We start from the raw sequence: 115,343 nt of genomic DNA, 5'->3' as shown, positions 1-115,343 counted from the left end.
GGGAAAGCCGTAGCGGTAATGACGGCCCATGGCGCCAGGGAAAAAGCGATTAAAAAACCATACTGGAATGTAAACTCAGCTGCTTATACCAATATCCGTTTGCTTTTCCAGTATCCGTTAAACGAAGGACAATTGGAACATTAACAGGTATTTATGACCCTGAAAAACCTTTATGGGGTCATAATACGTTTATATGTAGTGTAAACAGTATTTGTAACAATGCCATCATATTTACTTTTGAGGCTAAAAAATATGTTATATATACAAACAAAAACCGTTCTTAAGCTATATTTAGTAGCATGAATTACATAGCCGAAACAGGCGCGCTCAAAAAGGCGGGCCTGAGTATCGTAATATTACTTTTTATTTGTTGCCGGGGTTTTGCACAGGCCCAAAATGTGCCTGTTAACTTTAGGGTTGATAATTTAATATGTGAATATAAAATTAACCCGATAGCTGTTGACGCGGCCAACCCGCGCATGAGCTGGAAACTAATAACCCAGGATCGTAACATACAGCAAACTTATTACGAAATACGGGTAGGTACCAATGCGGTATCGCTAACCAAAGGCAAGGATCTGATCTGGACATCGGGCAAGGTTCCCTCGGATGAGTCGGCACATGTGTATTACGGTGGTCCGATGCTTACTTCCCGCGAAAAATGTTACTGGCAGGTACGCGTTTGGAATAATAAAAACCAGGTAACGCCCTGGAGCATGGTGAACTTCTGGAAAATGGGTTTGCTGAAACAGGAAGACTGGTCGGCCAAATGGATCCAGGATAATTACCAGTCTGATACCACTGGCGGCCCGAGTCCTATGTTCCGCAAAACGTTTAAACTCGATCGTAAAATACGCGCCGCCCATTTATATATCACTGCTCATGGCGTATTTGAAGCACAGATAAACGGTAAAAGGGTAGGAAACGATTACTTCGCACCCGGTTGGACAAGCTATAACAAACGCCTGCAATACCAGGTGTATGATGTTACTTCCCTGCTCCGGAAAGGCGAAAACGCTACCGGCGTAACTATTGGCGACGGCTGGTACCGGGGCTATACGTACAATCGCAAAAAGAATGTCTACGGCAAAAAACTTGCCCTGTTATATCAACTCGAGATAGTTTATACCAACGGCAAACGTGAGCTGATCACATCAGACAAAAGCTGGAAGGTAGCTTATGGGCCCATCCGCTCATCGTCGTTTTTTGATGGTGAGGTGTACGATGCCCGTAAAGAAAAGAGCGGATGGACAGAGCCTTTATACAAAGATGCTACCTGGGATACGGTAAAAACAGACGAAAGCATCAAAAGCAACCTGATTACTACCATTGGTCCAACAGTAAAAAAACACGAAAAGTTTTTACCGCTTAAAGTGTTCACCACTCCTGCCGGAGAAAAGGTGATCGACTTTGGGCAAAATCTGGTGGGCTGGGTACAGTTTAAGTTAAAAGCCAAAACAGGCGATACCATCCGGCTATTCCACGCCGAAGTGCTTGATCAGAAAGGTAATTTCTATACCAAAAACCTGCGTACTGCCAAACAGGAGATCACCTATGTGTTTAAAAGTGACAGTGTAGAAAGCTATGAACCACATTTTACTTTCCAGGGCTTTCGGTATTTAAAGGTGGTGGGCTATAGCGGGCCGCTTGATTCTACCAACATTGCCGCCTATGCTTTGTATTCAGATATGGCACAAACGGGTAAGTTCTCTACCTCAAATCCATTGGTTAATCAACTCCAGCATAATATACAATGGGGGCAAAAGGGTAATTTTATCGACGTGCCTACCGATTGCCCGCAGCGGGATGAACGCATGGGCTGGACGGGCGATGCTCAGGCTTTTGTCCGTACCGCCACTTTTAACATGGATGTAGCTGGCTTTTTTACCAAATGGCTAAAAGACCTTTCCGCCGATCAGCATAGGGATGGGGCCGTACCCTATGTGATCCCTAATGTATTGGATAGTGTTTCTTCCGCCGCCTCGGGTTGGAGCGATGTAGCCACCATTGCCCCATGGACTATTTACCTGGCTTATGGCGATAAGCAGGTATTGCAGCAGCAATATGAAAGTATGAAAGCCTGGGTGGGCTATATTCAATTGCATAGCCGAAATTACCTTTGGGATACCGGTAACCACTTTGGCGACTGGCTGTTTTATGCCGGAACCAATTATGAGGACGGCGCAGCACTGACCGATAAAAACCTGATAGCCCAGGCATTCTATGCCTATTCTACCCAATTACTCATCAACGCGGCCAGAATATTGAAAAGGGGCGATGATGTGCAGAAATATACCCAACTACTGTATAATGTCAAAAAAGCCTTCCAGAGCGAGTACGTAACCCCTAATGGCCGCATGATATCGGGTACGCAAACCTCCTATGTGTTGGCGCTTAATTTCGATCTGCTGCCCGAAAATTTACGCGAGTCGGCAGCAAAAAGACTGGTAAATAATATCCAGGACTATGACGAGCATATCACCACCGGCTTTTTAGGAACACCCTACATTTGCCATGTGCTGAGCCGTTTTGGCCATACCGATATTGCCTATGATCTGCTGATGAAAGAATCGTACCCATCATGGCTGTACCCGGTAAAACACGGCGCTACCACTATTTGGGAGCGCTGGGATGGCATCAAACCTGATGGTAGTTTTGAAGATCCTGGGATGAACTCCTTTAACCATTATGCTTATGGTGCCATTGGCGATTGGATGTACCGCGTAATAACCGGTATCAATACCGACGAAAACTCACCGGGCTTTCATCGGATCATCATTTCTCCGCACCCCGGTGGTAAATTGACCAGTGCACAGGCCGAGCTGGAAACATTGTATGGTAGAGTAAAATCGGCATGGAGCATTGATAATGGTATATTTACGTTGGATGTTATTGTGCCACCCAATGCCACAGCCGAGATTGTGCTGCCATCGGTAACCGACCAAATTACCGAAAATGGCCTCGATATCAATACCGAAAAGGAAATTACCGGGATACAAAAAATAGGGAACGATGAACATTTGAATGTGGGCTCAGGCACCTACCATTTTGTGTATACGTTAAAAACTTTTGGCAAGCACGTAAACTAAGAAGCTTATCTAAATTTAATTTAGATCGTATTATGAACCATATAAATCATTGCCGTCGACTTTAGTCGACGGCAATGATTGAGAACAAGCGGCTTTAGCCAAAAGTCGTTTGAATAATTGGGCTGAAGCCCGGAATGGTGCTTTCTTTTACCGTTGACTAAAGTCAACGGCAATGAATAGTTATCGTTTTTAAACAGATTTTAAGGATTGATCAACAGAGAATAAAAGTATGGCAAACACCATCGTTGGCGATAAAGCCACTAGTATTAACCGTCCGCGCTTACTATCGCTCGATTTTTTTCGGGGATTTACCGTAGCGGCTATGATACTGGTGAACGATCCCGGCGATTGGGGCCATATTTACTGGCCGCTGGAACACTCCAAATGGAACGGTTGTACACCAACCGATCTGGTTTTCCCTTTCTTTTTATTTATGGTGGGCGTATCTATAGTTTATGCCATGCAGGCCAAAAAAACAGATGTGGCAGGTCATCCGAAGCTGATGTTATCCATCCTGCGCCGTACCATTATAATTGTGCTGCTGGGGATATGTTTACCGCTCATCGGCGATTTTCAATTTACTCATTTACGTTTCCCTGGTGTGCTGCAGCGCATCGGTATTGTTTTTGGCATTACCGCGGTATTGTATATTAAAACCAATACCCTCACACAGATAACTATTGCCGCAGTTTGCTTAATCGGGTATTATCTGCTCATGACTTTGGTTCCCGTACCCGGTTTCGGTCATGCCAATCTTAACCCCGAAACTAACCTGGGTGCCTGGGTGGATAGGCTGATATTTACCCCAAACCACCTTTGGGGCGCATCCAAAACCTGGGACCCGGAAGGTTTACTGGGCACTATTCCCGCTATCGGTACCTGCCTCATCGGTGTACTTACCGGTACCTGGCTCAAAAGTGATCGACTGAAAACCGGCAGCCAGATAATCCGGTTAACGAATGCAGGAGCGTTGCTGGCTGTGGCCGGATTGATCTGGAACACGTTTTTCCCCATCAACAAATCTTTATGGACAAGCTCCTTTGTCTTGTTCACCGCAGGCCTGGCTATCATTATCCTGGCAGTTTCTTATTGGCTGATCGATGTGAAGGGTTATAGGAAACTGTTGCCACCATTCCTGGCTTTTGGTCGTAATGCTATAGCGGCTTATGTGCTGGCCGATGTTATTCCCGCTATCCTTTCCATTATCCCGGTTACGGACAATGGGCACCAAACCAATATCTGGTCGTATATGTACTTTCATCTGCTTACGCCAAATTTTTCGCCAGAGAATGCCTCGCTTATTTCGGCTATCTTTACCGTGATCATCATTTTTATACCGGTTTGGATCCTGTACCGCAGGAACATCACGGTTAAAATTTAAACCTATATTTCTTTTATGATTCGTTTCAGCAAAATATATCTGCTTTTAATAATAGCCTGTTTGGGCCTAAACGTAAAAATCTCGACTGCTCAAATACACGTCATTCCACAGCCGCTGCATTTAACAACACAAAAAGGCAACTTTGTGTTGAACAGTAAAGCTGTTATTGGGGTTGATAAAGAAAGCGCCGTGATAGGTAAATATTTACAAGGCTACCTGGCACAATATTATAAATTGCAGTTAACGCTGAAAGTTTATACCCAGATACCTTCATCAACAGCTATAAGATTGATCAGCAGTAACCTCAAAGGAGCCGATGGTGCATATGCACTGAGTGTTACCGCAGGTAAAATAACCATATCCGGTAAGGGCGGCGGGATTTTTTATGGTGTGCAATCGCTTATCCAATTGTTGCCTTCGGTTGCCGCTAAACCGCTATTGATTCCCGTTTGTGCTATTAGTGACGAACCTCGTTTTCAGTGGCGTGGCTTGAGCATTGATGTATGCCGCCATTTTTTTACGGTGGACGAAGTGAAAAAATATATTGATGTGATGGCGCATTATAAACTGAATGTATTGCACTGGCATTTAACTGATGATGAGGGCTGGCGTATCCAGATAGATAAATATCCAAAGCTGACCGAAGTAGGCTCCAGAATAGCCTATTATGCCAAAGAAGGGAAGTTTCGCAAACTGGATAACCTGGTTGACGGCGGTAACGATGGTTTTTATACCAAAGCCGAGATCCGCGATGTAATCAAATACGCGCAGGACAGGTTTGTGACCATATTACCCGAAATTGAAATGCCGGGTCATAGCGAAGCCGCCATATTTGCCTATCCCGAATTGGGCTGCAAGGATTCTACAGGGGCCAAACACCGGGTACGCATGCTGGACCCCAGCGAGTATACCTTTAAGTTTATGGAAGATGTACTGACCGAAGTGATTGCCCTGTTTCCGAATCAATACGTACACATAGGCGGCGATGAAGCCGAAATGGCCGACTGGCTCAAGAGCCCTACAGCGGTTGCACTGATGAGAAAAGAAGGCTTGAAGAACGAAAAGGAGATTCAAAGCTATTTTATTAAACGCATCGAGAAATTCCTGATCTCCAAAAACAAAAAGCTGGTAGGTTGGGACGAGATATTACAAGGCGGCTTAGCAGAATCGGCAACAGTGATGAGCTGGCAGGGCGAAGCCGGGGGGATTGAAGCAGCCCGCATGCACCACCACGTAGTGATGACGCCGTTGCCCTATATGTATTTCGACGCGCCGCAAGCTAACGAACAATTGGAACCCATAGGCTGGAACCCGCCGGTTACCTGGCAAATGGTATATAACTATGAACCACAATCGAGCCAGTTGACACCTGCCGAAGCTGCCTATATTTTAGGTGCACAGGGTAATATCTGGACTGAAAAGATACCCAACGCCGCCCATCTCCAATATATGGTTTTCCCGCGTGCGCTGGCCGTGGCCGAACTGGCCTGGAGCAGCAAAGAAGATAAGAACATCGATCGTTTTGAATACAAAATGAAACAGCAGTACCCTTATTTTAAACTCTGGAACCTCAATGCGCGCCTGCCAGATATTGTGGATATCGATCATATTACTACCAATGCCGACCGATTTAAACAAACGCTGCAATACCCTTTATCAGGAGCACAGATAAGATACTCGCTCAACGGTAAAATGCCCGATAGTACAGCTAAAGCAGTGGCATTCCCTTTGAATATCGACGTTACATTGAAGGATAGCCTGCAGCTGAAAACCTATACCACATGGAATCTGAACACGCAGCATATATTACAAAGTGCTACTATAAAACATATAAAAATTAAACCCAGGGAGGTTGGTATAGCCGAGTTGAAACCAGGGTTGGGTTATAAAATTTTCAAGGCTAAAGAAAATAATTATGCCAAGCTGGAAGCTGTTACGCCTGTTTCGGTAACCGTAATAACAACAGCCGTTCCTATGATATTACCGGTAAGTACTGACGATGTGACCCTGGTTAAATTTAGTGGTCTGATTAAAATTGACACCGAAGGTGATTATGAGCTAACATCGGGTTTTGAGGTTAGCCCCACCTTATATCTGGATAATGAATTGCTCATCGCAGGTGAAAAGAATACTTATGTAGAGCCGCAAAAAGCATTACTGCATCTTAAAAAAGGCTTTTACGAGTTTAGCGGATATTACACAGCCAATGAGGCCAACAGCAAGCAAACATTATTTGCACTAAAGGATACCAATGGTAAACTGCTTGATCCGCCGGTGTACCTGTTTCATTTATAGATCATATCAGCATGATGCAAAAAAAATGGAGTTTAACGGTAGCGGCATTTTTGATCATATCTGCCGCCCATGCCCAGGTTTATAAAAATCCGAAAGCTCCAGTAGCCGCACGGGTCAAAGACCTGCTTGGCCTTATGACGCTGGAAGAAAAAGTGGGTCAGATGAGTATGAACTCCTTAAAAGGTTCATTAGATAATCCCATTGCTTATGGCGCATGTGAAAGTCCATTCGTTACTATCAATGAAATAGCGACTTTATCCATCAAAGCTAAAAAATACGCCCGCGAAAAAACACGGTTGGGTATTCCACCCATACAAATAGGCGAGTGCCTGCATGGACAGCTGGCAGCGGGGGCAACCATATTTCCGCAAGCTATAGCGCAGGGCAGTAGCTGGAATCCGGCGCTTATCAAACAAATGGGCTCGGTTATCGCTTATGAAGCTTCCTCATCCGGAGTTGACCAGGCTCTGTCGCCCTTGTTCGATCTGATCCGCGACCCGCGTTTTGGCCGTGTAGAAGAGTGTTATGCTGAGGACCCTTACCTGGTAAGTCAACTGGGAATTGCCTTTGTAACCGGCATGCAAGGCGATGCGGTGCAAAGTCTCATCGGTATTGGAAAAGATAAAGTGATGTGTACCGCCAAACATTTTGCCGCTTACAGTATCCCGGTGGCCGGTATTAATTTAGGGCCTGCCTCAATTGGCGAGCGCGAACTCCGGTCGATATTCCTGCCGCCCTTCCGCGATGTGGTACAAAAGGCCAATATCTACTCGGTGATGCCCTCCTATAACGAAATGGACGGGATTCCAGCCCATGCCAACCGGTTTTTATTGGAACGGGTATTGCGTAAAGAGTGGGGTTTTAAAGGTTATGTGTTTTCTGACTACGAAGGATTGAAAATGTTATATGGCTTTCAGCGGACCGCTAAAGATGCCGAATCGGCTGCGCCCATGGCTCTCAGTGCGGGTGTTGATCTGGAAGCGCCCAGTCCGGATGTATACAGTAAACTGATAGATCTGGTAAAAGCTGGCAAAGTAAAACAAGCGCAGATAGATACCGCAGTAGCCCGCATCCTGACCGCCAAATTTAAGGCTGGTTTGTTTGAAAAACCTTTGGTTGATACCTTACAGCTTAAAAAGCGCGTACATACCCCGGCGCACGTAGCCCTGTCGCAGCAAATAGCCGAAGAATCCATCATCCTGCTTAAAAACGATCAGCAATTGCTGCCGCTGAATATCAATAAACTGAAATCATTGGCTGTGGTCGGACCCAACGCCAACCAGGTACAATACGGCGACTACAGTTCCACCCGTGATAACCGATCCGGCACTACCGTATTGGACGGTATCAGACAATTAGTGGGAAATAAAATAAAGATAAATTACGCTAAAGGCAGCACGCTGTCTGGCCAGGATACTAGCGGTTTTGTGGAGGCGGTTACCGCTGCCAAAAACAGCGATGCCGTGGTGGTGGTTTTAGGTACAACCAGCGTAGTATTCTCGGGCATTGGCTGGAACGGGCACACGCCTGAAAGCGAACCCAAAGATCCGTTTACCTGCGGCGAAGGTTATGATGTGACCGATATCAATCCCGATGGGGTACAGCGCCAGTTACTACAAGCCATTTATAAAACCGGCAAACCCGTGATCCTGGTACTAGTGCATGGCCGGCCCTGGAGTATCAGTTGGGAAAAGGAACATATTCCGGCCATACTCGAAGCCTGGTACCCGGGCGAAAAGGGTGGCGCGGCAGTGGCTAATATCTTGTTTGGTAAGGTGAATCCATCGGGCAGGTTAAATGTGTCCATCCCGCAATCCACAGGGCATATCCCGGTGATTTATAATCATGTGAGTTCGGGCAGGGGCTTTTATCATAACCCGGGCTCACCGGATAAACCCGGGCAGGATTATGTTTTTTCATCTACCGATCCGCTCTTTCCATTTGGTTTTGGCTTGAGTTATACCTCGTTTAAATATAGTAATATGCAAGTTTCGGCAACATCGTTTGGCAAAGGTGGACAAGTGCAGGTTTCGGTGGATGTAACCAACAGTGGTAGCGTAGCAGGTAAGGAAGTGGTGCAAATGTACCTGGGCAATAAAGTGAACTCGGTAACTACCCCGGTGATGGCCCTGAAAGGTTTTGACAAGATAGCTCTGAAACCCGGCGAAACCAAAACGGTAAAGTTCAACATCACACCCGAAGATATCGCCATCTGGAATATGGATATGAAGCAGGTAACAGAACCCGGTACATTTGATGTGATGATAGCCCGCTCGGCAGAAGATATAGTGTTCACCAAAACATTGGAATATAAAGAATAAGCCATGCGTAAATACCTGTTGATCGGAATGCTTTGTTTATGCGGATGTTTTGGCGCTTATGCCCAGGGATATAGCCAATACGTTGATCCGTTCATTGGTACTTCCGCAACGGGACATACTTTTCCGGGTGCTACGGTACCGTTTGGTATGGTGCAGCTCAGCCCGGAAACGGGCAATTTTGGCTGGAACTATTGCTCGGGCTATCGTTATGAGGATACTGTGATCACCGGCTTTGCCCACACCCATTTAAGCGGCACAGGTGGTGTTGATCTGGGCGATGTGCTGTTCTTCCCCTTTCAGGGTAAAGATCCGCAGCTGTTCGTTAGCAGGTTTTCGCACAGGAAGGAAAAAGCTACTCCGGGTTATTATGAAGTGATACTGGATAATCACGACATCAAAGTGCAACTCACCGCCTCCGCGCATACCGGATTGCACCGCTATACATTCAACAAAGCCGGTCAATCGCACCTGCTTATTGATATGCAAAGCGGACTGGTGGAGAATGCAGAAGAGTTGAAAGAGCATGTATCTGAAGGGAGCATCACTGTCGATTCAAAAGCTTCTGTTAGTGGTTATGCTTTCAGTAGTCAATGGGTCGAAAAGAAAGTTTACTTTACCGCCCGGTTCAGCAAGGCTTTTACCGGTTCTCATTTTATCGATGAGGATCATCGGCGTTTGATAGTCGACTTTGATACCCAACCCGGCGAAACCATTGAAGCTAAAGTAGCCATATCGGGCGTAAGCATCGATGGGGCTCGTAAAAACCTGGCTGCTGAAACCGCGAATAAAACTTTTGATCAGGTTAAAGCTGAGGCCGCCAAAGTTTGGGAAAATTATTTCAACCGGATGAAAGCCGAAGGTACTACCGCGCAAAAGACTGCCTTTTATACCAGCATTTACCATGCCCTGATACAACCCAACAATATTGCTGATGTCGACGGGCAATATCGCGGTGCCGACGGGGAAGTCCATCAATCGGCAGATAAAGTGTATTATTCTACACTTTCTTTATGGGATACCTACCGTGCAGCACAGCCATTCTATACGCTAATGTGTCCGGATAAGGATGGGCAGATTATAGAAACCATGCTGCAGCATTTTAATACCGCCAAACTGTTACCCATATGGACCTTGTGGGGCAAGGAAAGTTACGCCATGATTGGTAACCATGCCGTACCTGCTATAGTGGATGCGGCGTTAAAAGGAATCAAAGGTTTTAACCGGGAGCAGGCTTTCGCAGCTATTAAAGCTTCGCTTACTAACAATAAAAGTCCGAAATACAACTGGGATACCTACATGCGTTATGGTTACTTACCGTCGGATTCTGTGAAACGCGAGGCCGTTTCCCGCACGCTGGAAGCCGCTTATGACGATTGGTGCGCGGCCCAGCTCGCCAAATCCCTGCATAAAACAGCCGATTATAATTATTTCAGCAAGCGCGCGCACTTCTATAATAACCTCTTTGATAAGTCAACCAACCTGATGCGCGGCCGTTTGGCTAATGGTGAATGGGTACGCCCTTTTGCCAAGCTGGATAGCGGACAACTGGCTATCGGTGGCGATTATACCGAGGGCAATGCCTGGCAATATGTATGGTCGGTGCAGCAGGATATTCCCGGGCTGATCAAATTGATGGGCGGGAGAAAACCTTTTATAGCTAAGCTCGATTCCTTGTTCAGCATGAGCTCCAAAGTGTTTGGCAAAGGTTCTACGCTGGATGTAACCGGGTTAATAGGACAGTACGCGCATGGCAACGAGCCTAATCATCATGTAGCATATTTATATACGCTTGCCGGTCAACCCTACAAAACGCAGCGCCTGGTACGCCAAATAACCGATCAGTTTTACCAGAACAAACCCGATGGATTGTCGGGTAATGATGATTGCGGACAAATGTCGGCCTGGTATATTTTTACAGCCATGGGTTTTTATCCCGTTAACCCCGTTGATGGCCGGTACGTTTTCGGCGCGCCGCAGCTGAGCAGGGTAAGCATGGCCCTGGCTAACGGTAAAAGTTTTGTGATCGAAGCCAAAGGTTTATCAGAAGCCAATAAATACGTGCAGAGTATTAGCCTGAATGGCATGTCTTATTTAAAAAATTATATCAGTCACACGGATATTTTAAAAGGCGGGAGGTTGATTTTTGTGATGGGCGATAAGCCGAGGGTGTGAAAAAATCTAATTTTAGTGAGTTAAATTCCCTCCCGTGGGAGGGGTGCGGTCAATGTCATTGAGTTAAGGGGAAACGCAATTCCGCAAAAGCCCCCTCTAAACGGCGAAGCCCTCATGTAATAATCTCCCCCGGAAGGGGAGACTTAGCTTCAATTTTTTAAAGTCCTCCCTACCGGGGAGGATTTAGGTGGGGCTCCATGTGCTTAACTTAATGACATTGCCCCTCCCGAGGGAAGGAATCGCACACGGCCGGGCTACAAGAGGGGAATTCAATTATTATTCAATCCTCACCTTATATCGATACCCTAAAACCTTCTCCACATTCACACTCCGCACAACCTTCCATTCCTTCAATTCATTAATAAACTCTGGTTTCTCCAATCCCGAATTAACAGCTGCTTGGGTATAAAATTCCGAACGGCCCGGATGATCAGGTGAGCAACCATTAAATAAATAACCGAATGCCTGACAGTCAATAATAGCCATGCTCAAACCAATACAATCATCCAAATGAATAAGGTTAACCGGGGCATTGCCATTGGCGATATCCTTTTTGCCGGCAAAGAATCTGCCCGGATCACGCCCCGGACCGATCAATCCCGCGAAGCGGATAATGGTGGTTTTAAATGTGGCTTCCACTCTGAACAATTCTTCCGCTTGGAACAATATCCTGCCTGCTTCGGTATTGGGCTGCGGATCGCTTAGTTCATGAACTTCCGAGTTTACATCGGCATAAACAGCCGTGGAGCTGATGAATACCACCTTTTTTACACTATGCTTTTTGATGGCGCTAATGACACCTTGTATCTTATCAATAAATTCAGGCCCTTCGCCACTCCTGCTTTTGGGGGGGATGCAGATAAAGAGGACATCGCAGGCAAAAAATGCATTGTCATAATGTTCGTTACCAGGTGAAAAATTCACCAGGTATGGCTCAATACCATCAGCAGCCAGCCCATCCATTTTTTGTGGTGATGTGGTAGAACCGTTGATGATGTGGCCTGCGCTGATCAATGCCTTTGCCAATGCCTGGCCGTACCAGCCGCAACCTAAAATACTGATGTTCATTTTCCGTGGCATTACCTGTTTTTGAACCCATTTTAATGGATTGGCGCAAAGGTAATTAAATATCTAAAGCGGAAAAATGCGTAGAATATGCGCTTTTGGGCTAAACTTTTTGTACTCTATAATCGTTGTTGTTGTATGAAAAAAGAGATTTTAGCAACATCTGTTGTTTTAGGTTTAGCTGCTTTGGCCCTGCAAGCCAGGTGCAAACCCTTAGAAACTGTTAAATACGTAGAATTAAAGAAATATTTAGGTACCTGGTTTGAGATAGCTGCCTTTCCGCAGGTTTTTGAAAAGGACTGCAGCTGCACATCGGCAACTTATGGGCTGGCGGAGGATGGCTCTGTGATAGTCAAGAACCGTTGTATTAAGAATGGCAAATTGAAAGTGACCGAAGGCCGTGCTTTTGTGACCGATCATACCAATGCGAAACTCGATGTAGAATTTTTTTGGCCCTTTAAAGGTAAATACTGGATCATTGACCTGGCCAAAGATTACAGTTACGCTGTAGTGGGTCACCCCAATCGTAATTATCTATGGATACTGAGCCGCCGCCCTACGCTGGATGAGCAAACCTATAATGAACTGGTAGTACGCGCCGCAGATAAAGGTTTCGACGTGCGCAAACTGGTAAAAACCGAGCAGATAGCTGATGTATCGGGGATATAGACGGTGGTTCTAATAAGCCATAAAAAGAATGTCATTTCGAACGGAGAGAGAAATCTTCTGCGCTGTATTATCACACTGTAAAAGATTTCTCCTCGTACCTCGTTCGAGATGACAGCTTGTTTTTGTTATTCCACTAAATGCTCCAAAATATCACTTACCTTTCCTTTTTGAGCCAAAGGTTAGACCTATGCCAACAATCAGTGTAGGCAACCACCAAAAGAAAGAATATTCTCCCATTTTACTTACAATTGGATTTAGTGGTGGGCCTTGATATGTAAATAAGGATGCTCCAAGAAAAAGCATCCCTATTCCTATAACGATCAGCACTATGCCGATTATTCTATATGTGGTCATTGCCAATATTTATTTAAAACCGATAACCCAAAGTCAAAAAGGCATTATCATTTGTTTTTTTGAAATTGGCAGTTGGGTTCCCATTGTTAATTAAGTAAGGCGAGAATGCTTCGGAACCGGTAACATGCGCATAAGTAGCATCCACGTAATATTGGCCAAACCTTAAACCAATGCCCCCGCTAACTGTTTTGATATCGCTGCTTACATCGGTGGCACCGGTGTTATTTTTAAACGGACTGCCTTGCTGGCTATAGCCACCGCGTAAGTAAAACATATTGGTTACGCGGGCTTCGGCGCCCACATGTACATTGACCGCCGATTTATAGTTGGCTTTAATAGCAGTGATATCATCGGTATTATCGTATGAGTCGTTGCTGCTGATGTGGGTTGTTGAATAGTCGATATATTCCACATCGCCCGATATAAAACCATATTTACCAATAAATACCGCTGCGCCACCGGCCAGTTTAAGCGGGGTACGCATGTTGTAATTAAGCGCATAATCGCCGGATGAGTTTGGCTGGTTACGGTTTCCGTTAATCGATGTTGCCAGTCCTTCGGCATATATGTCACTGATGCTGTAAAATGTTGGAGAGGTGAAGGTAAAGCCTAAACGAACTGCCTCCACAGGTTTGTAAATAACACCTAATTTAACATTAGCGCCTGAACCCCTGGTCGATTGATTTTGCGCGTAGTTGGAATTAAATGGCGTAGGGGTGCCGGTTGTGCCACCGTTAGTGATAGAGGCTGTACCATCTTCAATAAACTGGCGAGAATAATCATACCGCAGATCGGTTATGGCAACGCCTAAACCCAGGTACAGTTTATTGCTGTAGTTAGCGCCAAAAGCAAAATCAAACTCCGATTGACCACCAATACGCGAAATTATCCCGGTTTGGTTTACCGGTACGGATACCGTACTGGCAAAATCGGGTTTTTGCGTTGTGCCAAAATTATCAATCAGTTTATCTTTATAAGCCCATTGTGCAAGCGCATCATCCGGACGGTTATTGGCCGTACCTGCGTAATAATCAGATATGGAGTTAGATGCGTTTTTGCCGCTATAAGCTATATTCTCATAAAAGTTATTGGTGCGACTGTAACCCGCGCCGTAATTAATGCTGAGCCATCCTTTGGTTTTATCTCTGCCTTTTGGCGTATTGAGGCGCTGGTAAAACACAATGGACGCGTTGCTTAAGTTGCCGCTGTTTTTACTGGCGTTACCGGCTTGTCCAAAATAAGTGGAATTTACTTTCGATCCATTAAATTCAGGTGTAATGCTGAATTCTGAACGGGTGAAAAAGCCCAGGCCTGCAGGGTTGCCGCTAATAGAGCTCAGATCGCCGCCGATAGCGGTACCCGCGTTACCAATGGCTTTGATACGTGATGTAGAACCGTTTTGAAAAGTCGAAAAGCGGACTACATCCTGTGAGTACTGCGCAAAACTGGTTTTAGTAATAGCTACTATAGCGATTACACTAAGTAAATATTTTATTTTCATAGAATTTCAGGATGATAAAGTTTATGGTCTGCTTGGTCTGCCGCCACCGCCGCCGCCACCACCGCCGGAACTTCTGGAACCTCCACCCGAAGAATTGTTGGATGGAGCGGAAGAAGAACGATCAACCTGGGGCTGCTGATACTGGGGTTGCTGTTGTGTAACCGGCCGTGCATTGTCGGCATTTGTTTGTTGATATCCCGGACGTGACGGACGCGCATCTGTACGTGCCGGGCGCGAATAATTGTTGTTGGTGCCACGGCCGCCTGGTATATAGCCTATACCACCACCACCGGGTGATACGCGCGAGCCATAACCCGGTGTGCCGCTGGGAATACCCCTGCCTCCGCCGGCGCCAAATGGAATGCCCGGCCCCCTGTTTGGACGTGGCCTGCCGGAGGTGAAGTAATTGCTACCCCAATATCCTCCCGGATAACCGCCGCCGTAGTAGCCGCCACCATAATATCCTCCATAGCCACCCCAGCCCAGGCCTCCCCAGCCGCCGTAGCCATAACCCAACCCCCAGCCACCATAGCCGTAGCCACCATAACCGTAAGGAGAGTAGCCATAACCCCAGGGGCCATAGTTAAAGCCTAAGCTAAATCCATTGTTATAATAAGGGTCGCTGTAGCCGTAGTACAAATTGTCATAAAAACTAAAAGGAGAGAAATAGTTGAAACGGTTGATGCGCGATGCATAATCATCATAGTAAAAATAATCGTCATCATCGTCAATATAAGTCTGGCCTTGTGCCGCGTTCGGGTTATAATTATCGGCTGCGGCGTAAGTAGGTTCGTCACCAGCCTTTGCTTTCGAAAAATAAACGTCATCGCTGGTATCGGTATTGGCAAGCTTAGTTGTGGAGCAGGAACTCAACGCCATGGCGCCGATCAGAAAAATTCCTATAGCAATGTTCCGTTTCATATGCAGGTATGTGAAAAGTTCGAGTTCAAATAACTTTTTAATTTATAAATTTGGCGCAATATACAAATTCGCACAAGTCAAATTATATATTCCAATCAATATGAGTAAAGGTGTTATTAGTAAAGACGAAGATTATTCGCAATGGTTTAATGACCTGGTAATAAAATCTGATATGGCCGAATATTCGCCGGTTAGAGGATGCATGATCATTAAGCCGTACGGATACTCGATATGGGAAAAAATACAAGCCGTACTGGATCAGATGTTTAAAGATACCGGGCATAGTAATGCCTATTTCCCGCTGCTGATACCCAAATCCTTCTTTTCAAAAGAGGCCAGTCACGTAGATGGTTTTGCCAAGGAATGTGCTGTGGTTACTCATTATCGCCTAAAAAACGATGGCAATGGCAATATCATAGTTGATGAGGATGCCAAACTGGAAGAAGAACTCATTATCCGCCCAACATCAGAAACCATTATCTGGAACACGTATAAGGGCTGGATACAATCATACCGCGACCTGCCTATCCTGGTGAACCAGTGGGCCAACGTAATGCGCTGGGAAATGCGTACCCGTTTGTTCCTACGCACCAGCGAGTTTTTATGGCAGGAAGGGCACACCGCCCACGCTACCTCAGAGGAAGCGGTAGCCGAAACTGAGCAAATGCTGAACGTATATGCCGATTTTGCCGAAAACTGGATGGCACTGCCGGTAGTAAAAGGCCGTAAAACCGCCAATGAGCGCTTTGCCGGCGCCTTGGATACCTATTGTATTGAGGCTTTAATGCAGGACGGTAAAGCCCTGCAGGCAGGTACATCGCATTTTCTTGGGCAAAACTTCGCCAAGGCTTTTGATGTAAAATTTACGAACAAAGAGAATGTTCAGGATTTTGTTTGGGCAACTTCATGGGGTGTATCTACCCGTTTGATCGGTGCCTTGATCATGGCTCACTCTGATGATGCCGGATTGGTATTGCCTCCAAAACTGGCACCTATTCAAGTAGTAGTTGTGCCTATATACAAACACGATGAAGAGCTGGACAATATTGCCGCTTACGTAGCCGGTTTAACCAAGGAACTTAAAGCAAAAGGTATCTCTGTAAAATTTGATAAACGCGACACCCACCGCCCCGGAGCCAAATTTGCCGAGTACGAGCTGAAAGGCGTACCATTGCGCGTAGCTATCGGCAGCCGTGATATGACAAACGGCACTGTGGAGCTTGCCCGTCGGGATACCAAAACCAAGGAAACCGTGAACCAGGAAGGTTTAGCACAGCATATTGAAGCTTTGCTGGATGAAATTCAAAATAACATCTACAAAAAAGCCTTCGATTTCCGGGCCGAAAATACCACCGAGGTTGATACCTACGATGAGTTTAAACGCATGCTGGATGAAGAGCCAGGTTTCCTGAGCGCTCACTGGGACGGCACACCAGAAACCGAACAAAAGATAAAAGAGGAAACTAAAGCGACAATCCGTTGCATACCTTTGGATAACAAACAGGAAGAAGGTAAATGTATTTTGACAGGAGCACCTTCTAAACAAAGAGTTCTCTTCGCGCGCGCGTATTAGAGCCAGCCTATAGTTCATGGTTAATAGTTCATAGTCAAAACTATTAAACCATGAACTATGATCCATTAACCTATGAACTACCAATTATGAAATTTGCAACAAAAGCTATACACGCAGGGCAGGAGCCCGATCCAACAACCGGCGCTATCATGACGCCGATATACCAGACATCAACCTACTGGCAAAAATCGCCGGGTGATAATAAAGGCTATGAGTACTCGCGTGGTACCAACCCAACCCGCAAGGCGCTGGAAGACTGTTTAGCAGCATTGGAAAATGCTAAATTCGGACTCGCATTTTCAAGCGGAATGGGTGCTACCGATGCGGTAATGAAACTCCTTGCTCCGGGCGATGAAGTGATCACCGGGAACGATCTTTACGGCGGCTCGTACCGCATCTTTACCAAGATATACGCTAACTACGGTATCAAATTCCATTTCCTTGATCTGTCGAACCCCGAGATCATCCGCGAGTATACCAACGATAAAACCAAGCTCATCTGGATAGAAACGCCAACCAATCCCACCATGCAAATTGTGGATATTGAGGCGATCGGCAAAATATCAAAGGAAAAGAACCTGCTTTTTGTAGTAGATAATACCTTCGCTTCGCCATACCTGCAAAATCCTATCGACCTGGGTGCCGATGTGGTAATGCATTCGGTAACCAAATACATTGGCGGTCACTCTGATGTGGTGATGGGCGCCCTGATGCTGAGCGATGAGGAATTGTACAAAAGACTGTGGTTTATTTATAACGCCTGCGGCGCTACCCCAGGCCCAATGGATAGTTTCCTGGTGCTGCGCGGTATCAAAACCCTGCACCTGCGCATGAAAGCCCATTGTGAAAATGGAAAGCAAATAGCAGAGTTCCTGAAAACACATCCCAAGGTAGAGAAGATATACTGGCCGGGCTTTACCGATCATCCAAATCACAAAGTTGCTAAAAAGCAAATGAAGGATTTTGGTGGTATGATCTCTATTGTATTGAAAGGCGCCGATCTGCAGGAAACTTTCCGCATTGCGTCATCATTTAAAATATTTTCATTAGCCGAGTCGTTAGGCGGTGTTGAATCACTCATCAATCACCCCGTAAGCATGACCCACGGTTCCATCCCCAAAGCCGAGCGCGAAAAAGCCGGCGTGGTTGACAATCTGCTGCGCCTGAGCGTAGGAGTAGAAGATATTGAGGATTTGCTGGAGGATTTGAAACAAGCTTTAGCTTAGAAAAGAATCAAGAAGTTAGAATCAAGAATTAAGATTTGGCTGCAACGTTTTTCTTGACTCTTGATTCTTATCTCTTGACTCTATCATAATTATGATCGAAAACGTAAAAGCCTTCCTCGACGCTAAAGTAGCCCAATATAACCAGCCCGGTTTTATTGAGAACGACCCGATATCCATCCCGCACATGTTTACTCGTAAGCAGGATATTGAGATCATGGGTTTCTGGGCCGCTACTTTATCCTGGGGGCAGCGTGTTACCATCATCAAAAAATGTAAGGAGCTGATCACCCTCATGGATGGCGCTCCCTATGATTTTATCGTCAATCATGAAGAAGTAGACCTGAAAAAGCTGCTCAATTTTAAGCACCGCACTTTTAACGATATTGATACCCTGTACTTCATTGCCTTTTTCAGATATCATTACGAAAGATTTGATTCGTTGGAGGATGCGTTTTTGCCCGCAATTATAAAAGAATTTGTCATCCTGAGCGATAGCGAAGGATCTAATCGGCAACAGGTTCTCCGCTCCGCTCAGAATGACAAGGCAGTTGGGGCTGAAACGGCCCTGAACCACTTCCGTTCCTATTTCTTTTCCCTGCCCGATTATCCGCACCGTACCAAAAAACATGTATCTTCCCCCTCGCAAAAGTCTACTTGTAAGCGGTTGAATATGTTTTTGCGCTGGATGGTGCGCCAGGACAATTGCAGGGTTGATTTTGGGATCTGGAACCGTATTAAACCGGCCGATCTCATCTGTCCGCTTGATTTGCATGTGGATAGGGTGGCGCGTAAGCTGCTCCTCATCACCCGCAAACAAACCGATTGGCAAACCGCCGAAGAACTCACCACCCGCCTGCGCGAGTTTGACCCATCAGACCCCGTAAAATACGATTTCGCCCTCTTCGGCCTCGGCATAGAAGAACGCTGGGGTGTGCAATTTTAACTCTGTTTTATAAATCATTCATTTATCTCTTCCATATGTCATAGGAGGAGAAACGACGAAGCAATCTCGTAGCTATTCCTGCCGATGACAACGCGAGGAGATTGCCACGCTAACGCAATGACATATTGGGTAGTTTTATTGGTAAAATCGGGCACGCCAATAACTCTATCAAAATGATAAAACCTATCAAAATGATAGGTTTTTAAACCGAAATGAAAGTGATGTAGTTTTAGTTATATTTCTGTTATACAAAGTTTTATCTAAATAAAAACTCTCCCGGCACGCATTTTGGCTAGGGTAAATCATCAATCAAATTAATGTATGACGGTGTTGTTTTCTGAAGTTGCCAATCAAAAAAATAAAAACAATGGCACAAACCTCACTGGTAATCTTTGCTCCGTCATATCAATCCCTCTTTTTTATCTCATTAAATGAATTCGCACGTTAAGCAACTTTCTTTCGCGGGTCTGATAGTTACCCTTGGTATTATTTTTGGCGATATCGGTACTTCGCCCCTGTATGTTTTCCAAACTTTACTGGTTGAAGGCGGCAAGGTAGACATGGCCCTGGTATTAGGCTCCATATCCTGTATCTTCTGGACCCTCACCCTGCAAACTACCTTTAAATATATCGTGATCACCCTGCAGGCCGATAATAAAGGGGAGGGGGGGATATTTTCCCTTTATGCACTGGTAAGGCGTTATGGCAAATGGCTGGCTATCCCGGCCATTGTTGGTGCTGGCACACTGCTGGCCGATGGTATCATTACCCCGCCCATATCCGTAACATCGGCCATTGAGGGGCTTAACCTGGTGCCTGCCTTTGCGAGCGTTATTGTGCCGGGTAATAATCTTATTTTGATCATCGTGATCAGTATCATTATCCTGCTATTCTTTTTTCAGCAGTTTGGTACCAAGGTGGTAGGGTCTGCTTTCGGACCCATCATGCTGTTGTGGTTTGTGATGCTGGGCATTTTGGGTACCATGCAGGTAATGCACCACCCAACCATCTTTAAAGCTTTAAATCCGTATTACGGCGCACGCTTACTGATGGATCACCCTAAAGGTTTTTGGCTCCTGGGCGCGGTATTTTTGTGTACCACCGGTGCCGAGGCTTTATATTCCGACCTGGGCCATTGCGGGCGTAAAAACATCCAGGTAAGCTGGATATTTGTAAAAACCACCCTGGTTTTAAATTACCTGGGACAAGGTGCCTGGGTTTTGGCACAAGCGCCGGGTAAAGATTTTACTGGTGTTAACCCCTTCTTTGAAATTGTACCGCACCAGTTCCTTATCCCCGGTGTAGCGTTGGCCACCATGGCTACCATTATTGCCAGCCAGGCGCTCATCAGCGGATCGTTCACCTTGATCAGTGAAGCGGTAAGCATGAACTTCTGGCCGCGTATTACTATTAAGTATCCATCCAACATACGCGGACAGATCTATATTCCCAGCATCAACTGGATCCTTTGTGGAGGTTGTATCCTGGTATCCCTGTACTTCAAAACATCCGCTGCCATGACGGCCGCCTATGGCTTTAGTATCACCATAGCCATGCTAAGTACCACCATTTTAATGTATTACTTTATGCGTTATGTAAAGCACTGGCCGGTATGGATGGTTACCATGATACTGTGCGTGTTTTTAACCGTAGAGTTCTCGTTTTTTGTAGCCAACGCTGTGAAAATTATACATAGGTTGTTTTTTGTAGGCTTTGAAATTGGTTTGATATTTACCATGTACGTTTGGTTTAAGGCTCGCAAGATCAATAACCGTTTCCTGCATTTTATCGATATCAAAGAACAATTGCCATTGTTGAAAGCCCTGAGTGCCGATACTACGGTAAACAAATATGCCACCCATTTAATTTATTTAACCAAGGCCAACAACGGCAAGCAGATAGAAGAAAAGATCATTTACTCGATCATGAGCCGCAGGCCTAAACGTGCCGATACCTACTGGTTTGTGCATATAGAACGTACTGATGAGCCTTATACCATGGAGTACAGCGTTGACCAGATAGAGCCCGGCAAGGTGATCCGGATCGAGTTTCGCTTAGGTTTCCGGATACAGCCAAGGGTAAATGTATTGTTCAGGAATGTGGTAGAGGACATGGTGCAGCGTAAGGAAATTGACATTACCAGCCAGTACGAATCATTGAACAAGTACAAGATAGCGGCCGATTTCAGGTTTGTGATCATGGAGAAATTCCTGTCGTACAATAACCTGTTCAGCACATCTGAGGCATTTATCCTGAACAGTTACTTCGCCATCAAAAAACTGGCCCAGTCAGAAGCCAAAGCCTTTGGCCTGGATACCAGCGAAACCCGTATTGAAAAAATACCGCTGGTGGTAAAACCCGTGAGCAACGTTCACCTTAAACGGATAGACCCGGTTACGTATAGTAATGGTGTTTTGGAAGTAGACTGATCATATCAGACTTAAGTCTTTTTACAGGTGGCCTATTATTTGGAGGTATGCTCTACAATAACATAAGGCTTACGTTCGCCCTCATCTATACGCACCAACTTGCTATTCACAAAATAGTAGTACATTGTAGGTTTGGGTATCATGCTGGTGCTTTCCCTTCGGTAAACGGTTCTTTCTGCAGATTTCTCAACCAATGTTGTTGCTCCTTTGTAATGGGCAGTAAATTCATTTTCAGACATTCCCAGGGAATAAACGGGGGTTTTGCAGCTTGTCATAAAAAATAATAGCAATAGACTTAAAATAGGTAGCTTTTTCATAAGTGTGGTGATAAAGTTTGTAAATGATATTCGGTTGTTTTCAGATAAGGGCTATTTTATATAGTTATTCTTAACCTCTCACAGCCGGCTGAATAACCACGGCGGGCTGCTGTAATACTTCTACCCGTTCCATACGTACGAGTTTGCCTTCTACGAAATAATAATACATGCTGGCGGTGGGTTTCATAGTTCCCCCGGGTCTATTGTCGTACTCGATGTCTCTTTTATAAACCGTTCTTTTGGCTGTAGCTTCTACCAGATCTATGCGCGATTTGTTTGCGTTGAAATCCGCCTCGCTCATGCCAATGGTATAGGGAAGTTTTTGAGTAGCACAACCAGTTATAATAAACAGGAAGGATAAAATAATAAATGATTGTTTCATGGCTGGTTGGTGATATGGTTAAATAATGTTGTCGAATTTATATGGGTATGACGTCACTAAACCAGGAAGGTTTAGGTATGTGGTGAATTTTAAAGACTATCATATTGTACACCCCGCTTTTAGCGCAAGTCTTGTGCGGTTGCCGACGGGTTGTTGACTTGTGCTCTGTCGAGGTCACAAGTCAGCCTTTACACACACACAACCTATCACACAAGACTTGCGCCAATAGGTGAATTTTAGATAAAACCAATCCAATGACATAAGGGTAATATATATTCGCAACATAAAAGGATGTCTCGAAACAAGTTCGGCATAACGTGAATAGAGAAGTTCGTCGACCCTAGTTGTCTCCTTTTTTACACTTAACTAAAAAGAACGGCTGACTCTCACTAATCTCTGTAATTTCGAATAGTCCGGCTTTGCCAAACTCCGACTGGATGCTTTCTCTATCGTAAAAAAACATTTTAACACCATCAAATATTTCGTAGCGATCCTGGCTCACCAATTTGCCTTGTCCATAGGTATGGGCTTCTTTCGAAATCATCGTAAAAACCATATAGCCATTATCTGCCAATTGCTTGTAGCAGTCATCAATGAGTTTTTCCCTTTCGCTGCTGTCCAATAAATGAATTAAGGCATAACAAAATATCCCATCGTATTGATTTTGATCAAATGGCATATCCGTTACAGAACCGTGGTAGATTACCATGTCCGTTCCGTAATGTTTTCTGGCCATTTCAATAGCGGTTTTAGAGATTTCGATACCGGTTACATCAATTCCGTTATCTCTGAAAATTTGCGCGTTCCGTCCGTAACCAATACCGGGGATCAGGATGTTTTTTATTGCTTTTTGAACAAAAAAGTCCTTTGTTAATATAGCGGATTTTGCCGGCTCAAAGCCCCACATTTCCTGCTTTTCGCCAAAGGCCGATTCCCAAAATTCCGGTTTTTCGTTTTCATTCGCCATGATCTCTTTTCGTTGTGCTGTTGATTGCGCAATTTATAGGAAATAACAATTTGTCTTGTTAGTGCAATGTCATTCTGCTAGAAACCATCATGCTGCACACCTTACTAATGGGATGCCGAAACAAGTTCGGGATGAGGCAAAGTTAGGGTGGGGTTTAAATCAATATGTCATTGCGAGAAGGAACGACGAAGCAATCTCGTAGTTATGCTCGCTAATGCGAACGCGAGGAGATTGCCACGCTTCGCTCCAATGACATGTGGATGAGTAGCTTCGTGTTATTGATTCACTAAATCACTAATTGAAAACCTACGCTTCTTCCTTAAAGTAAACTTTGTAATAATTCATGGAGCGGCCGTCATCGAAGCCCTTTTCAATGAGTTCTTTATCACCGTGTATATAAATGTGGAAGTTTTTATCCAGCTTGAGCACACTTTTGTAAACGCGGGCCTGTTTTTTTACGGCATTGTCTGATATCACGAAGTTATCGGCAATGGGGCTGTCAAACTCCTGCTCGTACTGGTTTTTAAAGTTCTTGAATGATTCGATGGCTTCCGGGTTACCGATTACCTCGTTAGAGAATTCATCCATATTAAACTCGTCCTTCTCCTTAAAATATTTCATAGAGCGGTTCAGGAGATCGATCTTGTCGGCTTTGCTCATTTCAAACTGATCGTCGAGTTTTTCGGTCACAAAATTTTTGTAAATGCCCAAGGTATTATTGGTTTGGTTAAAGCTGTCGTTACGAATACGGAGCTGCAGAAAATTGTCTTTCCAGTACACGGCAGTTTCCTGTCCGCTGTTGGTTTTATCAACTACCACCACTTTATAGCCGTTCTCTTTTTCGATATTAAAAATAAGCACGCCTTTGTCAAGCTTATTGATGTTGATGGCATCCTGCTCATAATCAACCTGGAAACCGCCTTTATCCGGGTAGACTTTCAAATAGGTTTCTTTATTTTCCGATTTAAAAATGCCGATGGCATCCAGTGGGTTGCCTTCAATTTGTACCTGGTTAAAGTAAACCACGTACAGCTCGCCGCCTTTGATGTTGGGGTGTGTGGTGGTTTTGTACAGATGCTTGGCTATCTGTTCCGATGCTTCGTGGAACTTTTCTTTATCATCAAAAGCCTGCGTGGCAAAATGGTGTATCTCGTTCAGAGCCAGATTGCCGCTGCTGTGTATGAGGTGGTATACCTCGTTAGTCTTTTCAAATGGTTTTAAAAAATACTGCATCAGCAGGTTGGGGATAATATCGTCCTTCAGTTCCAGGGGCTGGGTGGACAGGGCATACATTTCTTCCTGCGACTGGTTGCCAACATGATGAACCGAAATAGTGTCGAGCGAAGCTTCAAAAAAAGTTACCATAATTGATGCGAAGGTAGGGCTTTTGGGGGGAAGTCAATAGTCGATGGCCCATAGTCCATAGTAAAAAGTTAATCACACCGAGCCATGGTCTATTGACCGTCGACTATGGACTTCTTTAATTTGCTCCTTTGCCCGAATTTTCGTATATTTATATCAACAGCGGCCCGGGTGTCTTTTATTAGGCATCCGGGCTGTTTTGTTAAGGAATAAAGCAGGTCAAAAACCGATCGTTTTGTTTGTAGTTATTTGATAATCAATAAATTAATACTTTTTAAAGTTTCAAAAACAAGTTGAAATCGTACTGTAATTTGTTAAAAAGTGTTAAAATCGATGTTTTTGGGATGATTTTGAGCCTAAAATGGGCCGTTTTTGAACAGAAAAGTGTTAAAATTTGAGGTTTAAAAAGTTTTAACGCCATGCCAAAGTAAAAGCTCGGGCTATCAGTCGATGAAACGGGAAGGCAAAAGGTAATTTGTATTACTTTTGTACCTCGGGTCCATAAATCTCAAAAATGATTGCCATGGACCATCGACTATTGACCATGGACAACTTAAAACACGCGCAACAGGAAACTATAGTAGCCCTGGCTACACCAAACGGGATAGGGGCAATAGCGGTGATCCGTCTTTCGGGTATGGATGCTATCAGCATAGCCAACAGTGTATGGAAAGGTAAGGATCTGACCAAACAGGCTTCACATACTATCCATTTCGGCCATATTATGGATGGCGACCTGATGCTGGATGAGGTGCTGGTATCGCTGTTTGTGGCGCCCAAATCTTACACCCGCGAAAACGTGGTGGAAATAAGCTGTCATGCCTCTGGTTATATCATTGAGAGTATTATTAAGCTGTTCATCAAAAAAGGTGCGCGAAGCGCCAAACCAGGCGAATTTACGCTGCGGGCGTTTCTGAACGGTCAATTGGACCTGTCGCAAGCCGAAGCCGTAGCCGACTTGATCGCCTCCAATTCCAAAGCTTCGCAGCAGGTAGCCTTGCAGCAACTGCGGGGTGGGTTTAGCAGCCAGCTGCAAACCCTGCGTGAGCAACTGGTAAATTTTGCCTCGCTCATTGAACTGGAGCTTGACTTTGCCGAAGAAGATGTAGAGTTTGCCAACCGCGATCAGCTCAAACAATTAATCGTGGATATTACCCGCATTATAGGCCGTCTGATACAATCGTTTGAATTGGGGAATGCTATAAAGCAAGGGGTTAACACGGTAATAGCCGGCAGGCCCAACGCGGGTAAATCAACCTTACTGAATGCCCTGCTGAACGAGGAGCGAGCTATTGTAAGCCATATTCCGGGTACCACCCGCGATACTATTGAGGAGGTATTGAATATACAGGGCATCAATTTCAGGCTGATAGACACGGCCGGTATACGCGAAGCTACCGATGCCATTGAGCAGATAGGAGTACAACGTACCATGGAAAAGATAAGCCAGAGCGCTCTGCTCATTTATGTTTTTGATGCGGAGCAAATAAGTCCGGAAGAGCTAAAAAGCGACTTGGAAAGCCTGCAAAGTCCTGGTATAGCCATGCTGCTGGTAGCCAATAAGATGGATCTGTTACAACAGGACAAAAAGCGGGAAAGCATCCAGGAGTTTTTCCGCACCTCCGGACTTCCGGATCTACAGACCATCTTTATATCAGCCAAAGAAAAGCTACATATAGACGACCTTAAAAATAAGATTTACGGTACAGCTATCAAAGATCAACTCAGCGGCGACGAAACACTGGTAACCAACATACGCCACCTGGAGGCCCTGCAAAAAACAGAAGAGGCATTGATCAGAGTGTTGGGTGGCATTGACGGCAGCATCACCTCCGATTTCCTGTCGATGGACATTAAACAAGCCCTGCACTATCTAGGCGAAATAACCGGAGCCGTTACCACAGACGATCTTCTGGATAATATATTTAGTAAGTTTTGTATCGGAAAATAGATAAACTATTGATAGTGAAATATTTATGTTGTTTTATAATTAATGAATTTTAACATATTCGCTTTAAACTTAAGCGTTCTTTACTCGTCTAACTATTAGCTTTTTAAGGAGAAAGAAAGCAATTTTAAATTCATAAAATTTAATTTAATAATGTCATGAAAGCGTTTAATAGGTCCTTTATCAATCTGTCATTGGCAGGTTTGTTAGTATTTGGCCTTGCAACTACCGCTGATGCTCAGCGGGGTGGGCATTTTGGCGGCTTTAGGGGTGGATTTGGCCATGCAGGTTTTGGTGGAGGTTTCGGTTATCGTAGTCCGGCGGTTCATGCTGGTTTTACAACAGGTTTCCGTGGTTTTTATCACCCTTATGTATATGCCAATATTGGTTTGTTTGTAAATACATTGCCCTTTGGCTATTATCCGTTTTTCTGGGGGCCAAATCAGTATTATTACTATGGCGGTATATTTTATCAGCCAGGCGCTAATGGCGGTTACGAAGTTGCGGCCCCTCCTGTTGGTGCCGAAGTTCCGTCGTTACCGGAAGGCGCCCAATCCATTGTTATAAACGGTACCCAGTATTTTGAGTATAATGGTGTATACTATCAACAGATAACCAAGGATGATGGTAAAGCGGTTTACGTTGTAGCCGGGAAAGATGGGGTATTAAATACCGACCAAAATACACCGACAGCTAATTCGACCGACCAGCAGATGCCTTTGGTAGGCGACATGACTGATGCCTTGCCTGCCGGTTCGCATAAAGTAAATTTAAAAGGTAAGAAATATTGGGTAACTCCCGATGATATTTACCTGGAAGAGGTGGTACATGACAACCAAACAAGTTATCGTGTGATCAGCATCCCCGAGAAAACAAATGATGATTCTCAACAGGCAACGCCGGTTCAAAAAACCAGTGAGCTTTAAATAACAAAAAGATAAAGAGATAATTAAGAATAGGTGGGGTCACTTTTCTGATTATCTCTTTATTATATAGCAAAATTCACTAACATCGAAAATGATGAGCAGCAACAGGATTGATTATCTTTGCTGCGATGAAACAAATCATATTCCTGTTTTTATTTTTTCTTCCTTTTACCGGAGAAGCCAGTGCATACTGGCTGGAGATTAAAGGCTCGGGGAAATTAAACGAGCCTGTACAAATACAAGTTTGTTATGGCCATATCGATGAATTCAGTATCCGTCACCGGGATACAGGAAACGAGCTGGAGCTCACCGGGAATTTTAAAATAAGTGTACTGGACCAGGAAGGTAAAATAATCCAGGTACCTATCTCGAGGAAAGCGGATTGCTGGGAGGGTAATTTTATACCTGTGCATGAGGGAGCTTATCGCATATTAGGCATAAACGATAGCCATCCGGTTGTGGACCGTTCCAAAAGCGGGGGTAAGAATGTGAGGCCGATCGATTATCTATGCGCGGCTTACCAGGTTGGCGGGGGAGGGGCAGTATCAAAACCTGCCCAGTTACTGGATATCGTCGTAACCCGTAAAGGTGACCTGATCAATGTTCAGGCTTTCAATAACGGACACTTTGCAGAAAATCAAACCAAACTAAGAGTTTTTAACCCGGAAAACTGGGAGAAGGAATTGCTTACCAATGATTGCGGAGAAGCTTTTTTCAAAACTACCATGCCCGGTTTGTACATTATCAGGGAAGATTTGGACGATCCTACGCCCGGCAATTATAAGGGTGTGGCTTATACCAGCACCCGGTATCGTTGCAATTATTGCTTGCTGATCCCTTAAATAAGGTTGATCAGCAAGCAATAAAATAGTGGTTAAAACACCAGATTATAACATGGTGGTTAACGTAGCCTTTTCCCGGAATACATCGTAATGTACGCCCCTGTAAGTTCCGGGAGTGTCGAATTTTAGCGTAACCAAAGCAAAATACCGGCCTGGTTTGGGTGCATGGAAACTTACCTTTCCATTTTGGTCTGTAATTAATTTCTGTTCCGGCATTTCCGGATGACGCATAAATAAGGTTGCATTGGGTACCGGCTTACCATGTAATAAAACCAGCAAGTTCACTACAGAATCTGTTTTGCTTTTAGGCTCTTCCACAATGGTAAGATCTGTTAGTGTCTCTTTTGCCCTTACTTGCTCCTGGCCAACTTGTATAACTGTACGTGCATAATAATGCTGCTTGGCAACACCGATCTTAGTGGCGGAGTTACTCCAATCCTCTACCTTACGCTGTTTATTTTCAAGCAGTACCACATAAGTGCCTTTTTCTGCTGGTATAAAACTGGCTTGGTAGTCTGTTTCTTTTGGGGTAAACTGTAAACTAATATGTTTGCCTGATGGACTAACTATCCAGCAGGTAAAATCCTTTACTTCCTGAAACTCACCCGTTACTTTTTGCAGGCGGTATTGATTGTAGGAGCCAAATATCACCTTAATGGTTTGCGCCTTACCAATCTGACCCTTGGCATCAGCTTCAATCCATAAAGAATCAGCCTTAACTTTTCCTGCCACCAGCAAAATGAACAGGGTTATTAATGTTAAATATTTCATAGCGCTATTTAATTATATCGTCTGATGATTAAAATTTAAGGCTCATACTCCCAATAAACCGGGCAGGTGCCTGCGGTGTTAACCGTACAGACCAGGCTTTTTCGCTGGTCAGGTTATCTACCTTGAACCCGATACGATATTTAGGCTGATCATAAAAAATGCTGGCATCTAATAAAGTATATGATGGTATAACAATTTTAGTCGTTACGGTATTGGTTTGGTATGACGAACTGCCCGCGTTGGCGCCAAAGCCCATGCCTAATCCTTTCAGATCGCCGGCAGGCAGGCGATAGCTGATCCATAAATTATAGGTATTGGCTGGTCCTGACAAGGCCGGACGTAAGCCATTCACAGATGGATCTGCTTTAGTAAATTTACTATTGTTGTAAGCATAACCGGCCACGATGTTCAATCCTGGAAAAGGATTGGCGGTCAAATCAACCTCAACTCCCCTGCTTAACTGGGTTCCATCCTGTACAGAGTAATTGTTGGGATCGTTAGGGTCCGGGCGCAGCACATTAGCTACCCTGATATCATAATAACTCACCGTACCTACCAGCCGGTGATCCAATACATCACTTTTTACACCAAATTCCAATTGGTTGGCATGCTCCGGTTTAAAATGACCGCCATCGGCAGCAACACCGCTTTTGTTGAAAAAGCCATTCATGTAATTACCAAATACAGAAAGCTGATCTTTAAATAGTTCGTATACCAGGCCCGATTTGTGGGATATAGCGGTTTGTCCATATGGGCCTGCCTGTATACCCCCAGCACCTAAACCTCCGGCTGTAATACCCGTAGTTATATTATAAACACCGTGATATTGATAACGATCAACCCGTATACTGCCCATAACCAATAACCTGTCGGTAATGTTAAATACATCGGAGATATAGGCTGCATAGGTGTCATCACCATTATTTTCTTTTCGTAACGTCCCTTTGCTGGTTAACGAGTCGATCTTAAAACGGCTGACGCGATAGGTAGATGGAACATTAATAAAATCAACTGCCGGAAGGTTAACGGTTACCCTGTCAAAGCTATTGGAGTTGTTATAATAGTCAAGTCCACCTACTACGCGGTTACGGTGGTTACCAATCTTAAAATCGCCTATAAAATTCTGCTGCAGATCTGTCGCAATAAATGAGGTGTTGCCTGCAATAACCTGTGGGCTAATTGTAGTTGCTGCTTTACCGTTAAGTGCCGTGATGTAACCGTTGATGGTTGAGCGGGCACGGGAAATAATGGTTTGCGAGGTCCATTTTTCTGAGATCTTGTAGTTTAACTGTGCAAAGATATTCAGCATTTGGGTGGAATAAGCCAGATCGTTACTCAGGAAGGTTTTCTTATACGGGAAACCCATATCGGCTATGGATAGTGTTGTAGGGGTTTTGTAGGCGGTAAAAGGATTAAAACGAACCACCGATGTACCTTTAGCCTGACCAAACTCTACATCAAGCAATAAAGAAAGCCGGTCTGTGATCTGGTAAGAGAAGCTCGGGGCCAGACTTACGCTATTGGTAAAGCCCAGATCCTGGAAGCTTTTTTCAAATGAAGTAGCTCCATTGAGACGGAACAGTGCGGTTTTATCAGCATTTACCGGGGTGTTTACATCCCAGGTGATCCGGTTAAAATCCCAGCTGCCGCCAAAGTATGCTACTTCGCCACCAAAACCGTTGTAGGGTTTTTTAGTAACTCGGTTGTACAAACCTCCATAACTGCTGGATACACTGGTACCAAACAAAGTAGCTGATGGACCTTTGATAGCCTCTACCCGCTCCAGGTTTGCCGGATCGATAGATGCAAACGCGGCACCGGCCACACCATTTCTGGCATTGGGTTCTGTTTCAAAACCACGGGAACGAAAAGTAACCCGGCCCTGATTGGCAATCATCGGGATACCTGCTCCCGGTACGTTCTTGGAAATACTACCCAGATCAACAGCCATCTGTTCCTGGATCAATTCCTTGGAAACAGAGTTGTAAACCTGTGGGTTCTCTAGATTTTTTAAGGGTAGGCGAGCAATATATACGCTTTCCTTTTTCGAAAACCGATTCTTATTCCCCGATACTGTAACTTCCTGAAGAGCGGTTACATTTTCTTTGGGAAATTGATAATCTGCCGTGCTTGTTTGTCCGGCAGTTACCTTTACCTGGAGGTCTTTCTCGGCAGCTCCGAGTACCTGGATCTTGACAGTATAAGTACCGGCGGCAATATCGTTAAAAGCATAATGACCGTGCTCATCGGTAAGTGTGGTTTTTGAAAGCTCAATAAGGGATACCGAGCCAGACGCCAACGGGCGGCCATCAACCATGGTCACCGTACCAGAGATATGGCCGTTAGTTTGAGCATAAACACGGAGCGACAGGGGGGATAAAAAAATTAACAGGAGTATAAATAAGGGTTTCATCAATAAAATAATATGAGTTAGTGTAGTTTAAACACCGGCAAATATAGATTATTATTTATAATGAGTCTAATTAAAGATAAAATGTTTTAGCAAGACTTTTCAAATACCGGTAGGTTAAATGGTAACGGACTTTTAAAGGGATGGCAAAAATAAAATTGCAGATGGGCTTAATAATTATTGTATTTTAAACAATTAATAGGTAGTTTTAATCCCCAGTTATAATGTAATTGACAACCTGAAATTATTTTAATGGAAAAAAAATACCCCCTTTGTTTTTTTCTTTTGTTGGTCGTTTCCCTGGCTTATGCCCAGTCCCCGATAAAGAATAAGATCTTGAACTATTCTTTAAAAAATGGTCTTTCTTTCGGTATTGTCAACAGCATTACTCAGGATGATAAGGGGTTTATGTGGTTTGCCACCAACGATGGCTTGAATCGTTTTGACGGTACCACTTTTAAAGTTTTTAAATCCCGGCAAGGAGATGCTGCAAGCCTGGCCAGTAACTATGTGCAGAAGGTTTACTGTGATGTTCATGGAAATATTTGGGTATCATCAAGAAATGGACTCAGTAAACTGGATACACGAACAGAGAAATTCATCCATTATAAATTATCCTCGAATCGTGCGGTTAAAAATGATGTCGGGAATATTATACAAAGCCGCGATGGTAATTTATGGATAACCACCTATGGTTTAGGTTTTTCTTATTTTAACATTAAGTCGGCAAAGTTCACTAATTATACCCAGGCCAATTTACCACAGCTTTCCAGTAACCGGGTTATTAGTTTGTTTGAAGATTCAAAGGGATTGTTATGGGTTGGTACACAGGAAACCGGCATCAATGTATTTGAACATAAAAATGGCATATTAACTAATAAGAAGAGCTTGATCCCCTCAATAAAAGATCTTCCTATAGCACGGATCAATGACATTTTTGAAGATCATTTTCATAACATCTGGATAGCCACCGGAAATGGGCTTTTATACTATCACCGTCAGTCAAATCAATTTACCTTGCTGCAAACCAGCCAGCCCGGTATTAAAAGCAAAAGATATATTACTGTTATGGAGGATAGCAATAAGCAATTGCTTGTTGGCCTGCAGGACGGTGGATTATATAAAGTTAATCTCGGAGCGAGTGCTGATTATAATACAGCAAGCTTTTTATTGCAACCGGTAACCGGCGAGGATGGTTTTTACCTTACACAACGCTCCGTTCAGGCGCTTTATATTGATAAAGACAAGAATATTTGGGTGGGAACCTATGGTGACGGCATTTATATGGTTAGTAATATCAAAGACAAGTTTTCCAGAATCACCAGGAAAAGGATTGAACCCAGCGGGGAAAGTTTGATACGGTTTTATGGCATGTGCCAGGATCGGGAAGGCTTTTTATGGTTCGGAACCGATGGCGAAGGGATATTTAAAACCAGCCATAACGGCAATCTTATTAAACAATATAAAGCCGATGGCAAACCTGGAAGTATTACCGATAATGCTATTTTATATGGGTATAATGATAAAGATGGTAATATCTGGTTCGGTACCTATGCCAAGGGACTTTTTCTGTATCATCAAAAAACAGATTCATTTACCAATTACGCGCATAATCTGGCTGATAGCAAAAGTCTGGGCGGTAATGATGTACGGGTTATTTTTCAGGATAGTCGTAAAAACGTATGGGTTGGAACCAATGGCGGCGGCCTGAGTTTGTTGAATACCGATGCCAAAACATTTACCAATTATACACCTGCCAATAGTGGGCTTACCTCTTATGATATTCGTTCCATAGCCGAAAACGAAAATGGTAATCTTTGGATAGGTACTTATGGCGGCGGCCTTGATTTTTACGATTTTAAACAAAATAAGTTTAGCCGGTATTTTAAACCTGCCGATGAAAAGAATAATTTACCCAGCCAGGTAATTTTTTCAATTTATCCGGATAAGCAACATCGCTTGTGGTTAGGGACAGAGGGCGATGGCCTGATCTCCTACGATCTTAAAAAAAGAGTTTTTAAGAAATTTAATGAAACCAATGGTTTGGCTAATAACACGGTATCGGCTATCAAAGAATCCGCTAATAGCTCTTTATGGTTAAGTACTAACAAGGGGATATCAAACATTAATATCCTTACTAACAAAGTAGTAAACTATGATCAGTCTGACGGTTTGCAGGCGGGGCAATTTAACGCCGGGTCGGTTTTGCGCGACTCTGGTAACGGGCTCCTGTATTTTGGCGGTACGGAAGGCCTCAATTTTTTTGATCCCGAAAAAGTAACGCAAAGCAATTATCAACCAAAGGTTATCATAACAGGGCTCCAAATTTTTGGGAAACAGGTGGAGGTGGGTGCCCTGGATGGTAACCGGACGGTATTACCCGAAGCAATCAGCGAAACGCGGCAAATTACGCTACAGCCAGATCAATCCGTATTTTCTATCCAGTATGCTTCATTAAATTATACCTATCCGCAAAAGGGTAGCTTTGCCTATAAACTGGAAGGGCTCGATAAATCATGGAACTATGTGGGTAATCAACGGCTGGCCACCTACCGTTATTTGGAACCTGGCGATTATACATTTAAGGTGAAAGCCTCTAACCAGGATGGGGTATGGTTTGAAAATTGTGCTACCCTTAAAATAAAAATTATGCCGCCCTGGTATAAAACGTGGTGGGCTTATCTGATCTGTATAGTGGTGGCTGGATTGATCATTTATTACTATTTGTTGTACAAAGCCAGGCAAACTAAACTTAAATATGAAATAAAAGTTGCCCAGCTATCTGCAGAAAAGGATAAAGAACTTAATGAGCGCAAGCTTTCTTTTTTCACTAACATTTCGCATGAGTTCCGTACACCGTTAACACTGATCATTAATCCGGTTAAGGATATGCTGTTTGGTAAGAGTGGACAGGATAGCGACCCCGGTAATTTACATATTGTTTACCGTAACGCACGCCGTTTGCTGAGCTTAGTTGATCAGCTATTGCTTTTTAGAAAAGCGGAGAGTGATACGGATAAGCTTAAAATAGTACGACTAAATATAGTAGCCCTTTGTCACGAAGTGTTCTTATGTTTTAATCACCAGGCCCGTACCAAACACATACAGTTTGATTTTTCGAGCGAAAAAGAACTCATCGAAATATTTGCCGACAGGGAAAAAATAGAAATAGCCTTATTCAACCTGGTATCCAACGCGTTAAAATTTACCCCCGAACATGGGCTGGTAAGCTGTACCATAACCGACGATGATAATCAGGTTAGTATCGAAATAAAAGATAGCGGCTGTGGTATAGCCGAGGGTATAGGCGATCAGCTATTCAACAAGTTTTACCAGTTGCAAAATACAACAGCAATGACTGGCGGCTTTGGCATAGGACTTTACCTGGTGAAGGTATTTATTGAAAGTCATAAAGGCAGTATCAGCTATACAAGTGAGCAGGGGCAAGGTACTTTGTTCAGTCTTTCACTCCTAAAAGGAAAAGATCATTTTGGTGAGCAGTTTGTTTTTGAGGATGTTGCTGAATCCTCTGTGTTTTTAGATGAATTGATGGAGAATAAGGGTGAATTGGTAGCAGATCAATCCGAAACCATGTCCACCATTAAAAGTCCTGAAGCTTTAAGCTCAGATACCAAAACAATGCTGCTGATAGATGATAACCAGCAGATCCGCATTTATCTTAAGCAGATATTTGCCCATGAATTTGAGCTATTTGAGGCCGATAATGGTACTGATGGTCTTGAACTTGCTTATCAGCTGGTGCCGGATATTGTGATAAGCGATGTAATGATGCAGGGCCTGAGTGGTATTGAGCTGTGCAGCCGGATTAAGGAGGATCCGCTTTTAAACCATATCCCGGTCATATTGCTAACAGCCAGTTCATCGCCAGAAATTAAACTTAAAGGTATTGAAGGAGGAGCCGACGATTACATCAGCAAGCCCTTTGAAAAAGAAATACTGATAGCCCGTGTTAACGGCATCCTGAAAAGCAGGAACAACCTGCAAAAGTATTTTTATAACGAGATTACCCTCAACAATTCAAATGATCTAAAGATCTCTCCCGAGTACAAGGAGTTTTTGGAAAAATGCCTCAAAATTGTAGAGCAGCATTTAACTGATCCTGAGTTTAGTATAAAAACGCTGGCTTCAGAAATAGGGATGAGTCATTCTAATTTGTATAAGCGTATCAAATCAATCTCTGGCCAGTCGGCCAATGGTTTTATCCGTTTTATCCGGTTAAGAAAAGCCGCAGAAATATTGTTAACTACGGATAATACGGTATACGAAACCGCATCAATGGTTGGTATAAACGATCTTAAATATTTCAGGGAGCAATTCCATAAGCTTTTTTGTTTAAACCCTTCCGAGTACGTAAAAAAGTATCGCAAACCCTTTCACAATAATTATAATGTTAGCCGTGATATGGTTAAGGATCATTGAAAAAATATTTTACCCCCTGAGTTAAAAAAGGATGTCATGCTGAGCTCCGTCGAAGCATGGTGGGCAGGCCTCTGCGCTCTACCCTTCGACGGAACTCAGGGTGACATCCCCATTTTTGAAACATTGTTTACGCGTTTGCAGCCCCCGACGTCCCTTTCAAGTTTAAGTTAACCCACAAAATTGATCAACTTGAAATTTCAACGGGAGGCACCTACGGAGCCAAAGAACGTGCTTTTTTAGAGCTATAAACAGGTGGCTCCGCTGGGGCCGGCAATGTTTTATATTATAATCAGTATACCTGGAGTACCATTCGGCCTCAGAGAGGCCACCTGTTTATAGATAAAATCTAAAGAAATACCGGACTCCTGCGGAGTCTCCTGATCCTGAACTTACCTTCCGGGGACTCTTTAGTTCATATTTAGATTTTATGGGTTAACTTAAATCTGCGAGAGACCATAAAGTGGGTTTACATAAAAACCCGCTTTATGGTGATGGTTTATATATAAATATTTGATTGTCAATAATATATAAAAATGTTAACCATGAAAAGTGTAAACCATGTAAACCCACTTTTTAATGAAATAGCCCGTCTGTTTAGGGATTATGCTTAGGATAGAATCAGCTGCAAACTTCTTAAAAGCCCTCCCTTGCGAGGAGGGTTTGGGTGGGGTGTCTACTAAGAATAAAGATCATATGAGTTTACCCCCTGTGTAAAAAGGCTTAAAAAGCGCTACAAAAGCCCTTTTTTATGATTTTATCCCGTTTTAAATCCGAATTTGCCCCTCACTTGCTCTTGCAATTTAGCCTCATTTTAGTCTCACCAATAACCAAGGTGTAAACTAAACTTTTGTATCTGGCACTGATCTGACACGGATAGCTGAAAAGACAATTAACCAGCTTTAACCGTTTGCCCATAGCTGTGCCTTTTGCAGAGTAAGGTTTAAACCAAATTTAAACCCCAATTAAAAATATATGAAACTAATTTTACATGTAAAGGATTCTCCTCACCGGAAAAGAGCAACCCGTTTTTTCCTGCTGCTTGCCAGTATCACCATTACCTGCCTGATCACCTGCCTGGTACCCTCGGCCGCTTTTGCCAATGGTATCAATGCACTCAGGGTGCAGGATGTGAAAATAAGCGGTAAAGTAACCGACGAAAAAGGCGAAACATTACCCGGTGTTAGTGTTACCTTAAAAGGAACTACTACAGGCGTTTTAACGGATGTTAATGGTAAATTCTCGCTTAATGTACCTAACGCTTCATCGGGTACGCTGGTGTTTACTTACATCGGCTATGTATCACAGGAAGTAACTTTAAGCGGACAGGCCAATGTCAATGTACAATTGCAGCCCGAATCAAAATCATTGAACGAGGTGGTAGTGGTAGGATATGGTACGCAGAAAAAGGCTACCCTCACAGGCTCCATCTCTGTTGTAAAGGGAGGCGATTTGGTTAAAAGCCCTCAGCCCAACGTTTCAAGCTCATTTGCAGGTCGTGTGTCTGGGGTTATTGCCAACAACGGTTCTGGCGAACCAGGTTATGATGGTTCAAATATCTCCATCCGAGGTTTGGCAACAACCGGCAGCAATTCGGTGCTGGTGGTGGTTGATGGTATCCCCGGCCAGATCGGTGGCCTGGAGCGCCTTGACCCTAATGATATTGAAAGCGTTTCGGTATTAAAGGATGCATCGGCGGCAGTTTATGGAAATCGTGCGGCAAATGGTGTTATCTTAATAACTACCAAACATGGAAAAACTGGTAAGGCCGCGTTGTCTTATAGTTTTAATGAGGGCTTTAGCTCCCCAACACGCTTGCCTAAATTGGCCGATGCGCCAACCTACGCGCAAATATTGAATGATATCAATTATTACGATAATCCAGCTGGCGGCTTTAACCAGGTTTACAGCGCCGATCAGATACAGAAATTCAGGGATGGTTCTGATCCGCTTAATTATCCCAACACTAACTGGGAAAAACTAACCTTAAAGAATTATGCGCTGCAAAACCAACAGAATCTGACTGTTGCCGGTGGTTCAGACGATGTTAAATATTACACTTCGGTTGGTACAACTTCACAGGCTGGTCTTTATAAAAATGGCGCGGCAAAATACAATCAATACAACTTCAGGGCTAATATTGACGCTACAGTTGCCAAAGGATTTAAAATAGGACTGTCGTTACAAGGCCGCGAAGAAGACCGGCAATTCCCCACCACATCAGCCGCTAATAACTTTCGGGGTATTTACCGCGGATATCCAACTGTAGCGGCTTTTTATCCTAATGGTTTGCCTACTTCCGGTTTCGACAATACCAACCCGGCGCTTACACCAACAAGTATTGGCGGTACCACCAATAATCCAACGCAAACTTTTAACGGTATAATCAGAGCAAGCTATGATATTCCGGGCATACAGGGTCTTTCTCTTGACGGCTTCTTTTCGGCAGATAAAACAGGCGTATTTTCCAAAACATTTAATACGCCTTATACCGTTTATACCTATAACAGTACTACCGGGATTTATACACCAAGCACCCAGGGCGGCTCAAACGGGCTTCCTTATTTGTATGAGTCACAGCTTAATCAGTCGCTCACTACGTCTAATATTAAACTGAACTTTGTAAGGCAGTTAGGCAAAAACAATATCAATGCCTTTGTAGCCTACGAACAAAGTCAAAATGCTTATAATTTTTTCTGGGCTCAACGAAACAATTTTCCAACAGCTACCACGCCAGAGCTTTCACAAGGTGGTAGTGCTCCAAGCGACGCTACCAATGGTGGCAGCAGCAGTGATAACAATGGTAACTACAATTATAACCGCCGTAGTGTGATCAGCAGGTTAGCCTACAATTATGACGAAAAATATTTAGTAGAGGCCCAGTTTCGTGCAGATGGCTCATCACTTTTTGCACCCGGTCATCAGTGGGGGTATTTTCCTTCCATATCCGCAGGTTATCGCATATCTAAGGAGAACTGGTTTCAAAACAAAGTTAAATTTATTGACGACCTGAAGATCAGGGCTTCCTACGGTGTTCTGGGAGATGATAATATAGGCCCTTACCAGTATATTGATAATTACGCTTTTAATAATTCTGTAGTGCTGGACAATGGTTCGGGTGCTTCACCTCAACCAGGCATCGATCAAACCAAGCTTGCAAACCCCAACATTACCTGGGAAACAGCCAAAAAGACGGACATTGGTATTAATGCCGTGTTCCTAAAAAACTTTACCTTAGAAGCCATCTATTTCCGCCAGGTGCGGTCAAATATCCTGGCATATCGTAACGGTTCTCTTCCCGGCACCTCCGGAATAGTGAACCCAATTGATGGTAGTCCATTAGTGCCTGCAGAAAATATTGGCAAGGTTAACAGTGGCGGTTTCGAAGCAACATTGGGTTATAACCATCCCGGTACATTCTCCTGGGGCGTATCAGGCAATTTTACCTATGCCAAAAGTAAAATCATTTATATAGATGAGGCTGCCGGTACACTACCCTACCAGCGCCAAACAGGTAATCCTTTAAATACTTACTTATTATATAAATCTATTGGTATTTTCAGAACCCAGGCACAATTGGATAACACACCACATGTTGCCGGTGCACAGGTTGGGGATCTTATCTATGCTGACATTAACCACGATGGGCAAATAACAGCAGCCGACCAGGAACGATCAAAATATGGCAATATCCCGCAAATAACTTATGGTTTAACCCTTACTGCTGCCTACAAAAATTTCGACCTATCGATTTTATTTGCAGGTCAGGCCGAGGTAAGTCAGTATGTATTGCCTGAATCCGGAGTTATCGGTAATTTTTATAGTTCATGGGCCAATAACGCCTGGAGTCCAAGTAACCCAAATGGGTCATACCCAAGAGTATCAGACAGGGCTTCAAGTGCGGTAAGTGGTGGTTTATATAACAGTACCTTCTGGCTTAACGATGCTTCATTTTTAAGACTTAAAAATGTTCAGCTGGGCTATACACTATCGGCACAGACATTATCAAAACTTCATATCAAGGGACTCAGGGTTTTTGTAAGTGGCTTTAACCTGTTAACGTTTACTAAGGTGAAGGACTACGATCCGGAGGGAACCAACGGCAGTGGCCAATTCGGCGGCGCTCAATATGGTAGCGGTCAATTCTACCCGCAACAAAAAATAATTAACCTGGGCGCCAATATCAAATTTTAATACTCAGCATTATGAAAACTATACAATATATAATAGGCTGCCTGGTACTTTGCGTTGTATCCATGACATCCTGTAAAAAGAATTTTCTGACAGTGCCGGCCACTGATAGGATTGACAATTCCTCTATTTTATCAGATACCTCACTTTTTGAAGCTTATGTTATCAACAGGTATATCGGTGTTAAATTACAGGATAAAGAAGATGATGATACAGGCTTTGGCAGAGGGTTTCAATGGGCATTTTGGAGTTCATTGACAGATGAATCTATATATAATAACAACGATAACACCTGGGTGATCCAGCAAGGGCAGTTAGCTCCTAACAATCTTGGTGATGCGGGAACCATTTGGGCACGCAGCTACCGCAGTATCCGGGAGTGTAATTACGCCTTAAGTATAATAAATGGTTTACCACTAAGCGCAGGGCATAAAAATAAATTAATTGGCGAGCTTAAGTTTATCAGGGCGTTCAGGTATCAGGATCTCATTCGTAACTATGGCGGTGTAGTATTGATGGGTGATAAGGTAACTGAACTAACTGATAACTTGCAAGACCCAAGCCTTTTCAATCGCGCTACTATTGCTCAGTCCATTACTTATGCCAGTTCTGAATTGGACGACGCAGCCTCAAGGCTCCCGGTAGATAATGGCACATCATGGGCTTTAGGCAGGGCAACAAAAGGCGCTGCGCTGGCATTAAAATCAAGATTATTGCTATATGCCGCCAGTCCTTTGTATAACGCAGGAACCTGGCAGGCCGCCGCTGCGGCAGCTAAGGCAGTGATGGATTTGGGTAAATACAGTTTATTCCAGGGTGGTTATGGCCAGTTATTTTTGACGCCTGATAATAACGAAATTATATTCGAAAGGTTATTTTATCCGGTTACAGCGGCCCACCTCCCGATAGAGCTGGATAATGGGCCTAACAGCTATGGTGGTTATGGCGGTAATGTACCCTTGCAAAATATGGTGGATGCCTATCAAATGAATAATGGCAAATCCATCACTGATCCGGCATCGGGCTACGATTCACAAAACCCCTACGTTAACCGCGATCCACGGTTTTATGCAACCATCCTTTACAATGGGGCTCCATACAGAAACAATATTGTCCAGGTATTTTTGCCGGGTGGTAAAGACAGTAACCAGGGGCCGAACCCTCAGAACGCGAGTAAAACCGGTTATTATTTGAAAAAGTTCGCCAATGATGCTTATTCCATCACCAGTTCAAACGAAGCAGGTGCACAACCCTGGATCTATTTCCGGTACGCAGAAATACTGCTTAACTATGCCGAGGCACAAAATGAAGCCGTGGGTCCTGACGCGAGTGTTTACCAGGCCATTAATGCCATCAGGCAACGGACATCTGTAAACATGCCTACACTGTCAGGATTGTCTCAAAATGATATGCGTACCGCTATTAGAAATGAAAGGCAGATTGAGCTTGCTTTTGAGGAACACCGGTTTTACGATGTACGCAGGTGGCAAATTGCTTCGCAGACTGAAAATGTTCCGGCTTATGGCATTGCGGTGGGCATAAATAGCGCCAGTCCTTCCGGCTACAGCTATACATCAAAGATAGCGTTAACCGGCCGGGCCTTTTTATCACAGCACTATTGGTTGCCGATACCATTAGCTGAAATACAGGCTTCAAACGGGCAGCTAAAGCAAAATCCGGGTTATACTAACTAGATATCCTAAATACTTATATCAATTAGGGAGGCTCTGTGAGGGCCTCCTGTTAAACTAATTAAAAACCATAAATTATGAAAACTAAAATGTTTGTTCTCTTCCTATGTTTTTCTTCGTTTTTCGTTTCTCAGTCTATGAAAATTGAAAAACATGCTGTAAACCACCCATACAAATTTAGCATTGGTGTCAATTATTATAATACAACGTCCTACACCTGTACCATAGAATTGAGTGGTCCAACCACCCACACTATTACTGTTGCTCCCGGAACCACAGGTAGCTATGGCCCTATAACTCCGGGTCAATATACCGTAGGTATTTATACTACCGGTCCGGGTACTTACAATTATCGTTTAGATGGTGGTGGAAGTACACCAACATTTATCAACAATGCTAATGGTCACGGGGCTGTTTATTCTATCAATGCGCAGACGAACCTTACGGTAGGTATTACTAATTAATAGTTTTAGTGCAGCGTAATTGAGTTGACATATTGTTACTCATTACAAAGGGGGAGGGATATGTTTTCATCCCCCTTTTTTAACCCTCTACTAACCTATACCAAATTATGAAAAACCAAAGCATTTTATTATTAGCGGCGTGTTGTTTGATGGCAGGGTGTAAAAAGGATATGACCGCGGTAAAAGGATCGTCATCCATAGGCGAAGTAAAAACAAAAACTATAAAAGTTAATTCGACACCGGCAAGCGCGCTCCAGGGCGTTAACTGGGCATGTGATGGTGATAATTTCAGCGATGGAGTACTCGTATTAAGCGGTTTAACATCGTCAGACAGTTATGCTACGGTATCTGCAAAAGCCGATGCCGTGTTATCGGGCATTCAAACTAATACAGGTGCAAATACCGTGAGGTTGCCTGTAAATTACTCCACCGTATCACAAGCCTGGTGGAACGCTTATACCGGCGTTATTGATAAAGCAGTAAGCAAAGGAATGAATGTGATATTGGGTTACTGGGAAGGCAAATCATCCGAAGATGGTAAGATTGATAACACCACCGAGTTTTGGTCTATGTGGCAAACCATTGTCACCAAATATGGCAGCAATGCGCATGTGTATTTCGAGATATTTAACGAGCCGCACGGTTATTCCCTGTCGGACTGGACAACCATTTGCGCACAATGGTTGAGCACATATCCATCGGTGCCACAAGGGCATATACTGATCGACGGAACATCATATGCACAGGATATTACTGGTGTAGGCGCCGATAGCCGTTTTACTAACTGCCTGTTATCTATTCACGATTATACTTTTTTTAGCAACGGGGGGCTTACAACCGCAGCACAATGGGAAAATAGGGTGAAAGGAAATGTTGGGAACTACAGTAACCGTGCTGTATTTACTGAGTTTGGCGATACCATGAACAGTGGCATAAATTACACCGGTGCCATTGGTGGCAGTGCAGATATAGCTTATATACAAGGGCTAACTAATGTGATTAGGACATTAGGTATGGGAGCTGTTTACTGGCCGGGTATCCGTACTGGCGATGGCTATGCCATACAACAGCTAGGTGGCAGTACCACCAGCCCAACGGTTACTACCACCAATGCATCTGGCTTGAGTAGATTACAATATGCCTGGGGGGTTGGCGCTGGTGGTACCGATACTTTTTATACTGCTGCTTATTACCGGTTCCTGAACCTCAACAGCGGGCAGGCGCTTGATGTTAATGGTGCTTCAACTGTCAACGGTGCTGGCATTATACAGTGGCCGCAAAATGGTGGTAACAATCAACAATGGCAAATTACTGATAATGGTGGGGGCTATTATAAAATAGCCAATCGCAACAGTGGCCAGGCATTGGACGTTAACATGAGCTCTACTGCCAATGGCGCTGGTATTATACAGTGGCCCTGGAACGGCGGCAATAACCAGCAATGGCAGCTTACGGCTACCAGCGCTGGTATATATAAAGCTATCAACCGAAACAGTGGCCTGGCGCTTGATGTTAATGGCGCCTCAACCGCTAACGGAGCGGGTATTATACAATGGCCTTGGGGTGGTGGCAACAACCAGCAATGGCAAATCGTACAACAATAAATTCAATAAAGCAGGATCGTAAGGTCCTGCTTTATTGTTGATCTGAACAATGATGATACTGATATCTACAACAAAAAAAATATTTCTGACAGGTATTGCCCTGGTACTTAATAACTCTTTAGCAAGTTGTCAGAATAAGGAAGCGACAATCCATATTGATTTTTCGAAAACATACCAAACCATCAGCAATTTTGGTGCATCTGATGCATGGTCATGCCAGTTTGCGGGTAATTGGCCCGATGATAAGCGAAACAAAATTGCGGATCTGCTTTTTAGCAATGATACTTATGCTGATGGCTCGCCAAAAGGCATTGGTTTATCGTTATGGCGGTTCAATATAGGGGCAGGTAGCGCCCAGCAGGGAAATGGAAGCGAAATTCAAGACGAATGGCGCCGTGCCGAATCATTTTTAAACGCAGACGGTACTTACAACTGGCAAAATCAGTCAGGGCAGGTTTGGTTTTTAAAAGCAGCAAAAAAACGTGGCGTAAAGCAATTTTTAGGCTTTACTAATAGTCCGCCGGTACAGTACACCATAAACAAGAAGGCTTATGCAAACGATGGTAAAGTAAACATCGCACCCGATAAATACAATGCCTTTGCCGCATACCTGGCAAAAGTTGTACAAGGCCTTGAACAGGTAAGTGAAATTAAATTTGATTATATAAGCCCAATAAACGAACCTCAATGGGATTGGAGTAATGGCGGACAGGAGGGATGTCCGTATAACAACACGGAGATTGCCGGCGTCATCAAATCCATCAGCAAAGAGTTTGAGGCTAAAAAGATCAGCTCTAAAATTCTTGTTGGGGAAGCCGGGAGTATTAATTATTTATTTACTCCAGGTGATAAGCCGGGGAGGGGTAATCAAATAAATGATTTTTTTAGGCCCGGATCAGCTAATTATCTTGGCGATCTGCCTGGCGTAAGTAAAACCATATCGGCACACAGTTATTTTACTACGTCGCCCATGGCAACAGCTATAAAGGCGCGTAAGGCGCTAGCCGATAACATAGCTGCCATAAAAGGTCTTGATTACTGGCAATCGGAGTATTGTATTTTAGGGGACAATGCAGGGGAGATGGATGGTAACGAACGCGATCTCGGTATAGATGCCGCTCTATATTTAGCTTCAGTGATCCATACCGATCTTACTGTGGCTAATGCTTCTGCATGGCAATGGTGGACAGCCATTTCGGCCTATGACTATAAAGATGGTCTTATTTACATCGATAAAAATAAAACCGATGGGAATTTTTACTCCAGTAAAATGCTTTGGGCTATGGGTAACTATAGCAGGTTTATCAAACCCGGTGCCATAAGAATTAACGCAGAGGTTTCATCTTCTGAGAATAAACCCCTGCTTGTTTCTGCCTTTAAAAGCGGAAAAAATATAGTCGTGGTTATCATCAATCCTAATCCAGATGATGTAGTTACCGGGCTCAATACCGGGAATACGAAAATTCAGTTTACTAACTCGTATTTAACATCCCGGACTGGCGAGCTTAAAGCCAGCAAAATAGACGGTTCAAAAACAATTATTCCGTCGCGTTCAGTGATCACCCTTACTGGTCTTATCAGATAAAATACCTATTCTATCTCCAATAAAACTAAAACCCTGTACCTGTTATCAGTACAGGGTTTTAGTTAAGATAGGCTTAAAACTTTGTGAGTTGAAGCTTTTTCAAGATTGTCAACAGCCCTATTTTGCAGGTGTTATTACGATATTCCTATAATCGATCGGTCCATGATCTCCCTGGATCAAAATAGGACCGGGCTCGCCTTCTTTACTATTGAAAGCCCCGCCAGTAATTCCAGGTATCTCCTGCCTGCATATTACCATAGTGCCGTTGGCTACTATAGTAACCAGCCTGCCTACCAGTGTAATATCATAGGTTTGCCACTCTCCCGCGTCTTTCGCCATCATTTTGTTTGGAGGCAGGAAACCATAAATAGCGCTGAACTGGTTGTTGATAGGTTCCGGTTCGCCGCTTTTAACATCCATGATCTGCACTTCATACCTGCCCCTCAAGTAAACTCCGCTGTTGCTGCCTTTTTGATAACGAAACTCAATATGTAATTTAAAATCATTAAAAGTTTTATCAGTGATCAGGTTAGCGCCGGAGTGCAGGCTCCGCAAAATGCCCGACTCTACAGTCCACTGATTTTTACCGTCGGCATGCCAGCCTTTAGTGTCTTTACCATTAAATAATTTAACAGGTGTGCCCCAAACAGGATCTTTAGCTCTTATTAGCGATGGCGCCCGTACCCCGGTAAAATGATAAGTAACCCCATCGGTATACACCATGGTACCCACTAATTCCTCGCCCTTCAGCTCAAATTCAAAATCCATATTCCGGTTTCCTTCTTCCCACTGAGGCGGAATGGAAAAGCTATATTTTCCATCATGTGGTTTAATTTCTGAAATAGGCCGTGCACTTCCAAAAGCGTAGGTAAAACGACCGATGAGGATATGGGTTCCCGATTTTTGTACCTCCAACCATGACGGCAGGCTTTTGCCCGCCTTATCTATCGTGATGTCCCATCGCCCGATAACAGCTGCATCCGAAGCTTTTTCAAATGAAAGCGCTGAGGCGCTGATGGCTGAAAAAAAGAACAATGATAAAATCATTTGTACCCGTATAAAACGGGAAATACCCTTGTAGCTTGTAATTGGTAAGTTTTTCATAATCTCTAAATTACAAACTAACCGTCAATACTTGTCTAATTTGTTAAAAATATCAATCGTTATAAATCTGTGAAACAGATGTGCATCTCCCTCAAAATGAATGAAAAATCTTATTTGGAACGGCTTTAAACAGTATTGTTTGAGAGCGATTTAAACGATACTTTTGCCCCATATCAAAATCACCAACTATGATAAAAAAAATTACTTATTGCTTACTTCTGTTCCTGCTACCCTCCTTCACTTTACTAGCACAAACAGCAACCATTACCGGCTCTGTAAAAACAGCTGACGGAAAGCCCGCCGACCTGGTGAGTATAACCATCAAAGGCACTAACAAAGCCACTTTAACCGATGAAAATGGACATTACCAGATTAAACGGGTAACACCGGGATCGCACAGGCTGGTGGCATCTTTTATAGGACTCGAGAAAAGGGAACAAACCATAGAGACACGGTCAGGTGAAACTCTAGTGGTTAACTTTATATTAAAAGAAAATTCCACCCAGTTACAAGAGGTTGTAATTTCAACAAAAAAATCAAATAAGGTAAATTCCATTGTGGCTAAAATGCCCTTGAAAAACCTGGAGAACCCACAGGTTTATAACACTGTTTCGTCCGAAATAATAAAACAGCAAGGCATTACCTCATATGACGATGCGCTGCGGAATGTGCCCGGAATTGCCAAAACGTGGGGATCAACAGGCAGGGGGGGAGATGGCGGTGCTTATTTCGCGATACGTGGTTTTCAAGGCCAGGCAACACTTGTTAATGGTTTATCTGGCTTAACCAGCGGAGACCTTGATTTAGCCAATGTAGAAGAGATACAAGTGATCAAGGGGCCATCAGGCACGTTGTTTGGCGGAGCCTTTTTAAGCTATGGTGGCATGATCAATACCATTACCAAAAAGCCGTATTTTACAACCGGCGGCGAGATTACCTATAACGTAGGTAGCTTTGGCTTAAACCGGGTTACGGCCGACGTCAATACACCGCTAAGTAAAACAGAAAAAGTAGCATTACGGGTAAACGCGGCATATACTGATCAAAATAGTTTTCAGAACGCTGGCTTTCAAAAATCTTTTTTTGTAGCACCGTCTTTGATATATGAGGTGAATGACAAGCTTTCGTTTCATTTCCTAACGGAGATAATGCAGGAAGAGAGAGCGGTGGCGCCGATATTCTTTCCGTCGGACAGGATGAGCCCCTTACCCTTTAAAACTGTGAAGGATTTAAACCTGAATTACAACGAATCATTCATCAGCAATGATTTGACCATGAAAAACCCCAGGTTTAATTTGCAGGCGCAAATGCTGTATAAAATATCCAGTCAATGGACCTCACAAACGGTGTTTTCGCGCACGACGGTAAAATCGAATGGTTACTATAGTTATATTTATGAGGATGCCGTACCAACAGATCAGTATTTTGGGCAAACCCTCCATAAAGATCAGCAAACAACCAGTACAACCGATGTGCAGCAAAATTTTAATGGCGATTTCAAGATCGGGAACATGCGGAACCGTCTACTGATTGGCTTAGATTATTATAGCCGTAATGCGATCAATAATGGATCGGGCTATGCCATGGTAAGGCGTGTAACTCCACAAAGCGGTGAAGTGGCATATCCTGTTCCCCATACCACTGATACTATACCTCCGGTATATCTATCTCAGGCACTGGTTGATAATATTTTGGCAACTAAGCCTGGAAATAGAAATAACACTACCAATAGTGCATACAGCGCCTATGTTTCAGACGTAATTAATTTTACACCGGCTTTGGCAGGTATGGCCAGTTTAAGGGTTGATCATTATGTGTCCCAGGGGCTCAAAGGTGATCCTACCGCTAACTATAACCAAACATTTCTATCACCAAAATTTGGATTGGTTTATCAGCCGGTGATGGATAAGGTTTCAATTTTTGCCAACTACATGAACGCTTTCATCAATGTCGATCCGCGTTCAGTGGCTGATTCTTTAGGTAATAATCCTGGTACGCAATCATTTAAACCAGAGCATGCCAATCAATGGGAGGTAGGTGTGAAAACTAACCTGCTTTCAGATAAATTAAATATTACCGTGTCGTACTATGATATCCGGGTGTCTGACAGGGTGTATACTGATCCACACAATATAAATGGTTACCTGCAAGGCGGTACAGTAGGCAGTAAAGGTTTGGAGTTGGATATGAACGCTAACCCGGCACCTGGTTTAAATCTTTTAGCGGGTTACAGCCATAATTCTATCAAAGTATTAAAGGGTAATGCCGGCGATTTTTATAATGAACCGGGCAGAACTCCCGGAGGTCAGGGCCCTCCGGACCTGGCAAACCTATGGGCAACCTATAAATTTACCAGGGGGGATTTGAAAAATTTTGGTTTTGGTGTTGGCGGTAATTATGCGAGCGAACAAAAATCAATAGATAGTAGCGTAACCGGTATATTTTATCTGCCAAGTTATTTACTGATCAATTCCAGTTTGTTTTATAGTGCAGATAATTACAGAATTACCCTTAACCTGAATAACATCACCAATAAACAGTATTATATCGGCAATTATTCAATAATCCCGCAAGCGCAAAGAAACTTTGCTTTAAGTTTTGCTTATAAATTTTAAATAAGGACTAAATTTTCTAATAACAAAGAGCGATCCGGAACAGATCGCTCTTTGTTTATTTTAATATGATTGATGGATAAGGATATAATTAAAAAAGATTGTCAAAGCTGCCTTCCTCAACCATTTGATCAATCGTGGCTCCCATTTTCTGATATACGCTTTTATTCAGAAAAGGGCCTATGCTTATTCTTTTTATACCGGCTTGCTGCAATTGCTCAAAATTAGGCAAGCCTGGTACGCACATCACATTGATTGGTAGTTTTGAGCTTTGGGTAACTTGCTGCATGTCGGGTATCTGGGTTATGCAGGGAAAAAATAAACCATGCACACCTGTATTTTGATAGAGATTTATCCGGCTAAGTGCATCTTCCAGGGCATTGGGCAAACCCAGCAGGAATGAATCGGAGCGCACATTGATGAATATCTTTATATTTTCGGCATTTAACAACGCACATATACGCCTGAGTTTTTCTGCGAAGATTTCGGCGTTTTCGATACTTCTCTGTCCGTTAACTACAACAGAATCTTCTATGTTGATACCCGATACGCCAAGATGGTATAGTTGAATAATATTACCCACTATTTGCTCAGTCGTATCGCCATAACCACCTTCCAGATCCACAGAGAAAGGTAGCGACACGGAGGCTGCGATACGCTTAACTACAAACAGATAATCCTCAAAGTTCATATCCTGCCCGTCCTCATAGCCCAAAGTTTCGGCAACCGAGAGACTGGATGTGGCTATGGCTTTAAAATTTTTCTGCTCAAATACTTTAGCGCTTTGCACATTCCAGGCATTGCCTATTATTAATGGCTCTGCTTGCTGATGAAGGCTTAAAAACGCTTCAAATTTATTTTTCATGATCTTTTTATTATTGTTGATACAAAATTAGGATAGCCCGCAGTCCGGAAATTGTACAAAAAGGAAATGCCGGATTATTAAAACACAAGGGCTGATGTATTTGTCGGCCCTTTGTGTTATCGATACTGATATTAAGCGATAAGGTTAGCTTCTGCACCAAAGGCATGGTCGAATAAAACTTTCCAGCTGCCATCTGTTTGTTGTTTCATTACTTCAATTCCTTTGGCGCTTATTTTAACCTCGCCATTGTCGGTAATACTCCATTCAGACCGACCCAAAGCCATATCACCGGTTTGGATGCAGTAAACAGTTTTAATATCCATTTTACCCTTGATGGATAATATACCTTTGATGGCTTCTTCAAAACTGTCTTTTCCTGAAACAGGTTTACCGGGTTCCGGAACAATAATACCGGTAACATCATACATGCTTAATACAGTGTTTACATCTCCGGTGTTAAAGGCGCTTGCCAATGTTGCGTGCACCTCTTCTGGTTTTTTTGCTAATTTCATTTTTGCTGATTTTTTAATTTGTTGATACAAAATTATGCTGCCCGGATTTCGGGAAATTGTACAAATCGGCAATGAGTTATTTAAATGTAGAGACGCATCACATGCGTCTCTTAGGTACAGATTAAGTCTTTATACATTTTGCAATTAGATCGTCTTGCAGGGGACGCATGTAATGCGTCTCTACATAAAAGGGCAGTTTCTTTGGTAATTGAATACCTGCAAAATAAATAGGAATATTAATTGCCAGCCAGCACCTGGTTAATAGGGGATGCTTGTGCCGCAAAGGAGTTAGGGGTTATACCCGTAAACGATTTAAACTCCCTGATAAAATGCGATTGGTCGAAATAACCAGACTCATAGGCAATGTTGGTTAAGTTTTGTCCGTTGGTATTTACCAGGTTGAGGCTATGCTGAAAGCGGTTTATTTTACAAAATAATTTGGGCGGCAACCCGGTATATTGCGAAAATAACATATAGAGGTAACGCGCAGATATATTGTTACGAACCGAGATAGCTTCTATTTTTTCGTTGCCAGAGTTGTTGCTATATAAACTATGTACAATTTGACCAATGAAGTTTATCTTGGTATGCTTTTTATCAAACAGCACCAGCCTGCTCCATAAATACTCTTCAATTAAGGTTATTCTTTTGTCCAGATCGTTCATGTCGAGCAGACAGGCATGCAGGGTTTTTAATGATGCGCCCATGAGGTCGGTAGCATCAACAACCTCATTGTTAAATTCGGCCACGCTTTCATTGAAAAAATATGCTGCCGAATGTGGGTAGAACCGTACGCCCATCATCGTGTTTTCGCCTATTGATTTGATGGATAATGGTTTGGTGATCTGTCCCCAGAGCTCAATAGGAGGGGTGGTATAAAATGCACCGTCTTTTTTAATTTGCCAATGACCTTGCCCCAGGTTAAAAATTATTTCGGTGTTGCCGCTTGGGAATACGATATCATCATAGTTCACAGCCGAACCCGACTCGTAAAAATACAAGCATTTGATATAGGGCTTAAGCCGCTCACTTGGAGCAAATTCTTTAAATATCATGTATTGTTTTTATTGCAACATATCCCGCAGGATGATTTATCTATTCCAAACAATATATTTATAAAGTTAAGCAAAATAAGTTTTTGACAGTTAAATACATACCTTATTACATTCAGTTAACTTTTAAATAAACAGTACAAATAAATAGAGAATGTAGCGTATAAAATTGTACAAAACGGAAGGGTTTTAAATTTTTATGCCTGTGTATCAGCCAATTCTACCTTCAGACTAAAATCTTCCCGGCTTAATTTACCTTTGCGAAACTGGTTAATGTATTTAAGTACACTCAGGCGGTCCAGCTCATTTTGATAATGTGCGCGGTCTTCATCGGTTTTGGGACCATCCTGTAATTTCATCCGGATGGAGGAACGGGATAGTTCTTCCTCCAACTGATCAAGCGGGCAGGCATAAAATTGCTGGAACATTTTTTTAGGAAACGAGATGCGCATTTTTTTGATTTAAAATAGCGTTATACTGCAAACTCATGTTTAAGCCATCGTGAATTATATGTTAATAACAAAGCCCGCAAATGGAAACATTTACGGGCTTTTGCTTTTCACGGGTAGGTATTATATATATGATAGATTAAGGGCTTAGGTTGTTGCGCAGGTACCCAAAATGCTGGCTGGTGCGCCTAATAAGTACAGGTAGGTGGTGAGGTAATGATAACATCCAATGGACTGCTTCACGTTTGGATCAAGCAAGGAATTAAGCTCAAAACCCACAGGTACAGCGCTGTATCCCAGCCATAACAAAATTTTAGGCACTACATCTGGTTCGTTGTATATTCGGTAGCTCTCAGAAATAACGGTATTATAATACTTAACAAAGTCTGCATTGCCAGTACATGGTGATGCGTAGGTGTAAATAACAACTGATCGTTTGCTGTTAGTGGCCGCCATGTGTAAACCATATAAAGTTGCCAGGCTTGCACCCAAACTATGCCCGGCCACAGTTACCTGGGTGTAATTATCCAGGTTAAATACACTTTTTAGCCCAGGAACTACGGTTTCTCTCAGGGCAATTGCGTTATCAATTGACGAGGCTCCGGGTACCAGGATCTTAAGACTGTTATATAGATCTAAGAAACCAGCTACAACATTACCAGAGTTAGGCGCAAACGGGCAGGGTACTGGATAAGCGTGCAGGTTATCCCACCATTCCATCCAGCCTATAGTTCCGCGTATAGCAATAACGATACTGGAAGGGTTTGACAGGTCAATAGCAGCAAATCCAAAATAAACCGGTTTTAAGATCGGTCCGAAGAAATTGCTCATCTGTATGTTAAAAAGCAAACGGTAACCGCTGGGGAAATTAGGGTACTGATCTTGTGTAGGGCTTAATACATCTGGCAAAGCATTGTAAACATCGTAAGCGGCCTTTACAAAATACCCATAGTTTAGTGCGGTAGGAGGCATAACGCCAAATTTTTGATTTTTCATGGGTGTAATTTTTTGATATATATTATTGATAATAAGATGCTTAGTTTAAAAATTTATGTTTTACTTGTGCAGTTGGCACCATACAACTTTCCGATTGCCCAAACAATACATATCTTTTATCGGCAAAAGCGGTGTAGAGTTTGTTCCTGATAAAAGGTGGTACCAGCCAGGCTAAATAAGCCAGTGGCAACCAAACGGTAGATAGATTTTTTACAATATGAATTACAGCGGCCGAATGGGTGTATACTTCATTGCCATGAATAACTACTACACTGTTCAGCTCTTTAAAGTCTGTTTGAAACCTGGCTGCCATGCGTGTGGCGGTGTGGCTTTGCAGCGGGGCAAACACAAATTTGTTGGCCTTATCATGCGCTATTACATAGTTAACATAGCTGTTGCAAAAATTACACACCCCATCAAACAGGATAATATCTTTGCTGTAATCTAAAACAGGTGCCATGGCATTTGATGATTGATAAAGTAAAGCGCAGGATAGGTTGCCATAAATGCCCAGAAAAAGGAGTTTAAACCCATGATAACCGCGGTGAAAAAATGAAAGGTAAAACCCCAGATCAGGAAGATCATGGCATAGGGCCAGGGTAAAAACAAACACAAAGGAAACAGGGTTTCCATGATCATCACGTTCCAGCACAGGAAACCATTAGCGGCCGGATATTTTTGAAGAAACATAGATGCTTTTTGCGATCCATAGGTTTTTGTAGAAAATACATCCCTGATAGCTGTTGAAGCACGCCATTCAGCCGAAGCTAATTTGGCAATACCGGCCACACTATATGACAGGCAAGCCTGCAAACCAATAAACCACAGGCCTATATCTGCAAGTCTTGGGCTGGCTAACCCGGGCAGATGACAAAGAACCAGGGTGATAACAATGAGCATGCTCATTTGGTCAGATCCATCGCTGCCATACCTGGTTATCAGCGAACTCGTTAATAAGCTCACAGCCAGTAGGCTGATCAATATCCAGCCAAACACCGATTGTAATTGAAAAAATACCAAACCAACCAGCAATAGGCATCTGATCACAAAAAGTGTGGCCAACCCCGATTGGCTGAATAATTTAAAAAGCGGTTTTAAAAATGTTTTTTGATCCTGCTGGCCCCAGTTCAGCTGCATTACATTCCAGGAAAGTAAGCCGTTAGGTGCAAAAATTTGAATCTTTTTGATGTACTCCAGCGTCGAAACAAAAAGCCCAACGCTCAATATCATGAGTACAAGTTGTGTAATATTTGTAAGTACGATCATGGCTAATTTATATTTGGTGAAAAACAGATAGTAAGATCAATGCCGGAGGGTTTGTTTCCTGGTAACCGCTGGTTTCTGCCAGCATAAACTGCCTGTAAACATTTGGTGATTGTTTTTTGCACTGGCTAACCGCATGCAACACGATAATATAAGGCATCGAGAACATCAGAAGATTGGTATTGCCGGTTGCTTTACGGTAATCGGGGATGCAGGATACCAGGCTTTGAACCACATCTGATAATATTTTTTTGTCGCGTTTTTCAGGGTTCCAGAACCACGACCAAAAAGTACGCTCTTCAGTGATGTCCATTTCATGCCATTCACTGTATTGTTCTTCGGTAATTTTATCGCGGTACAACAGGTGGTAATCGCTTTTACCCGGGCGTGGTGCAAAAAATGTCCATAGAGGTATCAATGCAAATACATCAATCTTAATCCTGATAAACTCAGCAAGCTTGGTATCCTTAAACTGGTTTAGTATAGTTAGCAAAAACCAACAGGCCAGGAAAGCTGTTACTATATACTCATAAATAACAGTGGAGTTTAAATTTGCCATCATAATTTTAAAGATTTGATTTAAAAAAGGAGGACACGCATCCATGTCCTCCTTGCATTGTTTTTAGTTGAATTTTTTGCGAAGCTCGATCAGTTTATCCAATGGTAAACCTTCTTTCGCGTACTTAGCAAGCTCTTTGCTTGTTTCATCATTCACCGCTGCGCCGCCGATAGCAGCAGTAGCTACCTGTACAACAACCGGAGTTGCTTTTACAGTAACTTTAATTACTTTAGCTGTTACTGCAGTTACTGCAGTAATGAAAGCAGCATTTCCTACTTCTGCCTCTACTGATTTGCCTTCACCTTGTAATTCGGCGATTAATGCATCAAGTGCAGCTAATTCTGCATGGGTTAAACTTAACTTTGACATTTTTTTGTTTTTTGATTAGATGTAAATGAATTTGGTTTATGTGCCTTTTTTGAAGCTTCATTGCACAACATAAAGTACGGGAGAGATGGCGCGTTTTACCACAGTATAAATACCTAATTAGTAGATAAAGTATTTTTACGCGCCAGGAGTAAATAGCGAAAACTGTTCTGTTTATCAGTTTGTTATGTATTTGTTGTTTTGAGCTTAAAACTTATAGGAATGGTGCGGGATGCGACAAATGTTCAGCAGAAGCAGGGGGACGGGTGCACGATTTTTTGTAACAGAAATGGAGCGGCTACGTGACTATAGCCGCTTAAAAATACCTCACCTTAAAATTTAATGAATAAAAGAGTGCTTATATCACCCCGTTTTTAACAGCAAACATCACTAAACCGGCGGTGTTACGCACGCCAATCTTTTCAATAATGCGTTGCCTGATGCCCTCCACAGAGCGAGGACTTAAAAATAGTTCTGAGCCTATTTCGGTAGCGGTTTTTTCGTTACATATCATTTTTAAAACATCCAGCTCCCGTTCAGAAAATTCAACGTCCTGGTTAAAGGAGGGTTTAACATTGCCTTTGATAACCAGCTTTTTTAACAGGGCCTTGTTTACAATATCATTAAAATAATATCCATCCTCATGAACCGAGTAGATGGCTTTGCGTATCTCCTTGGGGTCGGCATTTTTGAGCAGGTAACCATTGGCGCCATTCTCCATCAGGTGTATAATGAATTTAGCCTCATCATACATGGTCACTATCAATATCTTAATATTATCATATTTCTTGCGGATTTGTTTGGTAGCTTCCATACCATCCATAATGGGCATTTTCAGATCCATTAAAATAACATCGGGCTGTATGAGTTCAATCTGTTGCAATAAGTCCTCGCCATTATCTGCCTCAAGTACTACCTCCAGGTTTTTATCCCGGTTTAACCCAACTTTTAATCCATCTCTGAATATGGCATAATCATCGGCTATGGCTACTTTTATTTTTTGCATTATTATTTAGGTTATTGCCATAAAAATAATTAAACTTTCATGAAAAAAAATAATAAATATTCCAAAAAGCTATATATACTATATATATACTATAGTTTGAGCTTTTGAAGTAAAAAATGAATAGCATGAACACTTTTTTCTGCAGTGATTGAAAAAAAAATGAGCACTATGAGGAAGTTTAACGCTAATCAATGGGTACCGAAATATCAATGGCGTATCCACCTGCGTGGTGCGAAAATTTAAGATTGGCTTTGAGTAAAATTATTCGATTTTGTATGTTTTTTAAGCCCAGCCCGTCTTTTTTAAACCTTAACTCCTCAAAATGAGGTTGCGTAAGGCCATTACCATTATGAGTAATGGTTAGCATGAGCATTTTATTCAGATAAATAGACCGTACAAATATTTTTGTGGCCCTGGCATGTTTGGTTATATTATGAATAAACTCCTGTACAATACGATAAATACTAATATCGTTTTGCCCTACCTGGGTAGGGTAGCTGTTATCCAATGTTGTATTAATCTCAACTATAGATTCGTGCGATATTTTGCTGCAAAAATGACTGATGGCTTCATTTAAACCAAACTCCTGTAATATGCTGGAGTGCAGGCTGTGCGATACGCTTCGTATTTTATTGATCCCTTCATCAAGCAGATCCCGGCCTTTTTGATATAAACGTTGACTCTGTTCATCACAATCGTCCATATTGACGCTATAAAAATGCAGGCTTGATGAGCCTAGTAAGGCTCCTATTTCATCATGTAGTTCTTCGGCAATACGATGGCGTTCAATTTCCTCGCTGCGTACCGCGGCCTCTATCAGTTGGTTTTTCTGCACGTTTTGCATGGCCTGCAGCTCGTTCTGATACTGGAGTTTTTTGCGTTGAGTGAATATGAAAATAAGTAGGAGGCTTATAAAAAGCATCAACATGGCGGCAATCCCAACTACCAGTAACAAACGAATATCATTGCTCCCTTGATTCATAAAAACCTTTGGCTATAAACAAGTTAAATACAATATAGGAGATGTTGTGTGCATTCCATAGTGTTACTGCAAAGTGTTGCAGGCGTATTGTTAACTCGTTGTATAAAAGAAATATAAAGAAATTAATTGTAACATAAATGCCCAAACCGGTAACTATCCAAAAGTCTGAGTTAAAAATATTAACATCTACATGGTCGTTAATTTTAAAGAGGTAGTACTGGAGCGTATAAAACAATAGGAGAATGGCTTCAACCGATAGCAGACGACTGCTCAGTTTCCAGTAATCAAAAAAATTCTCGTAAAAGCAAAAATTGACAACAACAAAGACTACAAAGAAAAAAGGGATGATCTTTTTTAATGTGGTTAAAAAAGGTTGTTTAAGCCTTATAAAAAATGTGCTGAATAAAAAAAAGCGTATAACCGAATGCAGGTTGTACAGATAGTTGTTTGAATTATAGTCAGCTGGCAAAATAGTTCTGATCTTCCAGGTGATATCGATAACAACATCAATTATAAGCGCTATCCAAACGTAAAAAACAACCGGCTTAAGTACAGCCGGCTGTTTTTTCAATAGTAATAAGGATATAGGTATTAATAACGCCCAAACTTCTGACCAATCTATAACGATCTGAAATACTTTAAACATTCGGGAATATGGTCAGGTGGTTAACTAATAGTTGCTGGTGGTGATGGATTGGTGTTAATCGGGGCACTGGGATCTGGCTGATGCACATCACCTGTACCTGATCTTTTATACCGATTAACATCATAATAAATATGGCGTGTATCATTTACGTTTGGTATAAATACCAGATAATCGGGTTTATCGCCATCGGGGTCTGCTGTGTTAATAAGCAACAACATATCGGCCAGGGATATTATATTGTTACTCATAATAAGCGGTCCGCTTAACTCCAGGGCATTATTGTTATAGTCCTCTAATGTATCGTAATAGCTGCTGTACTGATTGGGTGGCGACATATGCGCGTAGGATATCAGCTGCAGAGGTTTGCTATCGTCATCAGTGGCTGCGAAAAAATACGAAAACACAAAACTATCAATGCCAGGTGAATTGTTAATTAGGGCCTGGATGGCGCTGATCTCGTACTTTAACCAGAAAAATTTTAGTGTTTGAATCTCTTCCATAGTAGTGTTTAGTTTTTATATAACAAATGTATAAGATGGTAATGGAGTAGCTAAGCGTACAAATACCTGAAATTTTTATACCGTATTTCTACGTAGCTTGGAATACTGTTGTTTTCTTTATAGTTAAAAAAACTAATAAACGAATAGCTATTTTTTTAACGACTGTAATATAAAAGTTGATCCCACGCCCAGAGCAGCGCCGGCAGCAACGTCGGTGGGGTAGTGTACACCCAGGTACATGCGTGAATAACTTACCGAGCCTGCCCACAAAAATGCGGGTGCTATCACATACCATTTAGGATAAGCCCTGGATAAGGCCATTGCGGTAGCAAAACTACTGGAAGTGTGCCCCGAAGGGAAAGAGGTACTACCAGCCCGGTAAACTGGTACAATATTAATATTCTGTATAAACGGGCGAGGGCGCTTAACAATATGCTTGATCAAAAAGGTGAGTCCGGTTGATAGCAGGGTACTGCTGGCTACATATAAGGAGTTTTGCCTCATTTGTTTGTCGTTACTGATCACGCCCGCTGCCAGCAAACCCACCGGAACGCCAATGTCGCCATATAAATGCGTACGGGACAGAAACATAAATACGCCCGTTTGCTCTGGTGTACGTTGATTTTGCAGATCGATCATGATACGATCATCTAACTGCTGAAGTCCCGATTGTGCTTTTGACGACAAACTATATGAAAGGATGAATAATAAAAGGAGGCAAAAAAGGTATGTTTTTTGGACCAGCTTCATAGGTATTGCAGGTTTAGTATAACAGTAAATATAAGATGCTTATTTCAAATGTAGGTACTTTAAGGCATTATTAAGTCCTGGTTTGTATTTTAAAATAACTTAAAATTTAATACTGCGATAATACCGGTAAAGGAGGTATCCAATACCTTTGAAACGCTGTTTAAAACGAAAGTCCCCAAAGCGCTCGCCGCCGGGGACCTTCAACCTAAACCTTATCACAATAAGTAAGCAGGATGCTTACCTTATAGATGGCGCAAGTATATAAAAAAAAATCATAGCGCAATAGGCCATTATTATCTTTTTAATAAAAAATTACTCACGATAACGATTTAGTAAGATTGAAAGTCGGCCAATTTTTATTCATTCTTCAAACTATCTACCGGATTGGCCATTGCTGCTTTAGCTGCCTGCACGCTTACGGTTATAGCTGCAACTATTAAGGAAGCGGCACCGGCTGCAATAAATATCCACCAATGAATATTGATACGGTAAGCAAAATCCTGCAGCCATGTATAGGACATGTACCAGGCTATAGGCGAAGCAATGATCATGGCAATGATTACCATGAGTAAAAAGTCTTTTGAAATAAGCAGAATAATGGAAGACACATTGGCACCCAGTACTTTTCTGATCCCAATTTCTTTGGTACGCTGAACAACTGTATAAGCGGTAATGGCAAATAGACCCAGGCAGGCAAGTAAAATAGCCAAAAACGAAAAAGTGGTAAATACTTTGGCCGTTTGCTGTTCTGTACGGTATAAAGCGTCAAAATCCTCGTCTAAAAATTTGTACTCAAACGGACGATCGGGTACACGCTGTTTCCACAATGTTTGTATAGCTTTGATGGTATTGGAGGTATTGTTTCCGGTTATGCGGGCAAATAAAGCCGCCGTTTGAAAATGATCCAAAAATAAAACCAAAGGACCAATAGGTGTATGAAACGATTTAAAATTAAAGTCCTTTACTACGCCCTTGATAACGCCCGATTCGCCTTTTGAAATACGCTTTCCTATGGCCTGTTGGGGTGTCCACCCTAAAGCTCTTACTGCCGATTCATTGAGTATAAATGCGTATTGGAAATTTTTATAATTGTTGGTGGTGTCAATTTGTAAAACATCGGTTTGGTTAAATTCGCTGCCGGCGATTATTTTTAGCTGCAGGGTTTTTATAAAATCCTCATCCATAGGCAACGCATTTACAGTAAGGTTTTTGCCGTCGGCGGTTTGTATGGCATCGCCCCACATTACATTTACCGGCTCATTATTAGCAGAGGCTACGCTTTCGACCCCTGGAATATTAAGCATCTCTTTTTTAAGTTCGTCAATATGCTGCGGGTTATAACCAGTAGGCAAAACCACCATATTGCTTTTATTATAGCCGATATCCTTGTTGCGAATAAACGAAAGCTGTTGTAAAATAACTACGGTGGTGATGATTAGAAATATAGAGATAACGAACTGAAAAACAATAAGCGGTTTGCGTATACTTTTGCCAGAGGTAAATGAAAAACCGGTTTTCAGTATCTTTGATAATTTAATGTTTGATAATAACAGCGCCGGATACGCACCCGCAGCTAGACCGATAATCGCGGTTAAGAGCAGGAGGCTGGCAAGAATGATGGGATCAAAAAATACTGAATATTTAAACTGGATACCCGCAACCTGGTTAAAATAAGGCAAAGCAATATAAGCAATGCCGGTGGCCAGCAAGATACAGATGGCGGTAACCAGTAATGCCTCTCCTACAAATTGGGTAAATAATTGTGGTTTGCCGGCACCCATCACTTTGCGGATACTGATTTCGGCCCCGCGTCCTGCCGATTGGGCAATAGCCAGGTTTACATAGTTTACGCAGGCTATAATCAATATCAATACCGCGACTATAACGAGTATATATATATAAACCATACTGCCAGCAGATTCCAAATCGCCTGGAAGGTTTGAATATAAATGAACCTTTTTTAAATGCTCCAGGTAAAAGGTTAAAAATTGATTACCGGTTAAATGCAGCTCGGTTTTATCAACCATTTTCATATAAGAACTAATCTTTTGCTGCAATGGTTGTATTTGCTCCTTATTTTTTAATAGCAGGTAAGTGATATAGTTAGCACCGTTATATTTTTCTTCTTTGGCCTGGTTCAAGGTATTGAATGGCACCAGGAAATCAAATTTGATTTGTGAATTAGATGGCGCGTCTGCGGCGATAGCAGATACGGTGTAATTTTGATGCTCCGACTTCATAATCTTACCTATAGGATCCTCATCATGAAAGTATTTCTTAGCAGCCGATTGTGTGATGATGATTTTATCAGGAGAATTTAAAGCTTCGTCGACATTGCCTTTAATCAACTTATAGGAGAATATTTTAAAAAATGAGGGTTCCGCGTATATGAATTTTTTTTCATTGAACAAGAAATCGCGATAACCAATTATCCGGGAAGCTTTATACAATCGCACATAATCTGTTATTTCAGGGAACATCCGTTTAAACTGCGGACCCACCTTGGTACCCGTAACCGACGTTTTTTGCGATGGACCTCCGCTATTGTATTCCATCGTAACGCGTACAATCTTGTCGGCATTTTTATTAAAATGATCATAACCTAACTCGTGTTTGATATATATACCTATAAGCAGACAGCTAACAATACCAATAGTTAAACCCACAATGTTTACCAGGGAGTAAAGCTTATTTTTCATTAAGTTTCTCCAGGCTATCTTTAAGTAACTTTTTATCATGATCGTATATTAAAAAAATGCTTTCACCAATTTATAAAAATGGATGCTATTCTGTCCTTAAACTCTTTACCGGGTTGGCCAGAGCAGCTTTAATAGCTGTGTAGCCTACGGTTAACCAGGCAATACATACCGAAGCTAAAATAGTGGCCACGAAAAACCATATGCCTATAATGATGTGATAAGTATAGCCCTGCAGCCATTGATGCATAAAATACCAGGCCAGGGGCGAGGCAATCAAAAACGCGATGATCACCAACATGGTAAACTCTTTGGACAACAGAATCACGATATCCTTTACAGGTGCGCCCAATACTTTGCGTATACCGATCTCTTTTTTGCGTTGGATGGCCATAAATGATATTAACCCGTACAAGCCCAGGCAGGAAATGAAAATAGCTATACCCGAAAATATGGTATACAAAGCTGAAAGCTGGTTTTCCTGTTTATAATAGTTAGCTATGGTTTGATCCATAAATTTATACTCGAGTATAAACTCCGGAAAATTCTTATCCCATACATTTTCCATTGCTGCGGTGATTGATTTTGCTTTGCTCAGATCTATCCGCAGGTTGGCTAGTCCATACCCTTTTTTAAGGCTGCTCATCACTAACGGTTCAATGGGATCGCGAAGCGAGTTGGCATGAAAATCCTTCACTACACCTACTATAGGTAAAGTTCTTCCACCTACATTGATGGGCATGCCAATAGCATCCTTGGGGCTCCTGATACCTAATCTTCGTACCACGGTTTCATTTACCACAAACTCACGCATGGTATCAGAAGCGAAATATATCCTGCCCGCAACAATAGGCAGGTTATATACACTAAAGAAATCCGGGTCGGCTATTTTCATGTTCACGATCATATCCGGATTAATACCTTTATGGCCTTCCCTGTTGAGGTCGGTAGCCCAAAAGCCCCCGTCTGATACCGGTGAAAACATACTGAAGCCAACTTTTTCAACACCGGGGATTTTTGCCAGCTGATCACGCAGATAGCTCACTTTAGTGCGGCTCACACTGTCTCTGGGGAAGGTCGCGTAAATAACAGCATCTTTTTTAAAGCCCATGTTTGCCGTGCGGAAATAATCCATTTGCGAAGCTACCACCAGCGTACCGATGATGAGGGTCTGCGCAATCACAAACTGAAAAACAACCAGCCCCCGTCTGAACATAACGCCCTGTTTTTGATCGGCACCCGAGGAGCCTTTTAAAATACTTGCCGGTTTAAAGCCCGAAAGCACCAGCGCCGGGTAAAATCCAGACAGGAACGATACCAGTAATAGGGCACCAAACAGAAATATGACCAATCGGGGGCTATATAAGGTTGATGCAGTAAGATTGATCTCGAGCAGGTTATTAACGGCTGGGAGGGCAATAACAACAATAACGAGCGAAATGAGCATGGCCAGTAAGCTGGTGATGCCGGTTTCGCCTAAGAATTGTGCTATCAATTGCGAGCGGCTGCCCCCCAAAACTTTTCTTACGCCTACTTCGCGGGCACGGTTAACAGCCTGGGCCACGGTAAGGTTAATAAAGTTTACGCAGGCTACGATAAGCAGGAACAGGCCAATAAGGCTAAGCGCAAGTATCAGATCCTTGCTAAAAGTGCGACCGGTAAAATTCCCGTACCGTTCATCATAATGCAACTCATTCAGCGCCTGGGGCGAAAGATTGTAACCCGAATTTATGGGTTTGATATGCCGGTCGGTAAAGCCACTAAGCGCCCTGCTAAGCTGGTTTACGGTATGGTTTTTGGCCAATTCAACAAAGCAATAATTACCATCATTAATACCTCCCCAGTTTTTATTGTCGGCTTTAAACAAAGTAATATAGGATAATACTCCTTTAATAGGGAAATCGGTATTAGCAGGCGGATTTTCGAGCACACCGGTCACTTTTACAAACTCGCCATCCATTTTCAGGGTTTTGCCTATAATGCCTTGCCAGCTGCCAAAGTATTTTGAAGCGCTTGCCTTGGTAAGGAGTATGGTGTTGGGTTCGGTAAGCGCTGTTTTGATATCGCCTTCGACTAAGGGGAAATCAAATATTTGGAAAAACTGAGGTTCCGCGAAAAAGAACCCGCTTGCCTCTTTGAATTTTTTCAGTGCCGATCCGTCCCTGGGTGTTACAATCACCTGCATGTCACCGGTGTTAACGATGGCGGCTGCGTTAGCAACCTCCGGTAACTCTGTACGTATAGTTGATGTTACCGGTACAGGCACACCTGTACGGTATTCGCGGTTAACCGGATTTTTCCCAATCCGTACAACCCGGTATATCTTGTCTTTTTTTGTATGAAAGCTATCAAAACTTTGTTCGTACTGAACAACCAGGAATATTAAAAGGAAAGCTGCGAATCCTACGGTAAGACCAGCGATATTGATCACCGCATTGCTTTTATGCCTGGTAAGGTTCCTGATGGCTGTTTTGATGTAGTTTTTTAGCATGGCTTAATTAATTTAAGAGAGTGCCCCGGTATAATCGGTATTTTACTGCTAAATAAATACCATATTTTTAAGTTGTTGATAATGTGATTGTTGTAATTTTTACACCTCGTAGAAATGTTCGCTTCCGATACAGTTAATGTCCGGTTTTATGAGGATAGCTTAATTATATGCGACATAAAAAATAAATAACCGCGATTTAGCGTTGCTAACCTAAATTAAACATTAAAAAATGATGATTTACCGATGAGGGCTTTCATACACCGGCACCTGAAGATTATCGACCGGTTCATCATCAAAAAATACCTGGGTACATTTGTATTCACCATGGCTATTTTCATGGTGATATCGGTGGTGTTTGATATATCGGAGAAATTAGAAAACTTTACCAGTCATCATGCCAAACTCCATGATATTGTATTTGGATATTATGCCGGGTTTGTTCCTTACTACCTCAACCTGCTTTCGCCGCTCATTAACTTTCTGGCGGTGATATTTTTTACCGCTAAAATGGCCAATCAAACAGAGATTGTGCCCATCCTGAGCGGAAAAGCAAGCTTTAACCGTTTCCTGCGCCCCTATTTTATAGCGGCAACCCTCATATTCATCGTGTCATTTTTTGCCAATGTATACCTCATACCTTATACCAATCATTTGAAAAACAGGTTTGAAAATGCCAACGGTATTGGAGATAACGACCCAAACAAAAGCCGGGTGCACATGCAGATTGATAAACACACCTATGTTTACCTTGATCAGTACAACCCTTCTGTGCGCACAGGTTATCAATTTATTATGGAGAAGTTTGATGATGATACCCTTCGTGAAAAGCTTATTGCCAAGCAAGTAACCTATGATTCGTTAAAGCGGGTATGGTCATTAAAAAACTATACCGTAAAGTACGTTAACGGCCTTCGTGAAAAGTTTGTCAGCAGCGGTGTTAAAAAAGATACGGTTTTAGATATGCGCCCAACCGACTTTATTGCTTATGACAACGAATACTCGGCCATGTCATTAAGCGATCTCAATAAAAACATCACCACAGAAAAATTGCGTCGGCCCGAGGTGCTCAATAAATTGTACTACGAAAAATTTCACCGTTTTATTTATCCCTTATCGGCTTATGTGTTAACCGTGCTGGGCGTGGCCCTGTCATCCCGCAGGGTACGCGGAGGGGTGGGTTTACCTTTAGGATTAGGTATTATATTGTGTTTTACTTATGTAATTGTAGAGCGGTTCGCTATCGTTTTCTCGGTTAACGGAGGTGTGCCACCTATTTTTGCTGTACTGATACCCAATATTTTGTTTGGTATGATAGGCGGGTATTTACTTGCAAGAGCGCCTAAGTAAATGATTCTACTGCAAAAGATTTGATATAGAACACTGAATATTCAATATTGAATGGGAAAATTCGATGTTGGATATTCCTGTCCCCTCAGGGTCCTTTGCAAGTTAAAGTTAACCCACAAAATTCGCTAACCTAAAATTCCAATAGGAGGCACCTACGGAGCCTATTGATGTGCACTTTAGGACTATAAACACGTGGCCCCGCTGGGGCCGAATAGCACGTCAGGCATACTGTTTACACTATAAAACATTATCGGCCCCAGCGGGGCCACGTGTTTATAGGTAAAATCTGAAGAAATAGTGGACTCTAGCGGAGTCTCCTAATCATAAACTTACTTATTAAGCCTTATTCGGTGCGCATTTAGATTTTATGGGTTAACCTAAACCTGAAAGGGGCCCTGAGGTTGCCATTGAGCCAGTTTATAACTAAGGATCCTCTGCGAGAGACTCTTAGTGGTCAAAATCTGTCACCATAAATCACACTGAAACAGATTTAATATTGAACATTGAATGTCCAATATCGAATGATGAATGGGAGGATTCGGTGTTGGATATTCAAAATTCATTATTCGATATTAATTCATCATCATACTTGTTCTTCATTCAGCTTTTTAGTCAACTTAAGATACCTGGATGCCAGGAACATGGCCGAAAACGGAATGAAAAAGTATTTGGATATAATAGGAATAAAAGTGGTGCCGTCGCTGCCGAAAAAACCGAAATACCAGTAGGAGGTCATGGCGATAATAAACACCAGTTTTAAACTGGAATTAGCCGCAACCTGCCGATAATTGAGCGGGAACATTTTAAAAAAGAAATGATACATCACATAAAAAGTACCGGCGGTTACAAAGGGTAAAAGCAACCAGGTAGATATGCCAAAGCACCGCGCTGCTATAGCCATATCGCCATGGTCGGTTATTACGCGGAGTGGGGCGTAGCTCAGCAAATTGGCAGCTCCCATTAAGGATAGCCAATACAGGAATGTGATGGCTCCCCGGCTGGCTTTTACCCGTTTGAGTTTAGTTAGCCCGTAACACAAAAAGTATAACAAGCCATTACCAACCCCGGCGCCCGCAAGGGCGATAATGCCACCCCATATTCCATAGCCGCTGGCTATTATTTTTTGATAATCTACATTTTCCTCTACATCACCCAATAGTATAATGTTTTTAAAGGTTGGCGGGCCATAATCTAAAGCCAAAGGGTTAGCCTTAAACCCTAAGATCCAGGCCAGGAACGAGTGGGAATATTCATGCAAAAGAAAGGCAATAGCGTGCGTAAACAACACCAAAAACATGGTCAGTAAAGCAAACCTTACATCGTTACTATCGATCTTTTTAAAATGGGTGGCGTTGGTGCTCATAGGTAGTGGTTGTATATCAAAAATATACTTTTAGAACCTACTTTACTCAATTCATATTACTTTCTAATTTCTTTAAAGTCTCTTTTCCGCTAGTGTTGCCAGGATTCAGCTCAATTGATCTTTTGTAATTTTTGATGGCTAATACTTTATTGCCATTTCTCATGTAGGCTTCGCCCAGGCTATCATAAGCGTTTGAGGATGTTGGGTGTTTCTGTACATTTTCTTTAAATATCCCGATAGCCTCATCCATGTTTTTTAAGTTCAATTGCTGATAGCCACAATTGTTCAGGAGATCTTCGCTCGGGTTTATCGTATAACCAAACTCATCAGATAGTTTGCTGAAATGAGCATTTATATCCGTCATGGACATTTTAATTTGGCTATAATAGTCAATAAACCAGTTGCTGTAAATAAACCTCAACCCGTCATAAACGCTTTTATAAGTAACCGAAAAATGATTTTCATCCGGATATTGTTCAAATTTCCAGGTAAAGGAGGTTGGAGCAGTGGTTTTTAATACCAGCATTAGCGAATCCACCTTTTGTCTGTTCTCGTTTCCTATCGAAATAAAGTTTTTTCCTCTCAGTTGCTGGTGACTTTGCAGGAACGGTGCAAAATCGGTCAGGATTTTTGTATTGCCCCCATAAATTGCCGGGCTTATCAGGATATTGGCCTGGAAAAGATCGGGAGCAGCCTCCTTGACATAAAGGGCAAATATGCCTCCTAAAGAATGTGCCGAAAGGATACGGTAGGGTTCGGTGCGGTAATTTTTATCGACATAAGGCACCAGTTCATTTTTAATGAATTGCAAAAATTTAGGCCCGCCGCCTGTTTTGCCCATTTTGGTGGTATCCACTTTTCCATCGAAAAGAAGAGAATGTATGGGGGTAAAATCTCGGGTTCGATCTACATTTAAAATAGCCACCACAATCATTTGAGGCATCCGGTTGCGATCATAACCCGCTAAATATTCAACTGCTTCCGAAACGTATTTGAAATGATTGCCCCCATCAAGTAGGTACAGCACCGGATAGGTGGTTGATGTAGTGCTATAATCTGATGGCAGGTGTATCCAGATGGTTCGTTTTTCTCCTAAAAACTTGGATGTTAATACCACAGTTTTGTCGTTATTAACGGTAACACTGTCGGTTTGAGCAAATGAGGTTTTACCGCAGATTAGCAGCAAAAACAGGATAAGGATAATACGAATGGGTTTATAATAGGATATCATATAGCTTATATCATTAATGTGCTTAAACAAAGGAAATCAAAATTAAGGGTAGTTGGTTTTAAATCAGACTTAAAAATCTACTTGGCTCGTTTGCAACGAGTGCTTATCGTGGAGCGGCGATTGCATCGCCCGTGCGTTTTAAACGCAAACCTATATGAAGCACTCGTTACAAACCGCAGGTGTTGGGAAGATGAAAACAAAGACCCAAAAAGGAGTTTGGCTGAAGCCAATAACTTTTGTTTTGTAGCCCGTTGGTTAAAACTAACGGCAACGAAAGATGAAGCAGCTGTTTTTTATTCATTGCTGTCCCATTTATGGGACGGATAATAGCTGAATTTCCTGGCTGTAGCCTAAAACTAATCTTCCCAACACCTGAGGTTACAAACGAGCGCAAGGTTACGGAGGGACACATCTTTTTGAAAAATGTCATTTCGAACGAACAAGCATGGGCTCGTGTCTGGAGTGAGGAGAAATCTTCTGCGCTGAACGTGTTGATATGCAAAGTTCGTATCAAAAGTCGCAGAAGATTTCTCCCTTGGTTCGAAATGACATCTCTTTTTGTTTGATTTAGCTATAATGAGGGCTTTTAATCAAAAAAAGATGTGTCCACACAGTAGCCCCGTGGGGAGGGAACGTTCCTTGTAAAAACAAGTTTTGTCATGCTGAACGGAGTGAAGCATCTGTTCTGCTATTTGTATATTCAATAATGAATCCTTCGCTATGCTCAGGATGACAACGAGAACAAGGATTTTTTACGCCCTCTCCTTTGGAGAGGGCTGTGGTGAGGTCTCCTTGCGTTGCGCCATCAGGCTTTTACCTGCTACCAGCAGTTCCTGGGTAATGTTGCGGGTATAGGTTTTGATCTCCTGCTGAAAATCGTCAACAGAAGCACCCGAGCGGATCTCTTCCAGGCGTTTTTCCCAATTACCGGTCAGTTCTGCCTGGGCTATTTTCTGATCTTTTACTACGTGGTATACACTGAGTCCGGTTGGGGTGGGCACCAGGTTCTTTTTTTCGCGGATGATGTAATCCCGTTTAATCAACGTTTCAATGATGGATGCACGGGTTGCGGGCGTACCCAGACCACTATCTTTCATGGCGTATCTCAGTTCTTCATCCTCAATTTCTTTACCGGCGGTTTCCAGCGTTTTTAACAGCGAGGCTTCGTTATATAGTGGCTTGGGTTTGGTTTGTTTTTCGAGCAGGGTCTTTTCGGGTATGGGCAGGCGTTCGTCTTGCTGCACTTTGGGCAGGCTCGCGTTTTCTTCGTCCTTCTTTTCCTCGTCGGGGTCGTTCAGTACCGAACGCCATCCGGCCGAGCTGATCACTGTTCCGCTGGCGGTAAACAGTGAACCCGATTGTACGGTGATCTTGGTGATCTCCTTGATACATTCCTGGTGAAAGGCCTCCAGCATACGTGCGGCCACAAGGTCGTAAATGGCCTGCAGATCGCCCGATAGCTGATAGGGTTTTTCGCCGGTGGGTAGTATAGCGTGGTGATCCGTCACCTTTTTGGCATTCACGCTGCGTTTGTTAAGCTTTACCGTAGCCAGAAAGGCGGCCTGTTTGCCAAACTCCGGGTGCTCATAAAATTTTTCTACCAATGCGGGTACAGTGGCAAATACATCGTCGCCAATATAGCGGCTGCCGGTACGCGGGTAGGTGACCAATTTGCCCTCATACAGGGTTTGCAGCAAGCCAAGGGTTTGGTCGGCCGTAAAGCCTTTGCGTTTGTTGGCTTCTTGCTGTAAACTGCTCAAATCATGCAGTAACGGCGGCGGTTCCTTGCGGGGTTTGGCCTCTACACTTAGGATATGCCCGCCATTAGGAAAGCCCGATGGCACATCCTCCACCTTATCTACCACAGCCTGCGCTTCTTCGGTGGTTTTAAAGCTTTCGGTGGATATGGCCCTGAAAACCTGTCCGTCCTTATCTACCTGGATACTGACCTGGTAATACAGCTGCGGCACAAAGTTCTTGTTTTCGAGATAGCGTGAACAGATCATGGCCAGGGTAGGGGTTTGCACCCTGCCCAGTGAAAGCACTGCCCGGGTACCTGCCGAAATACTGAGCGCCTGCGTGGCGTTCATGCCCACCAGCCAATCCGACTGGGAGCGGCAATGCGCCGAGTTGAACAGCGTATCGTAATCGCTGCCGGGTTTCAGGTTGCGGAAACCTTCTTTAATAGCCTCATCGGTTTGTGACGATATCCAGAGCCTTTTAAAGGGCTTTTTGCATTTGAGGTAATAATAAATATAGCGGAAGATGAGTTCGCCTTCGCGCCCAGCATCCGTAGCTACAATGATCTCGGTAGCTTCATCAAACAGGGCCTTGATAGTGTTCAGCTGTTTTTTAACAGAGGGGTCGTCCACTATGCCATCCTTGGTTTTAACCTTGCGGATGCTCAGCTTAAACTTAGGCGGCAGCATGGGCAGGTTTTGAACACTCCAGCCGTAAAAACCATATTCCTGCGGAGGCGCCAATTGCAAAAGATGACCGAAGGCCCAGGTAAAAGTATATCCCTTGCCTTCCATATACCCATCCTTTTTGGTGGTAGCGCCAAATACTTTGGCAATTTCGCGGGCTACGGATGGTTTTTCGGCAATGATAACTTTCATGTACAGGAGGTCTCAAAATTAATTTGAGGGGCGAAAGTTAGACAAACCCAACGGTTGCTACAACGGATGTGGAAAAATGGGGACCTCACCCCGGCCCTCTCCAAAGGAGAGGGGCTTTATTGCAGAAGAATCGACCCGGTCATCGCTTCGCTCGACCACCCTCTCTTCACCTGCGGAGAGGCATCGCTTTGCATCTAAAACACGTCATTGCGAGGCACGAAGCAATCTCCGATAAGCAGGGCTGCTCTGTAAGTCGGGGATTGCCACACTGCGTTCGCAATGACGCGCGGGGAAGGAGGCCTGGAGAAAAGTTCTTGTTAATCTCCCCAATTTTCGGTATCTTTATATACATGTCAAAGCCCGGTTTTTTCTCTCAAAAAAGAGAAAACCGGGCTGTTTGGTTAAGGGAAATAAGACCCCAAAACCGACCGTTTGGTATTTAGTTATTTGATAATCAGATATTTAATACTTTTTAAACTTTTCAAAACATGCAAAAAATTTGTTAAAAAGTGTTAAAATCGATGGTTTTGAGTGAGTTTTCGACAGTTTTTGACCAATTTTTAGCCCATTTTCGACCTGAAAAGTGTTAAAATTAAAGGTTTAAAAAGTATTCACACAAAAAAAGCCCGCGAAAAACACGGGCATGGTGGTAGGATTTTTTGAATTATAATGGTAGCCGTTTTACTGGCTGCTTTCGTTCTTGATGCCTTTAAGCAAAGCGTAAATAGCCATAGCGTGACCGTGACCCAGTTCAAAATCGGTCTTAAGCCAGTTGGTAATATCGCCGGCCTTTACTATAAGTTCGCCTTTTTTGGTAAAGCCCTTTTCTTCGGCTAATTTTCTAAAGTCTGCGGCGTCTTTGCCGGTTTTAGCTTTGATGGTGGTAAGGTATGCTTGAAATGACATGTTCTTATAATTTATTTTACTATTGAATGCAGGATTTTGAATATCGAACATCGAAATTTTACTTCATTATTCAGTATTCCTTGTTCGGTATACGATATTTTTAATAGGTGTTTTTTTAATTGGATGCTGTGAGAAAGTCCTCAACAATCAGACTGAAACTTTCAACCTTCTTGCTACTGGCATTCGGAAAATAGGCCTCGCCAAAATACTCACCATGGTGACCCGGCAATATCGCCAACTGACCATGAGGCAATAAGCGCGACATTTCGGCGGCATGTTCGGGAGTAGGCAGGTCATGATCGCCAATGACCACCAGGGTAGGAGCGTGTATAGAAGCGATTTGTTCTTTGGTCCAGCCTTTAAATACGCTCATGCGTTGAACGTCTTTATTAAACATATTCATAAGGGCAGCCTGATCATTTATTTTCAGGTACTCGTCCTTGTAAATCTTTGGCATATCGCTGAATTTAGGGTTTTTGAAGCCTTCCCAAAAGCCTGTAGGTACACCATCGCGGCTATAAAAAGCTGAGGCTATAATGAGCCTGTCAACCAGTTTAGGATGCCTCAGGGCCAATTCAAGCGTTGTTTGGCCACCATTGCTAAAGCCTAATACGTCGGTTTTGGTAATGTTAAGTTGACGTAACAGTTCGGCAACATCATCAGCATCCTGGGTAAAAGTTTCGGGGGCGTCGCGGTCGCTGGTATGGCCATGAGCCTGCAGTTCAACGGCAATTACCTGGTGGGTTTTAGACAGTATGGGTATAATGCGGGCAAACGAAGTGCTGAGGGTTGAGCCGCCACCATGTATCAATACCAATGGTTTACCTGTACCATGAATTTCATAATACATTTTTATGCCGTTCACGTTGGCATATTTACCTTGTGCTATTGTTTGGGCTTGTGTCGCACTGCCGGCTGTTATCATGGCCATAATGATTAGTGGGATGTGGGTAAGTTTATTATTGATTGTGCTTTTCATCGTTGTAAATTTTATATCCAAATGTACAGCTGCCACGCTAATTGCTAAATGGGCATATCCGACAATTAAAGGGGCGCTTTGCGACAAAGCAGGGCAAAACTGGTACTATACAATAATTGGATAACTAAAACTACGGAATTGTTACGATGAAAAGCACTGATAAACCGGTTTGAATAGATTAGCCGATATTTTGACTGATCAATCCTGCTAAACTCCGTATCTCCGTAAAATCATCTGCTATATACTGAGTATTTACGTGCGAATCTGTACAAATGAGTTTTTTGATCAATCCGGAGTTCTTTAACTTATTGATACCGTCGTTTACAAAAAGTCCGTGTGTGGTAATCACGTAGATATCGCCCGCACCTGCATTCTTGTAGGTTTGCGCCGCATTAATAATGCTACCACCAGAACGGATCATGTCATCGTAAATAATTACTGTTTTACCGGATACATCGGCGTTGATGGCGCTTACTTCGGTATGGTCGCCTTTGAGGCGGCGTTTCAAGATAAAAGCTGCGTTTACGCCCATGTCATTAGCCAGGGATTCAACCCATTTTGCCCTGCCGGCATCGGTGCTGGCCATAACAAAATTGTTGCTGCCGTATTCGCGGGCGGCGGCTATCACAATATCTTTGCAGTAAACATGCACGGGGTACAGGCCATGTTCAAAATAATATTGGATACCTTCGGAGTGAAGATCAAACAATAAAACCTTATTACCGCGGTTAGAGCGGGGGATGCAGGATAATAGGCGGGCACGAGTTTTTGCAGTCACAATTTCGCCGCTTAACACCGCGCGCTCCATGGTAGAGTAACCGAAGTAGGGTATAACGAGGGTGAGTGAGTTGGCACCGTAGCTTACCAGTGAGGAAGCCAGATCATACAATTCCAACGTAGCCTGGTCCGATACGGTACCGCCTAATAGCACGACATCCCGGTCCTCAATATTGCAGGTGATACGCTGGTAACGCTCACCGTCGGTAAAGTGGCTTACTTCCAGTTCGCCTTTTTCAAACAGGCCGGAAGCTAATACTCTTTCGGCCAGGTATTCATAGTCGGTTATATTAAATAGTAACTTCTTCATATTGATATTAATTGGCGTTTGCCCTTACCTGTTCAAAACTGATGATATTTGTTAACTGACCGTTTTCAAAAACGATTTGTAAATGATCGCTTAGTTCTGTATAGTCTTGTTCTTTGACAGTTTTAAAGATGCCGTTTATTTTTACCAGTTTCAAACGACCGGCTTTGCTTTTTTTGAAACTTTCGGTAATGTTACCTTGCGCGTCCATCTCGGTAGGGCTTTTTTCAACAGCCACTTCCCGGCCATTGATCACGGCACTGCTGCATTTAAGCGCGAATTTTTGAGTATCGCGATCCACTTTTTGGAGTAAGGCCCCACCCATACCCAGCACCAGGTTTTCGGCGCTGATGCTGTTTTCTTTTAGTGTTTTGTAGATATTTTTGATCTCGTTATAATTAACGCCATCACCTTGTATTACCCGTAGTTGTGGCGGTAAAACTTTGTAGCCTTTGGCATTAACGGTGTACCCAAACTTGCTGAAAAGTATCTCAAATATCTCCAGTAAGGTCCTGATTGGGTCGCCGCTATCCGGGCGGATAACCAGGGTACCTTTACGGTTCAGGATCTCATCGCGCAGTTCGGTACCCCAGTACTCTTCGCATGCCCTGAATATGTTATAGCTGTCAGACACGCAGGCGATGGTGCCGGTAGGGAAGCTTTTCAATACATGCCGGAAAACCTCCAGCTCACCCTCTTTGCCCAGCAGGGTACAAATGCTATGCTCGGTTGCTGGAATGCTTAAACCATAAACTTTCTGGGCATCGTAATAAGTAATAGCCATGCTGCTACCAGCCAGATTATCGCTGCCGCTGAAGTTGATGAGATGTGCGGCTCCGCCTAGTTTGGCACTTTCCACGCTGCTTACACCGCGGAAACCAAAATCGTTCAGTACAAAATCAATCCCAGCTTCGGCTCCGTCGGTAGCGGTTTCCTGGAAGTATTGCGTGATCACTTTTCTGATCTGGTTACTAAGCGTAGCCACGGTGCATGGGTACCACACCTGCATCAGCAGGGTTTCTAAAAAGTTGGTGAGCCAATAACATTCCGGATCAGTGTTTTCAATGGTCATGAGCACATTGCCAGTTGGCACAGCGGTACCTTCGGCAATTGCTTTTATTTTGATAGGCAGATGGCCGTTATATTTATCCAAAATATATTGGAATTTGGCACGGTTAAACACATCGTCCCTGCCAAATACCTGTTGTAAAAAGCCGTCGGCCTCGTCAATATCTTGCTGGGTAAATGCTTGTCCTTGTATGTATTCTTTTAAAAAATATTGTAAACCAAAAAATATGGTTTCATCAAACAATCCGCCACGGCTTTCCAGGTAGCTGTATATTTGGGTGGTGCCGGGGTAGTAAAATTTATGGTGGGCGTATTTATATGCGTCAGCCAAAAGAATCAGATTTTCGCGTTTCATGGCTTAGTGTTTTAGGTATTTATTAATTATAAAATCGAACAACTCGTGGTGCTCATCACTGATGTTTCCCTCGGTGAGCATCTGCGGCACGGTAGGCTTTCTTTTTGAGGTATATCCGAATACAACCGCATCAACGGCTACTTTAATGTTCTGAGAAGCTGACATATCACAAAGTTATTAATATGTGTAAAGCAGTCAAGCGTGGTTTTATGGATAGATTGTTTTAAGAAAAAGGTTATAATTAATAATTATAACTATAATTGGTTATATAGTATAAATATAACTTTAATTGGTTATTTTATTTTGATATAAATAAAATAAGTTATAATTTAGTATGTGTTAATACGGATATTATGAAGATATATGGAGTTGTTACCGGAGATATTAAAAATTTCACCAGATTATCAGATCAAAAACGAGGTAAATTAGTTAGCGATACCGAGCAGTTATTAAGATCAATGGTTAAGCAGCCTCTGGATGCTGCAATATTCAGAGGGGATAGCTATCAATTTATAGTGAATGATATAGGCGAGGTTTTAGATAAATGTATACGGTTGATATGTTGGTTTAGAATGAATTCTGACAAAGATAGTCCTTCCCGCTTGGGTACCAGACTTTCAATTGGAATTGGTGAAATAGCGTATCTTGGTAAAAATGTTCTGGACTCGGATGGGGAAGCGTTTCATTTTTCAGGAAGAAACTTTGATAAAATGGATAAAGAGGAGATCATCAGAGTCACTACCTCTGATGAGGCTAAAACCAATACATACCAGGTGATACTGATGTATATTAACATGATTGTGCAGGGATGGACGATAAATCAAGCAGAAACCATATATCAGCTATTAAGTATAGAGGATAGTACGCAGGACAAAATAGCAAAAGAACTAAAAATGAGTCAGCCGGCTATCGCCAAGAGCTTAAGGGCGGCAAGGTGGAAAGAAGTTGAAAAAGGTATTAGTTATATCAATAGAGATCTAAACAAGCAATATTTTACATAATGGAACTTGGCATTTTATTACGGTTACTGATGGCGCATCTGCTAGGTGATTTTTTGTTTCAACCTCAGAGTTGGGTAAAAGCAAAAGAAAGTAAAAAGGAGAAAGCTCCTCAAATGTATTATCATGTATTGGTGATAACATTAATAACCTATGTGTTTTTGTGGGATTGGAGCAAATGGTATATCCCACTCATTGTAATGGTAAGTCATTTGGCGATAGATATTTGGAAAAGCTATCGCCCCAATAGTTTTATTTATTTTCTATTTGATCAACTGTTGCACCTTGCTATTATCTTTCTGATTTGGATAGCTGTTTATTTTAACAGTTATTTGATAACGACATGGGTAATTAAATACCTAAACTCGTCTCATTTTTGGACGTTGGTATTATCTTATTATTTGGTAATTGGTCCGTTAGGGATTGCTATAGGTAAAGCAACCGAAAAGTGGCAAAAAGAGGCGGGTATGAATGCCGGTGGTTTAAGCAAAGCTGGCATGTGGATTGGGCGATGTGAACGGGTTTTAATATTAACGTTTATTATCAGTAATCAATATACAGCATTAGGTTTCTTAATGGCAGCTAAATCTATACTTCGTTTTGGTGATAAAGACGATCGAGAACAAAAAAAAACAGAATATATTTTGGTAGGTACTTTGATCAGTTTTTCGTCAGCCGCAATTGTTGGAGTAATAGTGAACTATATTATGAAGGCTTAAATACAAATCAGAGGAAAAGTATAGAAAACGGGTTTAAAAATGTCTTAAATGCAAAAAGCCTCACATTTGTGAGGCTTTTTGTGATCCCGCTGGGATTCGAACCCAGGACCCCAACATTAAAAGTGTTATGCTCTACCAGCTGAGCTACGGAATCTTTCTTTTAGCTTCTTCGATAGTGTTATCGTTTCCGTTTAAAGTGGTGCAAATATAGGAGTATTTGATATATGGCGCAAGTCTTTTTTTGAATTAATTTGCAAGTCTTTTTTAAGGCATTCATTGCCAATAAACTACATTTTTAAAATTGCAATTTTGCCTCCATTTCCAGCAAGTAAAATCATTTTTCCGTGTTTGGCTTTGCCACAAACATTAAAACTCGTGCTGTCTATCTGCCTCCAGGTACGACCGCCATCGGTAGTAATATTACTTCCGGAAGTACCGGTGGAAAGAAATATATCATCTTTAATATATTCCACACATGACTGAAAACCCGAAGGCACCTGAGTTGGATTGTTGAAAATAGGCGGGTGAGTAGTGAAAATAGTGGCTACTGAATCTGTTCTTTTATCATTTTCATAATCACCGCCAACCACGATGATCTTATTTTTTCCGGCTGCTAAAGAGAATGCTCCCTGACTGGATTTTGAATGAATCATGGGAAGATTGACATAATTATATTCAGTAACATTATTTGTGGTGGAGATTATCCTACTGTTTTTACCTCCAGATACAATAAATAAATTTCCGTTATATACCCTGAAACAAGTTCCACTGGCTGCAAAAGCCGCTTCACCCGGCAGAGCAATAGGAGGATTAGATACATTGGCCCACGTTTCACCGCCATCCTTAGTTTCCATCAGCAAAAACTTGTCTTTAATGGGATCTCCAAGGATGTACCCATGTCGTTCATTTGCAAAATCCATGGCATCAAAAAAGTAAGTGGTATCAGTTTTTCGATATTTTTCCTGCCAGCTTTTACCGCCGTCGATAGTTTTTAATACTAATGATGGCGCACCAGAGCTCATGATGATCGCTTCTTTATCTGAAAAAGCTTCAATATCCCGGAATTCGGATTTTTCATAACCTTTTATTTGTTCCCAATCCCATGTTTTTCCTCCATCGTTGGTTATGGCGATGTATCCTTTACTACCACTGATCCATGCTGTTTTGTCATTTACAACAGATAAACCTCTAATACTTGTAGGTTTATCTTGCTGTAAAAGTACAATGCTTTGGGATTTTGTAATTGATGATAGCAATAGGAGAGGAAATAAAATGCTGGTAATGAGGTGATATCTTGTTTTCATAGAATAGGATAAAGAATGCAGTTTTATCCGAAATTAATTGAAAAACAGGCAAATGACAATTAGTTATCAATTTTTATATTATTTAGATTGCAATTTGATTGAAACGATTATATTTGCACGCTTGTTAATTAATTGATGTCGAAAATCGCTTCATGGCAATCTTGAAGCATCAAAACAATAAGCCCGGATGGCGAAATTGGTAAACGTTGCGGTCTCAGAAGCCGTTGAGAATTGTCTCTTGAGAGTTCGAGTCTCTCTTCGGGCACGCCTGATTTGATTGAGTAGCCTTAAGTAATTATTTAAGGCTACTATTTTTTAATAAAAAGCCCAGGTGGCGAAATTGGTAGACGCACCATCTTGAGGGGGTGGCATTCGTAAGGATGTGGCGGTTCGAATCCGCTCCTGGGCACACCTCAAAATACTAACATTGGTTTTATTCTTCAATCGCTTTGAATTTATGTTCATAATACCACTGCGATAAAAGTACACCATCACTCCAGCTTAGTTTCCCATCAGCCGCAAGTTGTGCCACCAGTATAGATAGCTGATGGAGAATCCCTGGCTTGATGTTTTTGTCCATAGTTTGTATAACCGAGGTTGCTGCTTTTACAATAAGATCTGGTTGTGTTAGGTTTAAGGAACTTTCAACCAGTTTTAATTCGGTTAAGAAAATAGGGAGAGATACCCGGAGCTTATCTTTAATCGTATTATCAACAGTTCCAGGAATAATAGACGTGAAAATATCCGCAATAGGAGAATCAACAAAGTTTTTGATATTCTCTGTTATCGTGATCCCGATTTGTAATGCAGTTTTAATTTCTGACGGAAGTCCACCAAAAAGGATTTCAATCTGGTTCCAGATCTTTTTTAAAAATGTGTTTAAGCTCATCGTTTTTTATTGTCTTTAAGTTTGTTTACATCTTGTTGTAATATGGCCACCTGGCCCTCTAAAACCTTCAATCTTATTTCATTGACACGGGATTGGATTTCTTGGGTTGAGCGGACATCTTTGATATCACTCTTCAATTGAAAATAGGTTGTCATCACCGACATAACTATGCTGATTGTGCTGAGTACAGTCACCAGGATATTTTTAAGGGTAATGCCCTTAATTTCGCGATGTTCAATAGTTGTCATGGTTGTTTGAATAAAGCGCTTTCTTTAGCGCGTCTTTTTGTTAATGTGTTGTTTAATATCTTTTTACCAGTTTTTGGATCGGTAATTTTATTCCACGGAGCAAACCAATTAGCAGCTGTAGCATAATCTTTTTCATTCAGCTTTTTTAATAAAGTAGAATGTAACAGTGCGTTTGTGCCTAAATTATAAGTGAAAGACACCAAAGCATCATATTGATTTTGGGTAAGCGGCACAAGCACATAACTATTTACCGCAGCCTCATACTGGCCAAGTGTATCCATCAATAGTGAATTTGCTTGTGCTTCGTTATTGAGTTTATCACCCGGTTTTATCACTTCACCATGCTGATATCTTGTTGATCCATACCCGATAGTCCATATCCCAGCGATGTCTTTATAAGCATGTAGCACCAGGCCCTCGAAGCTTTTGATGAGGGCAATACCGTTTTTACTAATCTTCATTATTGTATAGGTATTATGTTTTTTGCTGGAGTAAACAGATTTTTGCCCAGGTAAGCTATGCCTGCGGCTACCGCTGTATGCCATATAGTGGTGAAATCAAATGAAAACCGACCTTGTTGAACAGACTCTGCAACCAGGGTAAATACCGCGCTGATTACAGTTACGATTAAGCCTTTAATAAAGTCTTGAGTGTTTAGACTTAAAAAGTTTGAAGTTGTTTTTTGCATAGCTTATTTTTTAAGGAGTAAATACTATCGGTTATAGCTCCGGCAACATTGAGCTTTTTTACACTGTCAAGAGCCGCATGCTCGAGTTTGTGCTGCCGCTGGGCCACGCACGAGGAAAGCATGGCGAAGCCCCCGATAAAAATTATATATCGTTTCATGGTAATTGATTTGGAGAGAAATGCCCTTTGATTAAATGTGTATCTGTTAAGGGTGAATTTGGAGCGGTGGGTAAGTTTGCTTTATTGCCTAGTAAAGTAATTGTAAAATCGGCAAAACGATTTTATTGCTTTTTGTTGCCCAGGCATGAAGATGTTTAATCCAGTAATTGAACTTGATTAAAAGGTTGAGAAGTAAAGTTGCAAAAGCTATATGTAACCGGAAATAAGACTATTTGTGACTTTTTTTATGCTTGTAACGGGTATTTTATTTTTTTTGAAAACTTAAAACAAGGCTCTTCAATTAATTTATAGAATGCGTAGGCAACTGCGATACTTACCAGCATTCCACATACAAATGCGAGTGCTTTTGAAGTTAAACCATGGGGTAATAACCCTCCTAAATATATTACCATTCTACTACCAACAATATCATGAGTGAGATATAGGGAAAAAGATATTTTTGAAAAAAAACTGACTATAGAATTATTCTTTAAAGGTAATGCCAGCAGTACCACTGCAATTACACCAACCGTTATTTCCAGTAATCCGTTTTTAAATGCTCCTATCGTGGCAACAAACAAAGCTAACAAAGTTACTTCTAGTAAACTTTTTATGCCCCTTATATATAAGAAATAGAGTATACCTAAGGCGAAAAAGGAGAGAAGATTAAACAATAATGTACCTGGAATTGGAGCAAGTAATGGTATTAAACATAATATGGGCAATACCCATACTCCCCATTTTTTTACTAACAATGGAAAGAAAAGAGCTATGAATAAATAATATTGAAATTCAACACCCAATGTCCAGTAAATAGGGTTAAGTCCCGGACGGCCTAAGAAACTATTTAAATATCCTAAATGAAACAATACATTAATCCAGTCTATTTTATATTGAGAAACCCAAAATGAGTTAACTACCAAAACCAAGCCTATAGAAACAATGTAGGGAGGTTCAATTCTTATCACCCTCTTATAAATAAATTTACCAACCATTGATAAATTATATCCTTCTGGCATTGCCCAACATATGATAAAGCCTGATAAAACAAAGAACATCTGAACTCCTAGCCAGCCATATTTTAGTACAGGAACTGATTTACCTCCTAAGTGAAAAGTTGCGACCATCAAAGATGCTATAGCTCTAATATAATCTACCTGAGGTATATGCTGTTTGGGGTTACTAAAAACTTTAGGCATTCACGAATATATGTATTTAACCCAATGTAACAGCGTATAAAAGGCTAACTCCACCAAAAAACAATCTATGATTAGATATAACAGGGTCAGCAACTACTAAGGTCGCAGGTGGAAGGTTTAAGTTTTGTATATATCCAAAATCTGTTGCCGTATAAATTGAAGATGCTCCGAAATTTGCTGTATAAATTCTATTGTTAGGCAAGTTAGGGTCGGCAGTAGCATCAAAGGCACCTGCTGAAATTGTTTTAAAAGAATAAGTTAAAGTTGCCATATCTACTACTATAACGTCAGGATATCCATTAGTGAATATAAATATCTCGTCAGGTCTATTTGCGTTACGCCTGACCTTTCCTAAAGTCGTAAACAGTGGATCAATTATTTGCTGCTTAAGGGAGAAATTAGTAGCATCAAAAATTGCTATAGTGTTTTGATTCGTCGTTGCTAATACTTGATTTCGTTCTAGAGCTTGATCGAATTCAAATCCACCACCCAAATAACCTGATATAAATACGCTATCATTATTATTTAAAGTTAACGTTGTTCTGTCAATAAATTTAAATACAGAATCATCACCAAAATTGTACACCACTATTCGGTTATTAACCGGATTTGGGTCGACTTTTATAAAGTAAGCCGATTGAAAACCGTCTATAACGTTTGTTCTAGTTAAGGTAGTAATATCATATACCCACACCTCTGCGCCAACGCACACAAACAGCCTATTATTAAGCGCATCAATACACATATCTCTAGAGCCGGATATTGGTTGTGGATTAAGTGGTTTAACAATACTTGCATTTGACGTGTTGAATTTAAATATGGAGCCATTTATACCTAATAATTGGCCTCCTGTTTTATACATTGTTCCCATAATTATGCTACTGCTATTGCGGTTTTAATCCAGTCTGTACTGTTAATTTTTTCATACATTTTGTTTACTCCCCGAACATGCTGCCCGATTACTGCCGAAGGGAAGGCTGTTTGAAGGGCTGCGCTTGTTTTATCGCCACCGGTGTCATCTATAGTCCCTATATAATAATCCAAAATAGAAGGGGGGAGATTTAATGACCGTACCCATTGATTAAGCCCTATGCATTTATATCGATAATTGCTATCCGCGCTTTCCTGGCCTATAACTCCGGGGACTGTTGCCACGCCGGTTGACCAATCTGCTCCAGTTAAATTAGTAGGTGCAACAAAAATGTTTACTACATCATAGTTTAACACTGGGCCCGTTGACACTACACTTACTACTTTTTCGGTAGAGCCACCAGGTAAACTGGGCAAAGGATAACCTACACTCGGCAATGTTTTATTTAACAGACTTTTTAAAAATAATTGATGACCGAAGGCTGTAGGGTGTATCCCGTCTGCACTATGACTGGTACTATTTGGATCGTATCCATTATTATTAGGATCATATATAGTTACCGGATAACCGGCGAATTGAGCGACGGCATTTTTTATAGCTGTATTTACTTCAGCTGTTTTTGTTTTACTGGCAAGTCCGGCTGAAGCGGTATAGTTCGCATCAGATCTTTCCGGCACCAAGGCTACAAAAGCAGGTGGGTATATATTACAGTCACCTAAAAAGGCTATGTAATCAATGATGGTTGGTAGGTTGTCAGTTGTGGTGATTTTAATTTCAGTACCTACGTATTGGCTCTTAATTAATACCGGGTATGGTGTTATACTGTTATCATAATTAAGTACATCGGTAATCCCGTTTGTTTTGCCCGTTGGTGAATAGGTACATACAACACTACCGCCTATGGAAACTGTAAAGCCACCCAATGGATTAGTTCCCGATCCATCATCTGCATAAGTGCCGATAACTAAAGGTGCTCCTGTGCTGCCAATTGTATAGGTAGAGCCTGCGACGTTGGAAGAAATACCTTTTGAAGTTGAGCCTTGATTAGGAATATAAGCAGCTTTTCCTCCGTGTACGCTGGTATCATAATCTGTCCATGCTCCTGTTTTCTGTATGAAGGGGTAATTACCTGCAATTATTACCTCTGTAAAATTACTCACCAAAGCAGAGCTTAAACAGCCAAATATCTTTGAGCAATTTTTAACGTTATCAGCATTTTGAAAATCATTAAATCCCATTTCAATTAGGCTGATAACATTCCTATTGGCTAATACAGGCATATTGGCATAATATTGTCTTAAAGCAGAAAAGCTGTTAGTTGCAGATTGAGCCCGGTTATTATAGGTTTGCATGCCTGTCATTTGACCAAACAGCGCTCCAAATGGGAAATCCGGCAGGTTAATGGCATATCCAGCCGAAATACTTGTGCCAAATACTTCTACATCCTTACCTGCATTTGTTGGCAAAGTTGGGTAAGGGTCAATTATACCACCACCACTATCAGACATGTCAATCCAATGTGTATCACCATCGGTATTGCTTGTTTTTGCTAAAACCTGACCTGCTGTTCCTCCTGTCGGTATTTTAAGCAGTGCACTAAACTGCGCTTGTAGTTTGCCTATGGCCTGCAATATGTTATCGGTAGCCAAAACAGCGGTATTAGTTAAAAAGCTAATGCCTGTTAAAAGCGTATTTAATACTCTGGCAGCGGTAAAATACTTATTTGTAATGCCTTCGGGTACATTATCCGTGGTGCCTGGTGAGGCAACAAGTTGGATATAGGCAGATCCGCTCCAACGGTACTCCAAATTGGTATCAAGTGTGACATAAATTTTGCCGGTTTCTCCCATTGTCGGTAAAGTAGTGAAGCTGGCAAATTCCAGTACATCATCTACATAACTTGGTAACTGAGATGCGGCAACTTTTCCTGTACCATCTAATCCTGCATAACCATTGGGCTGATTCTTGTTTGCGGAGTTTTCCGGCGTGTATCCCAGCTCATATATCAAAGAAAACGGTGCTGGCCATATACCCCCGGTTTTGGGCCCGAACATATTATAAGTACTAACATTGATGTAGAAATCGCCATCAACTCCATCGCTAAGGTTTGATGGTGCGGTGGTGCCATGTAATATGGTATTGCCATTTGCTCCTTTTAAGCGAATGCCAGCTGGCCACGCGCCGGCTGATTTTGGACCAAATATATACTGAGTGCTTGTGTTGTAGTAAAAGTCGCCGTTTTGGCCAATAGCTACTGTGGGGTCTATTGATCCGTTAAGTACACTATTACCCCGCGGACCAGCAGGACCGGTTTGCATGGAAAACACCTGGTTCCAGACCCCTGCCGATTTCTTGAAGAAAATGCCGCTTGCCGTATTGATAAACGTATCGTTATTGTTGCCTACAGATGCTCCCGGGTTATTATTGCCGTATAGAACGGTGCCATCCATGATATTATTCCCTTGGGGCAGGGTGTAAACAACGCTCCATGTGTTGATGAGTTTTTGAGCAAAGGAGGCAGTGCTTGTATTTATAAACATATCGCCGTTTTTACCTGTATTATTAGGAGGTAATGCACTTCCAAAAGTAATATTGGCGCCAACGCTTAACTCCGAACCGATAAATTGGAGCAGCGTATCAAAAGCAAATTGATAATCAGTACCATTTTTTATTAGAACGGAATTGTCGTTTGCGTTAATGGTCGACGCTACGGGTAAATCGCTTATTTTTTTATCGTTTGCCATCAGTTTAAAAATTCGGTTATTGATAAATTATAGTTGTTATAAGTGCCGGGATAGTTGAAATCTGTTTTGTCGATACCTCTGATGCGGGGCCCGGCTTGTCGGGCGCTGTTGTTCTTTTGGTTATATCGCCAAAGCGGAAAATTCTCTTTGTTTTCCCACAGGAATTTCTCTACCTCATTAGCATGGGCATTTGCCGTGCTGCGTTGCTGTTGTACCAGTTTTACAATGGCTGAGGCCGACAATGGATCACCGTTTTCATGATGCTTAATTACCGGACCTGTAGGGGTATAGTGTATAGCGTCGTTTTCAATGAAACGCGCAAAGGTGAAATAAACGAGTGTTGGGGTCAGCCCTTCGTACAATATGATATGTCCGTATTGATCCAGGTATTTGGCGCCGTTGAGCAGGTTTTTGTAATGCTGTGGGGTTTCATCTTTCAGACTGCCATCCTCGTTAAAATAAGTAAGGAAATCATAGTAGAACGCGTGACCTAAAAATGGCTTTAGATCCAGGTCTTGGGCCTTTTTGATAAACACATTGAGGCGTTCGGGCTTTATGTTTACAGTAATATCCTCGTATTGCTGAAAAGTGGTTTTATTGATAAGATAGATCATAGGGTTCATTAGTTTATTGGTTCATTAAGTCATTGGTGTCATTCGGTCATTGGAGCCAGTTTATTAGTCCATTGTAGTATTTGTTCATAATCGATGAAACAATGACTTAATGGTATTAATGACCTAATGAAAATGAACCAATGAACGTTTAAGATCAGGGACACATAGCTTCGGCTTCTGCCTGTTTAAAACCAAAGGCGTGCACCAGGGTAGCTATTTTGTTTTTGGATGGAATATTTGATAGCAACAGATCATTGATACTGCTACCTGCTTTAACACCTATATTATCATCAGCAATTAGGGATGGCACAGGGATAATATTCCAGTTATCAGTCGGGTTAATGTTGATATGAAAATGACTGAATAGCTCGGAAAATGTTTCAGAAAGCTCCAACCTGTCGGGCGTGGTATTATCATTAAATTCAATAATGGCTTCTTTTTTCTCGCTGCCATTACTCAGGCCAGATGATTTCTCTGAGTTGATGAGCTCTTTGGGTACCGAAAAGCCTTTGATGATACGTGCTTCAACCGATCTTTCTGTTGTTTCAAATAGCTTATCATTATTTTGAATGGGGTAGGCTTTAAACTCTGGTTTAGTGCTTTCATCCTCGTACTCTATAACAATTATTTTTTGAGCACTTTTTGTCCCCTGAAAGGCGCCAAGATCTTTTTCCAGTTGCGATGGTGTGTTTATCCCTCCATATTCGTCAGTATCCGGCCGGCTATTATCTGCTTCTTCCCGTCGGGCCTGCATAAATAGCATGGTTGATGGTAAAAAGCCTGTGGTAACCTCACGGTTATTAAAAATCTTGATGCCGGCTTCAGTCTCAAAATCTTCCCAAACAGAGTCGGCTTCAATCAAAGGATAATCATCTACCTCAGGGTTAAAGTATAAAAGCTGACCTTTATAATGCTCCCAACCACCTGCATCAGCAACTTGCTGTTGAATTATTGTTGGATCGGGATTGTATTTATCCAGAAAAGTGATCTTGCTGCGCATGATGTTTTTCCAGGTTTTGCGCCCCCAATCCGAATACAGTGCGTATTTATCAGCGGTATCCTCATTATCGGTATCGCCCAGGCGTATATCTTCAAACTTTACATAATTTACCGACGATATTTTAAAATTAGCATTGTAGTTTGCATGAATACCGAAACCAGTGAACAGGGCTTTATCTGCGGCTAAGGCTTTTAATAGTTTGGCTAGGGTCAGCCCTTTTTCGTTCACAATTTGTTTACTCAGGGCTTTTACTTCAAAACCATTACCAGTTATGAACTTTGCTCTTTTGTTCCAGCAGTCTTTTGCTGTTGGCGAAGCGGCAACCAGCTCCAGCATACGCTGCGGATAGGCGTTATCCAAATCATAATTCAGGATGCCATAGGTTTGGTTTGGCCTTACCAATATTCTTCGCTCAATTTGCGGGAGATAGGTTTTCATAAACTTCCCTCACCTCCAGAAGACGAAGTTAGTGAAATCACTCCTTTTGTTTTCTTTGCTTTTTTAACTTCTACTTCATCTTCCTTTTCAGAAGTTTCCACTTTGGAGGCAGGAAAGGCAAACAAGCTTACTATGTGCGGATATTTCTCTAAATACCATTCTGCTTCTGCGTCACTAGTATTATGATTGCTGTGTACTGCCGCCGAGCCCGGGGCGAATTGGTGCTTGCCGGGCTTTAGGATATATTTTTTTGTCATAAGATCATTAGTCATTAGGTCATTAGTTGATGTTGATGAGTTTGATGGTCATTAGCCATTTTATAATGACTAATGACCGAATGACGCGATGATTATGCGGCTACCAAAGCCTCCAATGCTGCGATAGTACTGGCATAAGTTGCTGTGCCAGATTGGGGCGCAATTGATACCGCGCGTGGGGGGTAGGGCTCTTTTAGCTTATCGGGATTGGTAAGCTTTAATTTGTAACCACCATCAAGCGTTTCATCTGCCGCATTGCGTTCCGCATCGGTCAGGATCAAACCATTCACAGCTCCGAAAAGCTCAATAGCTGAATCGCTCGATTTGTAGTTATTAACCGTAATGGCGCAAACCCTGCCATAACCCATGGCAGTTAACTGTGTTTTGATATCAACTGAGAGCCCCGCGATGTTAAAATCTATTTCTTCAGTATAGCGTGGACCAACCTGGGTTTTGGCCAGTTTTGAGGTAGTTCCAAAACTGTTGTTAGTACCTTCAAATTTGTAAACTTTGGCCGCGCTAACCGCTGTTAAACCGGTTACGATGAGTGGATTGGTGATATCATAAGTTAGGGTAACATCATTCTGATTGAAGATGTAAACCACATCCTCGATACCCGCGGTGATCGGGTCGGCTGTACCCAGCTTAAACCCTGCATTTATTTTATTATAAATTGACATATTTTAATTATTGAATTATTGAATTATTGATTTAGTGAATTAGTGATTGGGTTAGGTTTTTAATTATTGATTTAGTGAATTAGTGATTGGGTTTAGGTTTTTAATTATTGAATTGATATACAGATTGGTTTTAATTCAATAAATCACTAATTCACTAAATCAATAATTAATCTCACGCGCTTAGGTAAAACAGTTCGTTAGCGAATTTGTAGTTTACGGCGGCTTTCATGCGGGCCTTCATGCGCACTACGTTATCATTAGTGTAGGGCTTCATGTAAACGGTTGATAGCTCGGAAGCATCGCCCAATAGATCGACTCCTAAGAACAGATTTGACGAACGTGCACCCAGGATGGTATTAGCCTGCCAGTGGTTCATGAGTTGTAATGGTAAACCCAGGTAGTCCATCTTTTTAGGATCGGCGAAAGCGTTAAGTACATTAACCGCTCTATCGGCTTGTGCCTGGGCGTAAGCGTAGCCTACGTGTAATGGGATCTGCAGGTTAAAATCGGATTGACTGCGGTCGGCTGGGTCAAGCTGCGCATAGATGCCTGCTAATACGCCTAATACGTTACTGGCATTGATGTAGCTAACGGTAGCTGCTGTTGATGTGCCGGTAAATGTTGCCGGTTTGCGGCTGTTTACCTCGTTAAAATTACGTACCAGTTTAAAGCTTGTAGCGCTGGCCACTTTAATGAAATACGACTGTCCTTGAACATTGATTCCCGGCACTCCATTAGTACTATCTTTGCTGCTGCCGGTTACGCCGGTTATGGTTACCACGTCGCCATCACGCAAAGAAGCTGTATCTGCTACGGTTACTATACCCGATGTGTCAATTGCGGTTGCCGCCATGGATGTGGCTGATTTGCCTAGGTCAACTTTATAAACTCCAGATGAGGCTGCTATAGTTGGCAATAGGCCCGCGAAATCGGCGGTGAACGCGGCTTCTTTGGTGGCGCTTTTGCCTAACCAATACAGGCGTTCGTTGGCTATCTGTATTTTAGTTAAATAGCGCTGTACCATAAAGTCGGATAGATCGACTATACCTTCGTAGTCCATAAATGCACCTGGTTTCAGGGCTTGGGCTTCCCATGATTGGGCCAGTTTGTCCCATTGTTCCTGTTTCATGAATTCGTACACTACAGGGTCAAGGTAACTTTCGATTTGCTGGGCCGTAGTACCCTGATCGGTAAACAGGCCGGATGGGTTTTGCAGTACAACGTCGTCATCAACATCAAGGATAATCTTGCGCGATTTTACGTCGTTAATTACGGTGAGCAGGCCACGCTTTACGGAATCGGCTTCCAGCAGCGTGCTTGCCATGAACCCGGCCAGCGCTTCGCCGGCATAGGTGTTGTTAGTGAATGTAAATTGAGCCATTTTTAAATTTTGGTGAATGGTTTATTGAGTTAGATTATGTTGATTGAGTTGTGCTGGCAGGCGAATGAAAACTACTCACCTAATCAACCACTCACTTAATCAACTATTTTGAAATTGCTTTTTTAACCGCGTTCTTGGCTATTTCGCTTTGCGGGGCGAAGAATGGGGTTGCTTCTGCTTTGGCTTTGTTGCTGCGTTTGGAGCCTTCGGGGGTAAAGGTTGATTTGATCTCGTTTTTAACCTCTATGCGTGTTTTTTGCAGGCTGTTGTTGGCTGTTTCCAGGGCTGCTTTAGCTTCGCTGAGCAATGCGTTTTGGGCATGTAACCTCGCTTTTAATTGCTGCACGCGGTTTTCCACATCGACAGTTTTTTTTGACGATTTAAATTTATCGTCGGGCAGGTCATCATCATCGTCTTCGTCGCTGGCATCGGTTTCGCATGGACTTACCTTTTGTACCTGGCCTTTTTGCACGGCTATCTTCTTGCCATCGGCAGTGGTATAGGTGTCGGCAGGGGCAGGGGTGGTCATGTCTTCGTCCTGGTACACTTCGGTACCCTCGTCAATGTCTTCGGCATGATGCAGTGTGCCCTTGTCCGTAACGGTTTGCTTGTTCACCACTTTTTTGAAGAAGTTCATAATCTTATCCAAAACCGACGTGGTTTTCTCGATAAGTTCTCTGTTTTCGATGTTCATGTTGTTTTTATTGTTTAAGATTTTGTTAATGCATCGCTGGTAAACCGCAGGGGCGGTATCGGTGTATTTTTGGATGAGGGCGCTATTGGTAATGGGCGAATTGTAATCATCAATGCGGTCAATAAAACCCAGGTCAAGGGCCTGGTCGGCAGTCATCCAGGTTACGGAATTGATGAGGCTGTTGATGGTAAGCCCGTCCAGACCCGATTTATCCATGTAGATTTGTGCCAGGCGCGATTGTACCACGTTCAGCATCTGTACATCTTTTAAAAGCTCATCGGCATTACCGCCCGAGCCTACCATGGGCTTGTGGATCATGAGCAGGGCATATTTGCTCATCACCACCTGCTGGCCGCCCATTGCCACAACCGAAGCTGCCGAGGCGGCCAGCGCATCTATATAAGTAGTTACCCTGCCGGGATATTTTTTAAGCAGATCATAAATAGCGATGGCGTCAAAGGCGCTACCGCCTACCGAACTGATGTGTACTTCTACATCGGCACCGGCTGCTGCCTCCAATTGTTGTTTGATGTAGGCTGATGATAAGGTGCCCGAACCAATGCAGTCGGTTTCGGTATCGTGTAAATAAATTTTGTAGCTCATTTGTTGAGATATTAGATGTGAGATTTGAGTATGGAGATTTTGTCCGGAAGTCCAACAAGTCTATAAGTCCGAAAGCGCTTTTGATGATTGTGCCTGTTATTAAAGTTGAGTAGATTGACTCATGTGTTTAATATGTCAATTGGCATAATTCAAAGATCGTGATTTGTTTTTAGTTTGGTGGTGACGGTGTTTTGTCAGTAGGTGATTGTCTGAATCAGAATTTACAGAATTAAAGAATTTTCAAAATCATTCTGTCCATTCTAAAATCCTGTAAATTCTGATTCAGACGAATTGATATTCAAATATCGGGACAATTATTTATTAGCATGGTGACAATAGTTTGTCAGTGGGTGATTTTGGATAGGGGTTCGAGGATCGTGTTGTCAGTAACTTGAGCTTACTCGCACCTCGCTCCCCGAAACACGCACCCGGATTACTCCGCAAAGCAATTCAACGCCCGCCAGATGGTGCGTTCATCTTTGCTGAATTTGACCTCAGCCTCCAGTACCGCCTGGTTTTTACTGATGCCGCGTGTTTGCATCTGAGCGTCTACCCACAGATAAATTTCGCGATAGGTAAATATTTTGGTAGTGATGAAACCGGCCTTATACATGGCCGTAAATACGCCTTCATCAAACAGCGTGTTGGCAAGTTGAATGTTCATAGGAGGGAAGTCAAAAGTCAAAAGTCAAAAGGCAAAAGTCAAAAGTCAAAAGCCAAAAGGCAAAAGGCAAAAGGCAAAAGGCAAAAGGCAAAAGGCAAAAGGCAAAAGGCAAAAGGCAATGATTGGTATGATATTTGGCATAATTATGCTTTCAGCAGCAGAAGGTTTTGACTTTTGAATTTTAACTTTTGACTTAAAGCCGAAGGCTACAGATTTACCCTATTCACCGTTTGGGCCAGGATGTTTTGCTGGTTGTTGATGTCTTTAACATCTACATAAACAGGGGGGAAGTTGTTGATCATCTGGTAGGCCAGGGTGTTGGCCAGTTCTTTTACATCATTAACCGGCTGGTTGTAATAGCGGTTGGCATTGCCGCCATCGGTAAATATGCCGCCTATGGCATAACCCCGGCTTGGGTTGGGTATCGAAAAATCCCTGCCACCATGAGCTACGTTGATGGCGCTTACCAGGTTGCGTGCCCAGGGATTGCGCATGGCTTCGGATACTACAATCGCTTCGCCCGAACGCAGGTAGGCGTTGGTATTATCGGTACGACTATAACCGGGCAGCAGGGCACCTCGTCCGTCCGACTGGTAATGCAGACCGCCCTGGGCATATTGCGGTGGTTTTTGGGCCGCAATGGTGGCTACCTGTATAGCTGTTGAAGCAATAATACCTGGAATAACAAATGCAGCCAGCATACCCGCTTGCGATGTAGCTTTGGTAACCGCCAATGCACCGTTGATAACGGCCTGCAGTATGGATGCCTTTTGCTCCGATTTAAAGGCTTTTACCTTTTCGGCGGCTTCCTGCTTTTGGTATTTGGCTTCGATGGCCTGGCGCTGGGTGCCGGTGAGGCTTTTATTGCTTAGCTCGGCGGCTTTGTCTTTTTCAAGGCCTTTTATTTTGGCATCACTTTGGTTTTTGATATTGTTTTGAAGGATAGAAAACGCCGCGTTGGCTACCTGTTGAGCGCTTTGCATGGCAAAATCCTGGCGCTGCTGCTCGTACTGCTGGGTAAGCTGGGTAATTTCCTGCTGTTTTTTTGTTTCCAGCTCCTTGATCTTATTGGCATTGCCGGCAGCCTGGCTTATTTCATAGTTGTACTTATCGGTGATCAGCTGTTTTTCGGCATCCAGTTTTTGGCCGGGGAGGATGGCTTTATCAACGTTCTTCTGGTCGTTATCTATAGTCAATCTTTGTTGCTCGGCCGCAGTAAACATGTCTTGCATGTTCTTTTTGGCTTCGTCAAAATCATTTTTAGTAAAAAATTGTACCTTATCGCCAATGGCCAGGTGGAATTTTTCCTGCAGTTGCTCAGCCTGTTTATTATAATCGTCCTGGCTGATCAATTTTTTACCCAACTGATCATTTAGTAAAACCAGCTCGGTATCGTAATGCTGCTTATCCAGTTCAATTTGTTTGGCAAAAGTGATGGATTGGGCTTCGAGTAAATCAGCGCCGCGGGTTTGATCTTGTTTTGCTTTTTTATTTGCTCTGAAATTGTTTGTAGCCTCAGAGATTCGATGAAGTCCTGTGATGATCTGTGTGCCATATTTTTCAGTGTTTTCAGCTACTGATTTAGCTAATAGCTGGTTTTGTCTGTCTAAAAGGTTTGAGTCGGTAATATGATCGCTAAGTAGTTTTTGTATGGCGTTGCGCCGCTTAGTGAGCCTTGATACAATTATATCACCCGCAGGGTCTCTTGAATCCAATCCCCCGCCATACGCACCATTGTAACCAGGAATTTGGGCTGATTTCTTTTTGATGCTATCATTTTCGTCGGTGGCTGCTTTTAGCTCTTTTTTTACCTTTTCAAGTTGAGGCGTTAGTTTTTTAATAATATCATCGTTACCTAATTGTCTTATTTGATTTTTTACCATAATATCCTCAGCTGCCCGTGCTCTTGCCGATGCAATAATAGCTGCTGCCAAATCATTATATTGTTTGGTAGCCTTCCCGGTTAATATGGTTTCATCAGATATGTTTTTGAAGTTGTTAGGATATTGGTCACGTATCTCGTTTATGGCTTTTTTGCGTTCCTTTAAAGCAAGGTTATGATCTTGCGTGGCGTTATAAAGTAATTTAAGATGTACCAACTCTTGTTGGGCGTTCCTGTCACCTTCGGCTTTTGACTGGTTTAGTGCATCCAATACAATCTTATTATCTTTTATTACCTTGTTAAGTGCGGATAAAGTAGTAGTACCATTTATTAATTCTTTTACCCATTTTATTATTCCGTCACTGTGAACAGATAACACAGCTAATACTGCGGATAATGCAACACCCCAACCACCAAGAGTTTCACCCGATCCTTTTAACGCCGTATTTAAAGTGGTTAATATGCCCTTCCATGAGGAAAAGGATGATGATAGGTCTGATATTTCTGTTTGAATTTTATTACTTGAGTCGGCAAGCGACTGGTTCTGGCTATTTAATTTATTTATAGAATCAGTAAACTTTGACAAATCTCTGTCCAGTGAGTTTATATTGTTTGAAAGTTTATTCAATGGATTGGAGATCCCATTGATTGAAGTACGCAAGCTGTCAAATGCTTTGGCGTAATCGGTTACTTTTTGAACATCATTTGTATTCAGTTCAAAATCATTCTTTTGATCAGACATATATTAAAGGATTTAATTAATTGTTTTATAGAATTTGATTTTGCAGTTTTTTTGAAATTGCTATATTTGTTAGCAAACAACCTGGTCACTGTATATGAAAAATCTAAAATTATTACTACTCTCTGTTTTGTTATTATCCATATTTTCTTGCAAACGGTCAGCCGAGTCATATTATAAGGAAGCCGCTGACAGTATACATGCAGGCAACTTTAGAATAGCTGAGCATCTTTGTACTAAGGCAATTGAATTAAAACCTGATTATGCTTTTGCCTATGCGGGCCGTGGGATGACTCGACTAGCTTTGCATAATTACTCAAGTTCTTTAAGTGATTATGAAAAAGCGCTATCACTTGATCCTAACCTTAAAAAGAATGCTTATTCTGGGATGGCTTGTGATAAGCATAGCCTTAAGGATTATCCCGGTGCACTCCAGCTTTTCGGAAAGGCTATAAGCATAGAACCTAAAAATGCAGGAAATTACGCGGAAAGAGCTTTGACAAAGATAGCAATGAACGATTTACAAGGTGCTTTAAATGATTACAATGAAGCTATAAATTTAAGCCCCAATTATGGTTATTACTACTTATCCAGAGGGTTATTGAAAAATGACATGAAAGATAAAAACAATGCCTGCATAGATTTAAAAAAAGCGCGCCAGCTTGGGGATAAATCCGCTGAGGGTTGGATGTATGGCATTTGTAATTGATAAGGTGTCTATTCTGTACAGCCTTTAACCATAATCTCAACAATTTCTGGCAATCAAACTTCATTATAGACACACGCGACACGCGTGCGCAAGCAGAGGGGTCAACTACTTCAGGTAGTTTTTCGCCAATAGCCTTTAGTCCAGCCTGTAAGCCATCAGCAAATTCGGGTAGTTTACTGTTTACTCCATTTATAGAATTTTTTAGTGCGTCTAAAGCATCTTTATATTTATTCGCTCTGGCAATGTCATCATCGGTAATACCGGTATTGTTGTGTTGGTTGGACATAATAAATGTAATGTTTTAAATGCCAATTGGCATAATTAAAGAAGATTTTTTTCTAATTTTATAATTGCTCTGATTTTAATTACTTAAATGCATTTAAATCTTTATCCGCCGTAGTTGCCCAACTTAAATAAAAGCTACTATCTGCAAATTCAAAGTTTTTAGGCAATTTGTCAGGAATTGTATCATTTTTATTTACAACCTTCCAGTTGGGTTCTATGGAATAAATACATTGTATAGCTTTCTTGTTTTTATAGATATAAGGCAAAAACTTATAATCTATATATGTACCGATATAGGAAGATTTATATTTTTCAAGACTATCATCTACAATTGTCTTTCCAGAAGAAATAAGTCTAAATTCAGATGAAGTTGCTGATTTTATTAATCTCATTAATTCTAATTTTGATACAGAAACATCATTTATAAAATACTTGTAAGCATAGACCTTATCACCTTTGCTAAAGTGATCATGTTTTTGCCTATAATAATAGGCTTTAATTAGTTGAAGATTAAATGACGCTAAACCAGATAGTAATATTAAAACTCCTGCGATGCTAAGTATGATATATTTCTTTTTGTTTGACATTGAAGGTTAGGTAAAGTAGTGATTTGAATTTTTGCTAATTTTATTGGTAAAAATAAATAATAGTTTGAACAAATCAAATAGTGTTAATAATTATCGGACATTTAGAAGTAAGAACATTACGAGTATCTATCGAGGTATAGAATATCATTGAGAGGTTTGCTCAAATTGCCAATAGAATTACGCAGATTATCAAATGATTTGACATAGTTATCTATTTGTTTTTGTCCATCGTCACTTACAGTAACTTCAATGGATATTTTGTTATCATCTGCCATTGTATTATAATTTATTATTATTGTTATAACTTGATTTGGATAATTATGAAAAAATTAAAATGCGAAGCTTTCGGTGTATGGGGTGCTAGTAAGAAACTTGTTGAGTTTGTTAATGAAAACAATATTTTAAAAGAAGATGTCCTGAAAATTATATATACAGCAAACGGGGGATTGTTACTCTTTTATTATACAACAGAATAGATTATACTAGTGTTCATCGGTTCAAGGGCTCTCCCCTTGAAGACGCCCGGATGGATCATTAATACCAGTTCATTGCGTTATTATGAATATAATGAAATGAATGCTAATTGGCATATGTAAAAAATAGTAATAGCTAATTTGGTCAATTGTATTATTGACTTTGGTGTATAGGTTAACTAATAAAATTTGACTCCTTATTTGTTACTGACTTCTTGCTTAGTTATACTTTTAATCTTAAAATTAATTTTTGGATTAGAAAATATAAACCCATTTCTATTACCTAAGTCATCCATATTACTATCAAGATAAGGATTCCCAATTTCATCTTTTTCAAAAGAGCCTGTCACCAAAACCTGGTCACCCTTTGATAATTCTTTTAGTGAAGTTTTAACTGGAGAGTCATTTAATGATTCGTTAGAGAATAACACTATGTTATCATATTGTGGGTATTTATCATTCTCATTCAAGGACCCACTTTCGGGAATTAATAATGTAACTTCAATATAGTCATCAACTTCAATTTTGTAAACAATTGCATGCCATTCCTTAACTTCTGCAGGTAAAGCATCGATGATAAACTTTTCTAATTCAGTTTTTTGTTTATCATAAACTTCTTTTTTCTTTATCTCATTTGATTCAGATGTAAAGAGTGAGTCTGAGACATGGAATTTTTTGATTAATGCTAATTCGGTAGCTGGCCTGGGATCAATTACTTTAACCGGTGGAGTAGTATTACATCCCATTAAAAAGATTGAAAAAAAAAGTAAGTTCTGAAATTTCATAAAGTAAAACGGCTTAGGTTTTATTAATTCGTTATAATTGCTAATTATTTTAGTAAAAATAAGCAATAGAATATTCAATTGCAAATAATAATTAAAGTTGTGGAGAATAATGCGACGATAAGATCGAATGCCTCAGTTCAAAGCCTGTAACAAAATAACGGGTTCATGATCCTATTGAAAAAATCAACCGTATGATCGTTTTAAAATCCGATTACTTTAGCACGCATGAGCGCCTTACCCGCTTTATTAACGAAAACCATATCAAACGCGAGGATATATTGGTTATTACCCAGATCCCGGGCTCGTTCACCATTTTGTTTTATGCAGACGACTCGGTAGAGGAGATGACACACGGCTTGTTCTCTTAACCCAGTTTCACCAATTCTACCTTGGTAGGCTGCCCGCTGCGCCAGCTGTCAATTTTGTTGATGTAGTAATAACACCCATCCTGCTCCAGGTAAACGGGGATAAGGAGGTTAAGCTCCAGGATATCGCGCGGGGTTAACAGAAAGTAGCGCACCACTTTTTTGGTTTGTTGTAATATTTTCTCCAGTTCGGGGTAGTAGGCTATGCGCAGATCTTCCCAGAGCAGACTATGCTCGCCGCCAGGTTTATAAAAATAGGGCAGCGAGATCACATCATTCACGGTAATGCGGTTGGTGCCATCGGTAAAGGTAACGGATGGCGCCCCGTTTTGCTGGCGCAGGTCGATCTTCTGATCTATCAGTAAACGGGGCTGTGTGCTGATGCTGAAATCAACGGCATCGGCATCCTGCGAGGTATCTATCTTCAATATCTGCGCCATGTTGCCGCCAATGTAAGGGCGGTTAAGGGTAGGGGCAAACTGGCTCTCGAACAGGGCGGTGGTTAAAGGCAGGGTTTTATCGGCCACATTGATCTGCGCGTTGCCAAAGTTTTTTGGTAAAATAGCATCATCCTCCTTATAGGTCATGGTGTTTACCTGGGCATAATTACCCAACTGAAAGGCAACGGTTTTACCCTGGTCAACACATTTGCTTGTCCAGTTTGTGGCCACAGGTATATTATTCACAATATCGCGGAAGGATGAAAAGGTAACCATGCGCGTGGTATTATTGGTTTGGCAAATAATGCCAAAACGCTGCAGGGTATCCTTCAGCAGATCCTTCTGGGTAATATCCGGGAAAATGCGCTCGCACTGGATGTCCTGTCCAAATAAGGTATCTTGATTATCGGCCTTAATGGTTAGCTCCGTAGTGCCGGGCATACTAAACCGCGAACCGGTAAAGCCCTTAAATTCATAACCCACATGCAATTGCCCGCCAATGGGTAACTCTGCATCGACCGAAAGGGTGACCGGATCGGTAGTGTTTTTATGAGCATAGAAATTAAAAAACCCAGACTGTTTATCAATAACGATATTGTCTTTCAGATCAAAATTATGGGTAGCTAACGTTGTGTCCCCATTTACCGGATCGGTGTAAATAATGTTGATATCCAGGTTGGAAGCATAATCGCCGACAAACTTACCGTAGAAATAAAAGGAAGGTATTTTTACTGTGAAGGTAACCTTCGTAACAGCTTTGGCAATATATGTGCCGGCCGATGCCTGGTAATTCGAGTCGCTGTTAAGGATGTTATTAAAAATAATTGTCCCGATATTGTACCGTGTATCGGGATGATCTTCATTCAAATCGTTGCCTAACGACGCGTTTACACCAAGGGCCGTGGAGTTTTGGTAATCGGTACCATGCTCCAGGTTATCATTGGCAAACTGTACAATGAGTTTATCGTACATGGGCTGCCTCAGCAGAAACGAACTTTGATCGATCTTATAACCTGCCGTTTGCGCAAATAGCTCAATAGCTGTTTTCAGAAAAAAGCCTGGTCGCTGATAACGTACATCAATTTGTGGGTTATTTGAAAAGTCGGTAGCTATCCGGCCGTAATCAATCACAGGCCATATAAAGCCGCTGGTGTTGTTTTGCGAATGAGCCACCGTATTCAGATCCCAGGTATGCTGATAAGGTCCAAAGGCATTCTGCTTGCCTATATCGGTCGTGTTATCGCCCATGTCGTAGATCTTCACATCCAGCGCGTCGAAAAAATCCACATTACCGCTGAGTACCGTAACGCTGGCGGTATCCTGCTCAATGAGGTTAAGCTGGGCTATGGCTGATGGCACAATCTCCAGTCCATCCTGTATGATCCTGGCTTCGTAATTATCATAGGGCAGGTTGGTGGTAAAGGCTACATCATCCGGAAAGCCCAATATCTGCCGGTTGCGCTGGGTAAGCGGCAGCTTAAACTGGTTGCTGGTATTGCCCTGCTGGTTCTTCACTTCGGCCAGGTTATTGATCTGTAAGGTGAGCGCTATGGGGCTATCGTCGCTTAGATCAACCAGTTGATTGTTAAGGTATAGTTGTAGTTGGTTCATGTTGATTTGGGATTTATTTTGATTTCTGAATTCGGATGTTCGATTTCGGATCTATTTTGGTTTTGGAATTCGGAATTGGGATTTAAATATTTACTCAAAATTCAAAAAATCGTGAATCCTCAAAATCCGAAATCGAACATCCGAAATCCCAAATATCCCTACTGCGTTTGTATATTAATTGATGGCATGTTGAACGTTACACTGAATGGCGCCTGGCCGTTGCGGGTTTCATATTCGCTGTAGGTTGCGGTATTGATCACAATGGTTTGCCACTTTACCGGATTTTTATTCACCAGCATCTGCACTTTGGGCGAATATTTAATGGATTGTAAACCCTTGATGTCGTTAACCGACAGATCCTCGGCCATTACCTTCATTTTTTGCCCGGCTGTTTTGCTGATCACCTGTTCAATACCTTCCTGGTTTTCCCAGTCACTCACAAAGTTTTTGATGATCACGGCGTTCTGCACATCCAGACTTAGCTCCTGGTTAAAAGCAAAACGATAATATTCCCAGCTTCCGCTTAAACCTATCCAGCGCAGATAAACAGAATTATCGTCAACAGCATCATCTATCCTGATGGTTTGAGTTTGTGCAATGGTATGAGCAACGTTCTGATCGTTGTTGTATTTGAGGGTAAGGTTCATATAAAAAGCTTCCCGGGGAAAGCTACCGTTAATACGTAACCGGTTTAGCCCCAGCTGGGCGGATAGTGGCATGTTTGCCTGGGTTTGATGGGCAATGACGAATGCACTGCCATCCTCATTCAATAACCAGGAGCCATCCTCATTAAGCAGATAGCTGGTTTGCTGCCCGCCGGCAAGTGGGTTTCGGTTAATATCCAATAAGATGAATTCGCAATAGAGCTGCAAGCCTAATAGATCCTCGCTGTAGATAAATCCAATGTCAAATGGATAACCGATAGAATAGGCTGGCTCTGCAAAATCAGTTACCCAACGCGCCAACAGCGCCGGGTTGTTCATGGTTTTAAACGGTACATAAGCGGCGAGGTTACCACCATAGCGTTCACCCAATTGCTTGGCGGCATACGTTACATAAAAGGGGTAGGGTAGCGGCGTAAACACTGAGGTAAAACCATCGGTTGTGCCGTCATCATAATGCTCGGCGAATTCAATCTGGTAGCTGGCACTCAGGTTGTCGTCCCTGAAATTGATCAGCGTAAAATCGCTGGCATCAACCGGGCGCAGTAAACTTTGTAAAAAGTTCGACAGATCAGCTTTAACAATGCCCTCATTGTTCGGTCTGTTGACAGAAGTAATGGTGTTTTGCCGGCCGGTAAGCTTATCCTGATAAGTGATGCGGGTAATAACATTGTAATAAGGCCGCATGCCGTTAATATTGATATACCCTGCTGCATTGCCATTATAAGGAGTGGTGATGGTAATTTCGTTATTATTACCCACCTTATCAATTATATATACGCCCTGGTATGGCCCCGCATTTACATATACCTTGTCGCCAGTGCTAACTTTGTATTTACCCGTTTGATAGTCAAGCAGGGCGGTATTTACCGCTATCTTGGCGTACCCTTTTTCATTGTCTTGTGTGATGTTGATAATGCCGAAATCCTTACGCTGATAAGTGAATACAATAGGGTTAAAAGCCGCGTTCCAACGGGATATATTCCCTGCACCCAGGTTCACCGACGGGTCATCGATCAATAAGCCCGAAGTGGTTGGTATGGTAATGAAAGCCTGTGCCAAACAGCCCAGTGGATTACTGTCTTTAACCGATGGTTGATCCAGTCCACCGCTTAAGCCTGTAAAGGTGGGTGATAGCTGCCAGGAGGCTCCAAAATTGTTACTATACTGGATAGGACCGTAACTTGAGGAGGCGTTAATGGTGATCTGTGCATCGGAAGCCCCTACTGCCGATTCCGGTTTATCCACATGAACGTAATTGATCTTCAGATCGCATACGCCGGGATTAGTGGGTGGCGGACCATCTGCCGGTTGTAAGGAAAGGATAGAAAACGTAGTATAGGTGCTGGATATCGGGTCACCCTGCGGACTGTAATGGCTTTCGCGCAACACCCCGCTATATATTTTTACCGACTGACCAGGTACCGTAACGGTTTCGGTACTGGAATAACCATCTGTGTTGATCTGGTAGGTTACCACGCAGTTATTGCCATTGGTATATTGCCCGGTATCGGTATCAATGATGGAGATCAGTACGTCGGCACTGTCAATCTCGCCCCCGTTTTGATCGGGGTAGGTACTTACCCAGTTAGTTTCTTCTATTTTAGCTAAAATGCCCATCTTTGTTAATTAGTGAATTATTGAGTTAGTGGATGATGAGTGGTTGTCTGAATAAGAATTTACAGAATTTGGGAATTAACGGAATGGATGCAAGTCCTTTCCATTCTTGATATTTTAAAATTCTGTAAATTCTGATTCAGACAATAATTAAAAGGTATCAAAGTACATGGTCGACAAAGAAATAGTTAAACCAATACCGGTAGTATTAGCGTCGAACTTATTATAAACCGGTTGACACTTGGCTTTGCTGCCTGCCTTAATGCGGAAATACCTGCCATCGCCGTCGCGGTGTTTGGCGGCTTTCACAATAAATTCATTAGCCAGGCGTAAAGCCAGGTTTACAAAGGTTTCGTTTTCTGCTGTGTACTGTCCAAATTCAGTTTGATAAAGAAATTCGATATAGGCGGTAAAAACATTGTCGACCGAGCCATTAACCTGCGGCGATACATCAATGGGTTGTAAAGGGTACATGAACACACACGGAAAGGCCGTTACATCATCGGCAAGGGTGTTGAGTTCTGTTTGCGTACCATAAGCAAACGTTGGGTTGCCTGTAAGGGTTTGTACTATAGCTTCTATTTGATTGCGCATAGGGCTTAATTATTGAATTAGTGATTTATTGAATTAGTGAGTGGTAGGGAATTATTTGGCTGTTTGTCGAAAAATCAAAGTAATCCTTTAATCAGATGAATCCTGGTTCAGGTAAAAATCAAACTCAACCACTCACCACCTCACTATACTTCCGTTGATATTCCGCTTCGGTTTTGTTGAGCAGGAGTTTGGTGAGCACGCGTTCGTAGGGCATGTTCATGATGATATCCCATTTGGTTACATCGCCGCCGGCCAGTGAGTTAACTGTGTTGATATATTTAAATTTCTCGAACGACTGGATACCCGCCCGTTTTTCCAGCACGGTAGGAGTCGATGCCAGCAGCTGGTTTTCGGTTTCGATAAGCTGGGATAACAGGAAAAAAAATGCCGGGCAATGGGCAGTGCCTCCGTTACCCGCATTTTTTTGATCTCGTTACAAAATTCCTCGGCCTCGTATTCGTTGTACTTTTGCCCGGTGGCCCTGCAAAAAAAGTAATGAGCCAGCACCTGGCAACAAGCGCTTAATGATGGATTAAAGCGCTCCTGCCAGTCCTCGTCGCCATGTTGTTTAATGTGGTTATTAATCTCCTCGGCTATAATATCCCGGGCTGCCATAAATGCCCCGGCCGGTTCAACCGAAAGATCATGGCTTACTTTTACATTTTTCTGTACCTGCCTGTCCTGCGCGTCATATAAAATAAAAACAACCTCTTTGGGTATCACTTCACTGTTGTACAGTTGCTTTATCTGGTGCGATAAGGCTAATACGGTATCTGTAAATACCTGGAAATCGTCAATGTTTTTTACATTGTATAATTCGTCAGTAATGATGCCCGAGAGTATACTGATAGCTTCTATATCGTTAAGATCCGGTTTTTGCTGCATGGCCATTATTTGCCCGAGTGTTACCTCGTTTAGCTCCGTGGGTATTTTTACCGATAATTTACCGGTAGTTGTTTTGAGTGTTTTTTCGATCATAGTTTTTTATGGTTGATGGTTCATAGTTGATGGTTCATGGTTTTCTAAAGTTGATGATCTATGGTCTAGAGGTATTCGGAAGATTGTTTTTGGCTAAAGCCAGGAAGTATATCTGTAATCCGCCCCATAAATGGGACGGCAATGAATAAAAATGATTGATTTATTGTTCATTGCCGTTGGTTTTAACCAACGGACTACAATTAAACAGTTATGGGCTTTAGCCAAACCCAGTACTTAGCCTTTATTTTGATTCTTCAAAACACCTATGATCTATTAACTATGAACCATTTATCATCTGTTCAAAAACTCCGGTTGCTGACTGAAACCTGGGTACAAAAGGCAAGCGGGATTTCAGCTTCCCTTCATTGTTGATCTTTAGTTTGTTTAGCGCTACATAACGCAGCGGATCTATCAGGTGGTTCCATTTATCAACTGGTTGGTTAATGGTTTTGCCCGATTGATCTATTCGCCATTTATAACGGTTAAGCTCATTGCGTAAATTGACGCTGTTACGGGTTATATTTATTTTGTAGCGCTTCAATATGTCGATGGAGTTTTTAATACTATCCGCACCTTTTTTAGCACCGGTAATGTACCAGCCCATACGTTTAAGGTCTTCTATGGATTTCGGCTCGGCGCTATCGGCAATGATCTCTGTTCCTTTGCTTACGCCGCAGGCTTTAAGCCTGTCGGCTATATCGGCATTGGTTAAACCGGTTTCATAAAACAGTTCATTAACCCAAAGTTCTCCGTTTTGCCGGTACACCAGCAGACAGCCGGTTTGGTCGTTGGTAAAACCAAAATCAAGGCCTGCAGCTATCAAACGGGCATCATCAGGTATTTGGTTACATAGGTACCAGTTGTTAAATATTAGGCCGGTAATTTTACCGGTAAGCCCACGGGCATATACTTTCCAAAGCTCCATATCATCGTTCTTTAGTGATTCGATCTTATCCCTTATAGCCTGACCCAGATAAGGGTTATGCCGGTGATCAGAAATAATCAACTGCACATTGGGCTGTCCTATCAACTTTTCATGCACCCAAAAGCCTGTATTGGGATTGTAATCAATAAAAATACGTCGCTTGGTGCGAAGGGCCAGTTCGTGGTAAACATCCCAGGTTATGCCATTAGCCTCGTTAACAAACAGATAGTCGCGCTTTCCCGACTTGGCGTCCTGGGCATTATCGTAGCTTTTAAATTCGATAATGGAACCATTATTAAACTCAAATACTCTGTCGGTTTTATTAAAGCCCTTCACCATGCCTTGTAAAGCGGTGGATTCCTGGTAGATGTTTAAAGCGTCGCGCAATGCGCCAACTTTCAAATTAGGCACATCCTGTGCCACTATGGTGATCACTAATTTAGAGGTCTGACAGGCCAGGCAGAATAAGACCTGTTCAATGGCGTAAGTCTTTCCCGAACTGGTGCCGCCCTGGTTCACAGTTACCTGAGCTGTAGAAAAAAAGTTTTGGCTGAAGAGGACAGAGCCACCAATGCCACTAACCGGAGGTGCGTTGATATCATTCATCATGATGTATAGAATTAAGAAGCTTTTTGTTGAAACCCACCGCCGGAGATGACAAAGAGTTTTTATGTAAAAAATGCCATTTGGCATAAACTAATTCAAATTTACTAATAAAATTAGTTAAATCAAAATTATTTTGTGATTTCTAAATCTTGATTTACGGATTATAAGATTCTAATCTGTCTTATATTCTTTAATCCTTTTACCAAGAAAATCATGGTTCAGATAAGACCCGAAACAGCGAAGCCTCTTGAGTGCCTTTAAAATAGACAATTACGAAAAATCGAACATCCGAAATCCAAAATCAAAGAACCACTTCCTTTTCATTGCCGGCGGGTAGGGGACCTGTGTTTACGACTTCAACTTTAAGCGTATCGTTGGTTTTAGTATTCGATTTCTGTACTTCCGGTTTATCATTCCAGCCCAGGGTTTTAAGAGCGAATATAACCCCGGTTGGTGTTTGATATAAGCGTGATTCGTAAGCGGCTTCTAGTCGCAGGCGGCCACGTTTTAATACGGAAGCATGTTTACCGCTAACTTCATAAGCTTCAAACTCCAGTTTGCTGCTAAAGCCCAGGAACAGGGCCATACCTGCTATAGTAGCAGACTCTGGTTCCCGATCCCACACTTTTTGTGCTGTTGAAGTGGGATCTTTTCCGTTGCCTGGTTTTTGCTCTAGGTGGGATGTACCCTCAATATGTTTAAAATACTGCTCAATACGGTTGGCTAATACTGCCGCCGATTTTGAATGATAGGCATGAATTTTCATTAATTAATGTTTGAATTGGTGAACAAGGATTTTTAGAGTAAAGATTTTTGGACAAAGAGAAAGGATTCCTGAACCGTGCAAACCCTCCGGCATTTAGTCCTTACTCTTTGTTCCCAAAATCTATGATCTAAAAAATATGATATAAATGACGATTGGAATAATTACAAACAAATATCGTAAATAAATTTATCAAATGCTAATTTTTTTGGTAATTAGCAATAAGGAACTGATAGTAGATTATTAATTTACATGTAGAGATTATTTATCCCGCTATAATCAAGCGGGCACAAAATTCTTGTAACTATATACCCGCTTATGCGTCTTACATTTCGGAAACATGGTTTTATAATGGAAAATTTAGCTGTATGCTTTGTTTGATAGCTGTCAAATTAGTTTATTAAAACAGCCATTTGGCTTATTATTTTTATTATTGCACCTGATAATCATTTATCTACCCCGGTACTATCATAATGCGCATACAAAAAATACTTGTTCTTATTTTTACTTTGGTAGTTTTCTTTTCCAGTAATGAAAAAGTATATGCGCAGGATAAGCGATACATTCCCCTGGGCCATCCTAAATTTAAAGATACCTTAATTGTAGCCCATCCGGATACAACTTTTGAAAAAGATATTTTTGATGTAATCAAATCAATATTTGATAAAAACTATAAAGAAAGCAAGGCTGATTCGGTAACTACAAAACCAGTGTTCTCCATTGTACCGGCAGTAGGTTATACCTTGCAAACAGATCTGGCTGTCACCTTATCGGGGAATGTGGTTTTTAGAACCGCTCCCAATACCCGTATCTCAACAATTACGATTAACCCGGCCTATACTCAAAAAAAGCAAGTGATCATTCCCTTATTGTCAAACATATGGACAAAAGACAACAAGTATGATTTTATAGGCGATTTCAGGTTTTACAAGTATCCGCAAAGCACTTATGGCTTGGGGAGCCATTCTAAACTGGGCAATGAAAATCCGCTTGATTATTCATTTTTTCGTTTTTCTGAAACCGTATTGAAACAAATAGTCGGCAACTTTTACGCGGGTTTGGGCTATATTTTTGATGATCGCTGGAACATGTCAGAGCGGGGACAATTAAATGGCGGCGAATCTGATTATAAAAGATACGGACCTATTGCCCGCGCCATTTCAACAGGTATTACCTTTAATGCTTTGTTTGATAGTCGTGATAACTCTATAAATCCCTCCCGTGGCTTTTATGCATCGCTGCAGTATCGCGATAATTACTCTTTTTTGGGTAGCACGGCTCCCTGGCGTTCCCTGATTATTGATGTGCGTAAGTATTATAAAGTCCCTGCAGAGTCTGATAATGTATTGGCTTTTTGGTCATACGATTGGCTGGTGCTGAACGGGCGCCCGGCTTATCTCGATTTGCCTGCTACGGGTTACGATCCTAATAATACAACCGGACGGGGATATATCCAGGGAAGATTTAGAGGAGCTCAAATGGTTTACCTGGAGAGTGAGTACCGGTTTAAAATTACCCGTAACGGATTATTAGGTGGTGTAGCTTTCATAAACGCACAATCTTTCTCGGCCGCTCCCGGCTCCGGATTGCAGAGTATACAGCCCGGTTTTGGCCCTGGTTTGCGGATTAAACTCAACAAAGTATCTAAAACCAACATTGCTATCGATTATGGCTTCGGTCGTGAAGGTTCCAGGGGCTTGTTTATTAACGTAGGCGAAGTATTTTAAAAATATTATTTACGATTATCTTTTTTATGGATGTGTAATTACAATATTTTTTATGAGGTTAATAATAATGGCGATTAATTGTAAAAAAATGTTAAATTTTTGTTTAACGCTACTAAATTGATAAAACTGAAGCTATTTATTATTAATTTTAGCTATCATATTAGCCTATGAACAGTATTCGGTTTACTAAATGGTTATTTTCTACTCTTTTGTTCATCTCGGTGGCTGTTTCGTCATGCCAGAAAGATGACAATGTAAAGAGTATGGATTCCAATAAGTCAATCGCTGCTGCCGATAGTGCGTCAACCATGGGCGTCATCAACACACCAGGGAATTTTTTAGCTGGTAAAGGAACGCTAAAGATCACCATTGAAGATTCTACCTATACCTTTGATGCCGCTACAGACTCCGTTGCATTTATTAATGTACATAGCGGTGATAGCAAGTATTTTGGTATTACGGCTATAAATAAAGCTCATACCATGAGTTTTGGTATCAGTTCTGTAGGTTTTGCTGCTACTAATGTCAATAGTAAGGTGGCGGGTAGTCAGTTCCTTTTTAAATTAGATGAGAAAAACCCAGTAGTACAGTATACCTTAACTAAATACGGTGGTAAAGATGATTCCGGAAAGATTAGTATTGAAAAATACAATAATGATAATTTGATAGCTAAAGGAACTTTCTTTACGTTTTTAGCCAAAGACGATAAAGTAAATTCGCCCTTTTACAGGGTTGAAGGTAGTTTTGAACTCCAACTTAAATAATTTAACTCTCCTCAATTTTTTGCCGAATTTTTCAATATTCTTTAATTAATTTTTGTTACGTAATTTAAAGGTAAAAAAGACTAACATTTCCTCTTCCGATTTACATTCATGCCCGGAATGTGCCCCCTTTTTTGTACCTTCACGGAAATTTTAAGGAGATTAATGAAAGTATTTATAGCAGGGCTTCCTTTAGAAGTAGATGAGGCCGAATTAACAGCTGTTTTTGGTGATTTTGGGCCGGTTAAATCGCTCAGGATCATTAAGGATCGCGAAACAAAAGAGAGTAGGGGTTTTGGCTTTGTAGAAATGGTTAATGATAATGAAGCAAAAGAGGCTATAAGGTGCATGAATGGTGCAAGTTATTATGGCCGGCGGATTACCGTTAATGTTGCCGAAGACAAGGGACCTGGCTTTAATGGTGGTGGTAATAGTAACACCGCAGGCAAGGGCAGTTTTAAGCGTAACTAGTATAAGCTAAAATAAAAGTATTCTTTTTTGATATAAGCCGGGTAATCCGGCTTTTTTTATGCTCTTCTATTTATTATTTATGCCATTTGGGGAAATTAATATGCCTCAATCATCAAGGAGCTGTTGGTATTAAGGGTCTCCAATAGATAATCAAGCCTTAGATTTAACTCATCGAGCGGTATTTCGCCACTTTTGAATGCAGATGTAAGCAGATTTAATTCTGCTGTGATATTAGGGGTTTCTATACCTAAGTCAGCAGTAATATTGTTTAACTGTCGCTGATTCTCTTCTAGGATGTTAATTTTATATTCGGCGGCAGTAAGTAGGTATATTTTTTGTACATCATTGGAGTACAGGTGGTTGCGCACCTTGTTTTCCTGCTGTTTATTAAATACAACTAAAAGTATTGCAGCAACAATAGCGGTAATTACAAACATCATTACAGGTTCCATCTTTTTAGTTTTATAACTGGGGTTAACTGAAGCGTGGAGCTATCAGCAATTATTAAAATAAATATATGAGTATTATATGTTACTTATTACTATAATGTTGATAAATCACAGAAATGTTGATAAGTATTTAAATTTTGCCCCTTAGTTAAAAAAAATACATACATGTTTTTGTCTGTTTATATGGTTTTATATGGATTAAGACGGTTTATTTTTAGGAGGTATAATATTACGTTTAAGCCGTTGTAAGCACCGCTAAAGTCGTTTTTCATAACTGTAAAATTTTAATCCGGGTCTAAAGCTCAGATCAATTTCGCCAGCATATAAATAGCCCAGTTTAGGAAATAGTTTTTGAGTAGCCTGGTTGCTGATATTAGTATCAATACGTAATATTTTTATGTTTCGGCGCAGCGCTTCGTTTTCGGGCTGTAGTAATAAAGTTGCAGCTATACCTAGCCCGCGATATTGAAGACTTACAGCAAGGCGATGGGTGACTATGGCGGCCTCTGTGATATCCCAGCCAGCTTTGGCATATTCAGGTTCCTGATCGGTTGTTATTGCGGTAACACCTGCAATTTGGCCCTCCACTTCAGCTGCCCAAAGTTGATTCTTGTTAATATCATCAGTGAATACGGTAGTATTAGGGTAGTTATTGTCCCATTGAAGGTTTCCTGAAGCTATCATCATTGGTACAACTTCGGCAATGAGTTTCATAATCTGAGGGATATCCTTTATGGTGGCAAGACGAATCAGCATGTATATATGTGGTATAACGAAAGCCAAATTATAAAAATATAAGCCATTCATGCAGAATTTTTAAGTAATATGTACTTAGTATGACTTTGGGCTCCGAACTTGTTATTGATGATATCCGCAACCTGTAATGGTAATAGATAATGATCTTGGAAAAGATAAGGAGCTATTCCTTTTAACTATTGGTGGGTTTTGCGTTGTTTGGTTTTTAGCTGTACGATGATAACCCATATCATAAGCAGCAGTATAGCATAAAATGCAATATTTTGTAATTTATTGCCAACACTGAATGAGTGATCAATGAAATGTAGGGCTTGGGCCATCATATCAATTGTGGTAAGTTTAAATTAGTAGGGTCTTATTGCTTTGTTTTACAATAGCTTACATTGTCAAAAATAGTCATTTTATATTTTACTGCACAGTGTTTTATATCAGTATGAATAAGTCTGTGAAGGTTGAATGCGTGATAATCATCTCATTGTTTCTATATTTACTGTTAAACGGCAAATAATCGCTTTAAATATATAAATTATGACCCTCGTGGAATTTTTAAAGTGGCTTAAACGAGAGTCTGAAGATATCGAAAGACTGAATGTGCGTAATTATTATATCCATTTAGAGCAGCTGTTTAAAATAATTGCGTATGATGGTGCACGTTTAGATAAAAAGCATTCGCTCATGATCACTACATATCTGCAATATATGGCTAATACCAAACGCGATGAGTTTAGAAATGATCTGTCTAAAACTGATCTTGGAGAGATCCTCGAAAGTGTAAAAACAGATCTGGATTGCATGATTTTTCGGATTGAACAAGGAAATAAACCGCTTATTTAAATGTTATTATGTAAAATGCCATAAGCACGGGATTTACGCGAGAGCTTAGGTGATCAATATTAGTGGTTATGCTTTTTATGAATGTCTTTTACCAGGCACAGTTTCTTGATATCAGCTATTTTAATAGGAAAGGGAGCATATTTAAGCCGATTCCCAATCATTTCAGTAGTATTGTCTGAATGGGCAAATACTTCTTCCGGGCTATCGCCAACCAATAATCTTTTATACATACGGTATTCGCCCCACTCAATATAGTATACCTCGCCAGGTAGTATTTTTTTATCATGTATCACCTTTAAGGCTACCCAGCAGCCATTTTCCAGGTAGGGGTACATCGAATGTCCCCAAACCGGCAATGCAAAGTCGCAATCCTCAATTCCAGGAAAATTCATGCGGCCAACCGGCATGGAATCATTAATGTCATTGTAAACTTCTACGCCAGAAGCAGTAGCCGAAATTTCATACATTGGGATGCCTTCTTCTGTTCTTTTCTCTGTGTTTTTTTCTTGAATTGTGTCTGTTTTTACTCCAGAAATAAATTCAGCGTATTTTTCTTTAAATATTCTGAGTTTTTCTGGATCTATGTTCTGTCTGCTCTTTATTATTTCAGTAATAGAACTAGGGGAGTTAAAACCAAGGGTCTCCGATAGGTGAGCGTTTCCCATAAACGCTTTTCCTTTAAGTTGATTATAGAGTATGATAAACTCCAATGTTTCCGGACGAATAGTTTTGATTTTATTGGCTTTTGGTGCATCATCCATGTTGATAACTTTTAAAGATTATTCTTTAATTTTATAAAGATTATTCTGTATATTTGTTTTGTTAATCCTGCTAAAGTACTACAATTATTTGTAATAACAAATATATTTAATACAGAAATTAAAGAATGTTTATTACAGAAAATTGTAGCGACTGAAATCAACTTTCAAGAATACCCAAAACCGTAAACAAATTTTACCATGTATATAGCCTACTCCGCCATTCAAGGGCAAGACGACCTCAACCAACAACATTCCAATCTCCACCATCCCAATCATGAACAGCTTATACGATACTATGCATATGTAGAAACATGTACAAAGTATAGTAAAGAGATAGCTGCTATACAAAAATACCTACCCGGATGGACCCCAACTTTCAGATAACTCTCCACCAACAAAAACTTTATTCAATAACCTTAACAACAATACCATGATAAAAATTGCACAAAAATTAAAGGATCAGTTATGGTGGCTCATCATATCTGTAGATTATGATTACAGCCGGATTGCCATTGCTGACCACGACCTGAACGATGATACGCTTACCTTATGGCTGGAAGATAAACAGGATTACAAAAACTCACTGGACGAATGCCTGCAGGTTGATATTAAGGCACGTGAATTTGCTAAAATAATAAAGGCAGACGGCCTGAACAGTTATGAGGGTAACAAGATGCATCCAACCAAAAACTTTGTTTACAAGGCACGTATCGAAATAAATGCGCCATTGAAATGGTACCAGGATGATGCTGCTATTATTGAACAGCAATGGGCCCGGGAGTGCGTTTTAAAAACTATACTAACCCAACTTGTTGAAACCGAAGCTGCCCGCATTTATGATTAGGTTTATTTTTTCGCATTTTAGTATGCTAAATGGAATTTTATTCATAATTAGCAAAAGCATCAAGGGCAGGGATAATATCTCTGCCCTTGGTGCTTTTGGCTTAAAAAGATATGAATTACGCTTAATAGTATAATTAATCCGGAAAGGGCCTTTTACTTCACTCTAACCTGCTGTTTTTCTTCCTGTTCTGCCTCTACCAATTCCTCCACTTCACTAATCGCCTCGGCAGGTTGGCTTGCATAGTTTAATTTACGGAAACGCCACTGGGCAAAAGCAGGTTCCTGGAAACGATTAATCAATTTGAAAAATTTGGGGAAATTGTGTACCTCCTCCAATAGTACACCGGTTACTATGCCATTATTATCCAATATTTCGCGGATGGTATATTCCTTATCCTTGGTTATCCAGATCTCAAAATCCCTTCTTATCTCTTCGCTTTTTTCAGGATCAATCCTGTCATTTATGCAAATTACCTTGTCTCCTGGTTTCATGATATGATGTGCTTGGGGCTGTGTTATATTCTGTCTGCAGCCATTATCCACTACAAAGTACCGCTTTTTAAACGGGAATTAAAAAGCGCAGCCCATAATTCTTCAATTGCTGGGTATATAATTTATACCATGAAATTTTGTATATGCTAATATTTAAGAGCCATAAGTAACCTATTCATTAAAAATGTCGTAATAACATATTATTTATCATGTATTAAATGTAATGAGCTTCTTTTATTTTTTTCTGATCATAGGTTCGGTAATAGTTTATTTGATTTTAAGATTTGATAAACAACAGCGCCGTAAGCAAAAAATGCTTTTAAAGCAAACGAATGATGTTCAGCCATTATTGCTTATGCAAAGTTTAGGGCAAAAGCTTCACCGGTTAAATGAAGCATTGGTTCAAAATACTGCTAAAAGTGAAATAAATGCCCAGCTTAAAAAAATTACTACCGACTATAATTGCGGCCTGATCAACATGCAGGTTTATAATAGCCAGCTTAATGAATTATTAAAAAGGGTAGAGGGAAGGTGTTGATTTACAATTCTGTTATGTATTGATTTAAGCAGCAGTCGCAAAAAGTAAATAAATATTTGCCAAATGAACAAATTGTTTATTATTGCAGTCGTATATGTCTGACGAAGCAATAATAAAACGGTTAAAGGTAATTGTAAAGGAGCATGGCGGGCAACTGGGGCTTGCAGGTGCAATAGGGGTTGATCAGGGTTTTATTAGTAAAGTGATCAATCAGAAACAGGATATCAGCTATTATTTGATCCGTAAGCTTTGTTTTCAACTTAAATATTCACCAGAATGGCTTATTTTGGGTACCGGTGAAAAAAAAATAGACAAACCCGAATCGGCTAAACTGATTACCGAGATCCAGATGATGCGTACAGAAGTTGATATTTTACATGCCCGTATGCGTGCTTACGAAATGGAGATGAAAGAACTGCGCGAGCAATTGCATCTGGAAAAAAAAGCCGGATAATTCGACATGGAAAAAAATGATATAAAAAGGCCATTCTGCAACAGGATGGCCTTTTTGTATTTTTTAAATTTTACCGGCAGTAACGGTTGGCTATTACCGCGGCCTTTTTTAAACCGAGCTCAACGGCTTTATTAAAATCGGTACAGGCTTCTGGTTTTTGGTTGAGTGCGATTTTTGTAAGCCCCATTTGTAAATAGGCCCCTGCATATTTAGAATTTAGGGTGATGGCTGTAACGCAGTCGCCGAGCGCACCTGCTGCATCGTTGATGCTGAGTTTTAGCTCGGCCAGATCTGTATAAACATATGCGCCATCACCAAATTTTAAGGCATTGTCAAAATCGTCGGTTGAACCCTGGTCATCCCCTAATTTATTTTTGGCAATGCTGCTATGCGCGTAGGCTTTGGCATTTCTGGAATTAATATAGGTAGCATTATGAAAATCGTCCACAGCTCCTGCATAATCTTTTAAGGCTAATTTAACATCACCCCGGAACAGGAAGGTTTCGTCATTTGAATAAATAGATACCGCTTTATTCAGATCGGCCAGGGCTGCCTTATAGTTTTTTAACCTGGCCTGTATGTGTCCACGGTTTTGATATACCACAGCTGATGAATCAGAAGTTGAATCAATTTTTATCGCTGCACTAAAGTCGGCCAACGCGCCGGTATTATCCTGAAAATCGGCACGATTAAGACCACGTTTTAACAATATTGAAATGTTTTTAGGGTTTTTGGCGATACCTGCATCATAATCGGCCATAGCGCCCTGTATATCTCCTGCAGCTGCTTTTGCTTCTCCTCTGAAAAGGTAAAAGTTGGAGTTTGCCGGGTTTAAGTTAATGGCGGCTGTAAACAGCGATACACCATTGGTGGTGTATTTATAAAAATCGGTCACTCTGCCTAAGCGTGTATAAACATCCTGGCGCTGGGGAGAAAGCGATAAAAGCTTTTCAAAGTCTTTTACAGCACCGGCCTGATCATTTGTCTTATCCTTTTCGATACCACGGTTTAAATAGGCATACGTATAATTGGGGTTTACCTGAATGGCTGTGGTATAATCACGAATAGCCGCCTGTCTGTTGCCCAGGTTACGATAGGCATCACCACGAACCAAATAGGCCTCATCGCTTTTATTGTTGATATTGATGGCCTGGGTAAGATCGGCTATTACACCAGCGGTGTCCTTTAAGTCCATTTTTGCCTTGCTACGGCTTATATATGCCTTTAAGCTTTTGGGGTTTAATATAATTGCGCTATCGGCATCTGATTTGGCTCCTTCACCATCGTTGAGTTCCAGTTTAACTAAGGAGCGGTTTTGATAAGCGTCCGCGTTTTTAGGATTAAGCGCTATGGAATGATTCAGATCCTCCATAGCACCGTTATAATCTTTCAGGTTGCTTTTTACCAGTCCCCGGTATAAATATACATCGGCCCTGTTGGGATACTGACTA

99 protein-coding genes and 3 tRNA genes (2 of these 102 running past the window's edge) are annotated in these 115,343 nt (G+C 41.8%); 36 read left to right on the top strand and 66 right to left on the bottom strand.

Annotated features, from left to right (window positions below; all coding sequences use genetic code 11):
• From BW976_RS08495 to BW976_RS29025, 6 genes are all read left to right on the top strand, one after another.
• Window positions 1-144: the 3' portion of a RagB/SusD family nutrient uptake outer membrane protein gene (locus BW976_RS08495; RefSeq protein ID WP_076372404.1), read on the top strand. Its footprint begins 1,353 nt before the window's first position; 144 of the gene's 1,497 nt are visible here — the last part of the coding sequence; the start codon falls outside the window, past its left edge; the stop codon is at window positions 142-144.
• Window positions 145-299: 155 nt separating this feature from the next.
• The gene (locus tag BW976_RS08490) at window positions 300-3,089 is read left to right on the top strand and encodes an alpha-L-rhamnosidase (protein WP_076372402.1); all 2,790 of its coding nucleotides are present in this window, start codon (window positions 300-302) and stop codon (window positions 3,087-3,089) included.
• 229 nt (window positions 3,090-3,318) lie between these two features.
• On the top strand, window positions 3,319-4,470 hold the full coding sequence (locus tag BW976_RS08485) for an acyltransferase family protein (protein WP_076372400.1): 1,152 nt from the start codon (window positions 3,319-3,321) through the stop codon (window positions 4,468-4,470).
• A 15-nt stretch (window positions 4,471-4,485) separates the two neighbouring features.
• On the top strand, window positions 4,486-6,765 hold the full coding sequence (locus BW976_RS08480) for a beta-N-acetylhexosaminidase (RefSeq protein ID WP_076372398.1): 2,280 nt from the start codon (window positions 4,486-4,488) through the stop codon (window positions 6,763-6,765).
• Window positions 6,766-6,776: 11 nt separating this feature from the next.
• The gene (locus tag BW976_RS29030; RefSeq protein ID WP_076372396.1) at window positions 6,777-9,086 is read left to right on the top strand and encodes a glycoside hydrolase family 3 N-terminal domain-containing protein; all 2,310 of its coding nucleotides are present in this window, start codon (window positions 6,777-6,779) and stop codon (window positions 9,084-9,086) included.
• 3 nt (window positions 9,087-9,089) lie between these two features.
• Entirely contained in the window at window positions 9,090-11,258 is a 2,169-nt protein-coding gene (locus tag BW976_RS29025) for a GH92 family glycosyl hydrolase (protein ID WP_076372394.1), read from the top strand.
• A gap of 276 nt (window positions 11,259-11,534) precedes the next feature.
• Here BW976_RS29025 and BW976_RS08465 read toward each other — a convergent pair whose 3' ends face one another.
• Entirely contained in the window at window positions 11,535-12,326 is a 792-nt protein-coding gene (locus BW976_RS08465; RefSeq protein ID WP_076372392.1) for an SDR family oxidoreductase, read from the bottom strand.
• 135 nt (window positions 12,327-12,461) lie between these two features.
• Here BW976_RS08465 and BW976_RS08460 point away from each other — a divergent pair, with 135 nt between their 5' ends.
• Complete coding sequence (locus BW976_RS08460; protein ID WP_076372390.1) at window positions 12,462-12,992, top strand: lipocalin family protein; 531 nt, start codon at window positions 12,462-12,464, stop codon at window positions 12,990-12,992.
• A 367-nt stretch (window positions 12,993-13,359) separates the two neighbouring features.
• Here BW976_RS08460 and BW976_RS08450 read toward each other — a convergent pair whose 3' ends face one another.
• Window positions 13,360-14,847: an OmpP1/FadL family transporter gene (locus BW976_RS08450; RefSeq protein WP_076372386.1), complete on the bottom strand. Its 1,488-nt coding sequence runs from the start codon at window positions 14,845-14,847 to the stop codon at window positions 13,360-13,362.
• A gap of 21 nt (window positions 14,848-14,868) precedes the next feature.
• Complete coding sequence (locus BW976_RS29315; protein WP_076372384.1) at window positions 14,869-15,768, bottom strand: hypothetical protein; 900 nt, start codon at window positions 15,766-15,768, stop codon at window positions 14,869-14,871.
• A 100-nt stretch (window positions 15,769-15,868) separates the two neighbouring features.
• Between BW976_RS29315 and proS the strand changes: the two genes are divergently transcribed.
• The 4 genes from proS to BW976_RS08425 all read left to right on the top strand — a co-directional run bounded on the left by proS (window position 15,869) and on the right by BW976_RS08425 (window position 21,939).
• A complete protein-coding gene (gene proS, locus BW976_RS08440) occupies window positions 15,869-17,341 on the top strand; it encodes a proline--tRNA ligase (RefSeq protein ID WP_076372382.1) in 1,473 nt (490 codons plus the stop codon).
• A gap of 86 nt (window positions 17,342-17,427) precedes the next feature.
• Window positions 17,428-18,567: a cystathionine gamma-synthase gene (locus BW976_RS08435; protein ID WP_076372814.1), complete on the top strand. Its 1,140-nt coding sequence runs from the start codon at window positions 17,428-17,430 to the stop codon at window positions 18,565-18,567.
• Between the two features lie 91 nt (window positions 18,568-18,658).
• Window positions 18,659-19,510 carry a TIGR02757 family protein gene (locus BW976_RS08430; protein WP_076372380.1) on the top strand — a complete coding sequence of 284 codons (852 nt, stop codon included), beginning with the start codon at window positions 18,659-18,661 and terminating at the stop codon, window positions 19,508-19,510.
• A gap of 431 nt (window positions 19,511-19,941) precedes the next feature.
• Window positions 19,942-21,939 (top strand): KUP/HAK/KT family potassium transporter, encoded by a 1,998-nt coding sequence (locus BW976_RS08425; RefSeq protein ID WP_076372378.1) that lies wholly within the window; start codon window positions 19,942-19,944, stop codon window positions 21,937-21,939.
• Window positions 21,940-21,974: 35 nt separating this feature from the next.
• Here BW976_RS08425 and BW976_RS08420 read toward each other — a convergent pair whose 3' ends face one another.
• From BW976_RS08420 to BW976_RS08405, 4 genes are all read right to left on the bottom strand, one after another.
• Entirely contained in the window at window positions 21,975-22,256 is a 282-nt protein-coding gene (locus tag BW976_RS08420; protein WP_076372376.1) for a hypothetical protein, read from the bottom strand.
• A gap of 70 nt (window positions 22,257-22,326) precedes the next feature.
• Window positions 22,327-22,638, bottom strand: coding sequence for a hypothetical protein (locus BW976_RS08415; RefSeq protein ID WP_076372374.1), 312 nt, complete (start codon window positions 22,636-22,638; stop codon window positions 22,327-22,329).
• Between the two features lie 340 nt (window positions 22,639-22,978).
• Window positions 22,979-23,605 (bottom strand): class I SAM-dependent methyltransferase, encoded by a 627-nt coding sequence (locus tag BW976_RS08410; protein ID WP_076372372.1) that lies wholly within the window; start codon window positions 23,603-23,605, stop codon window positions 22,979-22,981.
• Window positions 23,606-23,911: 306 nt separating this feature from the next.
• A complete protein-coding gene (locus BW976_RS08405) occupies window positions 23,912-24,970 on the bottom strand; it encodes a nucleoid-associated protein (protein ID WP_076372370.1) in 1,059 nt (352 codons plus the stop codon).
• A gap of 541 nt (window positions 24,971-25,511) precedes the next feature.
• Here BW976_RS08405 and mnmE point away from each other — a divergent pair.
• From mnmE to BW976_RS08390, 3 genes are all read left to right on the top strand, one after another.
• Window positions 25,512-26,918: a tRNA uridine-5-carboxymethylaminomethyl(34) synthesis GTPase MnmE gene (gene mnmE, locus BW976_RS08400; RefSeq protein WP_076372368.1), complete on the top strand. Its 1,407-nt coding sequence runs from the start codon at window positions 25,512-25,514 to the stop codon at window positions 26,916-26,918.
• Window positions 26,919-27,073: 155 nt separating this feature from the next.
• Complete coding sequence (locus tag BW976_RS08395; protein ID WP_076372366.1) at window positions 27,074-27,841, top strand: DUF6515 family protein; 768 nt, start codon at window positions 27,074-27,076, stop codon at window positions 27,839-27,841.
• Window positions 27,842-27,969: 128 nt separating this feature from the next.
• On the top strand, window positions 27,970-28,683 hold the full coding sequence (locus BW976_RS08390) for a hypothetical protein (protein WP_076372364.1): 714 nt from the start codon (window positions 27,970-27,972) through the stop codon (window positions 28,681-28,683).
• Between the two features lie 45 nt (window positions 28,684-28,728).
• Here BW976_RS08390 and BW976_RS08385 read toward each other — a convergent pair whose 3' ends face one another.
• Together BW976_RS08385 and BW976_RS08380 are read right to left on the bottom strand one after the other, a co-directional pair.
• Window positions 28,729-29,454 carry a DUF4198 domain-containing protein gene (locus BW976_RS08385; protein ID WP_076372362.1) on the bottom strand — a complete coding sequence of 242 codons (726 nt, stop codon included), beginning with the start codon at window positions 29,452-29,454 and terminating at the stop codon, window positions 28,729-28,731.
• Between the two features lie 28 nt (window positions 29,455-29,482).
• Window positions 29,483-31,867 carry a TonB-dependent receptor gene (locus tag BW976_RS08380; protein WP_076372360.1) on the bottom strand — a complete coding sequence of 795 codons (2,385 nt, stop codon included), beginning with the start codon at window positions 31,865-31,867 and terminating at the stop codon, window positions 29,483-29,485.
• A gap of 333 nt (window positions 31,868-32,200) precedes the next feature.
• On the opposite strand from BW976_RS08380, the gene BW976_RS08375 reads away from it, so the two are divergent.
• The 6 genes from BW976_RS08375 (at window position 32,201) to BW976_RS08350 (ending at window position 45,836) form a co-directional block, all read left to right on the top strand.
• Window positions 32,201-36,304 (top strand): hybrid sensor histidine kinase/response regulator transcription factor, encoded by a 4,104-nt coding sequence (locus BW976_RS08375; RefSeq protein WP_217696221.1) that lies wholly within the window; start codon window positions 32,201-32,203, stop codon window positions 36,302-36,304.
• 972 nt (window positions 36,305-37,276) lie between these two features.
• A complete protein-coding gene (locus tag BW976_RS08370; RefSeq protein WP_076372358.1) occupies window positions 37,277-40,495 on the top strand; it encodes a SusC/RagA family TonB-linked outer membrane protein in 3,219 nt (1,072 codons plus the stop codon).
• A gap of 11 nt (window positions 40,496-40,506) precedes the next feature.
• The gene (locus tag BW976_RS08365; protein WP_076372356.1) at window positions 40,507-42,186 is read left to right on the top strand and encodes a RagB/SusD family nutrient uptake outer membrane protein; all 1,680 of its coding nucleotides are present in this window, start codon (window positions 40,507-40,509) and stop codon (window positions 42,184-42,186) included.
• 134 nt (window positions 42,187-42,320) lie between these two features.
• Window positions 42,321-42,647 carry a hypothetical protein gene (locus BW976_RS08360; RefSeq protein ID WP_076372354.1) on the top strand — a complete coding sequence of 109 codons (327 nt, stop codon included), beginning with the start codon at window positions 42,321-42,323 and terminating at the stop codon, window positions 42,645-42,647.
• A gap of 107 nt (window positions 42,648-42,754) precedes the next feature.
• Window positions 42,755-44,251 carry an RICIN domain-containing protein gene (locus BW976_RS08355; protein WP_076372352.1) on the top strand — a complete coding sequence of 499 codons (1,497 nt, stop codon included), beginning with the start codon at window positions 42,755-42,757 and terminating at the stop codon, window positions 44,249-44,251.
• A gap of 49 nt (window positions 44,252-44,300) precedes the next feature.
• Window positions 44,301-45,836 (top strand): glycoside hydrolase, encoded by a 1,536-nt coding sequence (locus BW976_RS08350; RefSeq protein WP_217696220.1) that lies wholly within the window; start codon window positions 44,301-44,303, stop codon window positions 45,834-45,836.
• A 117-nt stretch (window positions 45,837-45,953) separates the two neighbouring features.
• Here BW976_RS08350 and BW976_RS08345 read toward each other — a convergent pair whose 3' ends face one another.
• Complete coding sequence (locus BW976_RS08345) at window positions 45,954-46,940, bottom strand: 3-keto-disaccharide hydrolase (protein WP_084192120.1); 987 nt, start codon at window positions 46,938-46,940, stop codon at window positions 45,954-45,956.
• Between the two features lie 188 nt (window positions 46,941-47,128).
• Here BW976_RS08345 and BW976_RS08340 point away from each other — a divergent pair, with 188 nt between their 5' ends.
• Window positions 47,129-49,555: a TonB-dependent receptor gene (locus tag BW976_RS08340; RefSeq protein WP_076372350.1), complete on the top strand. Its 2,427-nt coding sequence runs from the start codon at window positions 47,129-47,131 to the stop codon at window positions 49,553-49,555.
• Between the two features lie 88 nt (window positions 49,556-49,643).
• On the opposite strand, the gene BW976_RS08335 is transcribed toward BW976_RS08340, so the two are convergent.
• From BW976_RS08335 to BW976_RS08260, 16 genes are all read right to left on the bottom strand, one after another.
• Entirely contained in the window at window positions 49,644-50,417 is a 774-nt protein-coding gene (locus BW976_RS08335; protein ID WP_076372348.1) for an isocitrate lyase/PEP mutase family protein, read from the bottom strand.
• Between the two features lie 131 nt (window positions 50,418-50,548).
• Window positions 50,549-50,929 carry a YybH family protein gene (locus tag BW976_RS08330; protein ID WP_076372346.1) on the bottom strand — a complete coding sequence of 127 codons (381 nt, stop codon included), beginning with the start codon at window positions 50,927-50,929 and terminating at the stop codon, window positions 50,549-50,551.
• 236 nt (window positions 50,930-51,165) lie between these two features.
• Window positions 51,166-51,984 carry a helix-turn-helix domain-containing protein gene (locus tag BW976_RS08325; protein WP_076372344.1) on the bottom strand — a complete coding sequence of 273 codons (819 nt, stop codon included), beginning with the start codon at window positions 51,982-51,984 and terminating at the stop codon, window positions 51,166-51,168.
• 194 nt (window positions 51,985-52,178) lie between these two features.
• The gene (locus BW976_RS08320) at window positions 52,179-52,433 is read right to left on the bottom strand and encodes a hypothetical protein (RefSeq protein WP_076372342.1); all 255 of its coding nucleotides are present in this window, start codon (window positions 52,431-52,433) and stop codon (window positions 52,179-52,181) included.
• A gap of 144 nt (window positions 52,434-52,577) precedes the next feature.
• Window positions 52,578-53,426: a lipase family protein gene (locus BW976_RS08315; RefSeq protein WP_076372340.1), complete on the bottom strand. Its 849-nt coding sequence runs from the start codon at window positions 53,424-53,426 to the stop codon at window positions 52,578-52,580.
• A 40-nt stretch (window positions 53,427-53,466) separates the two neighbouring features.
• Window positions 53,467-53,886 carry a thiol-disulfide oxidoreductase DCC family protein gene (locus tag BW976_RS08310; RefSeq protein ID WP_076372338.1) on the bottom strand — a complete coding sequence of 140 codons (420 nt, stop codon included), beginning with the start codon at window positions 53,884-53,886 and terminating at the stop codon, window positions 53,467-53,469.
• Window positions 53,871-54,692, bottom strand: a complete 822-nt coding sequence (locus BW976_RS08305; RefSeq protein ID WP_139332250.1) for a hypothetical protein — start codon at window positions 54,690-54,692, stop codon at window positions 53,871-53,873. The genes BW976_RS08310 and BW976_RS08305 overlap by 16 nt, the downstream gene beginning before the upstream one ends.
• A 7-nt stretch (window positions 54,693-54,699) precedes the next feature.
• Window positions 54,700-55,251 carry a hypothetical protein gene (locus tag BW976_RS08300; protein ID WP_076372334.1) on the bottom strand — a complete coding sequence of 184 codons (552 nt, stop codon included), beginning with the start codon at window positions 55,249-55,251 and terminating at the stop codon, window positions 54,700-54,702.
• Window positions 55,252-55,311: 60 nt separating this feature from the next.
• A complete protein-coding gene (locus BW976_RS08295) occupies window positions 55,312-55,617 on the bottom strand; it encodes a hypothetical protein (protein ID WP_076372332.1) in 306 nt (101 codons plus the stop codon).
• A gap of 355 nt (window positions 55,618-55,972) precedes the next feature.
• The gene (locus tag BW976_RS08290; protein ID WP_076372330.1) at window positions 55,973-56,620 is read right to left on the bottom strand and encodes a response regulator transcription factor; all 648 of its coding nucleotides are present in this window, start codon (window positions 56,618-56,620) and stop codon (window positions 55,973-55,975) included.
• A gap of 184 nt (window positions 56,621-56,804) precedes the next feature.
• Window positions 56,805-57,602: a sensor histidine kinase gene (locus BW976_RS08285; protein WP_076372328.1), complete on the bottom strand. Its 798-nt coding sequence runs from the start codon at window positions 57,600-57,602 to the stop codon at window positions 56,805-56,807.
• Complete coding sequence (locus BW976_RS08280) at window positions 57,583-58,248, bottom strand: hypothetical protein (protein WP_076372326.1); 666 nt, start codon at window positions 58,246-58,248, stop codon at window positions 57,583-57,585. The genes BW976_RS08285 and BW976_RS08280 overlap by 20 nt, the downstream gene beginning before the upstream one ends.
• Window positions 58,249-58,268: 20 nt before the next feature.
• Complete coding sequence (locus BW976_RS08275) at window positions 58,269-58,748, bottom strand: hypothetical protein (protein WP_076372324.1); 480 nt, start codon at window positions 58,746-58,748, stop codon at window positions 58,269-58,271.
• A 147-nt stretch (window positions 58,749-58,895) separates the two neighbouring features.
• Window positions 58,896-59,498 carry a phosphatase PAP2 family protein gene (locus BW976_RS08270; RefSeq protein ID WP_076372322.1) on the bottom strand — a complete coding sequence of 201 codons (603 nt, stop codon included), beginning with the start codon at window positions 59,496-59,498 and terminating at the stop codon, window positions 58,896-58,898.
• Between the two features lie 356 nt (window positions 59,499-59,854).
• Window positions 59,855-62,236 carry an ABC transporter permease gene (locus tag BW976_RS08265; RefSeq protein ID WP_076372320.1) on the bottom strand — a complete coding sequence of 794 codons (2,382 nt, stop codon included), beginning with the start codon at window positions 62,234-62,236 and terminating at the stop codon, window positions 59,855-59,857.
• 46 nt (window positions 62,237-62,282) lie between these two features.
• A complete protein-coding gene (locus BW976_RS08260) occupies window positions 62,283-64,685 on the bottom strand; it encodes an ABC transporter permease (protein WP_076372318.1) in 2,403 nt (800 codons plus the stop codon).
• Window positions 64,686-64,928: 243 nt separating this feature from the next.
• On the opposite strand from BW976_RS08260, the gene BW976_RS08255 reads away from it, so the two are divergent.
• The gene (locus BW976_RS08255) at window positions 64,929-66,032 is read left to right on the top strand and encodes an LptF/LptG family permease (RefSeq protein WP_175614076.1); all 1,104 of its coding nucleotides are present in this window, start codon (window positions 64,929-64,931) and stop codon (window positions 66,030-66,032) included.
• A gap of 583 nt (window positions 66,033-66,615) precedes the next feature.
• Here BW976_RS08255 and BW976_RS08250 read toward each other — a convergent pair.
• The 8 genes from BW976_RS08250 to BW976_RS29310 form a co-directional block, all read right to left on the bottom strand.
• Window positions 66,616-67,395 (bottom strand): hypothetical protein, encoded by a 780-nt coding sequence (locus tag BW976_RS08250; protein ID WP_076372316.1) that lies wholly within the window; start codon window positions 67,393-67,395, stop codon window positions 66,616-66,618.
• Window positions 67,396-67,441: 46 nt separating this feature from the next.
• Window positions 67,442-68,626, bottom strand: coding sequence for an alpha/beta hydrolase-fold protein (locus BW976_RS08245; protein ID WP_076372804.1), 1,185 nt, complete (start codon window positions 68,624-68,626; stop codon window positions 67,442-67,444).
• A 752-nt stretch (window positions 68,627-69,378) separates the two neighbouring features.
• Window positions 69,379-71,244, bottom strand: a complete 1,866-nt coding sequence (topB, locus tag BW976_RS08230; RefSeq protein WP_076372310.1) for a DNA topoisomerase III — start codon at window positions 71,242-71,244, stop codon at window positions 69,379-69,381.
• Between the two features lie 681 nt (window positions 71,245-71,925).
• Window positions 71,926-72,150 (bottom strand): DUF4287 domain-containing protein, encoded by a 225-nt coding sequence (locus tag BW976_RS08225; protein ID WP_076372308.1) that lies wholly within the window; start codon window positions 72,148-72,150, stop codon window positions 71,926-71,928.
• 115 nt (window positions 72,151-72,265) lie between these two features.
• Window positions 72,266-73,129 carry an alpha/beta fold hydrolase gene (locus tag BW976_RS08220; RefSeq protein ID WP_084192119.1) on the bottom strand — a complete coding sequence of 288 codons (864 nt, stop codon included), beginning with the start codon at window positions 73,127-73,129 and terminating at the stop codon, window positions 72,266-72,268.
• Between the two features lie 178 nt (window positions 73,130-73,307).
• The gene (locus tag BW976_RS08215; RefSeq protein ID WP_076372306.1) at window positions 73,308-74,216 is read right to left on the bottom strand and encodes a ribose-phosphate diphosphokinase; all 909 of its coding nucleotides are present in this window, start codon (window positions 74,214-74,216) and stop codon (window positions 73,308-73,310) included.
• Window positions 74,217-74,223: 7 nt separating this feature from the next.
• Window positions 74,224-75,636, bottom strand: a complete 1,413-nt coding sequence (locus BW976_RS08210; RefSeq protein ID WP_076372304.1) for a nicotinate phosphoribosyltransferase — start codon at window positions 75,634-75,636, stop codon at window positions 74,224-74,226.
• A 3-nt stretch (window positions 75,637-75,639) separates the two neighbouring features.
• Window positions 75,640-75,801, bottom strand: a complete 162-nt coding sequence (locus BW976_RS29310; protein WP_175614075.1) for a hypothetical protein — start codon at window positions 75,799-75,801, stop codon at window positions 75,640-75,642.
• Between the two features lie 188 nt (window positions 75,802-75,989).
• On the opposite strand from BW976_RS29310, the gene BW976_RS08205 reads away from it, so the two are divergent.
• Both BW976_RS08205 and BW976_RS08200 read left to right on the top strand, forming a co-directional pair.
• Entirely contained in the window at window positions 75,990-76,637 is a 648-nt protein-coding gene (locus BW976_RS08205) for a hypothetical protein (RefSeq protein WP_076372302.1), read from the top strand.
• The gene (locus tag BW976_RS08200) at window positions 76,637-77,353 is read left to right on the top strand and encodes a DUF3307 domain-containing protein (RefSeq protein WP_076372300.1); all 717 of its coding nucleotides are present in this window, start codon (window positions 76,637-76,639) and stop codon (window positions 77,351-77,353) included. Before BW976_RS08205 ends, BW976_RS08200 begins: the two co-directional genes overlap by 1 nt.
• A gap of 81 nt (window positions 77,354-77,434) precedes the next feature.
• Here the strand turns inward: BW976_RS08200 and BW976_RS08195 are convergent.
• Both BW976_RS08195 and BW976_RS08190 read right to left on the bottom strand, forming a co-directional pair.
• Window positions 77,435-77,507, bottom strand: a tRNA-Lys gene (locus BW976_RS08195).
• Between the two features lie 133 nt (window positions 77,508-77,640).
• A complete protein-coding gene (locus BW976_RS08190; protein WP_076372298.1) occupies window positions 77,641-78,657 on the bottom strand; it encodes a WD40/YVTN/BNR-like repeat-containing protein in 1,017 nt (338 codons plus the stop codon).
• Window positions 78,658-78,838: 181 nt separating this feature from the next.
• Between BW976_RS08190 and BW976_RS08185 the strand changes: the two genes are divergently transcribed.
• A tRNA-Leu gene (locus tag BW976_RS08185) sits at window positions 78,839-78,922 on the top strand.
• Between the two features lie 60 nt (window positions 78,923-78,982).
• Window positions 78,983-79,066, top strand: a tRNA-Leu gene (locus tag BW976_RS08180).
• Window positions 79,067-79,090: 24 nt separating this feature from the next.
• On the opposite strand, the gene BW976_RS08175 is transcribed toward BW976_RS08180, so the two are convergent.
• From BW976_RS08175 to BW976_RS08105, 16 genes are all read right to left on the bottom strand, one after another.
• A complete protein-coding gene (locus tag BW976_RS08175) occupies window positions 79,091-79,546 on the bottom strand; it encodes a hypothetical protein (RefSeq protein WP_076372296.1) in 456 nt (151 codons plus the stop codon).
• Window positions 79,543-79,794, bottom strand: a complete 252-nt coding sequence (locus BW976_RS08170) for a hypothetical protein (protein WP_076372294.1) — start codon at window positions 79,792-79,794, stop codon at window positions 79,543-79,545. Before BW976_RS08170 ends, BW976_RS08175 begins: the two co-directional genes overlap by 4 nt.
• Entirely contained in the window at window positions 79,791-80,255 is a 465-nt protein-coding gene (locus BW976_RS08165) for a lysozyme (RefSeq protein WP_076372292.1), read from the bottom strand. The genes BW976_RS08170 and BW976_RS08165 overlap by 4 nt, the downstream gene beginning before the upstream one ends.
• Window positions 80,255-80,482 (bottom strand): hypothetical protein, encoded by a 228-nt coding sequence (locus BW976_RS08160; protein ID WP_076372290.1) that lies wholly within the window; start codon window positions 80,480-80,482, stop codon window positions 80,255-80,257. The genes BW976_RS08165 and BW976_RS08160 overlap by 1 nt, the downstream gene beginning before the upstream one ends.
• Window positions 80,455-80,640 carry a hypothetical protein gene (locus BW976_RS29015; protein ID WP_139332249.1) on the bottom strand — a complete coding sequence of 62 codons (186 nt, stop codon included), beginning with the start codon at window positions 80,638-80,640 and terminating at the stop codon, window positions 80,455-80,457. The genes BW976_RS08160 and BW976_RS29015 overlap by 28 nt, the downstream gene beginning before the upstream one ends.
• Window positions 80,641-80,885: 245 nt before the next feature.
• Window positions 80,886-81,839: an acyltransferase family protein gene (locus BW976_RS08155; protein WP_076372288.1), complete on the bottom strand. Its 954-nt coding sequence runs from the start codon at window positions 81,837-81,839 to the stop codon at window positions 80,886-80,888.
• A 16-nt stretch (window positions 81,840-81,855) separates the two neighbouring features.
• Window positions 81,856-82,710: a hypothetical protein gene (locus tag BW976_RS08150; protein ID WP_076372286.1), complete on the bottom strand. Its 855-nt coding sequence runs from the start codon at window positions 82,708-82,710 to the stop codon at window positions 81,856-81,858.
• 2 nt (window positions 82,711-82,712) lie between these two features.
• Window positions 82,713-85,454 carry an SGNH/GDSL hydrolase family protein gene (locus BW976_RS08145; RefSeq protein WP_076372284.1) on the bottom strand — a complete coding sequence of 914 codons (2,742 nt, stop codon included), beginning with the start codon at window positions 85,452-85,454 and terminating at the stop codon, window positions 82,713-82,715.
• Window positions 85,454-86,077, bottom strand: a complete 624-nt coding sequence (locus BW976_RS08140; RefSeq protein WP_076372282.1) for a DUF6712 family protein — start codon at window positions 86,075-86,077, stop codon at window positions 85,454-85,456. Before BW976_RS08140 ends, BW976_RS08145 begins: the two co-directional genes overlap by 1 nt.
• A 145-nt stretch (window positions 86,078-86,222) precedes the next feature.
• The gene (locus tag BW976_RS08135; RefSeq protein ID WP_076372280.1) at window positions 86,223-87,506 is read right to left on the bottom strand and encodes a hypothetical protein; all 1,284 of its coding nucleotides are present in this window, start codon (window positions 87,504-87,506) and stop codon (window positions 86,223-86,225) included.
• A complete protein-coding gene (locus tag BW976_RS08130) occupies window positions 87,503-87,778 on the bottom strand; it encodes a hypothetical protein (protein ID WP_076372278.1) in 276 nt (91 codons plus the stop codon). The genes BW976_RS08135 and BW976_RS08130 overlap by 4 nt, the downstream gene beginning before the upstream one ends.
• 77 nt (window positions 87,779-87,855) lie before the next feature.
• Window positions 87,856-88,443 carry a hypothetical protein gene (locus BW976_RS08125; RefSeq protein WP_076372276.1) on the bottom strand — a complete coding sequence of 196 codons (588 nt, stop codon included), beginning with the start codon at window positions 88,441-88,443 and terminating at the stop codon, window positions 87,856-87,858.
• Between the two features lie 172 nt (window positions 88,444-88,615).
• Window positions 88,616-89,824: a hypothetical protein gene (locus tag BW976_RS08120; RefSeq protein WP_076372274.1), complete on the bottom strand. Its 1,209-nt coding sequence runs from the start codon at window positions 89,822-89,824 to the stop codon at window positions 88,616-88,618.
• A 103-nt stretch (window positions 89,825-89,927) separates the two neighbouring features.
• Window positions 89,928-91,121, bottom strand: a complete 1,194-nt coding sequence (locus BW976_RS08115; protein WP_076372272.1) for a head maturation protease, ClpP-related — start codon at window positions 91,119-91,121, stop codon at window positions 89,928-89,930.
• A gap of 433 nt (window positions 91,122-91,554) precedes the next feature.
• Window positions 91,555-91,785 carry a hypothetical protein gene (locus BW976_RS08110; protein ID WP_076372270.1) on the bottom strand — a complete coding sequence of 77 codons (231 nt, stop codon included), beginning with the start codon at window positions 91,783-91,785 and terminating at the stop codon, window positions 91,555-91,557.
• Between the two features lie 206 nt (window positions 91,786-91,991).
• Entirely contained in the window at window positions 91,992-94,409 is a 2,418-nt protein-coding gene (locus BW976_RS08105) for a cell envelope integrity TolA family protein (protein ID WP_076372268.1), read from the bottom strand.
• 94 nt (window positions 94,410-94,503) lie between these two features.
• Between BW976_RS08105 and BW976_RS08100 the strand changes: the two genes are divergently transcribed.
• Window positions 94,504-95,115, top strand: a complete 612-nt coding sequence (locus tag BW976_RS08100; RefSeq protein ID WP_076372266.1) for a tetratricopeptide repeat protein — start codon at window positions 94,504-94,506, stop codon at window positions 95,113-95,115.
• Between the two features lie 365 nt (window positions 95,116-95,480).
• On the opposite strand, the gene BW976_RS08095 is transcribed toward BW976_RS08100, so the two are convergent.
• Both BW976_RS08095 and BW976_RS29305 read right to left on the bottom strand, forming a co-directional pair.
• A complete protein-coding gene (locus BW976_RS08095; RefSeq protein ID WP_076372265.1) occupies window positions 95,481-95,987 on the bottom strand; it encodes a hypothetical protein in 507 nt (168 codons plus the stop codon).
• Window positions 95,988-96,103: 116 nt separating this feature from the next.
• Window positions 96,104-96,262 (bottom strand): hypothetical protein, encoded by a 159-nt coding sequence (locus BW976_RS29305; RefSeq protein WP_175614074.1) that lies wholly within the window; start codon window positions 96,260-96,262, stop codon window positions 96,104-96,106.
• A gap of 45 nt (window positions 96,263-96,307) precedes the next feature.
• On the opposite strand from BW976_RS29305, the gene BW976_RS29300 reads away from it, so the two are divergent.
• Window positions 96,308-96,463, top strand: a complete 156-nt coding sequence (locus tag BW976_RS29300; RefSeq protein ID WP_175614073.1) for a hypothetical protein — start codon at window positions 96,308-96,310, stop codon at window positions 96,461-96,463.
• A gap of 194 nt (window positions 96,464-96,657) precedes the next feature.
• Here BW976_RS29300 and BW976_RS08090 read toward each other — a convergent pair whose 3' ends face one another.
• Window positions 96,658-97,245: a hypothetical protein gene (locus BW976_RS08090; protein WP_076372263.1), complete on the bottom strand. Its 588-nt coding sequence runs from the start codon at window positions 97,243-97,245 to the stop codon at window positions 96,658-96,660.
• 191 nt (window positions 97,246-97,436) lie between these two features.
• Here BW976_RS08090 and BW976_RS29295 point away from each other — a divergent pair, with 191 nt between their 5' ends.
• Window positions 97,437-97,613, top strand: coding sequence for a hypothetical protein (locus tag BW976_RS29295; RefSeq protein ID WP_175614072.1), 177 nt, complete (start codon window positions 97,437-97,439; stop codon window positions 97,611-97,613).
• Here BW976_RS29295 and BW976_RS08085 read toward each other — a convergent pair.
• From BW976_RS08085 to BW976_RS08060, 6 genes are all read right to left on the bottom strand, one after another.
• Window positions 97,610-99,661: a hypothetical protein gene (locus tag BW976_RS08085; protein ID WP_076372262.1), complete on the bottom strand. Its 2,052-nt coding sequence runs from the start codon at window positions 99,659-99,661 to the stop codon at window positions 97,610-97,612. The genes BW976_RS29295 and BW976_RS08085 overlap by 4 nt on opposite strands.
• 158 nt (window positions 99,662-99,819) lie before the next feature.
• Complete coding sequence (locus BW976_RS08080; protein WP_076372260.1) at window positions 99,820-101,943, bottom strand: hypothetical protein; 2,124 nt, start codon at window positions 101,941-101,943, stop codon at window positions 99,820-99,822.
• Between the two features lie 147 nt (window positions 101,944-102,090).
• The gene (locus BW976_RS08075) at window positions 102,091-102,534 is read right to left on the bottom strand and encodes a hypothetical protein (protein ID WP_076372258.1); all 444 of its coding nucleotides are present in this window, start codon (window positions 102,532-102,534) and stop codon (window positions 102,091-102,093) included.
• Between the two features lie 237 nt (window positions 102,535-102,771).
• Window positions 102,772-103,512: a hypothetical protein gene (locus BW976_RS08070; protein ID WP_076372256.1), complete on the bottom strand. Its 741-nt coding sequence runs from the start codon at window positions 103,510-103,512 to the stop codon at window positions 102,772-102,774.
• 277 nt (window positions 103,513-103,789) lie between these two features.
• Window positions 103,790-105,046 carry a PBSX family phage terminase large subunit gene (locus tag BW976_RS08065; protein ID WP_175614071.1) on the bottom strand — a complete coding sequence of 419 codons (1,257 nt, stop codon included), beginning with the start codon at window positions 105,044-105,046 and terminating at the stop codon, window positions 103,790-103,792.
• Between the two features lie 298 nt (window positions 105,047-105,344).
• On the bottom strand, window positions 105,345-105,809 hold the full coding sequence (locus BW976_RS08060) for a terminase small subunit (RefSeq protein ID WP_076372251.1): 465 nt from the start codon (window positions 105,807-105,809) through the stop codon (window positions 105,345-105,347).
• Window positions 105,810-106,279: 470 nt separating this feature from the next.
• On the opposite strand from BW976_RS08060, the gene BW976_RS08055 reads away from it, so the two are divergent.
• The 3 genes from BW976_RS08055 to BW976_RS08045 all read left to right on the top strand — a co-directional run bounded on the left by BW976_RS08055 (window position 106,280) and on the right by BW976_RS08045 (window position 108,765).
• A complete protein-coding gene (locus BW976_RS08055; RefSeq protein WP_076372249.1) occupies window positions 106,280-107,533 on the top strand; it encodes a BamA/TamA family outer membrane protein in 1,254 nt (417 codons plus the stop codon).
• Window positions 107,534-107,700: 167 nt separating this feature from the next.
• The gene (locus tag BW976_RS08050; RefSeq protein WP_076372247.1) at window positions 107,701-108,297 is read left to right on the top strand and encodes a hypothetical protein; all 597 of its coding nucleotides are present in this window, start codon (window positions 107,701-107,703) and stop codon (window positions 108,295-108,297) included.
• A 162-nt stretch (window positions 108,298-108,459) separates the two neighbouring features.
• On the top strand, window positions 108,460-108,765 hold the full coding sequence (locus BW976_RS08045; RefSeq protein ID WP_076372245.1) for an RNA recognition motif domain-containing protein: 306 nt from the start codon (window positions 108,460-108,462) through the stop codon (window positions 108,763-108,765).
• A 95-nt stretch (window positions 108,766-108,860) separates the two neighbouring features.
• On the opposite strand, the gene BW976_RS08040 is transcribed toward BW976_RS08045, so the two are convergent.
• Both BW976_RS08040 and BW976_RS08035 read right to left on the bottom strand, forming a co-directional pair.
• The gene (locus tag BW976_RS08040; protein WP_076372243.1) at window positions 108,861-109,217 is read right to left on the bottom strand and encodes a hypothetical protein; all 357 of its coding nucleotides are present in this window, start codon (window positions 109,215-109,217) and stop codon (window positions 108,861-108,863) included.
• Window positions 109,218-109,469: 252 nt separating this feature from the next.
• The gene (locus BW976_RS08035; protein WP_076372800.1) at window positions 109,470-109,970 is read right to left on the bottom strand and encodes a GNAT family N-acetyltransferase; all 501 of its coding nucleotides are present in this window, start codon (window positions 109,968-109,970) and stop codon (window positions 109,470-109,472) included.
• A 528-nt stretch (window positions 109,971-110,498) separates the two neighbouring features.
• Between BW976_RS08035 and BW976_RS08030 the strand changes: the two genes are divergently transcribed.
• Window positions 110,499-110,804 carry a hypothetical protein gene (locus tag BW976_RS08030; protein ID WP_076372241.1) on the top strand — a complete coding sequence of 102 codons (306 nt, stop codon included), beginning with the start codon at window positions 110,499-110,501 and terminating at the stop codon, window positions 110,802-110,804.
• A gap of 59 nt (window positions 110,805-110,863) precedes the next feature.
• On the opposite strand, the gene BW976_RS08025 is transcribed toward BW976_RS08030, so the two are convergent.
• Window positions 110,864-111,565, bottom strand: coding sequence for a S24 family peptidase (locus BW976_RS08025; protein ID WP_076372239.1), 702 nt, complete (start codon window positions 111,563-111,565; stop codon window positions 110,864-110,866).
• Window positions 111,566-111,995: 430 nt separating this feature from the next.
• Between BW976_RS08025 and BW976_RS08020 the strand changes: the two genes are divergently transcribed.
• The gene (locus tag BW976_RS08020; protein WP_076372237.1) at window positions 111,996-112,409 is read left to right on the top strand and encodes a hypothetical protein; all 414 of its coding nucleotides are present in this window, start codon (window positions 111,996-111,998) and stop codon (window positions 112,407-112,409) included.
• Between the two features lie 152 nt (window positions 112,410-112,561).
• On the opposite strand, the gene BW976_RS08015 is transcribed toward BW976_RS08020, so the two are convergent.
• Window positions 112,562-112,900, bottom strand: coding sequence for a hypothetical protein (locus BW976_RS08015; protein ID WP_139332248.1), 339 nt, complete (start codon window positions 112,898-112,900; stop codon window positions 112,562-112,564).
• Window positions 112,901-113,123: 223 nt separating this feature from the next.
• Here BW976_RS08015 and BW976_RS08010 point away from each other — a divergent pair, with 223 nt between their 5' ends.
• Both BW976_RS08010 and BW976_RS08005 read left to right on the top strand, forming a co-directional pair.
• The gene (locus tag BW976_RS08010; protein ID WP_076372233.1) at window positions 113,124-113,438 is read left to right on the top strand and encodes a hypothetical protein; all 315 of its coding nucleotides are present in this window, start codon (window positions 113,124-113,126) and stop codon (window positions 113,436-113,438) included.
• A 94-nt stretch (window positions 113,439-113,532) separates the two neighbouring features.
• Entirely contained in the window at window positions 113,533-113,892 is a 360-nt protein-coding gene (locus tag BW976_RS08005) for a helix-turn-helix domain-containing protein (RefSeq protein ID WP_076372231.1), read from the top strand.
• A gap of 70 nt (window positions 113,893-113,962) precedes the next feature.
• Here the strand turns inward: BW976_RS08005 and BW976_RS08000 are convergent, their stop codons facing one another.
• On the bottom strand, window positions 113,963-115,343 hold the 3' portion of the coding sequence (locus tag BW976_RS08000) for a tetratricopeptide repeat protein (RefSeq protein WP_076372229.1). Its footprint extends 851 nt past the window's final position; only the last 1,381 of its 2,232 coding nucleotides appear in the window; its start codon lies beyond the right edge, outside the window; it ends in the stop codon at window positions 113,963-113,965.

It is taken from the genome of Mucilaginibacter lappiensis (assembly GCF_900155965.1).
Taxonomy (GTDB): domain Bacteria; phylum Bacteroidota; class Bacteroidia; order Sphingobacteriales; family Sphingobacteriaceae; genus Mucilaginibacter; species Mucilaginibacter lappiensis.
The sequence above is the reverse complement of the archived record's forward strand: the minus strand, read 5'-3'. Positions and strand labels throughout refer to the sequence as shown.

What these genes read in the sequence shown, in the direction of transcription:
- BW976_RS08340 (WP_076372350.1), top strand. Translation starts at nt 47,129, where the DNA reads ATGATAAAAAAAATTACTTATTGCTTACTTCTGTTCCTGCTACCCTCC.
- BW976_RS08480 (WP_076372398.1), top strand. Translation starts at nt 4,486, where the DNA reads ATGATTCGTTTCAGCAAAATATATCTGCTTTTAATAATAGCCTGTTTG.
- BW976_RS08360 (WP_076372354.1), top strand. Translation starts at nt 42,321, where the DNA reads ATGAAAATTGAAAAACATGCTGTAAACCACCCATACAAATTTAGCATT.
- BW976_RS08250 (WP_076372316.1), bottom strand. Translation starts at nt 67,395, where the DNA reads ATGAGCACCAACGCCACCCATTTTAAAAAGATCGATAGTAACGATGTA.
- BW976_RS08315 (WP_076372340.1), bottom strand. Translation starts at nt 53,426, where the DNA reads ATGAAAAATCAAAAATTTGGCGTTATGCCTCCTACCGCACTAAACTAT.
- BW976_RS08050 (WP_076372247.1), top strand. Translation starts at nt 107,701, where the DNA reads ATGAACAGTATTCGGTTTACTAAATGGTTATTTTCTACTCTTTTGTTC.
- BW976_RS08420 (WP_076372376.1), bottom strand. Translation starts at nt 22,256, where the DNA reads ATGAAAAAGCTACCTATTTTAAGTCTATTGCTATTATTTTTTATGACA.
- BW976_RS08465 (WP_076372392.1), bottom strand. Translation starts at nt 12,326, where the DNA reads ATGAACATCAGTATTTTAGGTTGCGGCTGGTACGGCCAGGCATTGGCA.
- BW976_RS08275 (WP_076372324.1), bottom strand. Translation starts at nt 58,748, where the DNA reads ATGGAAGAGATTCAAACACTAAAATTTTTCTGGTTAAAGTACGAGATC.
- BW976_RS08135 (WP_076372280.1), bottom strand. Translation starts at nt 87,506, where the DNA reads ATGAAAACCTATCTCCCGCAAATTGAGCGAAGAATATTGGTAAGGCCA.
- BW976_RS08085 (WP_076372262.1), bottom strand. Translation starts at nt 99,661, where the DNA reads ATGAACCAACTACAACTATACCTTAACAATCAACTGGTTGATCTAAGC.
- BW976_RS08155 (WP_076372288.1), bottom strand. Translation starts at nt 81,839, where the DNA reads ATGCCTAAAGTTTTTAGTAACCCCAAACAGCATATACCTCAGGTAGAT.
- topB (WP_076372310.1), bottom strand. Translation starts at nt 71,244, where the DNA reads ATGAAAGTTATCATTGCCGAAAAACCATCCGTAGCCCGCGAAATTGCC.
- BW976_RS08165 (WP_076372292.1), bottom strand. Translation starts at nt 80,255, where the DNA reads ATGAAGATTAGTAAAAACGGTATTGCCCTCATCAAAAGCTTCGAGGGC.
- BW976_RS08410 (WP_076372372.1), bottom strand. Translation starts at nt 23,605, where the DNA reads ATGGCGAATGAAAACGAAAAACCGGAATTTTGGGAATCGGCCTTTGGC.
- proS (WP_076372382.1), top strand. Translation starts at nt 15,869, where the DNA reads ATGAGTAAAGGTGTTATTAGTAAAGACGAAGATTATTCGCAATGGTTT.
- BW976_RS08170 (WP_076372294.1), bottom strand. Translation starts at nt 79,794, where the DNA reads ATGACAACTATTGAACATCGCGAAATTAAGGGCATTACCCTTAAAAAT.
- BW976_RS08335 (WP_076372348.1), bottom strand. Translation starts at nt 50,417, where the DNA reads ATGAAAAATAAATTTGAAGCGTTTTTAAGCCTTCATCAGCAAGCAGAG.
- BW976_RS08075 (WP_076372258.1), bottom strand. Translation starts at nt 102,534, where the DNA reads ATGCGCAATCAAATAGAAGCTATAGTACAAACCCTTACAGGCAACCCA.
- BW976_RS08450 (WP_076372386.1), bottom strand. Translation starts at nt 14,847, where the DNA reads ATGAAAATAAAATATTTACTTAGTGTAATCGCTATAGTAGCTATTACT.
- BW976_RS08310 (WP_076372338.1), bottom strand. Translation starts at nt 53,886, where the DNA reads ATGGCACCTGTTTTAGATTACAGCAAAGATATTATCCTGTTTGATGGG.
- BW976_RS08265 (WP_076372320.1), bottom strand. Translation starts at nt 62,236, where the DNA reads ATGATAAAAAGTTACTTAAAGATAGCCTGGAGAAACTTAATGAAAAAT.
- BW976_RS08140 (WP_076372282.1), bottom strand. Translation starts at nt 86,077, where the DNA reads ATGAACCCTATGATCTATCTTATCAATAAAACCACTTTTCAGCAATAC.
- BW976_RS29015 (WP_139332249.1), bottom strand. Translation starts at nt 80,640, where the DNA reads ATGAAACGATATATAATTTTTATCGGGGGCTTCGCCATGCTTTCCTCG.
- BW976_RS08040 (WP_076372243.1), bottom strand. Translation starts at nt 109,217, where the DNA reads ATGGAACCTGTAATGATGTTTGTAATTACCGCTATTGTTGCTGCAATA.
- BW976_RS08055 (WP_076372249.1), top strand. Translation starts at nt 106,280, where the DNA reads ATGCGCATACAAAAAATACTTGTTCTTATTTTTACTTTGGTAGTTTTC.
- BW976_RS08025 (WP_076372239.1), bottom strand. Translation starts at nt 111,565, where the DNA reads ATGGATGATGCACCAAAAGCCAATAAAATCAAAACTATTCGTCCGGAA.
- BW976_RS08285 (WP_076372328.1), bottom strand. Translation starts at nt 57,602, where the DNA reads ATGAATCAAGGGAGCAATGATATTCGTTTGTTACTGGTAGTTGGGATT.
- BW976_RS08350 (WP_217696220.1), top strand. Translation starts at nt 44,301, where the DNA reads ATGATGATACTGATATCTACAACAAAAAAAATATTTCTGACAGGTATT.
- BW976_RS29295 (WP_175614072.1), top strand. Translation starts at nt 97,437, where the DNA reads ATGATCGTTTTAAAATCCGATTACTTTAGCACGCATGAGCGCCTTACC.
- BW976_RS08290 (WP_076372330.1), bottom strand. Translation starts at nt 56,620, where the DNA reads ATGCAAAAAATAAAAGTAGCCATAGCCGATGATTATGCCATATTCAGA.
- BW976_RS08105 (WP_076372268.1), bottom strand. Translation starts at nt 94,409, where the DNA reads ATGTCTGATCAAAAGAATGATTTTGAACTGAATACAAATGATGTTCAA.
- BW976_RS08005 (WP_076372231.1), top strand. Translation starts at nt 113,533, where the DNA reads ATGTCTGACGAAGCAATAATAAAACGGTTAAAGGTAATTGTAAAGGAG.
- BW976_RS08190 (WP_076372298.1), bottom strand. Translation starts at nt 78,657, where the DNA reads ATGAAAACAAGATATCACCTCATTACCAGCATTTTATTTCCTCTCCTA.
- BW976_RS08385 (WP_076372362.1), bottom strand. Translation starts at nt 29,454, where the DNA reads ATGAAATATTTAACATTAATAACCCTGTTCATTTTGCTGGTGGCAGGA.
- BW976_RS08090 (WP_076372263.1), bottom strand. Translation starts at nt 97,245, where the DNA reads ATGAAATTTCAGAACTTACTTTTTTTTTCAATCTTTTTAATGGGATGT.
- BW976_RS08110 (WP_076372270.1), bottom strand. Translation starts at nt 91,785, where the DNA reads ATGAACATTCAACTTGCCAACACGCTGTTTGATGAAGGCGTATTTACG.
- BW976_RS08150 (WP_076372286.1), bottom strand. Translation starts at nt 82,710, where the DNA reads ATGGGAACAATGTATAAAACAGGAGGCCAATTATTAGGTATAAATGGC.
- BW976_RS08295 (WP_076372332.1), bottom strand. Translation starts at nt 55,617, where the DNA reads ATGTCAAAGTTAAGTTTAACCCATGCAGAATTAGCTGCACTTGATGCA.
- BW976_RS08260 (WP_076372318.1), bottom strand. Translation starts at nt 64,685, where the DNA reads ATGCTAAAAAACTACATCAAAACAGCCATCAGGAACCTTACCAGGCAT.
- BW976_RS08490 (WP_076372402.1), top strand. Translation starts at nt 300, where the DNA reads ATGAATTACATAGCCGAAACAGGCGCGCTCAAAAAGGCGGGCCTGAGT.
- BW976_RS08080 (WP_076372260.1), bottom strand. Translation starts at nt 101,943, where the DNA reads ATGGGCATTTTAGCTAAAATAGAAGAAACTAACTGGGTAAGTACCTAC.
- BW976_RS08210 (WP_076372304.1), bottom strand. Translation starts at nt 75,636, where the DNA reads ATGAAACGCGAAAATCTGATTCTTTTGGCTGACGCATATAAATACGCC.
- BW976_RS08425 (WP_076372378.1), top strand. Translation starts at nt 19,942, where the DNA reads ATGAATTCGCACGTTAAGCAACTTTCTTTCGCGGGTCTGATAGTTACC.
- BW976_RS08120 (WP_076372274.1), bottom strand. Translation starts at nt 89,824, where the DNA reads ATGGCTCAATTTACATTCACTAACAACACCTATGCCGGCGAAGCGCTG.
- BW976_RS08095 (WP_076372265.1), bottom strand. Translation starts at nt 95,987, where the DNA reads ATGTCAAACAAAAAGAAATATATCATACTTAGCATCGCAGGAGTTTTA.
- BW976_RS08485 (WP_076372400.1), top strand. Translation starts at nt 3,319, where the DNA reads ATGGCAAACACCATCGTTGGCGATAAAGCCACTAGTATTAACCGTCCG.
- BW976_RS08255 (WP_175614076.1), top strand. Translation starts at nt 64,929, where the DNA reads ATGAGGGCTTTCATACACCGGCACCTGAAGATTATCGACCGGTTCATC.
- BW976_RS08130 (WP_076372278.1), bottom strand. Translation starts at nt 87,778, where the DNA reads ATGACTAATGATCTTATGACAAAAAAATATATCCTAAAGCCCGGCAAG.
- BW976_RS08205 (WP_076372302.1), top strand. Translation starts at nt 75,990, where the DNA reads ATGAAGATATATGGAGTTGTTACCGGAGATATTAAAAATTTCACCAGA.
- BW976_RS08015 (WP_139332248.1), bottom strand. Translation starts at nt 112,900, where the DNA reads ATGAAACCAGGAGACAAGGTAATTTGCATAAATGACAGGATTGATCCT.
- BW976_RS08330 (WP_076372346.1), bottom strand. Translation starts at nt 50,929, where the DNA reads ATGAAATTAGCAAAAAAACCAGAAGAGGTGCACGCAACATTGGCAAGC.
- BW976_RS08430 (WP_076372380.1), top strand. Translation starts at nt 18,659, where the DNA reads ATGATCGAAAACGTAAAAGCCTTCCTCGACGCTAAAGTAGCCCAATAT.
- BW976_RS08065 (WP_175614071.1), bottom strand. Translation starts at nt 105,046, where the DNA reads ATGATGAATGATATCAACGCACCTCCGGTTAGTGGCATTGGTGGCTCT.
- BW976_RS29305 (WP_175614074.1), bottom strand. Translation starts at nt 96,262, where the DNA reads ATGGCAGATGATAACAAAATATCCATTGAAGTTACTGTAAGTGACGAT.
- BW976_RS08380 (WP_076372360.1), bottom strand. Translation starts at nt 31,867, where the DNA reads ATGAAACCCTTATTTATACTCCTGTTAATTTTTTTATCCCCCCTGTCG.
- BW976_RS08325 (WP_076372344.1), bottom strand. Translation starts at nt 51,984, where the DNA reads ATGATATTTAAAGAATTTGCTCCAAGTGAGCGGCTTAAGCCCTATATC.
- BW976_RS08070 (WP_076372256.1), bottom strand. Translation starts at nt 103,512, where the DNA reads ATGATCGAAAAAACACTCAAAACAACTACCGGTAAATTATCGGTAAAA.
- BW976_RS08305 (WP_139332250.1), bottom strand. Translation starts at nt 54,692, where the DNA reads ATGATCGTACTTACAAATATTACACAACTTGTACTCATGATATTGAGC.
- BW976_RS08390 (WP_076372364.1), top strand. Translation starts at nt 27,970, where the DNA reads ATGAAACAAATCATATTCCTGTTTTTATTTTTTCTTCCTTTTACCGGA.
- BW976_RS08200 (WP_076372300.1), top strand. Translation starts at nt 76,637, where the DNA reads ATGGAACTTGGCATTTTATTACGGTTACTGATGGCGCATCTGCTAGGT.
- mnmE (WP_076372368.1), top strand. Translation starts at nt 25,512, where the DNA reads ATGGACAACTTAAAACACGCGCAACAGGAAACTATAGTAGCCCTGGCT.
- BW976_RS08125 (WP_076372276.1), bottom strand. Translation starts at nt 88,443, where the DNA reads ATGTCAATTTATAATAAAATAAATGCAGGGTTTAAGCTGGGTACAGCC.
- BW976_RS08365 (WP_076372356.1), top strand. Translation starts at nt 40,507, where the DNA reads ATGAAAACTATACAATATATAATAGGCTGCCTGGTACTTTGCGTTGTA.
- BW976_RS08045 (WP_076372245.1), top strand. Translation starts at nt 108,460, where the DNA reads ATGAAAGTATTTATAGCAGGGCTTCCTTTAGAAGTAGATGAGGCCGAA.
- BW976_RS29300 (WP_175614073.1), top strand. Translation starts at nt 96,308, where the DNA reads ATGAAAAAATTAAAATGCGAAGCTTTCGGTGTATGGGGTGCTAGTAAG.
- BW976_RS08115 (WP_076372272.1), bottom strand. Translation starts at nt 91,121, where the DNA reads ATGAGCTACAAAATTTATTTACACGATACCGAAACCGACTGCATTGGT.
- BW976_RS08245 (WP_076372804.1), bottom strand. Translation starts at nt 68,626, where the DNA reads ATGATATCCTATTATAAACCCATTCGTATTATCCTTATCCTGTTTTTG.
- BW976_RS08370 (WP_076372358.1), top strand. Translation starts at nt 37,277, where the DNA reads ATGAAACTAATTTTACATGTAAAGGATTCTCCTCACCGGAAAAGAGCA.
- BW976_RS08460 (WP_076372390.1), top strand. Translation starts at nt 12,462, where the DNA reads ATGAAAAAAGAGATTTTAGCAACATCTGTTGTTTTAGGTTTAGCTGCT.
- BW976_RS29310 (WP_175614075.1), bottom strand. Translation starts at nt 75,801, where the DNA reads ATGTCAGCTTCTCAGAACATTAAAGTAGCCGTTGATGCGGTTGTATTC.
- BW976_RS08030 (WP_076372241.1), top strand. Translation starts at nt 110,499, where the DNA reads ATGACCCTCGTGGAATTTTTAAAGTGGCTTAAACGAGAGTCTGAAGAT.
- BW976_RS08060 (WP_076372251.1), bottom strand. Translation starts at nt 105,809, where the DNA reads ATGAAAATTCATGCCTATCATTCAAAATCGGCGGCAGTATTAGCCAAC.
- BW976_RS08355 (WP_076372352.1), top strand. Translation starts at nt 42,755, where the DNA reads ATGAAAAACCAAAGCATTTTATTATTAGCGGCGTGTTGTTTGATGGCA.
- BW976_RS08280 (WP_076372326.1), bottom strand. Translation starts at nt 58,248, where the DNA reads ATGTTTAAAGTATTTCAGATCGTTATAGATTGGTCAGAAGTTTGGGCG.
- BW976_RS08010 (WP_076372233.1), top strand. Translation starts at nt 113,124, where the DNA reads ATGAGCTTCTTTTATTTTTTTCTGATCATAGGTTCGGTAATAGTTTAT.
- BW976_RS08175 (WP_076372296.1), bottom strand. Translation starts at nt 79,546, where the DNA reads ATGAGCTTAAACACATTTTTAAAAAAGATCTGGAACCAGATTGAAATC.
- BW976_RS08220 (WP_084192119.1), bottom strand. Translation starts at nt 73,129, where the DNA reads ATGAAAAGCACAATCAATAATAAACTTACCCACATCCCACTAATCATT.
- BW976_RS08320 (WP_076372342.1), bottom strand. Translation starts at nt 52,433, where the DNA reads ATGCGCATCTCGTTTCCTAAAAAAATGTTCCAGCAATTTTATGCCTGC.
- BW976_RS29025 (WP_076372394.1), top strand. Translation starts at nt 9,090, where the DNA reads ATGCGTAAATACCTGTTGATCGGAATGCTTTGTTTATGCGGATGTTTT.
- BW976_RS08225 (WP_076372308.1), bottom strand. Translation starts at nt 72,150, where the DNA reads ATGTCATTTCAAGCATACCTTACCACCATCAAAGCTAAAACCGGCAAA.
- BW976_RS08145 (WP_076372284.1), bottom strand. Translation starts at nt 85,454, where the DNA reads ATGGCAAACGATAAAAAAATAAGCGATTTACCCGTAGCGTCGACCATT.
- BW976_RS08270 (WP_076372322.1), bottom strand. Translation starts at nt 59,498, where the DNA reads ATGAAGCTGGTCCAAAAAACATACCTTTTTTGCCTCCTTTTATTATTC.
- BW976_RS08435 (WP_076372814.1), top strand. Translation starts at nt 17,428, where the DNA reads ATGAAATTTGCAACAAAAGCTATACACGCAGGGCAGGAGCCCGATCCA.
- BW976_RS08020 (WP_076372237.1), top strand. Translation starts at nt 111,996, where the DNA reads ATGATAAAAATTGCACAAAAATTAAAGGATCAGTTATGGTGGCTCATC.
- BW976_RS29030 (WP_076372396.1), top strand. Translation starts at nt 6,777, where the DNA reads ATGATGCAAAAAAAATGGAGTTTAACGGTAGCGGCATTTTTGATCATA.
- BW976_RS29315 (WP_076372384.1), bottom strand. Translation starts at nt 15,768, where the DNA reads ATGAAACGGAACATTGCTATAGGAATTTTTCTGATCGGCGCCATGGCG.
- BW976_RS08035 (WP_076372800.1), bottom strand. Translation starts at nt 109,970, where the DNA reads ATGCTGATTCGTCTTGCCACCATAAAGGATATCCCTCAGATTATGAAA.
- BW976_RS08300 (WP_076372334.1), bottom strand. Translation starts at nt 55,251, where the DNA reads ATGATGGCAAATTTAAACTCCACTGTTATTTATGAGTATATAGTAACA.
- BW976_RS08395 (WP_076372366.1), top strand. Translation starts at nt 27,074, where the DNA reads ATGAAAGCGTTTAATAGGTCCTTTATCAATCTGTCATTGGCAGGTTTG.
- BW976_RS08215 (WP_076372306.1), bottom strand. Translation starts at nt 74,216, where the DNA reads ATGAAGAAGTTACTATTTAATATAACCGACTATGAATACCTGGCCGAA.
- BW976_RS08160 (WP_076372290.1), bottom strand. Translation starts at nt 80,482, where the DNA reads ATGCAAAAAACAACTTCAAACTTTTTAAGTCTAAACACTCAAGACTTT.
- BW976_RS08345 (WP_084192120.1), bottom strand. Translation starts at nt 46,940, where the DNA reads ATGAAAAACTTACCAATTACAAGCTACAAGGGTATTTCCCGTTTTATA.
- BW976_RS08405 (WP_076372370.1), bottom strand. Translation starts at nt 24,970, where the DNA reads ATGGTAACTTTTTTTGAAGCTTCGCTCGACACTATTTCGGTTCATCAT.
- BW976_RS08415 (WP_076372374.1), bottom strand. Translation starts at nt 22,638, where the DNA reads ATGAAACAATCATTTATTATTTTATCCTTCCTGTTTATTATAACTGGT.
- BW976_RS08100 (WP_076372266.1), top strand. Translation starts at nt 94,504, where the DNA reads ATGAAAAATCTAAAATTATTACTACTCTCTGTTTTGTTATTATCCATA.